Below are 115,343 nucleotides of genomic sequence, written 5' to 3' on the forward strand. Positions count from 1 at the left end.
CCTTTTTGGGGGGGGGGGGGGGGGGGGGGCGAAAAAGACCTGTCGGGGGGGGGGGGGGCGGGGGGTGGGGTGCCCCCCCCCCCCTCCCCCCCCCCCCCCCCCCCCCCCCCCGGGACCCGGGGGAAGGCTCACAGGCTGAGTTCCGGGTGCAGGTCCTTCATCCGTACGACCTGCCGGCCGCGCGCCGCGAGGGCGGTGAGCGCCAGCGCGCCGAGGGTGAAGGCGCCAAGGACCGCGCAGCCCTGCCAGACGACGGCGAGGTCGCCGCCGGTGATCAGGCGGCGCAGACCGTCGACGACGTAACTCATCGGCAGGAAGGGGTGGATGGCGGCGAAGAACCCGGGGCTGGTCTGCACCGGGTAGGTGCCGCCCGCCGAGGTCAGCTGGAGCATCAGCACGACCAGGGTCAGCACCCGGCCGGCCGGGCCGAAGAAGGCGCTCAGCAGCTGGATGATGGCCGTGAAGCAGGCCGTGGCCAGCAGCAGGAAGCCGATGGTGCCGGCCGAGCGGGCCATCTCCAGGCCGAGGGCCCAGTGCAGTACGGCCATCAGGGCAAGCACCTGCACGACGCCGACGGCGAAGGCCGGCAGCCAGGAGCCGAGGGCGATCCGCCAGCCCGGGGCGCCCGCGGCCAGTGCGCGCTTGCCCAGCGGCTGGAGCAGCATGAACGCGACCATCGCGCCGACCCAGAGGGAGAGCGGGATGAAGTACGGCGCCAGGCCGGTGCCGTAGTTGGGCGCCTTGTGCAGGGACTTGGCGGCCAGCTCGACCGGGTCGGCCATCACCTCGGTGCGGGCGTCGCGGTCCTTCTTGTCGTAGTCCGGGATCTTGGCGACGCCGCTGTGCAGCCCGTCGGCCAGCTGGTTGGCGCCGTCCTTGAGCTTGTAGATGCCGCCGTCGAGCTTGATCACGCCGTCCTTGGCGTCGCCGATGCCGTCGTGCACCTGGCCGGCGCCGTCGGCGATCTTCCCCGCGCCGTCGGCCAGCTTCCCGCTGCCGTCGGCGAGCTTGCCGGTGCCGTCGGCGAGCCTGCCGCTGCCGTCGGCGAGCTTGCCGGTGCCCGCAGCGAGCTGCTCGGCGCCCGCGGAGATCTTCTGCGCACCGTCGTTGAGCTGATTGATCTTGGCGACGGCGGTGTTCATCTTCTGCTGCGCGGTGGGAGCCTCCTGGGCGACCACCGTGGCGAGCCGGTGCAGCTCCCGCAGCTTGCGCTGCATGTCCTTGATGGCCGAGGTGTTCTCGCTGACCGTGCCGTTGGCCTTCTCCACCGTCTCGGCGGTGCGGGCGAGCCCGTCGGCGTGGGCCTTCAGTCGCGGGCAGTTGGCGGCGGGCGTAAGGCCCTCGCAGCTCTCCTTGTACACCGCGGCGGCCTCATCGGCGCTCTGGCGGGTCTGCGTCGCGGCCCTGGACATGTCGCCCGGCAGCCGGTCGAGAGCGTCGGCGATCTCCTGGGAGACCTCGGCGGCGACCCGAGCCTTCTCGCCCAGCTCCTTGCCGCGCCCGTCGACCAGCGGGTTCGCCTTGTCGGCCAGCTTGTTGGCCGTGTCGGCGAGCTCCTGAGTGCCGCCGGCCAGCTGGCCCATGCGCCTGCTGAGCTCCTGGACCCCGGAGTTGGCCTTTCCGACGCCCTCGTCGAGGTCCTTGGCCCCCTTGTCCACGCTCCCGGCGCCCTGGGTCAGCTCGCCCGCCTTGTCGTGCAGCGTGCCCGCGCCCTTGCTGACGTCGCCGGAGCCCTTGTCCAGCTTGCCCAGGCCGTCCTTGAGCTTGCCGGTGGCGTCCTTGGCGCTGCCGAGCCCGTCGTCGACCTTGCCGGCTCCGTCGGCCGCCTCGGCCGTCTTGTCGTGCAGGTCGGAGAAGGACACGAAGATCTTGTCGAGCATGGCCCGGGACGACGTCGCCGAGGTCTTCGCGCGCAGCTCGGAGAAGACCGTCTTGGAGATCGAGCCGACGATGTAGCTGTTGGCGTCGTTCGTACGGACCTTGAGCGCACCGGTCTGCGGGTCGTCGCCGGAGCTGGAGGCGATCCGCTCGCTGAAGTTGTGCGGGACCGTCAGGGAGAGGTAGTACGTGCCGTCCTCGACGCCCTTGGCGGCGTCCGCGGAGCTGACCTCCTGCCAGTCGAAGGTGTTGCTGTCCTTGACCTTCTCGGCCAGGTCGTCGCCGGCGGTGATCTTCTTGCCGTCGGCGGTGGCACCCCGGTCGTCGTTGACCAGCGCCACCGGGATCTTGTCCAGGCGGTCGTAGGGGTCCCAGAAGGAGCAGAGGTACAGGGCCCCGTACAGCAGGGGGATCAGCATCAGGGCGACCAGCCCCAGCCGGGGCAGCTTTCCCCTGCCGAAGCGCCTGAGCTCAAGCGCGGCCAGTTTCGGCGAACGCATGCGCCGCTTCCTCCTCGGTGGTGTGTGCGGTGGCCGGGACGTCCTGGCCGGGTGCCGGGTCGGCGGGTGCCGCGGCGGCCGCGGTGCGGACGATCAGTGCGTCCGCCGGTGCGTCGCTGCCGGCGGCCACGACGGTGGTGCCGGCCAGTGCGAGGTCCCGCAACAGCTGCCAGGCCTGGTCGCGTTCGGCCGCGGAGAGCTTGAGGTCGACGTCGTCGACGGCCAGCAGCCGCGGGCCGTGCATCACCGCGAGCGCGATCGACAGCCGCAGTGCCTCGATGCGCTCCAGGTCGCGGACGGCGGTGCCCAGGCCCTTGGGGAGTGCGTCGGTGTCGAGCCCGGCGGCCGTCAGCGCGGCGTCGATCCGGGCCCGGGTGGCGGCCTTGTGCTGCTTGCCCCAGGGCAGCGAGCCCTTCAGGCGCCGCCCCAGCAGGGCCTGTTCCTTGAGGTGTTCGCCGACCGTGAGGGCCGGTTCGAGGTCGGCGACGCCCGGTACGTGGGCGATGGCGGTGCGGGCGCGCACCGTTCCGATCCGCTTGGGCAGCGGGAATCCGGCGACCGTCGCCGTGCCCTCGGTGATCCGCATCCGGCCGGTGAGGGCGAGCAGCAGGCAGGTGCGCCCGGAACCCGAGGGGCCCTGGACGGCGATCAGTGAGCCCGGGTCCGCGGCGATGTCGACGCCTTGGAAGGCCCACCCCCGTGGGCCCCGCACTCCGATCCCCTTGGCGCTGACCGCCGCCCCCTGACGGGTGGTGTTCACAAACCCCTCCCCTTTTGATCTGACTGGTCAGTCTAAAAGTGTGCCGCAAGTGTGGCGCTTTGACCAATCGGAGCACTTCGGGCCGAGCGCGCCGGCGCGTCGATACGACCAAGTCCGTGACCCGGACGGCCTATTCGTCCTAAGGTGCGGGGCAGGCGGGGGCCTGATGATGTTCAAGGTGAAGTCCGTGTCGCGGGCCGCGGCGCGGACCGCGTACGTACGACGGAGAACCATGGAACACACGGCAGCTTCCCCCGCGGACCGCTCACCGCAGGGCCCGGACCGGCCGCGCGGCGGGCCCGCCGCCCGCCGCTCCCGCACACTCCTCGCCCCGATGCTCGCCACCGCGCTGGTCGCCGTCCTCGCGCCCATATCGGCGTCCGCCGCGCCGCCCCGGCCACACTCCGACGCCGCGGCCTCCCAGGGCCCCTGCGAGCAGGGCGACGGCTGGAGCGCCACGGCCACCACGATCGACCCCGAGGACGGCTACCACGCCTACGTCGGCAACGGCTACCTCGGACAACGGGTGCCGCCCAACGGCACCGGCTACGCGGCCCCCGGCGGCAAGACCGGCTGGCCGCTGAAGACCCCCGCCTACGACGGCTCCTTCGTCTCCGGGCTGTACGCCAAGGGACCCAAGAACGTCGAGGGGCGGCAGGCCGTCGCCGCGATCCCCACCTGGACCACCCTCGACGTCACCACCGGCGGCGAGCGCCCCGACACCTTCTCCTCCGCCACCCGGCCGGGCCGGATCTCGCACTACCGCCAGACCCTCTCGCTGCGCTGCGGATTCGTCCGTACGTCGCTGACCTGGACGGCCGCCGACGGCCGCCGCACGGACCTGGTCTACGACGTGCTCGCCGACCGCGACGACGCGCACACCGGCGCCGTACGCCTGCGGATGACGCCCCACTGGAGCGGCGCCGCCACCGTCACCGACACCCTCGACGGACGCGGCGCCCGCCGGGTGCAGCCGTCCAGGGCCCCCGCCGGCGGCCCGGCCGGCCCCGGCACGATGGACGTCGGCTTCCGCGCGGACGGTACGAAGACCGAGGGCGCGGTGGCCTCCACGCTGCGCACCGGTCCGCAGGTGCGCCCGGAGCGGCCCCGGCCGGAGCCCCGGGCCGACGGGCTGACCAGCCGGCAGCGGGTGACCTTCCCGGTCCGCGGCGGACGGACGTACGAGCTGACCAAGTACGTCGGCGTGGACACCGCGCTCACCTCCCGCGCCCCGCGCGCCGCCGCCCGCGCCGCCGCGCTGCGGGCCGCCGGCCGCGGCTGGCAGGACCTCTTCGCCCGGCACACCGCCGCCTGGCAGCGGCTGTGGCGCGCCGACATCGAGGTCCACGGGCAGCCCGAGCTGCAGTCCTGGGTGCGCTCGGCACAGTACGGGCTGCTGTCCGCCACCCGCCCCGGCAGCGCCAACAGCATCGGCCCGACCGGTCTGACCAGCGACAACTACGCCGGCGAGGTCTTCTGGGACGCCGAGACCTGGATGTATCCGGGGCTGCTCGCGAGCCACCCCGAACTCGCCAGGTCGATCGTCGACTACCGCTACCGGACCCGGGACCGGGCCCGCGCCAACGCCCACAAGCTCGGCTACGACGGGCTGTTCTACCCCTGGACCAGCGGCAGCGACGGCGCCCTGTGGAGCGAGTGCCACAGCTGGGACCCGCCGCACTGCCGGACCCAGAACCACCTCATGGGCGACATCTCCCTGGCCGCCTGGCAGTACTACCTCGCCACCAAGGACACCGCCTGGCTGCGCTCCCGCGGCTGGCCGGTCCTCAAGGGCATCGCCGAGTTCTGGGCCTCGCGGGCCACCCGCAACGCCGACGGCAGCTACTCGGTCAAGAACGTCGCCGGGCCGGACGAGTACAGCAACGGCGTCACCGACGGCGTCTTCACCAACGCCGGCGCCGCCACCGCGCTGCGCCACGCCACCCGCGCCGCCGCCCTCCTCGGCGAGCCGGCACCCGCCTCCTGGACCACGGTCGCCGACCACCTGCGGATCCCCTACGACAGCAGGAACAAGGTCTTCGAGCAGTACGCCGGCTACCGGGGCACGACCATCAAGCAGGCCGACACCGTCCTGCTGATGTATCCGCTGGAATGGCCGATGACGCCCGCACGGGCCGCGCGCACGCTGGACTACTACGCCGCGCGCACCGACCCCGACGGCCCGGCCATGACGGACTCGGTGCACGCCATCGACGCGGCCGGGATCGGCGAGCCGGGCTGCTCGACGTACACCTATCTGCTGCGCTCCATCAAGCCGTTCGTGCGCGGGCCGTTCGCGCAGTTCTCCGAGGCGCGCGGCAGCAAGGCCGGCGCCTCGGACCCGCACGCGGGGCAGCCCGCGCAGGACTTCCTCACCGGCAAGGGCGGCTTCCTGCAGACCTTCACCCACGGGCTGACGGGCCTGCGGCTGCGGGAGGACCGGGTGCGGCTGGACCCGATGCTGCCGCCGCAGCTGTCCGCCGGCGTCACCCTGCGCGGTCTGCGCTGGCAGGGGCGGACGTACGACGTGGCGATCGGGGCGCACCACACCACCGTGCGGCTGACCTCCGGGGCGCCGATGACCATCGAGTCGCCCCAGGGCGAGCAGCTCGTCAGCCGGGGCGTGCCGGCCGTCCTCAAGACCCGCCGCCCCGATCTGGCCGCGACCTCGAACGCCGCCCGGTGCACCCCGGCCACGGCGACCTCGCAGGAGCCCGGGATGTACGCGGCCGCCGCGGTCGACGGCAACGACACCACCGCCTGGGTCCCGAACGCCGCCACCGGCACCCTCACCGTCGACCTCGGCCGCACCCTCCGCGTCGGCCAGATCACCCCGCACTGGACCGCCACCCGCCCCAAGGCCTATCGCGCGGAGGTCTCCACGGACGGTGAGCACTGGACGGGGACGGGGTACGCGGGCCGGAGCCCGGCCCGGTACGTACGCGTCGTGGTGGAGGGCGACCGGACCCCGGCGCCCGACAAAAAGCCCAGGCCGCACCCGGGGATCACGGAGCTCACGGTGCAGCGTGTGAAGTGATCACGAACTGGATTGTTACGACGGGATGAAAATCGCACCCCGCGGCGTTGGTGCCTGGCGACAGGCGTCGACGGGCGGGAGGCATGGGGTGGCGGGCGCGGATACGGACACGGTCCGGGTGGGCTGGGCACGGCGGCTGACCCGGGACTGCTGGCAGTACAGGAAGGACGTCCTGTTCGCGCTCGGCTCCTCGCTCGCCGGGATGGGCGTACTGGCGCTGGTCCCGCTCGTGCCCAAGCTGATCATCGACGACGTCATCGTCCGGCACGAGCGCTCCCTCGCCCTGTGGTCCGGCCTGCTGATCGCGGCCGCCGTGGTCGTCTACGTCCTGACCTACCTGCGCCGCTTCTACGGCGGCCGGCTCGCCCTGGACATCCAGCACGATCTGCGGACCCGGATGTTCGCCGCCATCTCCCGCCTCGACGGCCGACGGCAGGACGAGCTGAGCACCGGCCAGGTCGTCGGCCGCGCCACCAGCGACCTGCAGCTGATCCAGAGCCTGCTGTTCATGCTGCCGATGATGATCGGCAGCGTGCTGCTCTTCGTGGTCTCGCTGGTGGTGATGGCGGTCCTGTCGCCCCTGCTGACCGTCGTCGCGCTCGCGGTCGCCCCCGCCCTGTGGTTCATCGCCCGGCGCAGCCGGGTGCGGCTGTTCCCGGCCACCTGGTACGCCCAGAGCCAGGCGGCCGCGGTGGCCGGCGTCGTCGACGGCGCCATATCCGGTGTCCGGGTCGTCAAGGGCTTCGGCCAGGAGGAGCAGGAGACCGGCAAGCTGCGCGAGGTCTCCGGCCGGCTGTTCGCCGGGCGACTGCGCACGGTCCGCCTCAACGCCCGCTACACCCCCGCGCTGCAGGCCGTGCCCGCCCTCGGCCAGGTCGCGATGCTCGCCCTCGGCGGCTGGATGGCCACCCGCGGGCAGATCACCCTCGGCACCTTCGTCGCGTTCTCCACGTACCTGGCGCAGCTGGTCGGACCGGTCAGGATGCTGGCGGTGATGCTGACCGTCGGACAGCAGGCGCGCGCCGGCGTGGAGCGGGTCTACGAGCTGATCGACACCGAACCCTTCATCCAGGAGCGGGCGGACGCCCACGAACTGCCCGCGAACGCCCCGGCCACCGTCGCCTTCGACCGGGTGACGTTCGGCTACGCACCGGCACACGACGGCGACGGGGTCGGCCCCGCCCGCCCCGTCCTGGAGGACTTCTCGCTGCGCATCGAGGCGGGCGAGACGGTCGCCGTGGTCGGCACGTCCGGCAGCGGCAAGTCCACCGTCTCCCTGCTGCTGCCCCGCTTCTACGACGTCACCGCCGGCCGCGTCCTGGTCGGCGGCCACGACGTGCGCACGCTGACGCTCGAGTCGCTGCGGGCCGCCATCGGCCTGGTCCCCGAGAGCAGCTTCCTGTTCTCCGACTCGGTGCGCGACAACATCGCCTACGGCCATCCGGAGGCCACCGACGAGCAGGTGCGCGCCGCGGCCCGCGCCGCCCAGGCGGACGGCTTCGTCTCCGCGCTCCCCGAGGGCTATGACACCAAGGTCGGCGAGCAGGGGCTGACCCTGTCCGGCGGCCAGCGGCAGCGCATCGCGCTGGCCCGGGCCATCCTCACCGACCCCCGGCTGCTGGTGCTGGACGACGCCACCTCCGCCGTCGACGCCCGGGTCGAGCACGAGATCCACGAGGCGCTGCGCGGCGTCATGGCGGGCCGTACGACCCTGCTCATCGCGCACCGCGCCTCCACCCTGGCGCTCGCCGACCGGGTCGCCGTCCTCGACGGCGGGCGGCTGGTCGACGTCGGCACCCAGGACGAACTGGCCGAGCGATGTCCCCTCTACCGCAGACTGCTGACCGACCCCGAGGAGCTGGGCGGCGTCGAGCGCGACCCGGCGGGCGAGCCGGCCGGCGCCCCCACGGCGACCGGGCTGCTGGAGTTCACACCCGACGGCGGCGGACCGGACGGGCTCGACGGCCTAGACGGCGAGGCGGACGGCGAGCGGGGCCGGCCGGGCCCGGCGGCCGGAGCCGTCACCCCCGAGCTGTGGGTCCGCCGCGAGCAGGACGCCGAGGCGGGCGGGGCCGGCGTCGCGCCCCGCGCGGCCGCGGCCGGACCCGGCCTGGGCGCCGCGACGGCCGGGACACCGGCCACGCCCGAGCTTCTCGCCCAGGTCGCCGCGCTGCCGCCGGCGAAGGACAGCCCCGGCATCGACGAGGACCGGGCGGTGCGCCCCGAGCGCTCCTACGGTCTGCGCCGGCTGCTGCACGGCTTCGGCGGACCGCTGGCCCTCGCCCTGGCGCTGGTCGCCGTGGACGCCCTCGCCGGGCTGATGCTGCCGGTCCTGATCCGCCAGGGCATCGACGAGGGCGTCCGCCGGGGCGCGCTCGCCGGCGTCTGGGTCGCCGCCACGCTCGCCCTGATCGTGGTGCTCGCCCAGTGGGCCGCGCAGATCGGCGGCAACCGCATGACCGGGCGCACCGGCGAGCGGGTCCTGTACTCCCTCCGCCTGAAGATCTTCGCGCAGCTGCAGCGCCTCGGGCTCGACTACTACGAGCGCGAGCTGACCGGCAAGATCATGACCAGGATGACGACGGACGTGGACGCGCTCTCCACGTTCCTGCAGACCGGACTGGTCACCGCACTGGTGTCGATGCTGACGTTCTTCGGCATCCTCATCGCGCTGCTCGCCATCGACGTCCAGCTCGCCCTGGTCGTCTTCGCCACCCTCCCGCCGCTGATCATCGGCACGTACTTCTTCCGCAAGCAGAGCGTCAAGGCCTACGAGCTGGCCCGCGAGCGGATCAGCACCGTCAACGGCGACCTCCAGGAGAACGTGGCCGGGCTGCGGATCGTCCAGGCCTTCCGGCGCGAGCGGCGCGGCCAGGAGCGCTTCGCCGCGCGCAGCGACGACTACCGCCGGGCCCGGGTCCACGGCCAGTTCCTGATATCCGTCTACTTCCCGTTCGTCCAGCTGCTGTCCTCGGTGGCGGCCGCCCTGGTGCTGATCGTCGGCGCCGGCCGGGTCGGCTCGGGCACTCTCACGGCCGGCGCCCTGGTGGCGTATCTGCTCTACATCGACCTGTTCTTCGCCCCCGTCCAGCAGCTCTCCCAGGTCTTCGACGGCTACCAGCAGGCCTCCGTCTCGCTCGGCCGCATCCAGGAGCTGCTGCGCGAGCCGACCACCACCCCCGCCGCCGAGCGCCCCCGCGAAGTACCCGCACTGCGCGGCGAGATCGTCTTCGACGATGTGCACTTCCACTACGGCAAGGGCCAGGAGCCGGCCCTCGCGGGCATCAAGCTCGCCATACCGGCCGGCCAGACCGTGGCCTTCGTCGGCGAGACGGGCGCCGGCAAGTCCACCCTCGTCAAGCTGGTGGCGCGGTTCTACGACCCGTCCTCGGGCGCCGTCCGGATCGACGGCACCGACCTGCGCGAACTGGACCTGACCGGCTACCGCCGCCGCCTGGGGGTGGTCCCCCAGGAGTCCTACCTCTTCGCCGGCACCGTCCGTGACGCCATCGCCTACGGCCGCCCGGACGCCACCGACGCCGAGGTGGAGGCCGCGGCCCGGTCCGTCGGCGCCCACGAGATGATCGCCACGCTCGACGGCGGCTACCTCCACGAGGTCGCCGAGCGCGGACGCAACCTCTCCGCCGGCCAGCGGCAGCTGCTGGCGCTGGCCCGCGCCGAACTCGTCGACCCGGACGTGCTGTTGCTCGACGAGGCCACCGCGTCCCTCGACCTGGCCACCGAAGCCGTCGTCAACCAGGCCACCGACCGCCTCGCCGGCGCCCGCACGACCATGATCGTCGCCCACCGCCTGACGACCGCCGCCCGCGCGGACCGCGTCGTGGTCCTCGACCAGGGCCGCATAGCCGAGGACGGCAGCCATGCGCAACTCCTCGCGCGCAACGGGCGGTATGCGCAGCTGTGGCGCACCTTCACGGGCGAGGAGGAGGAACTGGTGGCCTGACGGCCCCGCGGCGCGGCGCCCTCCCCGCGCCGCTCGGCGGAGATCCACCGGATGGCGCCGGGGGCTGGTGGCACCCCCGGCGCGCCGATAGGTTCAGCCCCACCTTTGCTATCCCAAGGGGAGGGTGCATGCGCAAGGCCACCAGATGGCTGCTGTCGCTCGCCGTGCTCATAGGCACGGCCACAGCCGGCAGCGCCTCGGCGGGAGCGGCCACCGCCGCCGAGCCGAAGACCGAGGACATCAAGGACCGGATCCTGGCGATCCGGGGGATGAGCCTCGTAGAGGAGAAGCCGGTCGACGGCTACCGCTACTTCGTTTTGAACTACACCCAGCCGATCGACCACCGGCACCCCTCGAAGGGGACCTTCCAGCAGCGGCTGACCCTGCTGCACAAGTCGGTCGATCGCCCGACGGTGTTCTTCACCTCGGGCTACAACGTCAACACCACGCCGTCCCGCAGCGAACCCACCAAGATCATCGACGGCAACCAAGTATCCCTGGAGTACCGCTACTTCACCCCGTCACGGCCCGCGCCCACGGACTGGCAGAAGCTGGACATCCGGCAGGCCGCCAACGACCAGCACCGCATATTCCAGGCGCTGCACAGCATCTACGGCAAGAACTGGATAGCCACCGGCGGCAGCAAGGGCGGCATGACCGCCACGTACTACCGTCGCTTCTTCCCGCACGACATGAACGGCACCGTCGCCTACGTCGCGCCCAACGACGTGCGCAACGACGAGGACGCCGCCTACGACCGGTTCTTCCAGACCGTCGGGACCGCGCAGTGCCGCACCGACCTCGCCGCCATCGAGCGCGAGGCCCTGGTGCGCCGCGAGGAGATGGTCGACCGATTCCAGGCCTGGGCCGACAAGGAGAAGCAGACCTTCAAGACCGTCGGCAGCGCCGACCGGGCCTATGAAGTCATGGTCACGGACCTGGTGTTCGGCTTCTGGCAGTACCAGCCCGCCGAGACCGCCTGTGCCGAGGTGCCCAAGCCGACCGTCTCCACCGACGAGCTGTGGAAGTGGATGGACAAGGTCGGCGGCTTCGACAGCTACACCGACCAGGGCATGGAGCCGTACACGCCGTACTACTACCAGGCCGGCACCCAGCTCGGCGAGCCCGGCTACGCCTACCCGAACCTGGCCGGCCTGCTGAAGTACCCCGGCATCAACAACTCCCGCAGTTTCGTCCCCCAGGACATCCCGATGCGCTTCGACCAGCGCGCGATGCCCGACGTCGACCGCTGGGTGCGCCACCACGCCGAACGGATGATGTTCGTCAACGGCGAGTACGACCCGTGGAGTTCGGAGCACTTCGAGCTCGGCGCGGGCGCCCGTGACGCGTACCGGTTCACCGTCCCCGGCGGCAACCACGGCGCCAACATCGCCAAGTTGAAGGAGGCGGACCGCACCAAGGCCACCGCCGCGCTCCTGGACTGGGCCGGCCTCCCCGCCCCGAGCGGCCGGGCCACCCCGCTGGCCCCGTACAACAAGAAGCTGGACCAGCAGGAGATGCGCCGCATGCCGATGCTGCGGCCGTGACGCGCTGAGAGCACGCCACGGCGCGCTCCCCGCGAGCGGGGGAGCGCGCCGTGGCCGCCGCCGGGGCGGGTCAGGGATAGGCCAGACCGTGGCCGATCGGGAACAGCTCCTGGCCGGGGGCGTCGGCGCGCATTATCGCCACCGGCAGCCGGCCCGCCGGGTCCCGCCGCCCGGCGATCACCCGGGCCGCCGCCCGCAGCTCCACATCCGTCCAGGAGTAGCTCGCCAGAGCCGCCCGGACGCCGTCGAGCTGGGCGATGTCGTAGGGGTTGCGGACCGCCAGCTGCACCACCGGCTTGCCGGTGCCCAGCAGCGCGGCGACCAGCTTGCGCTGGGAGGACCCGGCGGAGACGTTGTACGTCGCCACCACCACCGCGTCCCGCTCGCCGAGCGCCGCCACCGCCTCGTCGATCCGCCGCTGGTCCGGCGTCGGGCCCGTGGCCAGCGCATGGGCCGTGAAGCCCAGTTCGGTCAGGGCCTTGGCCAGCACCGCGGTCGGCGGGCCGCCGGTGCCCGACGGCGCGGCCGCGTCCACCCCCACCACCAGTACCCGGGGCTGCCGGCGCCGCGACAGCGGCAGGATGCCGGCGTCGTTGCGCAGCAGCGTGGTCGTACGGCCCGCGATCCGGTCCGCGGCGGCCAGATGCTCGCGGGTGCCGACCACCCGGTCCACGTCCCGGTGCGTGGTGTACGGGTCCCGGAACAGCCCGCGCCGCTCCTTGAGCAGCAGGATGCGCATCAGCTTGGCGTCGATGTCGCGCTCCGTCAGCTCGCCGTCCGCCATGGCCTGGACGACCGCTGCGTGCGCCACGGACAGATCCGGCGGGTTCAGCAGCTGGTCGACGCCCGCCTTGAGCGCCAGGACCGGCACCCGGGCGTCGCCGTACTTCACCCGTACGCCCTCCATGCCGAGTGAGTCCGTCACCACCACACCGTCGTAGCCGAGCCGCTCGCGCAGGATGCCGGTGAGGATCGGGCGGGAGAGGGTGGCCGGGTCCTCGCTCGGGTCGAAGGCGGGCACGACGATATGCGCCGTCATGATCGAATCGATGCCGGCCTCGATCGCCGCCTTGAACGGCGGCGCGTCCAGCCGCTCCCACTCCTCGGCACTGTGGTGGATGTACGGCAGCCCGACATGGCTGTCGGTGTCGGTGTCGCCGTGGCCGGGGAAGTGCTTGGCGCAGGCCGCGACCCCGCCGTCCTGATAGCCCTTCACCTGGCTGCCGACCATACGGGCCACGGCCTGGGGGTCGGCGCCGAAGGAGCGGACGCCGATCACCGGATTGGCGGGATTGACGTTGACGTCGGCGACCGGCGCGTAGTCCTGCCGGATGCCCATGGCGTACAGCTCCCGGCCGGCGATCCGGCCCGCCGTACGCGCCCTCGCGGCGCTGCCGCCCGCACCGAGCGCCATCGCCCCGGGCAGCAGCGTCGCGGGGGCGCCGACCCGGGCCACTATGCCGTGCTCCTGGTCGGTGGAGATCAGCAGCGGCACGGGCACCCGCTGGGCGGCGGCGGCCTTCTGGATGCCGTTGGACAGGTCGGCGATCTGATGCGGCTCGCGGGTGTTGTGCGCCCAGCCGAAGTAGATGATGCCGCCGACGTGGTACTTGGCGATCAGCTCCGCGGCGTTGGCGACGCCGATCTCCTTCTGGTTCGCGGCCACGTCCGCCGGGTCGGGGTCGGTGGCGGAGTGCCCGTAGACACGCATCACGAAGAGCTGGCCGGCCTTCTCCTCCGGCGTCATACGGGCGATCAGGCGGCGCAGCCGTGCCCGGGTGCCGGAATCGGGGACGGGCTGCTGCCCGGCGGCGGGTGGGGCGGCGCCGGCGGGCACGGCGCCGGCGGCAGCGGCGGCCGCGGCGGCCGCGGTGGTCAGGACGGTACGTCTGGAGTGCATCTGCGCTCCTTCCGGGGGGCTTCCTCGACTGGTTGAAGGAAACTTCCAAGGAGACACGGATAGCCGGAAAACTATTGTCGGTCAATGACTCCATCCGAGGCGGCGCCCAGCTCTTGCGGGGCGGGCCCGGGTGTGTGAGGGGGCTTCAGAACGCGCGCGGCGGACCGGGGCGGGCCGGTCAGGGAGCGGCGGCCTCCAGGAGGCGCTGGAGGTATGCGCGGCCCGGCGCCAGCAGGTCGGGGAGGTCCGGGGCCTGGGGATACCAGCGCTTCTCGTACTCCCAGCACAGCCAGCCGCCCGGGCCCTGGCCGCCGGCGCCCTCGAACGCGTGCGCGGGGCCCTGGGTGCCCCGGACGAGCGCCGCCAGGACGGCGTCCAGCGGCACGGAGCCGGCCCCGAGCGGGACGGGAGTGGTGTCCTTCGCCGAGACGACGTCCTTGACCTGGACATAGCCCAGCTGCGGGGCGAGCGCGGCGTGGGTGTCGGCGGGCTCCTCGCCGCCGAGCCAGCTGTGCAGCACATCCCACAGCGCGCCGATGTGGCGATGGCCCACGGGGCCCAGGATCCGGGCGGCGGCCGCGCCCGTGCGGTGCGAGTCATGGGTCTCCAGCAGGACCCGGACGCCCCGCTCGGCCGCGAGCGGAGCCACCGCGGCGAGCCGCCGGGCGGCATCGGCCTCCGCCTCGGCCGCCGGCCGCCCGCCGCCCCCGGGGAACACCCGCACGAAGCGCGCACCCAGATCGGCGGCGAGCCACACCAGCTCGCTCAGCTCGTGCGCCAGCTCCTCCTCGCCCGCCGTGTCCCGCGCGGCGGCGACCTGCGCGTATCCGGCGACGGCCAGGACCTCGACACCGGCGTCGGCGAACTGCCCGCGCACCGCGGCCCGTTCGCGCATCCCGAGCAGGGGGTGCACCGGCTCCTCCGCATGGGCGCGCAGCTCGACCCCCTGATACCCGGCGCGGGTCGCCAGCCGCAGGACGTCGGCCACGGGCATGCCGGGCACCCCGAGAGTGGAGAACGCCCATCGCATCGCCGTCACAGCCTCAGCCTCCAGTCCTGGCCGACCAGGTCGCGCCCGAAGCTGTGGTGCGGCGACTCGGCGACCAGCTCGAACCCCGCCTGCTGATAGATCCTGCGGGCCGAGGCGAGCACGGAGTTGGTCCACAGGACCAGCTCCTTGTAACCGGCGCCCCGGGCGAAGTCCACACAGGAGTCGACGAGTCGGCGCCCCAGGCCGTGCCCCCGGGCGCCGGGCTCCACGAGCAGCAGCCGCAGCCGGGCGACCTTGGGCCTGCCGTCCCGTACGCACATCACCGCGCCGCCGCGCTCGCCGTCCAGCTCCGCTATCCAGGTGCGGTCCCAGAGCGGGTCGAAGTTCTCGGCGTACTCCGCGACGATCCGGGCCACCAGCGCCTCATAGCTCAGATCGAAGCCGTACTCGGCGGCGTAGAGCGCGGCGTTGCGCTCCACCATCCAGCCCAGGTCCCCGGGGCGGGAGGTGCGCAGCGCGACCTGGGGCGCGGGCGCCCGGCCACCCGTCCGGCCCTGCGGTGCCGGGGCCGGACGCACCGCCTCCGGCGCGTTCAGGGGCGACGGCGCGCCCTGCTCGTCCTCGGTGCCGTCCCCCGCCTCCGCGGCCTCGCCGAGGAGGGCGCGGATCGTCCGCATCGAGGCGACCACGCGGGCCCGGTCCGCCGCCGGAAGGTCCCGCAGCAGCGAGCCCGCGGCGTCCTGCGAGCGCTCCTCCAGCAGGCCGGCCGCCTCCCGGCCGTCCTCGGTCAGGGTGATGCGCTGCCGGCGGGGATCCCGCTCGGACCGGCCGCGGCTGATCAGCTCGCGCTGCTCGAACTTCCCCAGCAGCCGGCTGAGATAGCCGGCGTCCAGGGACAGCGAGGAGCGCAGGTCCGCGGCGTCCACCCGCTGGTGGTGGGCGAGCTCGTAGAGCACCCGGGCCTCGGTGAGGGTGAAGGGCGTGTACAGATGCCGGCCGTAGTCGAGCGCGCCGATCAGGTTCGTGTAGAAGCGGTTGAATCTGCGCAGCTCGCGGATGTCGGCCGCGGAGCGGGACGCTGCGCCGGGCGCCGTATCGGATGCCGTACCGGTTGTCATCGTCGACCACCTCACCCTTGACTCAGTCAAGGGTACGCGGGTGGGGCCGGTCCGCGCACCCCCCTTTCTCCGTTTGGCCGCCGGCGCAGACCGGTACGTACGACCTGACAGCGCACGCACACCCCCGCTCACACGATTCGCATCCTGAGAGAGGCCGGGCCGTGACACGCACGACCGTACGCATCGCCATGAACGGCGTGACCGGACGCATGGGGTACCGCCAGCATCTGGTCCGCTCCCTCCTCGCCCTGCGCGAACAGGGCGGCCTCGAACTGGCCGACGGCACGGTGATCTGGCCGGAGCCGGTGCTCGTCGGCCGCTCCCCGGACAAACTGCGGGCACTGGCCGAACGCCACGGCCTGACGGAGTGGAGCTGCGACCTCGACGCCGTACTGGCCGACGACGCCATCGCCGTCTACTTCGACGCCCAGGCCACCGCCGCCCGCCCCGAAGCCGCCAAGAAGGCGATCGCCGCCGGAAAGCACCTGTACGTCGAGAAGCCCACCGCCCGCGACCTCGCGGGCGCACGGGAACTCGCCCGGCTGGCCCGGGACGCCGGCGTCAAGAACGGCGTCGTCCAGGACAAGCTCTTCCTGCCCGGCCTGCGCAAGCTCCGCCGCCTCGTCGAGGGCGGCTTCTTCGGCCGCGTGCTGTCCGTGCGGGGCGAGTTCGGCTACTGGGTCTTCGAAGGCGACTGGCAGCAGGCGCAGCGCCCCTCCTGGAACTACCGCGCCGAGGACGGCGGCGGCATCGCGGCCGACATGTTCCCGCACTGGGAGTACGTCCTGCACGAGCTGTTCGGCCCGGTGCGCACCGTCCAGGCGCGGATCACCACGCACATCCCGCGCCGCTGGGACGAGTCGGGCGCCCCCTACGACGCCACCGCCGACGACGCCGCATACGGCATCTTCGAGCTGGCCGGCGGCGTCGTCGCGCAGATCAACTCCTCCTGGGCGGTACGGGTGCACCGCGACGAGCTGGTGGAGTTCCAGGTGGACGGCACCGAGGGATCGGCCGTCGCCGGACTGCGCCGCTGCCGCGTCCAGCACCGCTCCACCACCCCCAAACCCCTGTGGAATCCCGATGTCGCGGCGTCCGAGTCGTTCCGCGACCAGTGGCAGGAGGTCCCCGACAACGCCGCCTTCGACAACGGCTTCAAGGCGCAGTGGGAGCTGTTCCTGCGGCACGTCGTCCGCGACGAGCCCTGGCGCTGGGACCTGGCCGCGGGCGCCCGCGGCGTCCAACTCGCCGAACTGGGGCGCCGCTCCTCGGCGGAGGGGCGCCGCCTGGACGTACCGGAGCTGAGCCTGTGAACGCGCCGGCCGCCGACCGGCCCCGCCCCGCGCCCACGGCCGGCGCGACCCCGTCCGCGCCCCCCGGCGGGGCGCCGCCCGCGCCACCCCCGCTGCGCTCCCGCACCGTCTACGCCGCCGCCCACGTGGTCGCCGATCCGCTCGCCGACACCCACCCAGGCGGCCCGGCCGCCCTCGACTGGGACGCCACCCTCGCCTTCCGCCACCACCTGTGGTCGCACGGCCTGGGCGTGGCCGAGGCGATGGACACCGCGCAGCGCGGCATGGGCCTGGACTGGGCCGGCGCCGCCGAGCTCATCCGCCGCACCGGCGCCGAGGCCCGGGCGGCCGGCGGCCTGCTCGCCTGCGGGGCCGGCACCGACCAACTGCCGCCCCAAGGAGCCACGCTGCCCGACGTCCGGGCCGCCTACGAAGAGCAGCTCGCCCTCGTCGAGGACGCCGGCGCCCGGCCGGTCCTCATGGCCTCCCGCCAGCTCGCCGCGGCCGCCACCGGACCCGACGACTACCTGGAGCTCTACGGCGGCCTGCTGCGCCAGACCACCCGGCCGGTGATCCTGCACTGGCTCGGCCCGATGTTCGACCCGGCGCTGCACGGCTACTGGGGCAGCACGGATCTCGACGCCGCCACACAGACCCTCCTCGACCTCGTCACCGCACACCCCGGCAAGGTGGACGGAATCAAGGTCTCCCTCCTGGACGCCGGCCGGGAGGTACGGCTGCGCCGCCGCCTCCCGGGGGCCGTGCGCTGCTATACGGGCGACGACTTCCACTACCCCGAGCTGATCGCCGGCGACGACCACGGCTTCAGCCACGCCCTGCTGGGCGTCTTCGACCCGCTCGCCCCCCTGGCCGCCGACGCCGTACGCCGCCTCGACGCCCAAGGCCCCGAAGCCACCGCCGCGTTCCGCGCCGCCCTGGACCCGACCGTCACCCTGGCCCGCCACCTCTTCCAGGCGCCCACCCGCTACTACAAGACCGGGGTCGTGCTGCTGGCCTGGCTGGCGGGCCACCAGTCGCACTTCACCATGGTCGGCGGCCTGCAGTCGGCCCGCTCACTGCCGCATCTGCGCCGCGCCCACGAACTGTCCGACGCGCTGGGCCTGTTCCCGGACCCGGAGCTGGCCGCCGCCCGGATGCGCGCTCTGCTCGCGCTCCACGGCGCCGACGACCCGGCCGCACGCACCGTCAGGCCCCTATGACCCCCGCCGCCGCCCCCGCCCCCCTCGACCGCCTGAGCCTCAATCAGGAGACCGTCCGGCAGTGGTCGCTGCCCGACCTGGCCAACGGCTGCGCACGCGCGGGAGTACCGGGCGTGGGCCTGTGGCGCGCCCCGGTGCGGGAGTACGGGGTGGCCGCGGCCGCCCGGCTCGTACGGGACGCCGGGCTGCGGGTCACCAGCCTGTGCCGGGGCGGGTTCTTCACCGCGGAGGACCCCGGTGAGCGGGCCGCGGCGCTGGACGACAACCGGGCGGCCCTCGACGAGGCGGCCGCCTTGGGGACCGGCACGCTCGTCCTGGTGTCCGGCGGGCTCCCGGCCGGCAGCCGGGATCTGCCCGGCGCCCGGGAACGCGTCGCCGACGCGCTGGCCGAACTGGCGCCGTACGCCGCGGAGCGCGGCGTACGGCTGGCGATCGAACCGCTGCACCCCATGTACGCGGCGGACCGCTGCGTGGTCTCCACGCTCGCGCAGGCGCTCGACCTCGCCGAGCGGTTCCCCGCCGACCAGGTGGGGGTCGTCGTGGACACCTACCACCTGTGGTGGGACGACACGGTCGGCGCGCAGATCGACCGCGCGGGCGGCGGCACGGACACCGACGGCACGCGGACGGGCGCCGAGGAGGCCTGCGGGACGGGGACCTGTGGCACCGCGGGCACACGGATCGCGGCCTTCCAGCTCGCCGACTGGGTCACCCCGCTGCCCGAGGGCGCCCTGCTGGGACGCGGGCAACTCGGCGACGGGGCGGTGGACCTGCGGTGGTTTCGGGAGCGGGTCGAGGCGGCGGGCTACCGGGGGCCGATCGAGGTGGAGATCTTCAACCCGGCGCTGTGGGCCCGGGACGGCGCCGAGGTGCTGGCCGAGGTGGTCGACCGCTTCCGGACGCACGTCGTCAGGTGAACGTCCGGCATACAACTGGTGACGGTGAAATAACTCTGCGGATGCGCGCAACCGTTGGCGGCCCCTGTCGGTCATAGCTGACGCTGGCCCCGACCAGGGGAGGGATCCGGGGGGATTCAGGGACCGGCGCGGAGGGGGAATCGAGGGGCCCGGCCATCGGACGGGCCCCTCGATGGAGCCCGGCTTCTTCGACCGCGTTCGGGGCGAGGTGGCGCCACGCGCGGTGTCAGACCCCGGCGGTACGGTCGGGTCATGGTCAACGCAGCCGTGGTCGAAGGGGTCCTGGAGCGGATCACCTACGCCAACGAGGAGAGCGGCTACACCGTCGCGCGCGTCGACACCGGCCGCGGCGCGGGCGATCTGCTGACCGTCGTCGGCGCGCTGCTCGGGGCGCAGGTGGGGGAGTCGCTGCGGATGGAGGGCCGCTGGGGCTCGCACCCGCAGTACGGCAAGCAGTTCACCGTGGAGAACTACACCACCGTCCTGCCCGCCACGATCCAGGGCATCCGTCGCTACCTCGGCTCCGGCCTGGTCAAGGGCATCGGCCCGGTCTTCGCCGACCGCATCACCCAGCACTTCGGCGTGGACACCCTCGACATCATCGAACACGCGCCGAAGCGGCTCATCGAGGTGCCGGGCCTCGGCCCCAAGCGCACCAAGAAGATCGCCGACGCCTGGGAGGAACAGAAGGCCATCAAGGAGGTCATGGTCTTCCTCCAGGGCGTGGGGGTGTCCACCTCCATCGCGGTGCGGATCTACAAGAAGTACGGCGACGCCTCGATCTCCGTCGTCCGCAACCAGCCCTACCGCCTCGCCGCGGACGTCTGGGGCATCGGCTTCCTGACCGCCGACCGCATCGCCCAGTCCGTCGGCATCCCCCACGACAGCCCCGACCGCGTCAAGGCGGGCCTGCAGTACGCCCTGTCGCAGTCCACCGACCAGGGCCACTGCTTCCTGCCCGAGGAGCAACTGATCGCGGACGCGGTGAAGTTGCTCCAGGTGGACACGGGCCTGGTCATCGACTGCCTGGGCGAGCTGGCCGCGGACCCGGAGGGCGTGGTCCGCGAGAAGGTGCCCGGCGAGGACGGCGCGGCGGTCACCGCCGTCTATCTGGTGCCCTTCCACCGCGCCGAGATCTCGCTGGCCGGCCGGCTGACACGGCTGCTGCGGACGGACGAGGACAAGATGCCGGCGTTCGGGGACGTCGACTGGGACAAGGCGCTGGCGTGGCTGGCGCGGCATACGGGCGCCGAGCTGGCCCCCGAGCAGCAGCAGGCGGTGCGCCTGGCGCTGACGCGGAAGGTCGCGGTGCTCACGGGCGGTCCGGGCTGCGGCAAGTCCTTCACGGTCCGGTCCGTGGTCGAGCTGGCCCGCGCCAAGAAGGCCAGGGTGGTGCTGGCGGCGCCCACGGGCCGGGCCGCCAAGCGGCTCGCGGAGCTGACCGGGGCGGAGGCCTCCACGGTCCACCGCCTCCTGGAGCTCAAGCCCGGCGGGGACGCCGCCTACGACGCCGACCGGCCGCTGGAGGCCGATCTGGTGGTCGTCGACGAGGCGTCGATGCTGGATCTGCTGCTGGCCAACAAGCTCGTCAAGGCGGTCCCGCCGGGCGCCCATCTGCTCCTGGTGGGCGACGTCGACCAACTGCCGTCGGTGGGCGCCGGCGAGGTGCTGCGGGATCTGCTGGCCGAGCCCGGCCCGGTGCCCGCCGTCCGGTTGACCCGGATCTTCAGGCAGGCCCAGGAGTCCGGCGTGGTCACCAACGCCCACCGGATCAACTCCGGCGTCCCCCCGCTCACGACCGGGCTGGCCGACTTCTTCCTGTTCGTGGAGGAGGACAATGAAGAGGCCGGACGGCTGGCCGTCGATGTCGCCGCCCGCCGGATCCCGGCGAAGTTCGGTCTGGACCCGCGCCGGGACGTCCAGGTGCTGACCCCGATGCACCGCGGCCCGGCCGGTGCGGGCGCCCTGAACGGCCTCCTCCAGCAGGCCGTCACCCCCGCCCGCCCCGATCTGCCCGAGCGCCGCTTCGGCGGCCGGGTCTTCCGCGTCGGGGACAAGGTCACCCAGATCAGGAACAACTACGAAAAGGGCCGCAACGGCGTCTTCAACGGCACGGTGGGCGTGGTCACGGCCCTGGACTCCGACGAGCAGCGGCTGACGGTGCTCACCGACGAGGACGAGGAGGTCCCTTACGACTTCGACGAACTCGACGAACTCGCGCACGCCTATGCCGTGACGATCCATCGCTCGCAGGGTAGTGAGTATCCAGCGGTGGTGATTCCGGTCACCACAAGTGCCTGGATGATGCTGCAGCGCAATTTGTTGTATACCGCCGTGACCCGGGCGAAGCGCTTGGTGGTGCTGGTCGGCTCCCGGAAGGCCCTCGGGCAGGCCGTACGCACGGTATCCGCCGGTCGGCGGTGTACGGCTCTGGCTCACCGCCTCGCCGGGGCGATGTGATGTCACTCCTCTTTCCCAATCGGGGCGAAAGGGAGCAGGATGGACACTCACGCGGCACTGAGTGCCGTAATGAGGCCCTATGGCCGACCCCGAGTGCACATCCAAGGTCCAAATGGGGGAAGGTATAGGCAGTCAGGGCACCTCGAAGAAGAGGCACAACGTCGGTGAGGGATGACGTGAGCGACAACTCTGTAGTACTGCGTTACGGGGACGGCGAATACAGCTACCCGGTCGTCGGCAGCACCGTCGGCGACAAGGGCTTCGATATCTCGAAGCTGCGCGCCCAGACCGGTCTGGTGACCCTGGACTCCGGTTACGGCAACACCGCGGCATATAAATCCGCGATCACCTATCTCGATGGTGAGCAGGGAATTCTTCGTTACCGCGGGTATCCGATCGAGCAGCTCGCAGAGCGCAGCACGTTCGTCGAGACCGCGTACCTCCTGATCAACGGCGAGCTGCCCACCGTCGATCAGCTGTCCGCCTTCAAGCAGGACATCACGTACCACACCCTGCTCCACGAGGACGTCAAGCGCTTCTACGACGGCTTCCCCCGCGACGCCCACCCGATGGCGATGCTGTCGTCGGTCGTCAGCGCGCTGTCGACCTTCTACCAGGACAGCCACAACCCGTTCGACGAGCAGCAGCGCCACATCTCCACGATCCGGCTGCTGGCCAAGCTCCCGACGATCGCGGCGTACGCCTACAAGAAGTCGGTCGGCCACCCGGTCGTCTACCCGAGCAACGACCTCGGGTACGTCGAGAACTTCCTGCGGATGACCTTCTCGGTGCCGGCCGCCGACTACGAGCTCGACCCAGTCGTCGTCAGCGCCCTGGACAAGCTGCTGATCCTGCACGCCGACCACGAGCAGAACTGCTCGACCTCCACGGTCCGCCTGGTCGGTTCCTCGCAGGCGAACCTCTTCGCCTCGATCTCGGCCGGTATCAGCGCCCTGTGGGGCCCCCTGCACGGCGGCGCCAACCAGTCCGTGCTGGAGATGCTGGAGGGCATCCAGCGCGAGGGCGGCGACGTCGACTCCTTCATCCGCAAGGTGAAGAACAAGGAAGACGGCGTGAAGCTCATGGGCTTCGGGCACCGCGTCTACAAGAACTTCGACCCCCGGGCGAAGATCATCAAGGCGGCGGCGCACGATGTCCTCTCCGCGCTCGGCAAGTCCGACGAGCTGCTGGACATCGCCCTGAAGCTGGAAGAGCACGCGCTCTCCGACGACTACTTCGTCTCGCGCAAGCTCTACCCGAACGTCGACTTCTACACCGGCCTGATCTACCGGGCCATGGGCTTCCCGACCGAGATGTTCACCGTGCTCTTCGCGCTCGGCCGGCTGCCCGGCTGGATCGCCCAGTGGCACGAGATGATCAAGGAGCCCGGCTCCCGCATCGGCCGCCCGCGGCAGATCTACACCGGCGCCGTCGAGCGCGACTTCGTGCCGGTCGAGCAGCGCTGACGGCCGCCGGCCGCCGCTGCCCCGGATAGAAGAAAGCGCCCCGCCTCCGGATCCCCCCACGGGTCCAGAGTGCGGGGCGCTTCCCGTATCCCGGTTGGATTCCCCCCACGGGATCCGTCCGGGCGCTCCGGGTTGCACCGCGCTCTGCCGGGACGCGCACATCGGGAGGGCCGCTCAAAGCTCCCCGGGCACGTCGCCCCGGCCACGCGTAGCCGGGCGCGATCCCCCAAGATCGGCACGGCTGTCGCAGTGCAAGCCCCGCCGGGGTGCCTGCACTGCACGGTTAGACTCGCGACCCCCCTCAATGGTTACGTTCCGATGAGTGTGATCTGGGTCTCTTGCCATAAGGGGGCGAATGCGGTCAAGGACCGCGATCTGGAGATCGGGTCCCGGGGGTATGGGTGTTGTGCCCCGAGGTGGGGGCGTTGTGCCAGTTGTAAAGGCTGTGTGAATGTTCTTGATCGCGGACCGGGGTGGGAGCCGCCGCTGACGGTACTCGAACCGTCAGCGGCGATCAGGCGTCAGACGCCCGGCCCCACGAGCTGATAGCCGGCCTCGTCGACGGCCGCGCGCACGGCCTCCTCGTCCAGGGGGGCCTTGGAGGTCACGGTCACCAGACCGGTGGACGCGACCGCCTGCACCGAGCTGACGCCGGCGATCTCGCCGATCTCGGACGACACCGCACCCTCGCAGTGGCCGCAGGTCATGCCGGTGACCTTGTAGGTGGTGGTCACCTCGCCGACCTGGACGTCGGTGCCGCCGGAGTGGCGGGAACCTTCCGGGGTGCAGCAGGAGCTGTTCTCGTTCATGGGGGTTCTCCTTGTGTGCCGGTGTCTGGTGCGGGTGTCTGGTGTCGGTTTGCGGTGCCGGGTCGTGGTGCCGAGGTCTGCCTGTGCCGCCGACCGCCGGAGTGTCACATGGTGGCGCACGGGCCCCGGCGGACGCCGGTGTTCCCGACCCTGAGTACTGTATACCCCTAGGGGGTATCGATCCAGTGTCTCGCCACGCCCACCGCGTTGCCGAGTGCCCCACCCCGCGTCAGCCTTGGGTTACGGACTCGGGGCGGATCCGAGGAGGCGGCCGGATGGACGTACTCGCCCTCTACGGCCTGCTGGTGCTCACCACGCTGCCGCCGCTGGTACCCAACTCCGCCCTGCTCGTCTCCGCCGGCGTGCTGGCCTCCCGCGGCGAGCTCTTCCTGCCCCAGGTGCTGCTGGTCGTGGCGGGCAGCGCCGCACTGGGAGACCTGCTGATGTACCTCGCCGCACGGCGGTTCGGCGAACCCGTACGCACCTGGATGCGCCGCAAACCCCGCCGCCGGGCGCTGCTGGAGTGGACCTCCCAGCAGATCCAGCGCTACGGCGTGCCGTTCGTGATCGCCGTGCGGTTCCTGCCCAGCGGCCGGATCGCCGGGGCGCTGGCCTCCGGGGTGCTGCGCTATCCGCTGCGCAAGTACGCGCTCGGCGCCGGCATCGCCGAGGCGACCTGGGCGACGTACTCCGTCGGCCTCGGCTACGTCGGCAGCGCGGTCGCCCACAACCGCCTCTACGCCGCCGCGATCGGCCTGGGCGTCTCCTGCGCGGTCGCCGCGGTGGGCACCGCGATCCAGTGGGCGGCCCGCCGCCGGGCGCTGCGACAGCGGCCCGAGGGGGGCGGCGAACGGGACGGCGAGGGGCGCGACGACCGGACCTCGTCGACCGCGGCGGCCTGAGCGCCGCGGCCTGAGCGCAACGGCACGGTGCCCGCGGCTGCGCGGCGGAGCGATTGTCGGTGGCCGGTCGTACAGTTCAGACATGGAGCAATTACGGAGAGTAATGAAATGGGTGCGGGAGTTGCGTGGCGCTCTCCTGCCATCGGCTCGTCACCCGACCGGCCCATCGCCGGGGCGAGCGAGACGACCCCGAGGTCGCTCACGCGTCCAAAGCCACCGGGCCGGCCGTGCCGCGGACGTCCGCGACGGCGACCGGCTCGCCGGACCGCCGCGAACGCTCGCAGGCCTCGGCGACATACAGCGCCTCCAGGGCCTCCGCGGGCGGGCAGGGGTTCGGCGCCCGGCCCGCGGCGACCTCGGCGAACACGCCCAGCTCGGTGACGTAGGCGTCGTGGAAGCGCTCCATGAAGGTGGCGTAGGGGGCGGCCGCCCGCTGCCAGGACAGCTTCGGCTCCGCGGACGGCAGCGGCGCACGGTCGTCGAGGCCGACGAAGCGGGCGCCCTCGGAGCCGCAGACCTCCAGCCGGACGTCATGGCCCGCGCCGTTGTAGCGGGTCGCGGTGACGGTCGCCAGGGTGTCGTCGTCGAACCGCAGCAGCGCCGCGCAGGTGTCGACATCGTCGCCGTCGGCGAAGAAGGACGCGCCGCGGTTGGCGCCCTGGGCGTAGACCGAGACCACCTCGCGGCCGGTCAGCCAGCGCAGGATGTCGAAGTCATGGATCGAGCAGTCCCGGAACAGCCCTCCGGAGGTGGGGATGTACCCGGCCGGCGGCGGGGTCCGGTCGCTGGTGCAGGCGCGCAGCGTGTGCAGCCAGCCCAGCTCGCCGGACCGCAGCGCCGCGCGTGCGGACCGGTAGCCCGCGTCGAAGCGGCGCTGGAAGCCGATCTGCACGGGCACGGTGCCGGCCTGCGCCCGCTCCACCACACCGACGGTGCCCGGGACGTCCAGCGCGACCGGCTTCTCGCAGAAGACCGGTACGCCGGCGTCCAAGGCCTGGTGGATCAGTGCGGCGTGTGCGCTGGTGGCGGCGGTGATCACCACGCCGTCCAGGCCTTCCACGTACATCTGCGCGATGCTCGCGGCCGCGCGTACGCCGAGGGTGTCCGCCAGCGCGGCGGCCCGCGCGGTGTCGACGTCCGCGACGATGAGGTCGGTGACGCCCGGGACGTTCTGGAGGGTCGCGGCGTGGAACGCGCCGATACGCCCGGTGCCGATGAGGCCGATCTTCATGCCCGGTCCTTCCAGGGAGGGGGAGAAAACCATGGGAACGGGCATTGGAACGGTCCAATGCTCGCCGTTCCGGGCACCCTGCATGTCCGGATGTCCGCATGTCAACCCTTGTGCCGAGCTTCAAGGGGGCGCAGGGGCGTGCGCATTGACGCCTCCCCGCCCCGATGGAAGGATTCCCCTTCATGGAACGGTCCAACGGGCCCGCCGACGGACGAGGCGGACGGCCCCCGACGATCCGCGGTGTCGCGGAGCGCGCGGGCGTCTCCAAGTCGCTGGTGTCGCTGGTGCTGCAGGGCTCCCCGCGGGTCAGCGACGCCAAGCGGCAGGCCGTGATGGCCGCCATCGACGAACTCGGCTACCGCCCGAACGCCGCCGCCCGCAGCCTGGTCGCGCGCCGTACCCACACCGTCGGCGTCCTGCTGAACGACATGCGCAACCCCTGGTTCGTCGAGGTCCTCGACGGCCTCGACTCACTGCTGCAGGCCCACGGCCTGCGGATGCTGATGGCCGACGGCCGACTCGACCGACGGGCCGGACAGGACTTCGCCCGCACCTTCCAGGAGCTGAGGGTCGACGGCATCGTCGTCGTCGGCACCCTCCCGGACACCGACGGGCTCGCCGAGGTCGCCGAGCGACTGCCCACGGTCGTCGCGGGCAACCACGAACCGCGGCTGCCGCGCGTCGACATCGTCGCCAACGACGACGAGCGCGGCGCCCGCCTCGCCACCGAGCACCTGCTCTCCCTCGGCCACCGGCGGATCGCCCATATCGCCGGGCAGGGCCTGGTCGGCGAGCTGCGCCGGCGCGGCTTCGAGGTCGCCCTGCGCGCCCACGGCCGGGCGGCGGGCGCCGTCGTGGAGCACGGCGACGGGACCGAGGAGGGCGGCTACCGGGCCGCGGTGCGCTTGCTCAAACCCTCGCGCGGGGCCGAACGCCCCACCGCCGTCTTCGCGTTCAACGACATATCCTGCGTCGGCGCGCTCTCCGCCGCCCAGGAACTGGGCCTGTCCGTGCCCGCCGACCTCTCCCTGGTCGGCTACGACAACACCTACCTCGCCCGCATCCGACACCTCTGGCTGAACTCGGTCAACAACGCCAGCCACGAGGTCGGCCGCCGGGCGGCGCGCTGCCTGCTGGACCGGATGGACCGCCCCGACACCCCGGCCGCCCACCAACTCGTCGCACCGGCACTGGAGATCAGAGGCTCCACGGCGCCACCCCGCACCTAGGGCCTGACCCATCGGACACCCCCTAGGGCCCGTCCGGCGGAGCGGGCGCGGCGGGCGCGGCGGACGGCGGGCCGCCGTCCCGGGCCGGACGCTCGCCCCGCAGCTCGCGGTCCACCGCCCGCAGCAGCGTCAGCAGCATGCCGTTCAACGGCGTCGCGATGCCGTGCCGTTCGCCCGCCCGGACCACCGCGCCCGTGATGAACTCCTGCTCCATCGGGCGGCCGGCGAGCCGGTCGTAGAGCATCGAGGAGCCGCCGTCCGCAGGCGCCGTGGCGTACAGCTCCAGGGTCCTGGTGATGTCCTCGTCACCGATGTCCGCGCCCTCCGCCCGGGCGACGGCGGCCGCCTCGGACAACAGGTCACGGGTGAGCGCGGCCATCTCGGGGTCGGCGAAGATGCCGATCCGCTGCTGGAGCAGGGCGGTGATCGGGTTGGCCGCGAGGTTGGTGAACAGCTTGCGCCAAGCGGCCGTGGCGAAGTCGCGCACCGGGTGCACCCGCAGCCCGGTGCCGGCGAGCGCGGCGGCGAACCGGTCGCCCAACGGGCCCTCGGGGACGTGCAGTTCGCTGGCGACGTGGTGCAGGACCCGGCCGGGCGCGGTGCGCTCCGCCGAGATGTAGACGACGGTGGGCAGGATGCCGGTGCCCCTGGGCACGAGCGGAGCGACGCGTTCCTCCTGATCGATGCCGTTCTGCAGCACCGCGACGGCGGTCCCGGGGCCGCACAGCCGCCGCAGCCAGCCCCCGGCGCCCGCCGTGTCCTGCGCTTTGGTGGTCAGCAGCACCCAGTCGACCGGCCTCACCTGCGCCGGGTCGGTGACGATCCGCACCGCCGCGGCCCGCACCTCGCCGCCGCTCTCGACGGTCAGACTCTGCAACGGGCTGCGTACGCACAAGGTCACATCGAGGCCGGCCCACCCGGCGAGGGCGGCGGTGTAGCCGCCGATCGCGCCGGCGCCGATCACCGCGATCCGGGCGGGCGCCGCGGGCCGGGCATTGAGGGGCATACCACGATCGTAGAGCCACGGCACGCGCCGGGACACGCGCGATCCGGGCCCCGGCACCGGGCAGGGCACCGGGGCCCGGGGGCCTGTCAGGCGGCGTCAGCGCCGGCCGCGCTGGCCGGGCCGCTGGGCCACCCATGCTCTGACCGTGTCGGCGAACCAGTACGGTCTCCCGCCCTCGACCAGATCCGGTTCCGGCAGCAGCCCGTGCTTGCGGTAGGAGCGCACGGTGTCCGGCTGCACCTGGATGTGCGCGGCGATCTCCTTGTACGACCAGAGCCTGCGGTCGGTCATGTCCGTCACCTCCTGAGCGCCGTACGCAGGGGCGGCCCGGGGGAGCCGTCGGGGGCCGCGTACGGCCTGGTGATCACTCACCCTGTGCCCGGACAACGACACCGAGTGACCGCCGGGGAGGGGCTGTTGATCGACTGTGACGGAAGGCCCGCGCAACGGTGACAGCCGTGACGGCGCGCGGACGGCTGTGACGAGGCACGGACCCCGTCGTCAGCGGGCAGAGGCCCCCGGGACCGCCTCCTCAGCCCCCACGTCCCCTTCGGCCTCTTCAGGCTCCTTGACCTCCTCGGCCTCCCTGACCTCTCCAGCCCCCGCCGCCCGCCGCAGCTCATGCTCCAGATCCTCCAACGCCAGCCCCTTCGTCTCCGGCGCGTACCGCTTGCAGAAGACCAGGGACACCACGCACATCGCGCCGAAGAACCAGAAGGTGAGTCCGGCGCCGGCCAGATCGAGCAGCACCGGAAAGACCAGCGCGACCGCGAAGTTGACCACCCACATCACGAACACCGCCGCGCCCATGGCCAGTCCGCGGACCCTGAGCGGGAACATCTCGGCGAGCAGCAGCCACACACCGGTGTTCAACGTGGCCTGCATGAAGGCCATGTAGAGCACCATCAGGCACAGGACGAGGGCGCTGACGGCGGTGGAGTGCGGGAGGTGGAAGGACGCCCCGAGCAGGGCGAGCGAGACGGTCATCCCGGCCAGGCCCGTGATCAGCATCGGTCGCCGCCCGACCCGGTCGATCAGCGACATCCCGATCGCGGTGGCAACGACGGAGATCACCCCGACGGCGATGGTGGCGGTGATCGCGGCGCCGGTGCCCAGCCCCGTAGACGCCAGGATCTTGGGCGCGAAGTACACCACGGCGTTGACGCCGGTGATCTGCTGGACCGCCGCCAGCCCTATGCCCACCAGCAGCAGCCGCCGCACCCAGGGCGTACGCAGCTGCTGCCAGGCGCCGCGCCCAGCACCCGCCTCCAGGCTGCGGGCCCGGTCGATACGGGCCAGCTCGGCGGGGACGTCGTCGGCGGGCAGCGTACGGCGCAGCACCCCGGCCGCGTCGTCCTGCCGCCCCTTGCTGATGTACCAGCGCGGGGTGTCGGGCAGGAAGAACAGACCGACGAACAGCGCCACCGCGGGCAACGCGGCAAGACCCAGCATCCAGCGCCAGGCCTCCCACCGCGCCAGCACGGCGTTGATCAGGTAGGCGAGCAGCTGACCGCTGACGATCATCAGCGAGTTGAAGGAGACCAGCCGGCCGCGAATGTGCGGGGGCGCGATCTCGGAGAGGTAGAGCGGGGTGATGACGGAGGCGCTGCCGACGGCGAGGCCGAGGACGAAACGCGCCGCCGTCATGACGGCGACCGTGGGGGAGAGCGCCACCGCCAGCGCGCCACCGATGAACACGGCGCCCGCCCACAGCAGGGAGTCGCGCCGGCCCAGCGCGTCGGACATCCGGCCGCCGATCAGCGAGCCGAAGGCCGCGCCGATCAGCAGCGCGCTGGTGATGACGCCCTCACCCAGGGACGTGAGGCCGAAGTGGACCTCCATGAAGGGGAGGGCACCGGAGATCACTCCGGTGTCGTAGCCGAAGAGGGCGCCGCCGAGCGCGGCGATGGCGGCGATGGCGACGATGAAGCGTTTGGCGCGGCGGGACCGCGGGCCGACATGCGGGTCGGCGGAGGCCGCCTGGCTGGTCGGAGCGGCCATCGTCAGCTCCGGCCCGTCCGGGCGGTCAACCCGCCGCTCGGGGAGGGCGGTTCGGGCACCGGGCGGGCGCCGGGGACCGGTATGGAGCGTCGTCGCGGGTCGGCGCCACGGCCGAGGTGCACGGTGCGGCTACGGCGAAACGGAACGGCGTCCGGCGCGGAATGCATGTGCGGGGGCCTTTCAACGGATCAGAAGCGAGCAGATACGTGACGAGGCGAGCAGATACGTGACGAGGAACGGGCGGCGCAACACGCCTCGGCAGCACGGGACGGCACGGCACACCGCGATGGGCACCACGATGTGCGCCACGACGGGCATGCCGTGCGCCGCCACCGGCCCCTACCGGTACAGCGCCGGCCGCTCGATCAGCTCGACCGCCACCCGCTCGCCGCCGGCCTGGGCGAGCACGCCCGCCTCGCACACCGCGGCCGCCGCATAGCCGTCCCAGCAGCTGGGGCCCTCGACCTCGCCACGCCGGGTGGCGTTCACCCAGCGCTGCACCTGCCGGTCGTAGGCCTGCTCGAAGCGTTCCACGAAGCCGGGGGTGATGGCGCCGCCCCAGTGGCCGGCGGCGTTGGTGAACACCCCGTGGTCGTCGCCGATCCGGGCGGTTCCGTTCTCGCAGACCGCCTCGCAGCCGACCTGGTAGCCGAAGCCGCAGTTGACGAAGATCTCGGTGTCCACGACCTGGCCGCCCGCGGTCTCGAAGAGGACCAGCTGCGGGTCGCTCAGCCCCTCCGGCGCGTTCCCGGTGGGCGCCGGACGCAGCACCCGTACCGCCGTGATCTCCTCCTCCAGCAGCCAGCGGGTCACATCGATCTCGTGCACCACCGAGTCGTTGATCATCATCGCGTTGGTGAAGCCGGGCGGGGTGTCGGCGTTGCGGTGCTTGTTGTGCAGCATCAGCGGGCGCCCGTAAGTCCCCTGGTCCAGCAGGGACTTGAGGGCGCGGTAGTCGGCGTCGTAGCGGCGCATGAAGCCGACCTGTACGCGGCGGTGGCCCAGCGCCTGCTCGGCTTCCAGGACGCGCAGCGCGGAGGCGGCGTCCGGCGTCAGCGGCTTCTCGCACAGGACGGGCAGATCGCGCGCGAAGGCTTCCAGGAGCGCCGCCTCGTGCGCGGGGCCCGGGGAGGCGATCAGTACGGCGTCCACCGAGGGATCGTCCATGGCGGCGGCGGGGTCGGTGTAGGGGGTGCATCCTTCGATGCCGTCGGCGAGGTGCTTGACCCGGGCCGGGTCGATATCGACCACCGCCGCCACCCGGGCGCCGCTGATCACCTCGTTGATCCGGCGTACGTGGTCGGCTCCCATCCGGCCCGTACCGATGACCGCCACACCGAGCGTTCCGTACGAAGTCATGTCGTCCTCAAGTCCTTACGTGCTTTCAGAGTGCTACAGAGTGTGATGTACTCTGGGAACTGATTACTCTCCGTAATCGTTGCCGGAGATGTGAGGAGGCGTCGCGAGGCGAGCACGGCAGGCGAGCGCAGCAAGCGAGTGCACCAGGCGGGCGCAGCAAGCGAGTGCAGCAGGCGAGTGCAGGCGAGTACAGGCGGGCACAGGCGACTACGGGGGAACTCGGGCGCCGACCCGCTCAGGCGCCGCAGGAGCGCAGGAAGCGGCGCGTGCGCTCGGCGATGGGGAACGGCTGGTCGGGCGGGCAGGGGTACATGTCCTGCTCGACGATGGCGAAGAGGTCGACGTCCAGCTCCTGCGCGGCCTCCAGGACGGGCGGCAGGGCGGGCACGCCGAGCGGCGGTTCGCACATCACGCCTTGCTGGACGGCCGGGCCGAACGGCGTGCCCTTGGCGACGACGTCGCTGAGGATGTCCGGGTCGACCTGCTTGAGGTGGAGGTAGCCGATCCGCTCGCCGTAGGTGCGGATCAGCTTGACGCTGTCCCCGCCGCAGTAGGCGTAGTGGCCGGTGTCCAGGCAGAGGTTGACCAGCTCGGAGTCGGTCACGTGCAGGAGCCGCTCGACGTGCTCCTCGGTGTCGATGTGGGTGTCGGCGTGTGGGTGTACGACGATGTCCAGCCCGAACTCGTCCTGTACGCGCTTGCCCAGCCGCTCCATGCCGGTCGTCAGGTGCTTCCACTGCTCGACGGTCAGCTCGCGCGGTTCGAGCTCCTCGGCGGTCTTGTCGTCCCGCCAGAAGGAGGGGATGACGACCAGGTGCTTGGCGCCCATGGCCTGGGTGAGGGTGGCGACCTCGGAGACGTGCGCCCAGGTCTTGTCCCAGACGGACGGGCCGTGGTGCATCGAGGTGAAGATCGTGCCGGCCGAGACCTTCAGGCTGCGGCGGGCGATCTCGTCGTGCAGGACGGCGGGGTCGGTGGGGAGGTAGCCGTACGGGCCGAGCTCGATCCACTCGTAGCCGGCCTCGGCGACCTCGTCCAGGAAGCGCCGCCAGGGGACCTGCTGGTCGTCGTCGGGGAACCACACTCCCCATGAGTCGGGGGCGGAACCGATGCGGATGCGGTCCAGAACGCGGGGGGCGGCATGGGGAACGGTCATGCTGCGGCTCTCCTCTCGCCGGTCGACGGTGACCGGGAGGCGCTGGGTGGGTTGTGGGGCACAGCCTCTCTGGCGCCCCGGGGAGTGTCAAGACTTCGTCCTGACATAAGGACTTAAGGACTTTGTTGTGGCGGGCGTGCGGGGGTGTGGGGGGAGTGTGGCGGGCGGGATGGGTGTCTCGCGGGCGCCACGGGGGCGCCCCGGGCGTGCCTCGAGAGCGCCTCGGGGGCGTCTCCGGCGCGCCTAGCGGGTGGCTTCTGGGATTCTTGACGTCAGAATGTAAGGACAAACTGTTGACAGGGTCTGATGCTCACCGTTAGACCTTTCCTCAGAGTCGAACCCGCCGAACCCGAAGCCCGGCGAACCCGCCGAACCCGCCGCACCCGCCGCGCCGGCCGACCCGAAGGGGCGCATATGACCGAGCCGTACGACCTGATCACCATGGGTCGCATCGGAGTCGACATCTATCCGCTGCAAACCGGTGTGCCGCTGGCGCAGGTGGAGACGTTCGGGAAGTTCCTCGGTGGTTCGGCCACCAACGTCGCGGTGGCCGCCGCCCGGCTCGGGCGCCGTACCGCGGTCATCAGCCGCACCGGGCGCGACCCGTTCGGGGACTACGTCCATCAGGCGCTGCGCGGGTTCGGGGTGGACGACCGGTGGGTGACCCCCGTCGAGGAGTATCCGACGCCGGTCACCTTCTGCGAGATCTTCCCGCCGGACGATTTCCCGCTCTACTTCTACCGTCGCCCCAAGGCCCCCGACCTGGTCATTCACCCCGAGGAACTGGATCTGGACGCCATCGCGGCGGCCCGGATCTTCTGGATCACCGGTACGGGGCTGTGCGAGGAGCCCAGCCGCGGCGCCACCCTCGCCGCGCTTCAGGCCCGGGCCAAGACCGGCACGACCGTCTTCGACCTGGACTGGCGGCCGATGTTCTGGGGCGGCCAGGGCGGCGCCTCCGGGGACGGCGGGGCGAGCGGCGCCGCGGCGATGGCCACCGCCCGCCCGTATTACGAAGCGGCCCTGCGGCACGCCACCGTGGCGGTCGGCAACGTCGACGAGGCCGAGGTCGCCACCGGAGTGCGCGAGCCGAAGGAGTGCGCCCAGGCGCTGCTCGAGAGGGGCGTCGAGCTCGCCGTCATCAAGCAGGGGCCCAAGGGCGTGCTCGCCGTCCACCGCGACGGCCGCACCGCCGAGGTCCCGCCCACCCCCGTCGAGGTCGTGAACGGGCTCGGTGCCGGCGACTCGTTCGGCGGGTCGCTGTGTCATGGGCTGCTCTCCGGCTGGGAGCTGGAGCCGATGATGCGGTACGCCAACGCCGCCGGCGCCATCGTCGCCTCCCGTCTGGCCTGTTCCTCCGCCATGCCCACGGCCGACGAGGTCGAGGCGTTCCTCGCGGGGCGGTAGCCCCAGGGCCGCGGCCTTGCCGGGCTGCCGTCGGCAGCCGTCGACGGCGCGGCCCCGCGCCACTCCCGCCCCACCTGTGCACTCAAGAAGGTGAGTTGAGCCTTGACCCCTCGGATCAGTGACCTCGCGACGCTGCGGGCCCGGCAGCCCGGAGCCGTCGCGGAGGCCGCCGCGCGCCGCGCCCGTCGCCCGCTCCTCGGTGACAGCGGCCGGCTGATGATCGTCGCCGCGGATCATCCGGCCCGCGGCGCGCTCGCCGTAGGTGACCGGCAGCTCGCCATGGCCAACCGTCTCGACCTGCTCGAACGCCTGGTGCTGGCGCTGTCGCGGCCCGGTGTGGACGGGGTGCTGGCCACCGCGGACATCCTGGAGGACCTGCTGCTGCTCGGCGCCCTCGACGGCAAGGTGGTGATGGGCTCGATGAACCGGGGCGGCATCGCGGGCTCCTCGTTCGAGATGGACGACCGGTTTACCGGCCACCGGCCGCAGGACCTCGCCCGGCTCCGCTTCGACGCGGGCAAGCTGCTGCTGCGCATCGACTACGACGACCCGGGCTCGCTGACCACCATGGAGGCCACCGCCCGCGCCATCGACGAGATGGCCGCGCGGGGACTGCCCGTCTTCGTCGAGCCGTTCCTCTCCTCCCGGATAGACGGCAAGGTCCGCAACGATCTCAGCCCCGAGGCCGTGACCCGTTCCGTCGCCATCGCCTCCGGCCTCGGCGGCACCTCCGCGTACACCTGGCTCAAGCTGCCGGTCACCGACGACGCCGATGCGATGGCGCGGGTCTGCGAGACCACCACCCTGCCGACCGTGCTGCTCGGCGGCGACATCGGCAGCACCGTCCAGGACCAGGAGGCCGCCTACGAGAAGTGGCGCAAGGCGCTGCGGCTGCCGACCGTGCAGGGCCTGGTCGTCGGGCGCTCCCTGCTCTACCCGGCCGACGGGGACGTCGCGGCGGCCGTGGACACCGCCGTGGGCCTGCTGTGAGGCGGGGGGACCTCCCGGCTGCCGGTGCACCGGGGCGGAGTCCGGGGGAGACCGACGAGGTACTGCAAACGCCGCGATTTCCGCAGGAGACTCGATCCATGAGCAATGTGAGCACGGAATTCCACCTGAGGGCCGGTGAGGCGGCCGCGGGACCGTACGCGCTGGACATCGACCCCGAACGGGCCGGCTGGGGCTACTCCTCGCTGCGTGTGCTGGACCTGCCGCCCGGTGGCCACCACTCCTTCGCCACCGGCGACAGCGAATGGATCGTGCTGCCGCTGTCCGGCGGCTGCACGGTGCTGACCGACGGCGGCGACGGCGGCGAGTGCTTCGAACTCATCGGCCGGGAGAGCGTGTTCAGCGGCGTCACCGACTTCGCCTACGTCCCCAGGGACGCGCAGGTGCAGATCGCCAGCGGGGCGGGCGGCCGCTTCGCACTGACCGGGGCGCGCTGCGAGCGCCGCCTGCCCGCCCGCTACGGCGCCGCCTGCGACGTCCCCGTGGAGCTGCGCGGCACCGGCAACTGCTCCCGCCAGGTCAACAACTTCGCCGCCGCGGCCCCTGCCGGAGACGAGCGCCCACCAGGTTTCGAGTGCGACCGGCTGATCGCGGTGGAGGTGCTCACTCCGGGCGGCAACTGGTCGTCCTATCCGCCGCACAAGCACGACGAGTGCCGCCCGGGGGAGGAGAGCGAGCTGGAGGAGATCTACTACTTCGAGATCGCGGCGGCGCACGGCACGGACGGTGTGGGCTACCAGCGCGTCAGCCCGTCGGGGCGCGGCCGCGGTACGGACGTGCTCGCCGAGGTCGCGAGCGGTGACGCGGTGCTGATCCCCGACGGCTGGCACGGCCCGTCCATCGCCGCCCCCGGCCACACCATGTACTACCTCAACGTCATGGCCGGGCCCGGCGAGACCCGCGAGTGGCTGATCTGCGACCACCCCGACCACGGCTGGATCCGCGGCACCTGGCCGGACCAGCCCGTCGACGCCCGCCTCCCCCTCTACCAAGCGCCCGCAGGAGACGCCCGATGAACGCTCCCACCACGCGCCGCCGCACGGTCGCGCAGGCCCTGGTCGAGTTCCTCGCCCACCAGTACACCGAGCGGGACGGCCGCCGGCACCGGCTGATCAACGCCTGCTGGGGCATCTTCGGCCACGGCAATGTCGCCGGGATCGGGCAGGCGCTGCTGGAGTCCGGTGCGGCGCTGCCGTACCTCCAGGGCCGCAACGAGCAGGCCATGGTGCATGCCGCGGTCGGCTACGCCCGGCAGCGCGACCGGCTCGGTGCGCAGGCCGTCACCACCTCCATCGGCCCCGGCGCCACCAACCTCGTCACCGGCGCCGCGCTGGCCACCGTCAACCGCCTGCCGGTGCTGCTGCTGCCCGGTGACACCTTCGCCACCCGGACGGCAGACCCCGTCCTGCAGCAGCTGGAGGTCCCGCATGCGGGCGATGTGTCGGTCAACGACGCGCTGCGCCCGGTGTCGCGCTACTTCGACCGGGTCACCCGCCCCGAGGCGCTGATCCCGGCGGCGCTGCAGGCCATGCGGGTGCTCGCCGACCCCGTCGACACCGGCGCGGTCACCCTGGCGCTGCCGCAGGACGTACAGGCCGAGGCGTACGACTGGCCGGAGGAGTTCTTCGCCGACCGGGTCTGGCGCATTCCCCGGCCCGCCCCCGACGTCGGCGCCCTGGCCGAGGCGGTACAGGCGATCCGCGGGGCCCGGCGGCCCCTGCTGATCGCGGGCGGCGGGGTGCACCACTCCGAGGCGGAGGAGGCGCTGCGGGCCTTCGTCGACACCACCGGCATCCCGGTGGCCTCCACCCAGGCGGGCAAGGGCTCGCTGCGCCACGACCACCCCGCCGACGTGGGCGGCATCGGTCACACCGGTACCGCCACCGCCGACGGGCTGGCCCGCGAGGCGGATCTGATCATCGGTGTCGGGACCCGCTACACCGACTTCACCACCGCCTCCCAGACGCTCTTCGCCGCGCCGGACGTCCGCTTCGTCAACCTCAACATCGCCGCCTTCGACTCCCACAAGCTCGGTGCCCTGTCCCTGGTGGCCGACGCCCGCGCCGGGCTCGAAGCGCTCACCCTGGCGCTGTCCGGGCACCGCGTCGAGGAGGGGTACGAGGCGGCCTACGGGGTGGCGAAGGCGGACTGGGAGCGGCGGGTGGATGCCGCGTACGGCGCCCCGGACGCCTCCGTGCGCCCCTCGCAGACGCAGGTCCTCGGCGCGCTGGACGCCCTCGTCGACGACACCGACGTGATCATCAACGCGGCCGGGTCCCTCCCCGGTGACCTGCACAAACTCTGGCGCGCCCGGTCGCCTCGGCAGTACCACCTGGAGTACGGCTACTCCTGCATGGGCTATGAGATCCCCGCCGCGATCGGGGTCCGGCTCGCCGCGCCGGACCGGCCGGTGTGGGCGCTGGTCGGCGACGGTACGTATCTGATGAACCCCACCGAGATCGTCACCGCGGTCCAGGAGGGCGTCAACATCAACATCATCCTCGTCCAGAACCACGGCTATGCGTCGATCGGCGGTCTGTCCGAGCAGACCGGCGGCGAGCGCTTCGGAACGGCGTACCGTTTCCGTGACAAGGACGGTACGTACACGGGCGCGCCGCTGCCCGTCGATCTGGCCGCCAACGCCGCCTCGCTCGGTATGCGGGTCCTGCGTGCCGGCACCGTCGCCGAGCTGCGTGGCGCGCTCGCCGAGGCGCGGAGCTCGAACCGGCCCACATGTGTCTATGTCGAGACCGAAACGGCCGACACTGTGCCGGGCGCGCCGGAGGCGCAGGCCTGGTGGGATGTTCCTGTTGCCGAGACCGCGACACGTCCGGCGGCGGTCGCCGCCCGCGAGGCGTACGACCGGCAGGCCGCCGGGCGTCGCCGCCACCTCTGACCCTGACCCTGTTCGAAGTCGTCACCCCAGAAAGGCCCCTCGCATGAAGACCATCAGCCACTGGATCGGCGGCAAGCCCGTCGAGGGTGTCTCCGGCAACTTCGGCCCGGTCTACAACCCGGCCACCGGTGTCCAGGACAAGCAGGTCGCCTTCGCGTCGGTCGACGAGGTCGACGCGGCGGTCCGTGCCGCCAAGGAAGCGTTCGGCACGTGGGGCACCAGCTCGCTGGCCAAGCGCACGTCGGTGCTGTTCAAGTACCGCGAGCTGATCGACGCGCACCGCGAGGAGCTGGCCCGGCTGATCACCGCCGAGCACGGCAAGGTGCACGCCGACGCGCTGGGCGAGGTCGCCCGCGGTCTGGAGATCGTCGAGCTGGCCTGCGGTATCCCGGAGAAGCTCAAGGGCGAGTTGTCCACCCAGGTCTCCACCCGGGTCGATGTGGCGGCGATCCGCCAGTCGCTGGGTGTGGTCGCCGGCATCACGCCGTTCAACTTCCCGGCGATGGTGCCGATGTGGATGTTCCCCCTCGCCATCGCGTGCGGCAACACCTTCGTGCTCAAGCCGAGCGAGAAGGTTCCCAGCGCCGCCTTCAAGCTCGCCGAGCTGGCCGCGGAGGCGGGGCTGCCCGACGGGGTGCTGAACATCGTCAACGGTGACAAGGTGGCGGTCGACGCCATCCTGGAGCACCCCGATGTCGCCGCGGTCTCCTTCGTCGGCTCCACCCCCATCGCCCGCTACATCCACACCACGGGTACCGCCAACGGCAAGCGCGTGCAGGCGCTGGGCGGTGCCAAGAACCACATGCTGGTCCTGCCGGACGCGGACCTCGACCTGGCGGCGGACTCGGCGATCAACGCCGCGTACGGCTCGGCCGGCGAGCGCTGCATGGCGATCTCGGTGGTCGTCGCGGTCGGTGAGACCGCCGACCCGCTGATCGGCAAGATCAAGGAGCGGGCCGACAAGCTGCGGATCGGTCCCGGTGACGACCCGGCCTCCGAGATGGGCCCGCTGATCACCAAGGTCCACCGCGACAAGGTCGCCTCGTACGTCACCGGTGCCGCGGCCCAGGGTGCCGATGTCGTCATCGACGGCACCGGCTACACCGTCGAGGGCTACGAGGACGGCCACTGGATCGGGGTGTCCCTCCTGGACAACGTCACGCCCGAGATGGACGCCTACCGGGACGAGATCTTCGGCCCGGTGCTGTCGGTGGTCCGCGTCGAGACCTACGACGAGGCCATCGCGCTGATGAACAACTCGCCGTGGGGCAACGGCACCGCGATCTTCACCCGCGACGGCGGTGCCGCCCGCCGCTTCCAGCTGGAGGTCGAGGCCGGCATGGTCGGTGTGAACGTGCCGATCCCGGTTCCGGTCGGCTACCACTCCTTCGGCGGCTGGAAGGACTCGCTCTTCGGCGACCACCACATCTACGGCAACGACGGCGTGCACTTCTACACCCGCGGCAAGGTCGTCACCACCCGCTGGCCCGACCCGTCCGACGGCGGCATCAACCTGGGCTTCCCCAGCAACCACTGAGGTCACCGCCGACGCACGGCCCTGCCGGACGCGCTGACCGGACCCCCTGCCGAATCCCTTGCCGGACCCCCTCGGCAGGGGGTTCGGCCCGTTGCTACCGTGCATCCTCGCCGCACACCAACTCCATCGGGGGAAGCAATGCACCAATCCATGGCGCTCGCCAAGGGCGCCCGTATCACCGGCGGGGCGTTCTGCCTGCTGTTCTTCCTCTACACGATGTACTGGCTGGCCGTCGACGTCGGTGAGTTCGGCCTCGTCGGCCTCTGGGACTCCTGGACCTTCCAGAGCCGCGGCGGCACCAACCAGGTCACCGGGCCGTTCCACCTCGGTCTGGCCGTGGTGCAGCTGGCGGCGGCGCTCGCCGCCTTCGCCGGGCAGCGGGTGGCCGGCGGGCTGCTGGCCGTCGCCACCACCTTCACCTGGGCCACCGCCCTGCAGGCCGCGGTGAGCGTCGGCAGCCACACCAGCGACGACAAGTGGTTCCTGCACGCCGAGACCTCCACCTCGACGTTCGACGGCGTCTTCATCAGCAGTGTGCTGCTGTTCCTGGTGACCGTCGTCGCCGGCATCGTGCTGCTCGCCGGCATGCGGTCCTGGCCGCGCACCTCCCCCAGCGACCCGCCGATGCGCCCGGCGCCGACGGCGGGCGTGGTGGCCGGCCTGCTGCTCGGCGCGATGGTCCTGTGCAACGTGGCCTGGCACCTCTACATGCTGGTGGAGGGCGGCACCGGCTCCTTCGAGATGCTCTACCTCGGCCGGGGGGTGCTCAGCTCCCTGCTGGCCATGTCGCCCGGCTGGTCGGCCCTGGTGTTCCTCGTGCTGACCGCGCTGGCCGGGCTCAACAGCCTGATGCGGGGCGGCGCGGCCCGTGGTCTGGCCATCGGGCTGTCGATGGTGACGCTGCCCAGCGCCCTGCTGACGGTGATCGGGCTGGCCGGCAACGGCGCCCTGTTCAAGCTGAGCGACAGCATGCCGGGCCTGAGCATCATCGGCGACATCGAACTGCTGCTCGACCTGCTCGGCTCGGTGGCGCTGCTGGTGCTGATGAGCCGGGGCGAGCCGGTCGCCCCGGCCTGGTATCCGCCGGCCCAGGCCCCGCAGTTCGCCGTGCCCGGCTTCGTCCCGCCGCCGGCCCCGCAGATGCCGCCGCCCGGCCCGCAGGTCCCGCCGGCGCCGCCCGCCTGGCAGCCGCCCGGCAACCCGCCGCCGCCCCCGCAGGGCGGATTCGGTCCGCCGCAGTACTGATACGACGGCCGCCCGGCACCCGCGAAGAGCGGTGTGCCGGGCGGCCGCCGTTCGGACCCCGCCGTACCGCGTTCGTGGTACGCGGCCGGCGCACCCTACTCCCCGGGGAGAGGGCCGGATTCAGTCCGGGGTACCGGCCGCCCGCCGCGGCCGGTACCTAGGATTTCCGGTATGGATCTCCGAGGTCTCAGACTGCGCGGGCGACGGCTGTACGCCACGGTGGGCGCGCTGGCCGTGCTGGCGGGAGGCGGCACCTGGGCTGCCGCCTCCTCGGGCGCGGCGCCCGCCGTCCACCGCGAGGACCGGCTGTTGACGATGCCGCGGACGCCCGGCGGCACGAAGGAGGTGCGGATCGACACCTCCTTCTTCACCGCGCGGCAGGGCTCCGGCGGGCGGCGGCCCGCGGTGCTGCTCGGCCACGGCTTCGGCGGCAGCAAGGCCGATCTGCGCCCGCAGGCCGAGCAGTTGGCCCGGGACGGGTACGCCGTGCTGACCTGGTCGGCGCGCGGCTTCGGCAGGTCCACCGGGAAGATCGGGCTGAACGCCGCGGACGGCGAGGTCGCCGACGTCAGCCGGCTGATCGACTGGCTGGCCGAGCGCCCCGAGGTGCGGCTCGACAAGGCCGGCGACCCCCGGGTGGGCGTCGCCGGGGCCTCGTACGGCGGGGCGATCTCGCTGCTGGCGGCCGGCCACGACCGGCGCGTCGACGCCATCGCCCCGCAGATCACGTACTGGAACCTCGCCGACGCCCTCTTCCCGCACGGGGTGTTCAAGAAGCTGTGGGCGGGGATCTTCTTCACCACCGGCTCGGCGGGCGCCCCCACCGGCGCGCCCCGCGCCGCCCCCACGACGTCCGGCGGCTGCGGGAGGTTCGAGCCCGCGCTGTGCCGGATGTACGAGCGGGTCGCCCAGAGCGGCGTACCGGACGCCGCGGCCCGGCGGCTGCTGGCGGACCGCAGTCCGTCCGCGGTCGGCGACCGCATCAAGGTGCCGACCCTGCTCATGCAGGGCCAGACCGATTCGCTGTTCCCCCTCGACCAGGCCGACGCCGCGCGCAAGGCGATCCGGCGCAACGGGGCGCCGGTGGACGTCGACTGGATCTCGGGCGGCCACGACGGCGGGGACCGCGAGAGCGCCCGGCTCCAGGCACGTACGAAGGCCTGGTTCGACCGCTACCTCAAGGGCGACAAGGGCGCCGACACCGGGCCGGCGTTCCGGATCAGCCGGACCGGCGCGGTGGACTCGACCGACGGCACGGTGCGGCTGCGCGGCGCGAGCGCGGAGCGCTACCCGGGGCTCGCGGGCGAGGTGCGGCGCATCCCGCTCTCCGGCCCCGCGCAGACCTTCCGCAATCCGGCCGGCGCCGGTCCGCCCGCCCTCTCCGCGGTGCCCGGCGTCGGCGCGCTCGGCGATCTCTCCGCCCTGGGCACCGGCGGTCTGTCCCTGGACTTCCCCGGCCAGTACGCCCGCTTCGACTCGGCGCCGCTGACCGACTCCGTCCGGCTCACCGGCAGTCCCACCGCCACGGTGCGGGTGCGGTCCGGGTCCCCGGACGCGGTGCTCTTCGCCAAGCTCTACGACGTCGCCCCCGACGGCCGCCGCCAGGTGCTGCCCGCCCAGCTCGTCGCGCCGTACCGCGTCGTCGGCGCCCATGAGGGCCGGACCGTCCGGCTCCGGCTGCCCGCCGTCGACCATGACTTCGCCGCCGGGCACCGGCTGAGGCTGGTGCTCTCGGCCACCGACCTCGGTTACGCCTCACCGGCCGAACCCACCCCCTACACCGTCGCGTTGCGGGGCGGCGGCGCGCTGAGCGTGCCCACCGCGCCCGAGGTGCGCAGCGCGGCCGCCCCGCTGCCGGCCTGGACCTGGGCGCTGCCCGCCGCGGCCGCGGTCGTCGCGGCGCTGCTGGTGCTCACCGCCCGCCGCCGTACCGCGGCGCCCGCCCCCGACCCGGCGCTCGCCGATGTCCCGCTGCGGATCAGCGGGCTGAGCAAGCGCTACGCCGGGTCCGCGGACCGCTATGCCGTACGGGAGCTGTCCTTCCGCGTGGAGAAGGGGCAGGTGCTCGGTCTGCTCGGGCCCAACGGCGCGGGCAAGACCACCACGCTGCGGATGCTGATGGGCCTGATCACACCCGACGACGGGGAGATGAGGATCTTCGGGCAGGCGGTCCGGCCGGGCGCCCCGGTGCTGTCGAGGGTCGGCGCGTTCGTCGAGGGCGCCGGTTTCCTGCCGCATCTGTCCGGCCGCGCCAACCTGGAGCTGTACTGGCAGGCCACCGGCCGGCCCGCCGCCGACGCGCACCTCGACGAGGCGCTGGCGATCGCCGGCCTCGGCGACGCGCTGCAGCGCGCGGTGCGCACCTACTCCCAGGGCATGCGGCAGCGCCTGGCCATCGCCCAGGCCATGCTGGGCCTGCCGGATCTGCTGATCCTCGACGAGCCCACCAACGGCCTGGACCCGCCGCAGATCCGCGAGATGCGGGACGTGATGATCCGATACGCCGCCGCCGGCCGCACCGTCATCGTCTCCAGCCATCTGCTGTCCGAGGTCGAGCAGAGCTGTACGCATCTGGTCGTCATGGACCGCGGACGGCTGGTGGGGGCCGGGCCGGTCGCCGAGATCACCGGCTCCGGCGACACCCTGCTGGTCGGCGTCGCGGAACCGGTCGGCGACGCCGTCGTGGAGAAGGTCGACGCGCTGCCGGGGGTCGCCTCGGCGGTACGCGCCGAGGGCGGCCTGCTGGTACGGCTGGACGGCACCCTTGGCACCACCGGGCTGCTGACCGAGCTGCTGCGGCTGGAGATCGCGGTGGACCGGCTCGGCCCGCACCGGCGTCTGGAGGACGCCTTCCTCACCCTGATCGGAGGCGACCGATGACCGCGACCACCACGGCGCGGGCGCCGGGCTACCGCCCGCGCCGCACCCTCCCGCTGCGCGTCGAGGCCCGCCGCCAACTGCGTCGCCGGCGCACGCTGGTGGTCGCCGCGATCCTGACGCTGCTGCCGTTCGTGCTGGTGGCGGCGTTCGCGATCGGCGGCGACCCGAGCGGCCGCGGCAACGGCCGGATCACCCTGATGGACAGCGCCACCGCCTCCGGCGCCAACTTCGCCGCCACCGCGCTGTTCGTCTCCGCGGGCTTCCTTCTGGTGGTCCCGGTGGCGCTGTTCTGCGGCGACACGATCGCCTCGGAGGCGAGCTGGTCCTCACTGCGCTATCTGCTCGCCGCGCCGGTGCCGCGGGCCCGGCTGCTGCTGAGCAAGCTCACCGTCGCGCTGGCGTTCAGCGCCGCCGCGATGCTGCTGCTGCCGCTGGTCGCACTGGGGGTGGGCACCGCCGCCTACGGCTGGGGGCCGCTGCAGCTGCCCACCGGTGGCGCGTTGCCGGCGGGGGAGGCGGCGGCGCGGCTGGCGGTCGTGGTCGGCTATGTCTTCGTCAGTCAGCTGGTCACCGCGGCGCTCGCGTTCTGGCTGTCGACGGTGACCGACGCGCCGCTGGGCGCGGTCGGCGGCGCCGTCGGGCTGACCATCGTCGGCAACGTCCTGGACCAGGTCACCGCCCTCGGCGGCTGGCGCGACGCGCTGCCCGCCCACTGGCAGTACTCCTGGGCGGACGCCCTGCAGCCCCGGATGGAGTGGTCCGGGATGATCCAGGGCTCGGCGGTCTCGGTGTCGTATGCGCTGGTGCTGGGCGCGCTGGCGTTCCGGGGGTTCGCCCGCAAGGACGTGGTGTCGTGACGGCGGGGTGAGGGCGGGCGGGCCGGGCGCGGGGGGCAAGCATGCGGCGCGGCGGGGCCGGGCGCGGGGCCGGGCGTCGGGGCGCAACCATTCGGCGCGGCCGGGTGTCTGTGTGGGCACAGCGTCGACATACCCGAAGTTTGAGGACATCCCATGCTCCGTACCGCTTCGCGTACCACCGCCGTCGCCGCGGCCTGTGCCGCGGCCCTCGGCCTGACCCTGACCCTCGCCGCCTCCGGCCCGGCCGCCGCCCATCCGCGCACCGGCCCGCCCGCGAGCGCCGTCCGCCCGGATGCCGGCGGCCGGCACACCGCCGCCGAGATCCACCGCTTCCTGACCGCCTTCTACGGCCACCACGGGCCCAGCGCCTACTCCCGGGAGCACCAGGTCTCCGCCTACCTCAAGGACCGGGCCGCCCACACCGAGGGCTACGACCTGCTGCTGTGTGCCCAGAACGTCCCGCGGGAGATCACCGTCGGCAGGGTGACCACCGCCCAGTCCGCCGGGGTCGGCTGGGCGACGGTCACCACCGTGTGGGGCGGTGGGAGCCGCGACTCCTTCACCGCCTATGTGGGCCTGGACTCCCGCCCGATCGAGCTGCAGGACGTCGACTGCGGCGGGTGACCCGGAACCCCGCCACGTCCCGGGCCGGCCGTCGCGCTCAGGCGGTCGGCCCCTGCATGTGCGCGCTGACCCAGCGCATCGTGCCCTCGCCGAGGCCCCGCACGTACGTGGCCGCGCTGTGCGTGCCGCCGGGGACGATCTGCAGCCGGGTGCGCACCGGTCCGCGCCCGTACTGCGCGATGAACCTGTGGACCTTCGGCAGCACCGTGTGCTCCTGGGAGCCGTCCTGGAAGGCGAGGTAGACCGGCGGTCCGCCGCGTGCGATCAGCCGGCGGGCCAGCACCTCGGGGTTGTTCTCCCGCTCCTCGCGGGCGTGGCCGTTCCACAGCGGTGAGTCGGGCACGATGTCCGGCCCGTTGGGGATCGCCACCTTGAAGGTGTCGGGGTGTTGCAGCACGTTCTTCAGCGCCGCGAACCCGCCCGAGGAGGAACCCATGATCGCCCAGGCGTCGCGGGTGTCGAGGGTGCGGAAGTTCTGCCGTACGAGGTCGGGCACGTCCTGGCTGAGCCAGGTCCCGATCTTGGGCCGGCCCGGTATGTCGCTGCCGTCGTAGTACTGCTTGTTGTCGGGGTTGAGCACCGGCATGACGACGATGAACGGCAGGCTGGTGCCGTCCTTGGACCACTGGGCGAGGTTCTCCTGCAGCTTGAGGTCGGAGCCGATCCAGTAGTTGACGGGGTAGCCGTAGGCGCCGGGCAGCGCCTCCATGACCGGGAAGCCCTTGTCGGCGTTGCGCTTGTCGTAGTACTCCGGCGGCGCCCACACCCATACCTTCCCGGTGAAGCCGGACTTCGGGCCGTGCAGGGTGGTCATGCCGATCGGGGTGTTCTGGCCGGCGCCGCCGACCCGGCTCTGCTCGGTGAAGGTGATCGGGCGGGTGGGCCACCGCACCAGCGAGTGCCTGCCCTTGGTGCTGGCGTGCAGCGCGGCGCCCGCCTTGGGGTCGTCGCCGAACCGTACGGGGGAGGGCGGCGCGGCGTTCGTGCCGCAGCCGGCCATGGCGGCGAGCACGGTGAGGGTGATCAGCGCGATCACCGGACGGAACAGGGCTGTGCGCACGGGGCCTTCTCCTTGCCGAACCTGCCGGGAGCCCTCCCGGCCGCCCGGGAGTCGTCCCGGACACCGGGCAAGAGGGGGCCGCGGCGGGTGCGGGTTTCCCCTGCGGGGTGTCGGGTTGCTCGCACCACCCGCACCGGAATCCGGGAATCCCCTTGTGACCTGGGATGTTTTACGCGGGGCGGAAGGTGGGTTTGCCAGGATTTTTCCCGGCGGGCGGCGGCCGGGACGCGCGCGGACGGACCCCTGCCCGCCACGGCGGAACCGCCACCCCTGGCCCGTATCCTGCCGCTATGACCTGGTCGAGTGCGCTGAAGGAAGCCGCCCGCTCCGGGCTGACCATCGAGCGGACCAAGCTCACCCCGCTGATCGCCGTCCGCGGCTCGGCCGGTGTCGCCATCGTCATCGGGCTGTGCCTGTGGCGGGGCGATCCGACCCTGGCGGTCTCCTCCGCCTTCGGCGCGTTCGCCTCCGGCCTCGTCACCTTCCAGCGCAGCATGCGGCCGCGTCCGGTCCTCGCCCTCGCCGTCGCCGGCGCGCTGGCGGTCTCCACTTTCCTCGGCTACCTGGCCGCCGCCCATACCGTCGCGTTCGTCCTGCTGCTCGCCGGCTGGACCTTCCTGGCCGGGATGGCCTGGGCGATCGGCCCGGTCTCGGGGCTGGCCGGCACCCAGACCGTGGCGATCATGCTGGTCACCGTCACCCTGCCGACCACCGTCCTGGGCGCCCTGGTGCACGCCGCCCTGATCTTCTTCGGCGGTCTCGTCCAGGCCGCCCTCATCGTCGTCTTCCCGGTCCGCCCCTGGGGCACCCAGCGCGACGCGCTCGCCGACGCCCTGGCCGCCGAGGCGGACTACGCCCGCCGGCTGCGGCAGGACCCCGTCGCACCCTTCGACCCGGCGCCCCTGATGGACGCCCGGCTCGCCTCCACCGTGACGCCGCGTCAGGCCAGGCGCCGCCCCGTCCAGCTGCACGGCCCCCGGGGCCTGGCCGAACGCGTCCGGCCGGTCCTCGCCTCGCTCGCCGACCCCGTCGTCGGCGCCCCTTTGGAGGGCCCCGAACGCGACCGCGCCCGCGACCTGCTGGGCGCCGCGGGCACCGTCCTGGACGCCGTCGCGCACGCCGTACGGCACGCCAAGCCCGTACGGCTGCCCCCCGAAGCGATGGCCACCCTCGAAGTGCCGGCGACCGGGCCGATGCTCAAGGGCGCCGCCCGCCGCTCCGCCTACCGCCTGATCTCCCTGCTCGCCGACGCCGTCGAGCTCACCGACGAGCCGGTCCAGGCCACCCGCCCCACCACCGAGGCGGAACGGGGGCGGGGCGGGCGGGAAGAAGGCAGTCATCTGCTGCGCCCCAGCGTCCCCAAGCTCGTGCCGGTCGCACTGCGCGCCCTGCGCCGCGAGGCCCGCTGGTCCTCGCACATCTTCCGGCACGCCCTGCGGGTCGCCGCGGTCGCCGCCGCCGGCTATCTGCTGGGCACCGCGCTGCCGTTCGGCCACGGCTACTGGGCGCCGCTCGCCTCGGTCATGGTGATGCGCCCGGACTTCGCCCAGACCTACTCCCGGGGCGTCGCCCGCTTCAGCGGCACCCTCGTCGGCGTCGCCGTCGCGGGCGCGCTGATGGCCCTGGCGCACCCGAGCGAGTACCTCAGCGCCGCACTCGCCGTGGTCTGCGTATGGCTGATGTATCTGCTGATGCGCACCGGCTTCTCGGTGACCTCGGCGTGCGTGGCCGCCTACGTCGTCTTCCTGCTCGGCATCGCCGGCGAGGGCTGGGAGCAGACCGTCCAGGAGCGCATCGTGCTCACCCTCGTCGGCGGACTGCTCGCGATGCTGTCGTACGCGCTGTTCCCCGCCTGGGAGACCCCCAGGCTGCGCGATCGCCTCGCCGAGTGGCTTCAGGCCAACGGGCGCTACGCGCTGGCGGTGTTCGACACCTACGCGCGGCCCGCCGAGCGCCGCCCGCGGCAGGTGCGCGAGGCCCTGCTGGACGCCCGCGCCGCCCGCGCGGCCTGGGAGGAGAGCGAGGCCCGGGCCGAGAAGGAGCCCGTACGCCATCGCGGTCTGTCGCTCACCGCGGCGAAGGCGGCCAGCGCCGCGCTCGCCACGATGGGCCGGGTCACGATGATCCTGGAGGCCCACCTCCCCGACAAGGACGCCGAACCCTCCGCCGGCGCCGCCGCGTTCGCCGCCGAACTGCGCCCCGCTCTGGAGCGCGCCGCGCGGGCCGTACGCGAGGAGCGCGAGATGGACTGGAGCGCACTACGCACCGTGTGGGAGCGGTGGGACGCCGAGGACGAGAGCCAGGGCGTCGCGGTGCGCGCCGCCGACCTGCTGCTGGACGCCCTCGAGGACCTGGCGCAGGCGCTGTCCCCGCCGTCGCGGGAAGGCGACCGGACGACACCGGGAACCATCCCGGGCTCTCAGTAGTCTTATTAATTGCCCGCATTGAACCCCATTGGTGGCCAATGGGGTCCTCTGCCGCGCAAAGCCGCCAATTCCACAAGCCCGAAGACGAGAAGCCGCCCGCCCCCGGGTTGCGCCCCCGTCCCCGTCCCCGTCGCGAGAGAGCACACGAACTCCCCATGGCGTCCAGCACTTCGTCCGGTACGTACGACATAGGCATCGACCTCGGCACCGCCAACACCCTGGTCTACGCCCGCGGCAAGGGCGTGGTGCTGAACGAGCCGTCCGTCGTCGCCGTCAACGCCTCCGGCGAGGTCATCGCCGTGGGCCTGGAGGCCAAGCGCACCATCGGCCGCACGCCCTCCGGGATCACCGCGATGCGCCCCCTGAGGGAGGGCGTGATCGCCGACTTCGACGCCGCCGAGCAGATGCTGCGCGCCCTGATGAAGAAGGCCCTGCCCAGCCGCCGTTTCTCCAGGCCCCGGGTGGTCATCTGCGTCCCGTCCGGCATCACGGGCGTCGAGCGGCGCGCGGTCGTCGACTCCGCCCGGGGTGCCGGTGCCCGCGAAGTGCACCTGATAGAGGAGCCGATGGCCGCGGCGATCGGCGCCGGCCTTCCGGTGGACGAGCCGGTCGGCTGCATGGTGGTGGACATCGGCGGCGGCACGACCGAAGTCGCCGTCGTCTCCATGGGCGGCCTGGTCACGGCGCAGTCCGTACGGGTGGCCGGGGACGCCCTGGACGCCGCGATCACCACCTACGTCAAGAAGAAGCACGCACTGGCCATCGGGGAGCGCACCGCCGAGGACATCAAGATCGCCATCGGCTCGGCGGCCTGGACGCCCGTCGACGTCGACGAGGACGGCGCACCGCAACGCCGCGCCTCGTACACCGTCCGCGGCCGCGACCACGTCAGCGGCCTGCCCCGGATCCAGGAGATCACCGAGGAGGAGATCCGCGACGCGCTGGCCGAACCGGTCGACGCGATCGTCCAGGCCGTCCACCGCACCCTCGACGCCTGCCCCCCGGAGCTCTCCGGCGACATCATCGAGCACGGCATCGCGCTGACCGGCGGCGGCGCCCTGCTGCGCGGCCTGGACCAGCGGCTGCGCCAGGAGACGGGCGTCCCCGTGACGGTCGCCGACGAGCCCCTGGACTGCGTGGTCAACGGCACGGCCAAGTGCGTCGACGAATTCGCCACGCTGCAAGGCCTGCTGACGGGGGCGAAGGAACAACCGCGGAAGGCGGTCCGTTTGTAGAGCAGGGCGGTCGGGTGGCCAGGGTGGTCACCGCATCCGTGGCCGGTGCCGCCCGACTCCCGAGGAGCATGCATGTCGCAGCCCGCCCAGCCGACGCCCACCTCGCCCGTATCCCCGCTCCCGGACGCGGTGCACCGCTCGGTGGAGGTCCCCGGTGGCCGCATCCACCTGGTGGAACAGGGCACCGGCCCCCTGGTCCTGATGGTCCACGGCTTCCCCGAGTCCTGGTACTCCTGGCGCCACCAGCTTCCCGCGCTCGCCGCCGCCGGCTATCGGGCGGTCGCCATCGACGTCCGTGGCTACGGCCGCTCGTCGAAGCCCCGCGAGATCCCGGCCTACCGGATGCTGGCCCATGTGGCCGACAACGTCGGGGTGCTGCGCGCGCTGGGCGAGGAGACCGCGGTCATCGTGGGCCACGACTGGGGCTCACCCATCGCCGCCAACACGGCGCTGCTCAGGCCCGACCTCTTCACCGCCGTGGCGCTGCTGAGCGTGCCGTACGCCCCCCGCGGCGCGATCCGGCCCACCGAAGCCTTCACGAGGCTCGGCGGCGCCGAGGAGTTCTACATCAACTACTTCCAGGAGCCCGGCCGGGCCGAGGCGGAGATCGAACCGGACGTCCGCGGCTGGCTCACCGGCTTCTACGCCGGCCTTTCAGGCGACGCCAAGCCCCCCTTGGAAGGGGGCGTCTCCCCGCTCTTCTCGGTGCCCCCGGGCGGCAGGCTCTCCGACCGCTTCCCCGCCGGCACCACCCCGTCCTCCTGGCTCACCGAGGCCGACCTCGACTTCTACGCCGAGGAGTTCGAGCGGACCGGCCTGACCGGCGGCCTCAACCGCTACCGCAACGTCGACCGGGACTGGGAGGACCTCGCCGCCTGGCAGGGCGCTCCGCTCACCCAGCCCGCCCTCTTCATCGGCGGCGAACTCGACGCCCCCACCAACTGGATGGCCGACGCCATCAAGGCCTTCCCCGTCACCCTCCCCGCCCTGTCCGCCTCCCACATCCTCGAAGGCTGCGGCCACTGGGTCCAGCAGGAACGCCCCGAGGAGGTCAACCACCTCCTGCTCGCCTGGCTGCGCGCCCTGCCCGCGCCCGTCGGCGCACCGTAGGCCTCACCCCCTGCCCAGAGAGGCCTCCAGACCGTCCATGATCCGCTCCAGGCCGAACTCCCAGGCCTGGTCGTGTGCGGCCCGGTCGGTCGCGCGCTGCCCAGCCCCATCGAAACCGACACCTTTGCGGGTGCAGGCCATCGGTTGCGGAACCCGGCCGCTCGCGTTCACTCGGCGCCGAGCAGGTCGGCTCCCGAGAGTTCTCCCAGCGCGGCGGTGATGTTGATGAGGGGCTCCCGCAGGGCGGACAGGGCATTGCGCATGTCGGCCGCATGCTCCCAGCTGCGTTCGTGTGCGATGACGCTCGTGGTGTCCGGCCGCGCGGCTTCGTGAATCTCCAACGCCGGGTGCCAGGTGCTGAGAAATGGGCGCAACTGGTCGTTGACGAGACCGGCCACCAGCTGTGGGAGGCGCGAGGTGGAGGCGTTGGCGCCGAGGCGGTGGAGGCCGTCCCGTGCCGTGGTGAACAGGGAGTGGAGCGAGGCGAGGGCTTCCCTGAGTGAGCCCTGGCCCTCGGCCAAGGGCTGCACTCCGACCCGCAGGGCAAGTTCGACCTGCAGGTCAAAGGCGACTGCCCGCTCCACATCGTGGGAAGAAGTCGGCGACTGGGAACGCACGGGGTACTCCTGTGCCCTCGTCGGAGTGTTTCGGTTCTCCAGGATAGGAGCCGGCCACGATTGCACCAGAGTGTGCAGCAGTGCCTGGCGCAGGTCCTCCTGTCTGGCCACGTCCTCGTCGTGACGGCGGACAGCTCGTGCGACGAGGGGGTGAACGCTCCAGGCGCGGGTGTCAGGGGACGAGGGGCGGACGATGCCCTCACCGATCAGGGTGTTGGCCCCCTCGGCCACGCGATGAGCCGCTTCTGCTGGGCGAAGGCCGTCGACCAGTGCCAGGGTCTGCTCCAGCGGGCCTTCACCGAGAGTGGCGGGGTGCACGAGGGCGAGTACCCGCAGGATGTCGTTGGCGGCAGTACGTGCCTTGATGCTGCGCGGCAGCAGCGTGGAGGACAGCGGCGCTCGCACGGTCGGCCGCTGAGGGGAAGAAGCACGTTCCCAGCGCAGCAGGACATCGGTGCTGTTGCTGTGCAGCAGCCGCCGCAGGCGCGACAGATCCTCGTGGAGCATTCGCTCGGCGACAAGGTCAAGCGCCAGGGGATGGCCACCGAGGTCACGAAGGACCTCATCGGCGACCAGACGCTCCGCTGGGTCCGTCGGACGGCGGCGCGAGGTGAGGAGTTCGTAGGCATCGGCGTCGGGCAGGGGGCCCAGGTCGAGGGCCTCGGCGGAGGAGCCGTAGTGGCGGGACCGGGTGGTGAGCAGAGTGGCGGTGACCACGTGGGGGCCGTGCAGCAGGGCCAGTTGTTCTCGGGACAGGCCGTCGGGGACGCCGTCGAGTACCCACAGGCAGGGCTGGTCGCGCTCTCCCAGTGCGACGGCCAGATGACTGAGCAGCGCGGGCAAGGAGCGCGCATGCGCTTCGATGCCGAGCGCCGAGGCCACGGTGCGCACCTGACGGAAGTAGCTTTCCAGCGCGCGGTCGGGCGCGTCGGAGCCGACGTCGTGCAGGTCGAACCAGTAGATACCGCCGGGGAACGAAGGCGCGAACTGCAGCGCGTACTCCTGCGCCAGCAGCGACTTCCCGATGCCCGGCATTCCCCGGACGACCGTGGTTCTCCCATGGCCTGCCTGGGAGACCAGCGGGGCACGGTGGCGGTGCAGTGCCGTGTGGAGATGCCACTGTTCGGCCAGCCGACCCGTGAAGCGGCGGGATCCGGACGGTATCGGAGCGGGTAGCCATCTCAGGCTCGCCGGACCCGGGGCGCCGCCCAACGGGCCCCTCAAATTCCCGACATAGGACGTGACACGATCGGCCAGCAGATTCGCGGCGGCTTCGCCCCTGACACCGGGCCAGTGTCGCGCATCGCGCAATTCCAGCGGGTGCACATGGTCGGCGGATTGCTCGGGGTTGATCACCAGGATGCGGCGCCGGGGATCTCCCTCACGCTGCCCGGCCAGGAATGCGTAGGTCAATTCCCACTGGCAGGCACGGCGGCGCGGGTACTCCTGCGAATACAGCGCGAGGAGCGCCTTCGACCTGGCCAGGGCATGGGAGATGGTGGCGGTGATGCCGGCGAAATCCTCGACTGAGGTGTCATCCACGAACACCCGCAGTCCACGGCGACGCAGAGCGGGGACCAGGGGCTCCAGCAGGTCGGCGTCGGAACGGCTGTAGCTGATGAAGACGTCCCAGTCCTCCTCGCCCGTCTGCCGATCCATCCCATTCCCTTCTCGTTACGTTGGTCCAAAGGCAGTCTGCCGGACCGATGATCCGGTCCAGTATCGTGGCGGGCCAGGCTGGGGGGCGACGTGACGTGGGGGGAATGCGTGCCGAGGAGGAAAGGCGTGGGCCGACCGGCGGAGGTGGCCGTCAAGTTCACGGTGCCGTTCGTCGGAGAGATCAGCGGCACGTGGCGCCCGGATGACGCCGAACGGAAAGCGGCCTGGGAGCTGTACGTCGAGTTGATCACACGCGTGAGCGTGATCGAACTCGGTCCGGCAGAAGGCATCCTGCGCGAAGCGCTCTCCTCGCACTACACGCTCTTCAACACCACACGCGAAATCCTGCGCCGCTACGGTCCGGACGTCGCACCCCGAAGCCGGCAAGGCGAGATCACCTTCGGCTCGCTGGCAGTGACAGTCCTCAACGCGGTCGTACGTCCCCTTCTGACACGCTGGCACCCCGCTCTCGCCGAACATGAGGCAGCCAGACCGGCCGGCGTAGCCCCTCGGACGCATGAGCAGGGGTGGGAACACGAAGCCGAGCTCCGGGAGCAGCTTCGTGTCTCCCGGCAGGCGTTGGCCGACCTGGCACGTGTGCTGGCTGAAGTCGCAGGCTCCGCAGACCTTTTGATCCCCCGCTCACCCGGGCCACAAAATCAGCCGGGGGGGGGCGTAGGAAGCGGGGAGCCCCGGTCGCCGGGCGGCGAGGAGCCTGCGTGAGGGGCCAGTACTTCTCGGGAGCTGTTGTTCCGGGCCTCTGCGGCGGCGATACCGCGAACACGGGTACGGACATCCAGCGGATGGGTACGCAGTGGGGGGCCGTACCGCGGCAAGGGCAGCGGCTCCAGCAGCGCGGGATCCGCGGGCTCGGGTGGGAGGTCCATCAGCGTGTAGAAGTGACGCCGCAGCAGTTTCGCCGAAGCTCCGGGGGCCGAGGTGGTGAACTCGGCAGGCCCGGCGAGCGGTCGGTGTCGTGCCAGCAGTTCTTCGAGCTGTTCGCGCAACGGACCCTGCGGGTTGAGCCGCGGAGCGTCTCGGACGAACGCCGTGAGCGGTGCGTCAGGGTCCAGCCGTTCCTCCCCGGCGGCCGCCAGTAGGACGGGGCAGCCCAGTGTCGCGGCGTAGTAGGTGACCGCCCCGAAATCTCCCAGGACGACGTCTGCGGCCAGGAGGGCCTGGCGCCAGGCGTGCACAGGATCGATCAGGGTCAGCCCACTGCGGCGGGCTCGGTCCAGCCACACGCGGATCTGGCCCGGGCCGTGCCCGTACCAGATGTTCGGGTGCAGTACGGCTGCGAGGCGGTACTCGTCGGCCGGCAGCTCGGCCGCGAGCCGAGGCAACAAGCTGGGCAGGACGTCTTGGTCACCGCCGTTCCCGAAGGGGCCTTCCGGGTTCCAGGTGGAGTTCAGCACGACGAGTCGCTGTCCGCGGCGCAGCCCCAGAGCGCGCCGGAACCGCTCCCGGTAGGGGCGGGCGGCCAGCATGCGGTCGAAACAGGGGTCCCCGGCGAGTACGGCTGCCTTCTCCGCTCCAGGGCATGCGCGGCGCAACCGCTCCAACTGTTCCGGATGCGACAGCACGAGCCCGTCCACGAACGGTTTGCCATCCGCCAGCAGCCAGTCCGCTGACAGCCCGAACGTCGGCTCCCGGCTCCCGGCACGCGTATCACCGGGGGATCGGACGGCCCCACTTGTCACCTCCTGTTGACTGCGCCCGCCGCACTCCGCGATCACCCTGGCCAGGCGCGGCCGGCGGCATCACTCCGGCTCCCGGGCTCTCCGGCTCGCTGCTGGCCGGCTGGGCTCTGCCGCGGCGGCGCTCTTGGCGGTGACACCGGCGACGCCCGCGAGCGCTGCGACTGCACCGGGCCGGCTCGGTCCTCGGAAGCCGGGCGCTTCATGCCGCCGGGCACGGCGAAGTTTCGGGAGGTTTTCGGGAAGAACAGCCGCCGAAACCCGCCCCGGACCGGCTCCAGCCGACCGGATCCGCCTCGTCCGCCCCGGCGTCCGACGGCCCGCCGAAGCCACCAAACACCCTCTGAACAGCAAAAAGACCCTCCCAAGAGGAGGGTCTTGCGGAGCGCCCCCGGCAGGACTCGAACCTGCGGCCAAGTGCTTAGAAGGCACCTGCTCTATCCACTGAGCTACGGGGGCCGGTGTGGGCGTGGATCACGGACCGCGGACAAGGATAGAGGTCCGGGTGCCTCGTCCCGGTTGCTTCACCTCCGTGGCACGTTGTGGAGGTTCGGTGAAGCGGTCCCGATAATCGCAGGCAGGTACGAATCCTGCACCGCTTTTGGCGTCTCGTGCGTCGGGTGTTGTGCACTCGTTATGCCTGCGTCTCGCTTGTCGCGATCGTCCCATGCGTCACTCGTCCCGTTCTGTGGGGGTTCTTGCGGCGCGCACGAGGGGGTATACGCTTCAAAAACCCAACGAAATTGGGCATTCTGCACATGTGGCGACCTTGGACGTACGACCCCGGCTGATCGACGCACTGTCCGTTCTGCGCGACCGCGTCGATGCCGCACGCTTTCCGCTGCCACTCAGGGGCGCGGCCCGTGCCCGGCGAAACCGGGACGAGCTGCTCGCCCAGCTCGACGACTATGTGATTCCCCGCTTGCACGCTCCTCAGGCCCCGCTGCTCGCGGTGATCGGGGGATCGACCGGGGCGGGCAAGTCCACGCTGGTGAATTCGCTGGTGGGGCGACGGGTCTCGGAGGCCGGAGTGCTGCGTCCGACGACCCGTACGCCGGTGCTGGTCTGCCATCCGGACGACGTCCACTGGTTCGCCGGGCCGCGGGTGCTGCCGCAGCTCACCCGGGTGTGGGTGCCCGAGCAGGACGACGGCGGTGAGGGGGAGTACGAGAGGGGGGTGGAGTACGAGAGGGAGGGGGCCGGGGCGGCGGGTGTGTATGGGGGGTATGGCGGGACGGGGGAGGAAGAAGAGAAGGGGAAGGGGGGAGGGCGGGGAGCGGCGGGGGAGGCCGGGGCGCTGACGGTGCGGATCGAGGCGGATGCGGCGGTGCCCAGCGGAGTGGCGCTGCTGGACGCGCCCGACATCGATTCGCTGGTCGCGCGCAACCGGGAGCTGGCCGCCGAGCTGATCTGTGCGGCGGATGTGTGGGTGCTGGTCACCACGGCCGCCCGTTACGCGGACGCGGTGCCCTGGCATCTGCTGCGTACGGCCAAGGAGTACGACGTCACGCTGGTGACCGTGCTGGACCGGGTGCCGCATCAGATCGCCACCGACATCTCCGGGCGGTACGCCGAACTCCTGCAGCGCGCCGGGCTCGGCCAGGTGCCGCGCTTCACCATTCCCGAGCTGCCCGAGTCGGCGGGCGGCGGGAGCGGACTGCTGCCGGCCACGGCCGTCGCGGCGCTGCGGGAGTGGCTGGAGCGGCACGCCCAGGACCCCGTGGCCCGCGTCGCCGCCGCGGAACGTACCGCCGCCGGCGTGATCACCTCGCTGGGCAGCCGGTTGCCCGCGCTGGCCGGGGCCGCCGCCGCTCAGCACGCCGCGGCGCTGAGGCTGACCGGACGGGTCGAGGAGGCGTACGAGCGGGCCGCGATGCGGGTACGGCGGGAGATCGCGGCCGGGGAGGTGCTGGCCGGGGACGCCCGTGCCCACTGGCGTGACCACGGGCTCGGCGGCCGGCCGGACGAGCTGCTCGACGCGCTGACCCATGGGCTCGCCTCGCTGCTGACCTGCGCCGTCGAGGAGGCCGACGAGCGGGCCGCGGACGCCTGGCGGCGCGATCCCGCGGCGGCGGAGGTCTCGCTGACGGCCGCCGCGGGCGCGGCGGGTGCGGCCGGGCGCCTGGGGGTGATCGTCCGTCGCTGGCGGCGGTGCCTGGAGGAGCTGGCCGAGGAGGAGACCCGTGAGGCGCGCGGCGGCCAGGCCGGCGACCGGGTCGGCTCGGTGGAGCCGGAGGAATCGGCAGCCCTGCTGGCCGCCGAGCTGCTCGGCGGGCGGCGCGCCCGTACGGCGGGCGAGAACCTCGCCGACCTGTTGGGAGCGCAGGCCGCGCTACGGCTCTGCGAGCGGGGCGGGCGGCTGCTGACCACCTATCTGGAGCGTGCGCTGGACGGTGAGCGCGAGCGGCGGCTGGCGCCGCTGGACCGGCTCACCGTCCCGCCGGAACAGCAGGCCGAGCTGATCGCCGCGGTGTCCGTATTGCAGCGGGAGCGGCAGAGGGGGACGAGGAAGCGGGGGGAGCCGGAGCAGCGGCGGGAGCGGGAGGAGATGGCGGTGGGTGCGGTGCCCGGGGGCGGGCTGGGGCTTCAGATGGCGAAGGAGGAGGTGTCGGGGTGAGCGGATCGACGGTGACGGGGCCGGGAGCGGGGATCGGCCGGGCGGCCGGGGAACAGGAGAGCGGCAGGGACGGGACCGGGGAGGAGGAGACGGGGGAGCGGGCGGGTGCGGTGAGGGCGGACGGAGAGGGTGCGCGAGGGGAGGATGTGAGAGGTGAGGAGGCTGGTGGGGTGGGGCCGGCGGGGAGAGCAGAGGGGCGGGCGTGGGATGACGGGTTGATCGCGCGGCGGGTGCGGGAGGTGGGAGTGCCCAGGCCGGGTGTGCGGCGGGGCGGGGACGAGGCCGGGGCGGAGCCGTCGGCCGACGGGCCCGCACCGGGTGGTGTGGCAGGGGGTGCGGAAGTGGGTGGTGAGTCATGCGTCGAGGCGCAGGACGCATCGGATGGCGTATCGGGCGCCGCATCGTGTGGCGCGCCGCGGGCCGGGTCGCGCGTCGGGTCCCGCGCGCTCTCGCGCACCACCTCGTCCGTCGATGCACGCGGCGGGCACGGCACGGGTTCGCCCGCCGGCTCGCGCATCGATGGGGGCGTCGGGTCAGGCGGCGTTCGTACCGCCTCGCGTGGGGCTTCGCTCGCCGGGGCGCGTATGCCGTCATACGTCGGCGCGCACGCCGGTTCGGGCGCCGGAGCATGCGCCGAGTCGGCGTCGCATGACGCGTCGTGCGACGGATCGTGGGGCCCTTCGCCCGGGGAGGGCGGGGGCGGCTACCGCTGGGTCGCCGACGGGGGGCCGCGGGCCGCCGGGGGCGGGTTGCGGGGGCGGCTGGAGGCGTTGCGGGAGTTGATCGCGTTGTCGCGGACGCGGCTGGACGGGCGGACGCTGGAGGCGGCGGGCCGGGTGCTGGAGGTGGCCGACGAGCGGTATCGGCTGTCCGGTGAGCACACCGTCGTCGCCATCGCCGGGGCCACCGGCAGCGGCAAGTCGTCACTGTTCAACGCGCTGGCCGGAGCGCACCGTTCGCAGGTCGGCCCACGGCGGCCGACGACCGCCGACCCGGTGGCCTGCGTGTGGCCGGGCGGCGGGCCGGGCGCGGAGGGCCTGCTGCACCGGCTGGGCGTGCCCGCGCACCGTCGGCACACCCCCGCGGACGGCAGCGCCGGGCTGGGCGGACTCATCCTGATCGATCTGCCCGACCACGACTCCTCGGCCACCGAGCACCGTGCCCAGGTGGACCGGATGCTGGAGCTGGTGGACGCGGTGATCTGGGTGGTGGACCCGGAGAAGTACGCGGACGCGGTGCTGCACGAGCGGTATCTGCGGCCGCTGGCGGGCTACGCCGAGGTGATGTTCGTCGTCCTCAACCAGGTGGACCGGCTGCCGGGGGACGCCGCGGACCAGGTGGTGGACGACCTGCGCCGGCTGCTGGACGAGGACGGACTCGCGCTCGGCGAGCACGGGGAGCCCGGGGCGGCGGTGCTCACCCTGTCCGCCGCGACCGGCCAGGGCGTGGGGGAACTACGGGAGGCGCTCGCGCAGTTCGTCGCGGAACGGGGGGCGGCGGACCGGCGGCTGGCGGCCGATGTCGATGCGGCGGCCGAGCGGTTGCGGTCGGTGTACGTGGCGCGCAGCCAGGTCGGGCTGACGGAGCGGGCCCGGGAGGAGTTCGACGACCGGGTGGCCGAGGCGGTGGGGGCGGTGGCCACCGGGCGGGCGGCGGAACGCGATTGGCTGCGTCACGCGGAGCGCGCGTGCGGGTCGCCGTGGGCGCGGATGCGGGGCCGGCGGGGAAGGAGCCGGGCCCCCAGGGCGGTGGTCGGCCTCGGGGCGGCCGGTGATGCGGCGGGGGACGGCCGGGCGGCGGCGCGGCCCGTGGTGGAGCAGGCCGTACGGGCCGTTGCCGGTGAGGCGGCGCACGGGTTGCCGGCGCCGTGGGCGCAGGCGGTCCGCGAGGCCGCGGAACGGGGCGCGTACGGCCTGCCGGAGGCGCTGGACAAGGTGGCCGCCGACGCCGAGGGGGCGCTGCGGGCCGGGCCGGTGGTGAAGCCGCGCTGGTGGACGGTGGCCGCCACGTTGCAGGGGATGCTGTCCGCACTCCAAGTCGTCGGGGTGTTGTGGCTGTTGGGTGCGCTCACCGGTGTGGTCGGCGCGACGGCCTGGCTCTTCGGGCTGCTGCTCGCGGTCATCGGTTCGGTGGGCGGACCGGCCCTGCTGTGGCTGTGCAAGGTGGTGGCGCGCGGCCCCGCCAGGCGTTACGGGCAGGACGCCGAGCGGCGGCTGCGCGGTGCGGCGGCCGGGTGCGGGCGGGCCCGGGTGCTGGAGCCGGTCGCCGCCGAGCTGCTGCGCTATCGGGAGGTGCGCGAGCAGTACGCGGTGGCGTCGGGCGCCTGACCCCCCTTACGGGTGGCCGAGTTGTCCACACTCGGCCGCCCGTCCACAGGCCGCCGCGGGCCGCGCCGGATCCGTGCAGCATGAGAGCAACGCAGCGCACGCGGCACAGGGCGAGCGCGCAGGACGCGGGGGAGGCGTGTTCCGTGAACGACACGATGGTGACGCTGGTGGGCAACGCCGCGACGGCGGTGGAGCACCGGCAGACGACGGCGGGCGTGACGGTGGCGAGGTTCCGGCTGGCGGCGACGTCCCGGCGGTGGGACAAGGCGCAGGAGCGCTGGGCGGACGGGGAGACGAGTTTCTACACGGTCCGGTCGTGGCGCGCGCTGGCGGACAACGTCGCCGCGTCGGTGGCGGTGGGCGAACCGCTCGTGGTCCAGGGACGGTTGCGGCTGCGCGAAGGGGAGCAGTCCGCCGAGCGGGGCGGGCAGCGCTGGTTCTCGGCCGAGGTCGACGCCGTGGCGATCGGTCACGATCTCTCGCGCGGCACCGCGGCGTTCCGCAGAGTTCCGCGCGCGGGGCGCACGGGAGGGGACCTCGTGCCGCGGAGCACACCACCACCGCAGCCGGACGAGCAGGCGCAGCCGCACCCGCCGTCCGAGTCACCTGAGCAGCCGCACCCGCGGCCCAAGTCACCTGAGCAGGCGCAGCCGCAGCCGAAGCCGCGCCCTCCGGTCCCGCGCCAACGACACCCGCAGGAAACCCCGTTGCCCGTCGGCGCCGCATCGGTTCCCCGGGATGCGGGCAATTCGCCACAGACGGCGTCAGTACCCTGAAAGTGATCAGGGATTTGTCGATAATGCCAGGTCAGGGTGCTTGATGTCGGTAACGATTGCGATTCGGATCGCTTATGAGATGCCATTAGTGGGGACCCTGATGCGCCCGCTCCATAAGATCCGACACGTACTCACGGGGGCTCACGGGGGCTGACGTTCGGCTGCTGAGTTCTTTGGGATCTTTTCGGCGAGGCATCTTCCCCACTCGACCGCCTCGCCCAGAGGGGAAATTCATGCTTTCCATGAAGGGGCGGGGCGCAGCCCGCCTTGCCGCCGCGGTCGTGGCCTCGGGCCTGGTCGCGGCCGGTGCGATAGCCACCGCGGGCACTGCCGCGGCGGACGAGACGACCCCCGTGCATGGGGGTGCCACCGCCACGCTCGGTGGTCTGAAGACCTTCGACCAGGCGGTCGTGCACAACGAGGGCGGGGACCAGCGCGTCGGCGCCGGCCTCTTCGAGATGTCGGTCGACAACGGCGGCACCCTCCAGACGTACTGCATCGACATCCACAACCCGACGCAGCAGCAGGCGAAGTACCAGGAAGTGCCCTGGAGCGCCTCGTCGCTGCACAACAACGGGGACGCCGGCAAGATCCGCTGGATCCTGCAGAACTCCTACCCGCAGGTGAACGACCTGGCCGCGCTCGCCGCCAAGGCCGGTGCCGGGAATCTCACCGAGAAGACCGCCGCGGCCGGCACCCAGGTCGCGATCTGGCGCTTCTCCGACCACGCCAAGGTGGACGCGGTCGACCCGGCGGCCGAGAAGCTCGCCGACTTCCTGGAGAAGAACGCGCAGAACGTCGCCGAGCCCAAGGCCTCGCTGACGCTGGACCCGCCGGCCGTGTCCGGCAAGTCCGGCAGCAAGCTCGGCCCGGTCACCGTGCGCACCAACGCCGACAGCGTCACGATCTCCCCGGCCGCCGACGTGCCGGCCGGCGTCAAGGTCGTGGGCAAGGACGGCAAGCCGGTCACCAGCGCCACCGACGGCACCCAGCTCTTCTTCGACGTGCCCAAGGGCGCCGCGGACGGCAGCACCTCGCTGACCGCGCAGGCCGCCACCAAGGTCCCGGTCGGCCGTGCCTTCACCGGCATCGGTGAGCACGCCAAGAGCCAGACCCAGATCCTGGCCGGCTCCAGCGAGTCCACGGTCTCCGCGGCCGCCACGGTCTCCTGGAAGAAGCAGGGCGCCATCCCGGCGATCACCGCCGAGAAGAACTGCGCCAAGGGCGGCGTGGACGTCACGGCGACCAACAAGGGCGACGAGGCGTTCGGCTTCCAGCTGTCCGGCAAGCAGTACGAGGTCGCCCCGGGCAAGTCGCAGACCGTGACCGTCCCGGTGGCCGAGGACCAGCCGTACGAGATCACGATCAAGGGTGCGGGCGGCTTCAAGAAGACCTTCACCGGTGTCCTGGACTGCAAGACCGCCGGTAGCGGCGGCGGCAAGCCCTCCCCGCAGCCCAGCCCGGCCTCGGTCGGCGGCAGCACCGGTGGCGGCCACGGCGACCTCGCCGAGACCGGCTCCAGCAATGCCACGCCGATGATCGCGGGCATCGCGGCCGTCCTGGTCGTGGTCGGCGGCGCCGCGGTGTTCTTCCTCCGTAAGAAGAAGACCGGCACGCCCGCCCAGTAACAATCGGCGACCGTCCGGTGACCGGGCGGTGGTCGAGGAACATCCCGTGGCCCCGGAGCGTTGTACGGCTCCGGGGCCACGGGCGTCCACCCGATGGCACCCGTTTCCTTCCAGGGATGGACGTACGGCAAGATGGGGTGTATCTGCCCTCCCTCGGCCCTGTCCTACGAAGGCCCCGGGCGGTGCCGCTCACAAACCCTTTTCGATCCAATCTGCCGGACGGTTTCTCTTGGCTGAGTACATCTACACGATGCGCAAGGCGCGCAAGGCGCACGGCGACAAGGTCATCCTTGATGACGTGACGCTGAGCTTCCTGCCGGGCGCGAAGATCGGTGTCGTGGGTCCCAACGGCGCCGGTAAGTCCACGGTGCTGAAGATCATGGCCGGTCTTGAGCAGCCGTCGAACGGTGACGCCTTCCTCTCCCCCGGCTACACCGTGGGCATGCTCCTGCAGGAGCCGCCGCTGGACGAGTCCAAGACCGTGCTGCAGAACGTCCAGGACGGCGCCGCCGAGATCATGGGCAAGCTGCACCGCTTCAACGAGGTCGCCGAGCTGATGGCGACCGACTACTCCGACGCGCTGATGGAGGAGATGGGCAAGCTCCAGGAGGACCTCGACCACGCCAATGCGTGGGACCTGGACACCCAGCTGGAGCAGGCCATGGACGCGCTGGGCTGCCCGCCCGGCGACTGGGCGGTCACCAACCTCTCCGGTGGTGAGCGCCGCCGGGTCGCGCTGTGCAAGCTGCTGCTGGAGGCCCCCGACCTGCTGCTGCTCGACGAGCCCACCAACCACCTGGACGCCGAGTCCGTGCAGTGGCTGGAGCAGCACCTGGCCAAGTACCCCGGCACCGTCGTCGCCGTCACCCACGACCGGTACTTCCTCGACAACGTCGCCGGCTGGATCCTGGAGCTCGACCGCGGCCGCGCCCACGGCTACGAGGGCAACTACTCCAAGTACCTGGAGACCAAGCAGACCCGTCTGAAGGTCGAGGGCCAGAAGGACGCCAAGCGTGCCAAGCGCCTGAAGGAAGAGCTCGACTGGGTCCGCTCCAACGCCAAGGGGCGGCAGGCCAAGTCCAAGGCGCGTCTGGCGCGTTACGAGGAGATGGCCGCCGAGGCCGACAAGATGCGGAAGCTGGACTTCGAGGAGATCCAGATCCCGCCGGGCCCGCGTCTGGGCAACGTCGTCGTCGAGGTCGAGAAGCTCAACAAGGCCTTCGGCGAGAAGGTCCTGATCGACGACCTGAGCTTCACGCTGCCCCGCAACGGCATCGTCGGCATCATCGGCCCGAACGGCGCGGGCAAGACCACGCTGTTCAAGATGCTGCAGGGTCTGGAGACCGCGGACTCCGGTGACATCAAGGTCGGCGAGACCGTCAAGATCTCCTACGTCGACCAGAGCCGCGAGAACATCGACCCCAAGAAGACCCTGTGGGCCGTGGTCTCCGACGAGCTGGACTACATCAACGTCGGCCACGTCGAGATGCCCTCGCGGGCGTATGTCTCCGCGTTCGGCTTCAAGGGCCCGGACCAGCAGAAGCCGGCCGGGGTGCTCTCCGGTGGTGAGCGCAACCGCCTGAACCTGGCGCTCACCCTCAAGCAGGGCGGCAACCTGCTCCTCCTCGACGAGCCGACCAACGACCTCGATGTCGAGACCCTGTCCTCGCTGGAGAACGCGCTGCTGGAGTTCCCGGGCTGCGCCGTGGTCGTCTCCCACGACCGCTGGTTCCTCGACCGCGTCGCCACCCACATCCTGGCGTACGAGGGCGACTCCAAGTGGTTCTGGTTCGAGGGCAACTTCGAGTCGTACGAGAAGAACAAGATCGAGCGGCTCGGCGCGGACGCCGCCCGCCCGCACCGCGCCACGTACAAGAAGCTCACCCGGGGCTGACCGTCGTGCGTCACCTCTACTCCTGCCCCCTGCGCTGGTCGGACATGGACGCGTTCGGCCACGTCAACAACGTGGTCTTCGTCCGCTACCTCGAAGAGGCGCGGATCGACTTCATGCGCCGGCTGGCGCCGGGGGGCGGCAGCCCGTCGTTCAAGGGCGGTTCGGTCGTCGCCCGGCACGAGATCGACTATCTGCGGCCGCTGGTGCACCGGCACCACCCGGTGACCGTCGAGTTGTGGGTGACGAGGCTCAGCGCCGCGTCGCTGACGGTCGGCTACGAGGTCAAGGACGAGGACGCGCTCTATGCGCGGGCCGCGACCGTCGTCGTCCCGTTCGACTTCGCCGAGGGCCGTCCGCGGCGCCTCAGCGCGGAGGAGAAGGCCATCCTCAAGGAGTATCTGGACGACGCGTCGCGTCAGGAGGGAACCGTCGCGGTATGACGGCGCTGCATCTGGCCGATGCCGGGGAGGCGGCGGACCTCGCCGCCTTCCTCGCCCGGCTGATCCACTACGACCGCGCCGCGGCGGTACGGCTCCAGGCCGGCGGCGGGGTGCTGGCCGTCTTCGGCCGCCCGCCGTCCTTCGAGGTGCTGGCGATCCGTACCGCCCGGCTCGCCGGGGACGTCGACCTGGACACCACCGTCTCGGCCGGTGAACTCCTCGAAGGCATCGAGGAGTCGGCGGGGACGCTGACCGTGCCCGCCGCCGTCACGGGTCCGCCGTGGACCGGGCTGCTGCCGCCGCGCGGCGGCTGGCAGCGGGTGCCGGGACTGCCGGCGCCCGAGGCGCTGGTGCGCGCGGTGGCCGCCGCGGTCGCCGAGTTCCGGGCCCGTGACGAGGCGCTGCCGCCGCAGCACCGCACCCGCGCCGAACGCGACCGCATCGGCCGGGAGATCTGGTCGCGCACCCTCGGCGACACCCACCTCCCGCTGCGTGCCGCGCATGCCGCCCAGTCGCTGGGCTTTCTGCGACCGGTGCGGACCGGGGCGCTGGCCGGCGGCCCCACCACCGCCGGCGCCCAGCACGAGCGGCCCGCAGCCCCGCCGCTGAGCCTGCTCTCCGCGGGCGGCTGGCTGCGGCTGAGCACCCCGTACGGATCGATCGCCGTACGGACCGGGGGACCGGCCGGGCTCACGGGCCTGTCGGGGCTCACGGTCACGCCGGTCTGAGGGGGCGGGGGCCGTCCGCCCCTCGCCGCTCCTAGGAATCCCGGTCCGCGCGCCGAGCGCCCCCGGGATCCCGCGCCTGCCCAGGTCCCTGACCAGGCACCTCCCCAGAATCCCCCTCCGCACGTCCCGCGTGGGCCGGCCGGTCCGGCCACACCCCGATGTGGTCGCTCTCCAGCTCCAGCAGGACACGATGCTCCATGCCCAGGCTGCCGGTGTACTCGGCCGGCAGCTGGAGGCGGCCCGCGCGGTCGAGCATCGCGTATTCGCGGGCGACCAGGGACTCCCGGCCCGTCGCGGCGTCCCGTTCGGTGCGCCGCAGCACCTCGGACGACGTACGGCCGTCGCGGATCGCGACCGTGCGCCGCACCTCGCTCGCCACCGCCTGGTCGTGGGTGACGATCACGATCGTGGTGCCCAGCTCCTCGTTGGCGGTGCGGAAGGCCGTGAAGACCTGCTCGGCGGTGTGCGAGTCCAGCTCGCCGGTCGGCTCGTCGGCCAGCAGTACCGACGGGGTGTTGGCCAGCGCCACCGCGATGGCGGTGCGCTGCTGCTCACCGCCGGAGAGCTGGTGCGGCCGGCGGTCCCGGCAGTGGTCCAGGGAGAGCATCGACAGCAGCTGCTCGGCGGCCTTCGTACGGGCCGCCCGGCGCCGGCCGCCGCTCAGCTGCATCGGCAGCGTGACGTTCTGCAACGTGGTCAGATACGGCAGGAGGTTGCGGGCGGTCTGCTGCCAGACGAAGCCGACGACCTCGCGGCGGTAGCCCAGCCGGGCCCTGGCGTCCATCGTCAGCAGATCGCGGCCGGCGACCTTGGCGGCGCCGGCGGTCGGCACGTCCAGACCGGCCAGAATGTTCATGAGCGTGGACTTGCCGCTGCCGGACGCGCCGACCAGCGCCATCAACTCGCCCTCGGCGACCAGCAGATCGAGCCCCTGCAGGGCCTGCACCTCGACGCCGTCGGTGGTGAAGACCCGTACCAGCCGGTCGCAGGCGATCAGCGCGTCGTGCCCGTAGGCGGGGCGTCGGCGCCGGGCCGCCGCGCGCCGCTCCAGTTCGGCGAGGCTCGCCGGCCCTGCGGGCGCCCCGGCGCCAGCCGCCGCGGAGGCGTCCTCGCCGTGGTCGGACGGTGTGGTCATCCCAGATCCCCCATTCTCCACTCGGTGCGCTCGCGTCGCCGTTCGCTCAGCCAGGCCTGGACCAGTGCCACCGCCAGCGCCAGCGCCACCACGCCCGCCGACGGCAGCAGCAGCGACGCGGGATCGGACTGCAGCCGTACGGTGTCCGGCGCGTCCCCCGTCGCCCCGGCCAGGGCGAGCGCGGTGAGGTCCATACCGGGGCGCAGCAACCGGATCGTGGCGGCGCCGGCCAGCGCGCCGCCGAGCGCCGCCAGCAGCGCCGGTGGCAGCGCTTCGAGGACCATCAGACGCCGTCCCTGAGCGGGTGTCAGGCCCATCGCGCGCAGCCGGGACAGCAGGTGGGCCTGCTGCGGGGCGGCCTGGAGGCGCGCCAGGAGCAGGGCCAGCAACGCGAATCCGGCGCCGGCCGCGACGGCGGCGGTGTACAGGCGCTGCGCGCCCTGTTGGAGGGGCGGATCGGCGAGCCGCGCGCGTTCGGCGGAGCGCAGCGCCAGCCGGGCGGTCAGCGACGCCGGGGTGTGCGCGCGGACGGTGGCGCGCAGCGCCTCGGTGTCCAGCCGGCGGCCGGACAGCAGCAGGACGGCGGGGCCGTTGGCGGGTTCGGCGTAGGTGTCCGGGTGGCGGCGCGCCACGCTTTCCGCGTTGATCAGGACGAAGTCGCCGCCGGGCTGGGCCGGGGTGTCGGCGCGCACCGCCGTGGGGCGGACGACGAGTTGCCCGAAGTCCGGCTGCAGCACCATCGGGGCGTGCCCGAACCGGGCCAGGACGCGGGGGGAGACGATCGCCGGCAGTGGCCGGTCGCCGCCGGGGTCGGCCAGCTCCCGGGCGGAGAAGGCGCCCAGTCCGGTGGCGCGGGCGAGCCGGGAGTACGCCTCGGCGTCGGCGATGACCAGGTAGAGGGGCGGGCCACCGTCGTCGGCGGCCTGGACGGCGATCCGTATCGCCACCGCGTCCTCGACGCCCGGCACCTTGGCGACGGCGCGCCCGAGGTCCCGGGGGAGGGGCCGGTCACCGACGATGCGGGCCTCGGCGCCCACCGCGGTCAGCGCCGCGTGGTCGCGGGCCGCGTCGATGCCCGCGAGCACCGAGCCGCCGAAGGACGCGGTGGTCAGCGCCACCAGGAGCGCGAGCAGGGGCAGCCCGGCGGCGGCCGGCGCGCGGCCCGCGCGGGCCAGCGCGAGAAAGCCGGTCAGCCCCGAGCCGCGGGCGGCGGGGCGGGCGGCCAGCCGCAGCGGGAGCGGATAGAGCCGCATCAGCAGCAGCGCGGCGATCACGCCGACGAGTACCGGGGCGGCGCTGACCAGGGCGTCCACCCCGCCGCCGGCCGCCGTGCCGCGGCGGCGCAGCGCCACCACCGCGCCGGCCGCCAGTACCAGCACGGTCAGTTCGGCGACCGTACGGCGCCGGGAGGGGCGGGCGTGCGCCAGGTCGGCGCGTTCGGTGGGGCGCGGGCGCCGGTGGGCGGCGGCGGCCCGCAGCGGCAGGGCGAGCGTGCCCAGCAGAGCGGCCCCGGCCGCCGCCGCCAGCGAGGGCCAGACCCCCTCGCCGGGCAGCAGCGCCAGCGCCAGCCCGCCGCCGGCCGCCGCCGCGGGCAGCGCCACCACGGCGGTCTCCGCCGCCAGTTGCCCGGTCAGCGAGGCCAGCGAGGCGCCGCGGGCCCGCAGCAGCGCCAGCTCCGGCCGCCGCCGGGCCGCCGTCAGCGCACCGGACATCAGCAGGACGACGCAGGCGACGGTGCCGATCCCGGCCGCGGCCACCGCGATGACCGGTGCGATCGCCGTCCGCGACCGGGCAAAGCCGTCCAGCAGGCCGTCCACCGAGCTGTCGACCAGCGCGCCGCCGCCCGCCACCGCGCGCAGCCGGGCGAGCGCCGCGCCGTGTTCGAGGGAGAGCAGCCGGGCGTGCAGCAGCGGAGCGTCCTGGGCGGTCAGTGTGCTCACGTCGACCGGGTAGCGCCAGAACTTCTCCGGTGCGCCCTCGGTGGACAGCAGCGCCGGGCCGTCCTGGGGCGCCAGCAGCAGACCGGCGTGCCAGAACCTCTTCGACGGCGGCCCCGGGGACACGTCCCTGCGGGCGGCGGTCAGCACCGGGTCCACGGCCCAGTACGCGCTGTCCGGGGCACGCGGGGTGAGCAGACCCGAGATCCGCAGGGTCAGGTCGTCCAGATGCAGTTCGCTGCCGACGCGCAGGGCCAGCGTCCGCGCGGTGGCGACGGTCACCGCCGCCTCCAGGGTGTGCGCTCCGGGGGCCGCGCCCCGCGGCAGCCGGCCCTTGGTGGGCGTGGCGTGCCGGGCGAGACCGGATACCGCCCGGAGCGAGAGGGCGGGGGCGACGCCGTCCGGCCGGGGCAGCCGGGGATCGTGTGCGGTCAGCGGCTTGGTGGTGCGGACACCGTGGACGCCGTCGCCCGCCGTGATCCGCAGCGGGGCGGCGAACTGCCGTTGGAGCGCCCGGTCCTGGCGGTCGGCCTCGGCCGCGGCGAAGGCGGCCGCCGGGTCGGTGCCGGGCACATCGGCTGGCGAGACGGAGATCTCCACCGTCCGGTCGCCGGGCGGCGCCGAGCCGATCGCATGGCGCACCCCGCGCGTCTCGTACGCCTCGACCCCGCGCGGGAAGGCGGCCGCCAGGAACGCCGTCACCAGCACCAGCGCCCCCAGCGCCGTCGCCGCCGCGCGCGACGTCCGCAGCCGGACGCGCAGCCAGGCCGTCCAGGTGAGCGCGTTCACCGGCCCTCACCCACCGGCCGCCGTGTCCCCGTCCCCGTGCTCGTCCTCATCACGCTGCTCCTTGGCTGCGCAGGGCCCGTACCGGGTCGCCGCGGCGCAGCCCGAGGGCCGCGACGATCAGCAGCGGCACCGCGGCGACCGCCGCCAGCAGCGCGACCACCTGGCCCGGCGGCAACTCCACCAGTACCGGCGGCACCGGGCGGCCCGCCTCCTGGGTCAGCACGACCAGCGGGACCACCGCCCGGGTGAGCACCGTCCCCAGCGCCACGCCGACGGTCAGCGCAAGCGCGATCAGCACGCCCTGCTCGGCGGCGATCATCCGGGCCAGCTGCGGGCGCGGCGCACCCAGGGCCCGCAACACGGCGAACTCCCTGGCCCGTTCGCGGACCGACCCGGCGGCGCTGACCGCGAAGCCGACCGCCGCCAGCGCCACCGCGACCGCCGCCGCGGCCATCAGCGCCGTCTGCGGGCCGAGCCCCAGCGGATCGTCGTGCAGCTGCCGGGCGATCTCGTCCCGGACCAGGACCTGGCCCGGATCGATGTCCGGGCGGGCCCGCAGCGCGCTCGCGGCCTTCGCAGCTGCACCCGGCTCAGGGCGCAGCCACCACTCGGTCGCGGTCAGCGGCGCGGCACCGCGATCGGCCAGCGCCTCGTTGACGGCGCCGAAGTCCACCAGCAGCCCGGTGGTGGCCGGACCGCCGTCCGCCCCGGCCGGCAGTGCGCGCACCGCCGCCACGATCCGCGCCTTCAACGGCTCCCCGTTGACCGGCACTTCAACGGTGGCGCCGGTCTTCGAGCCGCTGTCGCGCAGAAACGCCTCGGTCGCGACCGCGGCGAGCGGCGGCCGCTTCGGATGTGCGGCGGTGATCCGCACCGTCGTCACCGCGGCGCTCCACGCGTCCGGCCGGGCGCCGGTGTCGTACGTCTGGGACAGCAGACCGCCCGCGGGCACCTCGGCCCGGCCCGCCTCGCCCCCGGACTCCTCGCCCGCGGAGCCGCTTCCGCCGGTGATCTGCGCCCGCCAGGCCAGGGCGGCGGGCGCGGCCACGGGGCGGTGACGGCCCGATGCGGTGACGGCCTGGGCGCCGGTGACGGTCAGCCGCTGACGGTGGGAGAGGGCCGACTGCTCCATGTCGGCGACCAGACCGGTCAGCCGCAGGGGGCCGGCCGGGCGTCCCGCCGGGGCGCCGGCCGCGGCGGCGAGGTCCGCGCCCAGGGTGTGCGGGGCGCCGTCCGCGGCGAGTGTGCCGAGCGGCAGGGTGGACGGGGCGCCGAAGCGGTCGGTGACGAGGGCGGAGAGGGTGGCGGGCACCGGCCCGGTGCCGTGCCCGGTGGCGTCCGGCCCGGACGGCAGCTCCTTCAGGGAGCGCAGAGTGACGGTCAGCCGTAAGCGGTCGGTGTCCGCGGGGAGTTCGAGGCCGACCGGTGTGCCGTCGTGCGGTGCCACCGCCCGCAGTACCCGGTCCGCGGCCCGGCCCGACCTGTCGTCGGGACCGCCGCCCATCAGGTCGCCGCGCGGCAGCAGCGCCCCCACCGACCCCCGGGCGTCCAGGGCGAGCAGCGAGGAGGTCCGGCCGCCCGACAGGTTCAAGGCGGCCTGCCCGGCGGGCAGCGCCGCGGCCACCCCCGGCACCGTCGCATACGCCCCGCCCTGTCCCCACTGCGGTGTCCTGCCGGCCAGTACACGCACCGCCGCGCCCGCCCGGAAGTCGGCCTGGTCGTCCTGCGAGCGGTCCCAGGACGCGCGCTGACCGATCGCCAGCATGCCCAGCGCGGTGGCCAGCACCAGAAGCAGCACCGGGCCCGCGCCGCGGTGGGGGCGGCGGCTGATCTGCCAGCCGGCCAGGGCCGTGGCCAGGCCCCGGCCGCGGGCCGCGCCCCGCTCGGCGAACCGGGCGGCGAGGGGCAGCAGCCGCAGCGTCAGCACCGTTCCGGCGAGCAGCGCCAGCGCCGGGGCGGCCACCAGGACGGGATCGATACCGAGCCGGCCGGCGGTGTCGCCGGTCAGCACCCCGCCGCCGCTGCCGCCGCCGTCCGGCCCGTCGCCGCCCGCGGTCCGCCGCTGAAGCTGCCAGTACGCGACCCCGGCCAGCACCAGCAGCCCGAGGTCCGCGCCCGTCCTTCCCCAGGCCCGCCACTCCGTCCGCCCGGGGGAGCCCCCGAGGGCGCCGGGCAGCGCCCGCCGCCGCGGCGGACCGTCGCCCCCGCCGTGCAGCAGCGCGGGCGCGGCGACCGCGAGCGCGCAGCCCAGGGCCACGCCGACCCCCGTCAGCCAGGTCGCGGCGGTGAGCCGGGTGTCCAGCGGCAGCCCGATACGGGCCAGCGCTCCGCCGCCGGCCAGCAGGTGCATCAGCGGGCCGGCCAGCAGCGGCGCGCCGAGCGCGGCCGGGGCGGCGAGCAGCAGCGACTCGGCCAGGGCCAGCCCCGCGATCCGCCGCCGGGAGCCGCCGCGGGCCCGCAGCAGCGCCGTCTCGCCGGTCCGCTCGCTGCTCAGCATCCGGGCGACCAGCAGCAGCGCGTACCCGGCGAGCAGGATCAGCTGCAGCGCGACGATCAGGATCGTCGAGCGGTTCACCAGCAGCGCCCGCTGCAACTGCCCCAGCGCGTCGGGCAGATCGGTGGTGGCGGTGGCCCGGCCCCCGAACGCCGGATCGGCCATCAGCGCCTTGGGGGCCCGTCCGGCGGCGGCGCGCAGCGCGTCCAGCCGGTCCGCGGTCAGCGAGCGGAAGTCGGCGGTGGCGAGCCAGCCGGCCGAGTCCTGCACCAGCGGTCCGCCACGGAACGCCGCCGGATCGGCGAGCATCGGACCGTACGTGGTGAAGTCCAGGGTGCGCACCCCGCGACCGCCGAGGTCGTCGAGCTTCCAGTACGGGTCGGTGCGGTCCTTGGGCCGGTAGACGCCGGTGACCTCGACCGTCAGGCGGGCGGGCCCGGACAGCCGGTTGTCGAGGGTCAGCCGCCGGCCGGGCCCGGTCCCGAGCCGGGCGGCCGCGGCCTCGGGCACGGCGATCGGCAGCGGCCCGTGTGCGGCGGGCGCGGGCCAGCTCCCCTTGGTGAGCGTGAGGCGGGAGCGGTCCAGGGCCGCGAGGTGGGTCAGATCGGGATCGCCCTTACGGGCCCGCGGTGGCCGGAGCGAGCGGGGCAGCGCGTACGGCCCGGAGCGGGTCAGTGTGCGCACCGTGAACGGCAGACCGCCGAAGGCCCGCCGGGCTCCCGTGTGCACCGCGCGGTCGGCCTGCCCCCGTTGTTCCGCGGGCAGTTGGGCCTTCACCTGGAGCGCGGCGGCCGCCGCCGAGCGCGTGCGCAGGGTCGTGCGCAGCCCGGCGTCCCCGACCGCGTCGGAGAAGGCGGTGAGCGTCGCCAGCACCGTGGTGGTCAGCAGCACCGACACCAGCGCGGCGGCCAGCAGCAGACGGTGCGCCCGCACCCGCGCCAAGACGAAGCCGGCCATGGTCCCCCCTGCCAGGCTCGCAGCACCCACCCCACCCACAGCACCAAACAGATGAACGGATGCTGCCAGAGTGTGCGGTGTCCGGTGAGCGGATTGCGGGAGTCCTTGACCGGATCGTGACGGGGCCGGGCGGTCGGGCGCGCGGGGGCCGCCCGATGTGACGCGTTCCTCAGTCCGCGGAGTTGATCATCGAGGCGGCCGCATACGTGAGGTAGTTCCACAGCTGCGTCTGGTGTTCCTCGGACAGCCCGAGGGAGTCCACGGCGTCGCGCATGTGCCGCAGCCAGGCGTCGTGCGCGGCCCGGTCGACGGTGAACGGGGCGTGCCGCATCCGCAGCCGGGGGTGCCCACGGCCGTCGCTGTACGTACGGGGGCCGCCCCAGTACTGCATGAGGAAGAGCGCGAGGCGCTCCTCGGCCGGACCCAGATCCTCCTCCGGGTACATCGGCCGCAGCAGCGGGTCCTCGGCGACTCCCTGGTAGAAGCGGTGCACCAGGCGGCGGAAGGTCTCCTCGCCACCGACCTGCTCGTAGAAGGTCTGCTCCTGAAGCGTGCCGCGCGGAATCTTGTTCACCCGTCCATGGTGGCAGACGCCCGGGCTAGGACTTCGGTCGTAGGACGATCCGATGCCGCAAAAGGGAGCGGGGCGTGATCAGTTGATCACGCCCCGCGTTCGCCTGGTGTGCGGCCGGCGGGTCAGCCCCGGCGGACGGTCAGCGTCGTCCAGGCGCCGACGTGCACCCGGTCGCCCTCATGGAGCGGCACCGGCACATAGGGCTGGATCGGGTCCTCGCCGAGGTTGATCGTCGTGCCGTTGGTGGAGTTCTGGTCCACCACGGCCCAGCTGCCGTCCTGCTGCTGCACCAGCAGGGCGTGCTGGTGCGAGACGCCCGGGTCCTCCGGCGCACTGCCCAGGTCGATGTCCGGGGACTCGCCGGTGCTGTTGCGTCGACGGCCGACCGCGACCTGGCCGTTGGCGAGCGGGAGCACCTGCTCGGGGGAGTACGAGGGCAGGTTGAGCCCCGCCGCCTCCGGGCCGCTGCGGCCCATCATCGCCATGAAGTACTCACGGTCCGGCGCGACCGCCACCACCCAGCCGGCGCCGACGACCGGCTGCGGACCCTGCGGCGGTGCCGCGGGACCCTGACCGGGGCCGCCGCTCCACTGCTGGTCCGGCCCGGGCCCCTGCTGTGGCGGCATCTGCTGCTGCTCGAACGGGGGCTGCGGCTGCTGCTCGTACGGAGCCTGCTGCTGCCCGTACGGGGCCTGCTGCTGCTCGTACGGCGCCGGCTGCTGCGGCGGGAACGGCGCGGGCGGCTGCTGCTCGAACGGGGCCTGCGGGCCGGGTGCGGGCGGCGGGGGCGGCGCCATGGGCGGGGGCGCGGCCTGGGCGCTCGGCGGGTTCAGCGTCCAGTCGTCGACGCCCTGCGGCGGCGGGCCGGGCTGGCCGGCCGGGCCGGGACCGGGCATGCCGGGCGGCGGGCCGGGCTGGCCGGGGAAACCACCGGGGCCGGGCTGGCCCGGGAAGCCGCCGGGGCCGGGCTGGTCGGGGAAGCCGGGCGGCGCCATGTCCTGCTGCGGGGGCTGCGGCTGCTGGGGCTGCGGCGGCGGGAAGCCGTAACCGCCCTGGCCGCCCTGCGTACCGGGTCCGGGCTGGCCGGGGCCCGGTGCGGGCGGCGGGAAGCCGTAGCCGCCGCCCTGGCCGCCGGGGCCGGGCATACCGGGCGGCGGACCCGGCTGCTGACCCTGCGCCGGGGCGTAGGACATCGGGGAGTTGGTGAGGAAGTTGTAGCGGCACTCCTCGCAGAACGGCGCCATCGCCGCACGCGGGGTACGGCACTGCGGGCACAGCTCGGGCTGGGCCTGCTGGCCGGGACCGGGCTGGCCGGGGCCGGGGCCGGGCGCGGGCGGCGGGAAGCCGTAGCCGCCCTGGCCGCCCTGGCCGGGGTCTGGTTGGCCGGGGCCGGGTGCGGGGGGCGGGAAGCCGTAACCGTCCTGGCCGCCCTGCGTGCCGGGGCCGGGTTGGCCGGGACCGGGTGCGGGGGGCGGGAAGCCGTAGCCGCCCTGGCCGCCCTGCGCGTCAGGAGCGCCGGGACCCATGCCGCCGGGGGCGGGGCCGGGGCCAGGGCCGCCGGGCGGCGGTCCGGCCTGACCCGGTGGCGGGCCGGGCTGGCCGGGCGGTGTGTTCAGGAAGCCGGCAGGCAGGGAGGGCGGCGGGGGGACAGCACCCGCCATCCGCTGGCCGCACACCTCGCACCAGTCTTCGGCCACCGACTGGTGGCCGCTCGGGCAGGTCGGCATGTCGGTATTTCCCCCTCCGTACCGTTTCTTTGGGGCACTGCTCGGTACTGATTGTGTCGGTACTGACTGTGATTCTTTGTGGCTGTTTCTCGCTGCGAAGGGTGCTTGTCGAGGGCGTTTGAAGAGTCATCTCGTCCGCCTCGGCGACCTTCGCCTTCAGTCGCACAGTACCGGTCGCCCCGTCGGCGACGCCCACCACCTTCGCAAGGAGTTTCGCCGACTCCCCGTTCCCCCGGGTGCCGGCGCGCTGTCCCCCGCGACCCGGTTGCGCCGCCCGCGCGAGAGACATCGGCCGACTCGTTCGGTTTTGGTCCGGTCAGGCCGATCCTGCCCGCATTGACGGCGCGGGGAACGGGACCAGCGCCACTGTTACGTTGTCGTGCCCGCCGCCGTCGAGGGCGTGGGTGACCAGCGTGCGGGCGCCGTGCAGGGGCCTGGTGGGGGCGTCGTGGGGCAGTACCGCGGCCATCTGCTCCGCGGACTCGGCGTAGTTCCACAGCCCGTCCGTGCACACCACCACGAGGCCGGGGCCGTCCGGCTTGAACGTCGCGGTGTGCGGCTCGACCTCGTACGCGTCGGCGCCGAGCCAGCCGGTGATGGCGTGCGCGCGCTCGTCGGCGTTCGCCTCGGCCTCGGTCATCAGGTGGTTGGCGACCATCTGGGCGGCCCAGGAGTCGTCCTCGGTGAGCCGTACGGGCGGCGCCGTGCGGTCGTCGGGGATCCAGTAGGCGCGGCTGTCGCCGACCCAGCCGACGGTCAGCAGCCCGCCGCCGACCACCGCGCCGACGAAGGTGCAGGCCGGGGCGTTCTGCTGACGGTGCTCGTCATGCGCCAGGGACGGGTCGGCGGCCAGCGAGTCGACCGCGGCGGAGGCCGCCAGGACGGCCTCGTGCATGGCCTGCTGGGGGTGCGTACCGCGCGGCAGCGACGCCAGCAGCGCCTCGCCCGCGGCCTCCGACGCCGCCTTGGACGCGTCGTCCGGGCGCGTCGCGGAGGAGACGCCGTCGCAGACCACCGCGGCCACGGCGGGCGTACCGTCCGGCAGCGTGGTGGCCCGCAGCGCGAAGAAGTCCTCGTTGCGGTGGTGCCGGTGCCCCCGGTCGCTGACCGCCGCGAGGCCCGCCAGCTCGCTCTCCATGTGGTCGCGGGCGGGGGGCCGGGGCTGCCCGCACCGCGCGCAGTCGCCGTTGGGGTCCACGGGACCGGACGGGCACGCCGGGCAGGCGGGGCCGTCCGGGGTGGGGGTGCCCTGGGCGGGGGCGCCTTGGGCGGGGGCGGGCGCCGGTGCGCTCGGCGCATCGGACCGTGCGCTCGGCGCGCCGGCCTCGGCGGCTGCTTCCGCGGCGGCGTCGGCGACCACCTCGTATCCGGCGACGCGGGGGTCGGCGGACGGCGCGTCCGCCGCCTTCGCGGCGTCGGGCGCCGCCGGGGCGTTCGGCGTCTGCCGCGCGTCGTCACCGAACGGCAACCGGGTCTGCGGATCCGGAGGCGGCGGGCCGGCGGGCGCGGCGGGGGCAGGCGGTACGGGCGGCGCCGGCGGCATGGGCGGCAGCGGTGGTACGGGCGGCGGCCCGGCGGGCGCCCCGTGCCCCGGAGGGGCCCCGTACGCCGACGGCGCGGTCGGCGCCAGGAGAGCGGCGCCGCACCGACCGCAGAACTTGTCCCCCGCATCGAGGGGTTCCTCGCACCCCGCGCACCGGGACGGCCCAGTCACACCCATGTCACACCCATGTCCTGGGGCGGAAGCGGTTGGCCCGCTCCACCAGCTCGATCCTCTTCTCACCACGCTGCGCCAGCCGCGCCAGCAGCCGGTACGACCGCTCCAGGCCGAACCGCAGGCCGCGCTCGTCCAGCGGGCTGCCGAGCAGCGCCGGCCGCCTGCCGGCGGCACCTTCTCCGTCCGGGCCGGCACCGTGGCTCCCGGAGAGTACCCAGTCCAGGGCGCTGCCCAGTACTTCGGTGCGGAGTTGTTCCCTTCGCTCGGCGTCCAGGCCGAAGTCCGCGAGGGCTTCGACCTGTTGGGCGGCCGCCCGCAGATCCGCCAGCAGCCAATCGCGCGGCGGACGCTGCCGCAGCCGGGCGCGGACCGCCGCGGTCCGCGCCGCGGTGTAGTGGATGGACGACTCCGGTACGGACTCCAGGGCCTCGACCGCGCCCCCGCGGTCGCCCGCCGCCAGCCGCACCCGGGCCAGCCCGAACGCGGCGCTGACATAGCTGCGGTCGGTCGCCCACACCAGGCGGTAGTACTCCACGGCGTTGTCCCACTGCTCCAGCAGCTCCGCGCAGACGGCCAGCGCCAGCTTCGGCGCCGGCTCGCCGGGGAACGCGTCGTAGACCGCGTCGAAGGCCAGCGCGGCCCGCTCGCGGTCCCCGGTGGCGAGCGCCACCAGGCCGCCGTGCCACACCACCCGCCAGTCGGTGCCCGGCTCCCCGAGATCCCCGGCGGCCGCCGTGGCGGGCCGCGGCCCGGCCGGCTCCGCCGTGAGCGCCTCCAGCACCGCCTGCGCGGCCGTGCGGTCGCCGGTCTCCAGATGGGCGCGCAGCTCCCGCAGCCGGACCTCCAGGCCGCCGGCGGGCGCGCAGCGCAGCGCGCTCAGCAGTTCGGCGGGGGTGGCGGTCGACAGCCCGGCGAGGAGACCGGCGTCGGGGTCGCCCGGATCCACCCGCGGTACCGGGAGCGCGAGGGCGGCGGCGGTGACGTCCAGGGGGCGAAGCAGCGGACCGATGGCTTCCGGTTCTCGGTGTGCGGGCGCCGCTCCGCGCGCGCCCAGCAGCGAAGCGTCGCCCTCGCGCGGGGCCATCAACTCGGTGTCCACGGCCCGCAGCTCGGGCCCGAACAGGGTGGACGGCGCTGGCCGCGGCTCGCCCGACTGGAGCGCCACCACCTCCCGCAGCACGCCCGTCAGCTGCTCGGACATCTCCTGCGCGGAGGCGAACTGGCGCGCCCGGTCGGGGTCCGTGGCGCGCACCAGCAGCCGGTAGAAGGACTCGTAGCTGCGGAAGACCTCGATGTTGTCCGGATCGGGCAGGGAGTCCGCGAAGATGTTCGTATAGCCCTGGAAGTCGAAGGTCAGGACGGCCAGGGTGCGCGCGACCGTGTACAGATCGGAGGCGACCGAGGGGCCCAGCTCGGCGATCTCGGGTGCCTGATAGCCGATCGTGCCGTAGATCGGGCTGTCGTGGTCGTCCATCCTGCGCACCGCGCCCATGTCGATCAGCTTGAGCTGGTCGTGCTGCTGGATGGCGTTGTCGACCTTGAAGTCGCAGTACAGAAAGCCGCGGCTGTGCAGATGGCCGAGCGCCTCCAGCGCCTCGATGCCGTAGGCGCAGGCCTGCTCGACCGGCAGCGGATCGCGCCGTCCGTGGGGCGTGCGCCGGTCGTTGGCGATGTCCTTGAGCGACTTGCCGCCGACGTACTCCATGACGATGTAGCCGTCGAGGCTGCCCGTCCCCCGGTCGAGGTGCTCCACGAAGTTGTAGATCCGGACGATGTTGGCGTGCTCGATCTCGGCGAGGAAGCGCCGCTCGGACATCGCGACCGCCAGCGCCTCCTCGTCGCCGGTGTCCAGCAGCCCCTTGAGGACCACCCACCGGTCGGAGACCGCGCGGTCGATCGCCAGATAGACCCAGCCGAGCCCGCCATGGGCCAGACAGCCCACGACCTCGTACTGGCCGTGCACCAGCTCACCGGGCCGCAGCTTGGGCGCAAAGCTGTACGGATGGCCGCACTTGGCGCAGAACCCCTCCGTCCGGCCCGCCTGTTCACCGCGTGTCCGCCCCACCGGGGCACGGCAGTCCGCGCGGCTGCAGAACCGCTTGCGCTCGGGGACCCGCGGATCCTTCAGGACCGCCGTACGCGGATCGGGCCGCGGCACCTCCGGCACCGCCACCAGGCCCGCACCCAGCCGCCCGCGCGACGACCCGGAGGACGAGCCGCTGCCCGTGCTGCCGCGCACCGACACCGCCGACCTGCCGCGCGTCGCCCCGCCGCCGGACGCGGCGCGGGAGAGCCGCGCGGACACCGAGCGCCGGGACGCCGACGAGCGGGCGGACGGCGAGGCGGAGCCGGAGCCGGCGCCCGGGCCGGGGGAGGGGACCGTCAGCAGCGCCCCGGCCGCCGCCCGGCTCGAGTCCGTGCCCGCCCGGGACCGGTCCGTCAGGCTGGTGGGTGGCGAGGAGATCAGGCCGCCCGGCGAGACGACCGGTGCCAGACCGCACCGGTCGCAGTACAGTTCGCCGCCGCCGGCATCGACGTAACCGCCCGCGCAGTCCCGCCGCTGGCAGCGCCCGCCGGCCCGCTCCGTCATGAATTCCCCCTCTCCTCCCGCTGCGGCAAAGCCAACGCCTCCGCCGCCGCCTGCTGATAGCGCCACACCGCGTGCTCGGCCGCCCGCAGATCGCACGGGGCGCTCCACAGCATCCGGCGGGCCACGTCGTACCGCTCCGTCAGCAGCGGATCGTCCGCGATGCTGTGGCGGGCCAGCTTCGCCTTGTAGGCGTCCAGCCGGCCGCGCAGCTCGGCGCGCACCGCCAGCGGCGCGGTGACCGCCGTCAACGACTCCCGGGCGCGGTGCAGTTCGTCCTCCGCGCGCTCCTCCAGGCTGTCCAGCAGCGGCGAGAGCCGGTGCCACTGCGCCCGCCTGCGGTACTCCGCGGCGGCCGCCAGCTGCTCGTGCAGCGCCGTGGACGGGCCGCTGACCGCGGGCACCTCCGACGCGGCGATCTTCGCCAGCACCTCACCGCGCGCCTGGCGCGCCTCGGTCAGCGTCCGGTCGGCGCGCGAGAGGACGTCGCGCAGCTGCATCAGCCGCTGCTCCGCGTCCTGCCGCACATCCAGCACCGCCGCGACCTCCCGCCGGATGTCCTCCAGCGCGCGGGCCGCCCGGTCGTAGCGCCCGGTGTCCGGACGGCCCCCGCCGGGCGCCGAACTCCCCGTCGACGACGACACCCAGAACGCCAGCGGATCCGCGATCACCTGGGCGCGCAGCCGCGCCAGCTCGTCGGTGATCCGCTCCAGGTCGTCGCCCGCCGGATGCTCACCGGGACGCACCCCCACCGAATGCGCCAGCGAACGGGTGCGCTGCAGCTCGGCGGAGAGCAGGTCTATCCGGGCCGGCAGCGCCGACCAGACCGCGTCGGCGGCGACGATCACATCCAGCGACCGCGCGTACAGCCCGTTCATCCGCTCGACGAGCGTCTGCAGGCTCCACCGCTCGCCCGGCCGGGTCGGGCCTCCCGGGCCGCCGTCGTGCGGGGCCGCGCCGGGCACCGCGACCTCGTCGCCGTGCAGCAGCCGCGTCAGCTCCGCCAGGTCGTCCGGGGACGGCCAGCGCCGCCGCGCCCGCAGCTCGCGCGCCGCCTCCAACGTCGCGGTATAGGTGTCGAACAGCGACCACAGCACCGTGATGGAGCGCTCCGTGGCGGCCCAGCGCTCCTTGGTCGTGCCCGCCAGATCGGCGCCCTCCAGCAACCGGCGCCCCGCGTGGTCCTGCAGCGCCAGCAGCGAGGTCTCGATCGCCTCGTACTCGGCGCCGAGCCGCGCCAGCGCGCGGTCCACCTCCTCCCGGCTCAGCACCGGGGCATCGGGCCTTCCCGGAGATCCGGGACAGGGTCCAGGGACCCCCATCGATCACCTCTCCAATACGCGTACGGTGCACGGCGATTGCTGTGACCGGGTGGCTGCTGCGGTGCGGCTCCCTCCGTTTCCCCTTCCTCTTTCCATAGTGAACGGCATCGGGCCGCTCCATGCGGCGATCGGTGAGGTACTGGGCACCTCGGGGCGACCGGGCGTGCTGCGGACGTGGTCGGGTCAGTCGCTGTACTCCGGCGACGGCGGCCCCGATATCTCCGGCATGTCGGCCCGCAGCCATGTGCGGTACGCCCGCATCCAGGGGCTGTCGGCGCTCCCGTCGCCCCGATAGTCGTCCAGCACCCTGTTGACCCGGCGCACCAGGTCCGTGTCGTCCTTGTTCATCGCCACGCCGTACGACTCGTCGGTGAACGGCTCGCCCTTGAGCTCCACCTTCGGATCCTGCGCCGCCTGCGCCGCGGCCAGCGCGTTGTCCGTGACCACCGCGTCCGCCTGGCCCAGCTGCAGCCGTACCAGGCAGTCGAGTTGGCTGGGCACCGTCAGCACCTCGGCGCCGTGCCGCTGCCGCGCCAGCTCCGTTTCACCCGTCGAACCCGCGGCCGTGCACACCCGCTTGCCGCGCAGCGAATCGTCGAACGCCTTGATCGGGGACGACTTCGCAGCCAGCACCTGCTGCCCCGCCTGGAAGTACGACGTCGAGAACGCCACCTGCCGCTTGCGCGCACAGTTGATCGTCATCGTCCGCACCACCATGTCGACCGTGCGTTTCTGCAGCGCCCGTATCCGCTGGTCGGTGGGCACCGCCTTGAAGACGACCTCCGGGTCCGGCCCCAGGATGTCCGCGGCGATCGCCCGCGCCAGGTCGATGTCGAAGCCCTCCAACGTGCCGGTGGCCGGATCGCGGTACCCCCACCGGTAGGTGTTCTGGTCGACACCGACGACCAGCCGGCCCTTGTCCTTGATCCGTGCCACCGCCGCACCCTCGACCGACGACGGCCGCAGACTCTCCGCGGCGTTGTGCGCCGTGCAGGTGGCCGCGGCCGGCTCGGCCGGCGTCGCGTCGGGCCCGTACGCCCGGTGGATCGCCGACGGCGAGGGCGCGCCGCCACTACCGGGACGGTGGGCGGCGCCGCTCAGCGCCGGCACCAGCACCGCGGCGGCCGCCGCCATCACGGCCATCCCGGCCGCGACCGGCGCCAGGACGGCACGCAGATTCCGCAGCCCTCGCGCGCGCATCCTCATGTCCCCCTCACCAGGTCCCCTCACCGGTACTCCGCCAGCCTGCGCCCGATCCCCAGCACCGCGCCCCCTGCCGCCAGCGCCGCCAGCGCCCCGGCACCCACCGGCAGCCCGTCGAGCGCCCCGCGCCCGCCGTCCGCCGCCGACCGGAACTCCCCCTGCTCGTGCACCAGCGCCTTGTGCAGCCCGGCCGCCACCCGGTCGAACGACGCACCGGTGGAGCCGTCGGCGCCGATCACCTTCGCAAGCGCCCGGTCGTAATCGCCCTTCTCGTCCGCGGCCCGCGCCTGGGCATGCCGCGCCTGCCACTGCCGTACGTAGGTGAGCGCATCGCGCACCGGCTCCCGCCCCGCATCGTCGTCCGCCAGCGCCAGCGCCGTTCCCAGCCTGCTCTTCGCCCGGGCCGCACCATGATCGCCTGCGCCGGCCAGATCCCGCATCCCCGCTCGGAAGCCGACCTCGTAGAAATCCCGCTGATCGCCGGTGAGCACCGCACCGCGGGCCACCAGCGTCAGATTCTCGTCCCCGCGCGCCTGCAGCGCGTCGATCCGCGCCTCGACGAGCACCCGCAGCGACCGGGCGCCGTGCTCGTACGAATCCGTCAGCCCCGCGCGCGCCACCGCATGCCCCACCACCAGCCACGACAACACCGCGACGGAGGCGGCCGTCGCGACCAGCAGCCCCGGATTGAACACCCGGTTGGCCCGCCGGTAGAGCCGCCGCTGCGCCCATCCCAGCGCACCGATCGCCACCACCCCGGCCGCCACCGCGCACCACGGCCACGCCTCGGCCTCGTCGTAGTCCGCCGCCAGCCGCCTTGTCTCCGCGTCGTACAACGCCCGTGCGGCGGGCAGAAGTTCCGCCCGCATCCGCTCGTTCGCGTACCGCAGATAGGCCCCGCCGAGCGGCAGCCCCTGCCGGTTGTTCGCCCGTGCCGTCTCCACCAGCCCCGTATAGCGCGGCAGCTGCCGGTTGAGGCGGGCTATCTGCGCGCCCGCGTCGTCCGAACCGCCGGCGCTCTGCGAAGCCTTGGCCAGCAGCTCCGCCGCCGTCGCGATATCGCGGTCGTAGCGGTTGCGCGCGGCCCCGCCGCCCTCCTCACCCGCCAGGAAGCCGCCGGCGGCCGTGGTGTCCGCGTCCGCCAGCGACCGGTAGATGCCCGCCGCGTCCGACGTCAGCGGCTGACTGCGCGCCACCACGTCGTCCGCGGCCGCGGCCCGGTCGGACACCTGCCAGGCCGTGACCGCGCCGAACACCACCACCAGCAGCGCCAGGGCGGCGCCGATCAGCCGCAGGCGGCCCGGTTCGGTCGTGGACGCGGCACGCAGCTCGTCCAGTCCCTCGGCCCAGGCCGGTCGGCGCCCCGAGGCGGGCGGTGCCACGCTGCTGGTCGGCACGGACGACACAGAACCTCCCCCTGGCCGCGGACTGCGGACCCGGCCCCGCGCCCGGCGCCCGGAGCGCTCAGGACAAGGACCGGTGCATGGGCAGCAGTATGTCGGCCGCCACTGACAAGCACACCGCCATTGCCCTGATCTTGTTCGGATCGCGACCCGTCTTTGCCGGGCCCGCCGCACCGCCCCGGCCGGCATTACAGTGACCGCAGAGTCATCAGACATCAGACACCGGATTCAAGAGCAGGACATCGGCACACCGGCCGACGCCGGCGCCCAGGGAGTGATCTCGTGCAAGCAGTCCGCAAGGGCAGGGTGTCGCTCGTGGAGACCGCGACCGACGAGATCCGCGCCCAGATCGTGAACGGCACCTGGCCGGTGGGCAGCCGCATCCCGCCCGAGAGCGTCCTGTGCGAAACCCTCGGCGTCAGCCGCGCCTCGGTCCGCGAGGCCGTCCGCTCCCTCGTCCACTCCGGGCTCCTCGAACCCCGGCAGGGCGACGGCACCTTCGTGATCTCCGACGACGACAGCGCGGCCGCCCTCCGCCGCCGTCTCGAACGCGCCGAGCTCAGCCATGTCACCCAGGTCCGCCAGGGCCTCGACGTGGTCGCCGCCCGGCAGGCCGCCAAGCACCGCACAAAGGCCCAACTCGCCGGTATCGAAGCCGCGCTGGCCCGCCGCAAGGCGGCCCTTGCCGCCCGCGACGCCGACGCCTTCACCGCCGCCGACGCCGAGTTCCACGTCCTGGTCGCCGAGGCCGGCGCCAACCCCGTCCTCGCCGACATCTACCGCTCCCTCAGCGCCGCCCTGCGCGAGGAACTCCGCCGCGCCGCCTGCCTGGACACCGCCACCGCGGCCGCCACCGACCCGCACCTGCGCCTCACCGACGCCATCCGTGCCCAGGACCCCCAGGCCGCCGTCGACGCCGCCGTCCTCCTTCTCGCCGGCCACGTACGCGACCTGGCCCTCCCCCTCGACGACTGAGTCCCGCCCCGGAACCTCGACGGCGCACTCCACGGCGCCGCGCGCCTCCCCCTTCACTCCCACGCGCCGCTGACTCGCACACCCCTCCATGGCTACGCTGAGTGACGAAAGTCGAGCTCGACCTTCACTCAGCAACCGCTACGAGCGGGGACCACCCCGCACCCGGAAGTCAGGAGACCCTCATGCGCCGCCTCGGCAAATTCCTCGCCCGCGTCCTCCCCACATCCGGCCCCACTCCGCCCTTCACGCCTCCCGCCAGCGGATTCCTCACCATCGGCAGCACGACCTACATCGATCCGCACGGCATCTACCCCCTCGATCACCGCCTGACCGGCAGCCCCACTCTCGTCGTCAACGACACCGACCAACCCGTCACGATCGTCACGGAACGCAACCACGACCATCCTCCGGCCGCACCCCCGCCCCACCGCACCCCCACGGGCCTGGACCTCGTCCTGACCCCGGCCGCAGAGCTCGTGCTGGCCCCGGGCGAACGCACCGAGACGCGACGGGGGGACAGCGTGCAGGTCGTGTGAGGGGGCAGGCCGCGAGAGGGGGCGGGTGCCCAGGCCCACGCGGTGACGCCCACGCCGGCACGCCCACACCGCCACGCCCGCGCCCTCCACGCCCACACCCTCAAGCCCACCCCGCCGCAAGGCCCCTCTATTCCCTATTCCCAAGCCGCCCGCAGCCGCTCATAGGCGTCCGCCTCGGCACCCGCTCGGTCCAGGGTGTCGAGGGCCGCGCCCAGGACCGGTGGTGCGGTGACGACGTGGGGCACCGCCTTGGGGGCGCGTTCGGACAGGAGGTGGCGGACGTGGTCGTGCAGGAGGGGGTGGCGGGCGGCCAGGACGCTGCCGCCGAGGACCACCGGGGCGGGTTCGGTCAGCAGGTCGAGGCGTCGCAGGGCCACGGTCGCCATGAGGACCACCTCCTCGGCCTGCCGGGTGATGATGCCGCGGGCGACGGGGTCGCCGGAGGCGGCGACGGCGAAGAGGACCGGGGCCAGTTCGTGGCGGCGGCGGTCGGGGATGCCCCGTAGGTGGAGCGCCTCGATCAGCTCCGGCATGGTCCTCAGGCCGAAGTGGGCGGGGAGCGCGTGGGCCAGCTCGGTCGGGGCGCCGCGGCCGTCCTCGGCACGGGCGGCGTGCCACAGGGCCTCGTCGGCGAGGAAGGAGCCGCCTCCCCAGTCGCCGGAGATCCGGCCGATGGAGGGGAAGCGGGCGGTGGCTCCGTGGTGGCCGAGGCCGGCGCAGTTGATGCCGGCCCCGCACACCACGGCGACGCCCACCGGCTCCCCGTCGTCGGGCAGTCCGGCCCGTAGCAGAGCGAAGGTGTCGTTGCGGACGGATACCGTGCGGGCCCAGCCGCGACGGGCGATCTCGGCGCTGAGGGCGGTCTCCTCGACGGGGAGGTCGGCGTTGGCGAGGAAGGCGGAGAGGTGGCCGACGGGGCCGGCGCCGGTCGCCCCGGCCTGGGCGAGGGCCGATTCCACCAGGGGTGCCAGTACGTCGACCGCGCGGGTGGCACCCACCAGGGGCGGCTGGAAGCCGCCGCCGCGTGCCGTGCCGAGCAGCCTGCCGTCGGCGGCCACCAGCGCCACGTCGGTCTTGCTGTTGCCCGCGTCGATGGCGAGCGCCGTGCCCGTCAGGCCCACGTGAGGTGCTCCCGGTTGTGCGCGATCAGCTCATCGGTGAGCCGGTCCGCGTAGTCGATCTGGCCGATGAGGGGGTGCGAGAGGAGGGCGGAGAAGACCCGGTCCCGTCCGCCCTTCAGCGCCGCCTCCAAGGCCAGGTGCTCGTAGGCGGTGACGTGGGCGACCAGCCCGGCGTAGAGGGGTTCCAGGGGGCGTACGGGGAGAGGGGCCGGGCCCGTGGCATCGACGGTTGCGGGGACCTCGATCACGGCGTCGTCGGGGAGGAAGGGGAGGGTGCCGTTGTTGAAGGTGTTGACGATCTGGGTGTCGCCGGTGTCGCCCAGCAGGGAGGAGGTGAGTGCCACGGCCGCTTCGGAGTAGAAGGCGCCGCCGCGCCGGGCGAGCAGCTCGGGCTTCTCGTCGAGCGTCGGGTCCTGGTAGAGCGTGAGGAGTTGCCGCTCGATGGCGGCGACCTCCGCGGCGCGGGAGGGCTTGCTGCGCAACTCCCTTACCACCGCGTCGTGTTGGTAGTAGTAGCGCAGGTAGTAGGAGGGAACGGTGCCGAGGCGGTCGAGGAGCGGGCGGGGCAGGCGCAGGTCGTCGGCGATGGCGTCGCCGTGCTCGGCGAGGAGGGCGGGCAGGACGTCCTCGCCGGCGACGCGGACGGACCGCTCCCAGGTGAGGTGGTTCAGGCCGATGTGCTCCAGCTCGACCTGGTCGGGGGAGACGCCCAGCAGCTTCGCGAACCTGCGCTGGAAGCCGATGGCGACGTTGCACAGGCCGACGGCCTTGTGGCCATGGGTGAGCAGGGCGCGGGTGACGATGCCGACGGGGTTGGTGAAGTCGACGATCCAGGCGTCGGGGTTGCGGCGGCGTACCCGCTCGGCGATGTCGAGGACGACGGGCACGGTGCGCAGCGCCTTGGCGAGGCCGCCGGCGCCGGTGGTCTCCTGGCCGACGCAGCCGCACTCCAGCGGCCAGGTCTCGTCCTGGTTGCGGGCGGCCTGGCCGCCGATGCGCAGCTGCAGCAGGACGGCGTCGGCGCCGTCGATCCCGGCGTCGAGGTCGTGGGTCCAGGAGATCGTGCCCGGGTGGCCCTGTTTGGCGAAGATCCGCCGGGCGAGACCGCCCACCTTCTCCAGCCGGTCCATGGCCGGGTCGATCAGGACGAGCTCTTTGAGCGGCAGGACGTCACGCAGCCGCGCGAAGCCGTCGATGAGTTCGGGGGTGTAGGTCGAGCCACCGCCGACCACGGCGAGTGTGACGCCGGGGCCTGGGGGCCGGCCTTCGGGAAGTCCTCCCCGAGCGGAGGACTGTGCGGCAGTCGAAGAGGCAGCGGAGACAGCAGAAGCGGACGAGGCGGAGGGGGTGGGAGACGAGGACGGCAGCATGCGGGATCAGCCCTTTACTCCGGTGAGGGTGACGCCTTCGACGAAGGCTTTCTGTGCGAAGAAGAAGACGATGACGACCGGCGCCATGACCAGCAGCGTCGCGGCCATGGTGAGGTTCCAGTTGACGCTGTGGGCGCTCTTGAAGGACTCCAGCCCGTAGGAGAGCGTCCAGGAGGCGGGGTTCTGCGCCGCGTAGATCTGCGGTCCGAAGTAGTCGTTCCAGCAGTAGAAGAACTGGAAGAGGGCGATGGCGGCGATGCCCGGCCTGGCCATCGGTACGACGATCCTGAGCAGGGTGCGCAGCTCCCCGCAGCCGTCGACCTTCGCCGACTCCAGATACTCCTGGGGGATGGTCAGCAGAAACTGCCGCAGCAGGAAGATGGAGTACGCGTCGCCGAACGCCATCGGGATGATCAGTGGCCACAGCGAGCCCGAGAGGTGCAGCTGCTGGGCCCAGACCAGATACATCGGGACCACGATCACCTGCGGCGGCAGCATCATCGTGGAGATGACCAGCACCATCGCGGTGCGGCGGCCGCGGAAGCGGAATTTGGCGAGTGCGTAGGCGACCGGGACCGCCGAGCAGACGGTGAAGAGGGTGCCCAGGCCCGCGTACAGCAGGGAGTTCCTCCACCAGTCCACGAACCCCGGGGTCTGGAAGACGGTGCGGTAGTTGGACCAGTGCCACTCGTGCGGCCACAGCTCGCCGCTCATGGCCTGGGAGTCGCTCATCACGGAGGTCAGGAAGACGAAGACGAAGGGGAGGAGGAAGAACAGGGCGGTGGCGACGGCGAGGGAGTGGACGGCGATCCAGTGCAGCAGCCGGGTGCGGCGGGCGCGGGCGGCCGGGTCGCCGGTCGAGCCGGTATGCGCCGGGGCGGGGCGGGCGGTGAGCGTCGTGGTGGTCATCTCGGATCAGTCCTCCGCCGCAAGCAGGCCTGAGCGCTTGCGCATCAGCAGGGTGGTGACGGCCATGGCGATGACGAAGAGCACGAGGGAGAGCACGCATGCCGCGCCGGTGTTGAAGTTCTGGAAGCCCAGGGAGTAGACGAGCTGCGGGACGGTGAGGGTGGAGTGGTCCGGGTAGCCGGGCTGGATGACCGTGCCGGGACCGATGGAGACACCGGAGGCGAGCTTCCCGGCGACCAGCGCCTGCGTGTAGTACTGCATGGTCTGGACGACGCCGGTGACCACCGCGAACATCACGATGGGGGTGATCGAGGGCCAGGTGACATACCGGAACTTCCCCCAGGCGCCCGCCCCGTCCAGCTCGGCGGCCTCGTACTGCTCCTTCGGCACGTCCAGCAGCGCCGCCATGAAGATCACCATCAGGTCGCCGATGCCCCACAGCGACAGCATCACCAGCGACGGCTTGGCCCATGTGGGGTCGTTGAACCAGGACGGCGCGGGGATGCCGAGCGCCCCGAGGATGTCGTTGACGGGCCCGGTACCGGGGTTGAGCAGGAAGACGAAGGCGACGGTGGCGGCCACCGGCGGCGCCAGATACGGCACGTAGAAGGCCGTACGGAAGAACCCCACGCCCGATTTGAGCTTGGTGACGAGCAGGCCGAGGCCCAGCCCGAAGAGCACCCGCAGCGCGACCATCACCACGACCAGCCACAGTGTGTTCCACAGCGCGGGCCCGAACAGCGGCATCTGCGTCAGCACGTATGTCCAGTTCCGCAGCCCGACGAAATCGGGCGGTTCGATCTGGTTGTAGTGCACGAAGGAGAAGTAGACGGTGGCGATCAGCGGATAGCCGAAGAAGACCGAGAAGCCGATGAGCCAGGGGGAGAGAAAGCCGAGGGTGCGCAGCCGCTCGCGGGTGCGTTTACGCCGTAGCGCGGGCGCGGGGGTGGTGGTTGCCATGGCGGTTCTCCGTCAGCTCTCGGAGTCGGTCCGGGGAGGCGGTGCTGGGAGGTGGTTATGGGAGATGGTGCGGGAATCGGTGCCGGGACGTGGTGCTGGTGCTGGTGCTCGGTTATTTCGTGGCGAGCGGTGCGCGGATGCCCTTCGTGAATTCCCGCAGGGCATACGTGAATTCGCGGTATCGGTTCGCGGGTTCGCCGGATCAGTTCTCGGACTGGAGGGTGTCGGCGTCGATCCGGGCGTCGAGGGCGCGCAGGCCCGCGTCGAGATCGGGGACCCTGCCGGCCTCGACGTCGTAGGAGAAGTCCTGCAGCGCGGTGACGTACTGCCCGCCGTTGGTGGAGGGCGGCAGCGCGACGCTGTGCGGGTTCTGCGCGATGTCGAGGAAGGTGCGGAACGTCGGGTCGGTGTCCAGCGCGGGCGACTTCAGCGCCGCCTTCGTCGACGGCACGTTGTGGATGTCGTTGGCGAACCGCACCACCTGATCGGTGTCCACGGTCAGGAATCTCACCAGTTCCCATGCCGCGTTCTGATGCCGGCTGCTGTGCGCGATGCCGGCGACGGTGCCGGTCAGATACCCCCGCCCGTAGGTTTCGGCCCGGTCGTCGGGCACCGGCATCGGCGCGGTGCCCCAGGCGAACGTCGCCTTCGCCTGCCGGAGCATCAGCCCGCGCCACTCACCGTCCATGTGCATGGCCAGCTTCTGCGTCAGAAAGGCGTTCTGCGAGGACATCTCCTCGCCGAAGGTGGTGCGGAACTTCTCCAGCGGGCCGTAGCCGCCCTGGGCGTCGACCAGCTCGCCGGCGGTGGTGAGGAATTCCTTGGTCGCCGGGTCCTCGGCCAGCCGGGCCTTGCCGTTTCGGCCGAAGTAGGACGGTCCCCACTGGGCGAACATCCGGTCCGGGCTGTTCTGGTAGAGCCGGAAGTTGGGCATGAAGCCCACGCGTCGGTACGAGCCGTCCGCGGCGCGCCGGGTCAGTTTGACGGCATCCCGCTTCAGCTCGGACATGGTGTGCGGCGGCCGCGTGATCCCGGCCTCCTTGAAGGCGTCCTTGTTGTAGTACAGCCCGTAGGAATCGGCGAGCAGCGGCAAGGCGCACTGCCGCTTTCGATAACTCGTGTAATCCAGCAGGGTTTTGGGGAACACCTTCTCCTTGTCCACACCGGTCTTCTTCATGAACGGATCGAGGTCCGCCCACATCCCCGAGGAGCAGTACTGCCCCACATTGCCGGTGGTGAAGGACGACACCACATCGGGTGCGTCGTCCCCGCCGGCCCGCAGCGCCTGGTTCATGGTCTCGTCGGTGACATTGGGGACCACTTTCACCGTGATGTTGCGATGGGTTCTCTCGAAGCGGGCGACGCTGTCGTTGATGGCCTTCGTCTCGCCCGGGGTCGACCAGCCGTGCCAGAAGGTGAGCGTGACCGGCTTGGTGGGATCGTCCCGGTCACTGCCGACGCTCGGATGGGCGCAGCCCGAAACGAGCAGTCCGGCGCCGGCCAGCGCCGCTGACACCCGGATGCGCAGTCGAGAAATCGGCATGGCGGACTTCCTTTACGGCAGGGGGAGTCGGGGAAGCGGCGCGGTGCAGTGTGCGGTGCCGTGCGGGGGAGGGGTGGTTCAGCCGGTGGTGTCGAACACCGCATCGCGGGCGTCCGCGAGCGCCGTCTGCAGCGCGCCGATGAGAATCGGATTTCCGTCGATATCGCTCAGCCGCAGTTCGGGCCGGGGCAGCGCGAGTCCGGTGAACTCCTCCTCGACCAGGGCGCGCAGCGCCTCCCCGCCGGCCTGCGGGACCTCTCCGGAGAGGACCACCAGCCGGGGGTCGACGACCGCGACCACGGCCGCGAGCCCCGTCGCCAGCCGCCTGGCGACCTCCGCCCGGACGTCGGCGCGGCCCAGCGCCTCCTCGACCGTGCGGGTGTCGGCGGCCCCGTACTCCCGGGCCAGCGCGATCACGCTCGGCGAGCCGACCAGCCGCTGGAAGCCGCCGCCGGCGTCCGGCCGGGCGGCGCTGCGGTCGCCGCCCCGGGCCAGCGGCGCGCCGGGCAGCGGCATATAGCCGATCTCGCCCGCGCCGCCGGTGGCTCCGCGCAGCAGCCGACCGCCGAGGACGATGGCGGCGCCGACCCCCTCGTCCGCCCACACCAGCACGAAGTCGTCGAAGTCCTGCGCCGCCCCGTCCTGCTGCTCGGCGACCGCCGCCAGATTCACATCGTTCTCGATGGTGATCGGGGTGCCCAGCACCTCGGCCAGCTCCTCCTTCAGCGCCCGCGAGTGCCAGTCCGGCAGATGCGGCGCGTAGCGCAGTCGGCCGGTCTGCGGGTCCAGCGCCCCGGGGGTGCCGATCACGGCGCCGTGCAGGTCCTCGCGGCCCAGCCCGGCCTTGGCCAGCGCGCCGTCGACGGCCCTGGCGACCAGCTGCGCCGTCCGGTTCGGCGCCGCCTCGTCCACCGCGTCGGTGCCGACCCGCTCCTCGCCGAGCACCTGCCCGGTGATGTCCGCGACCGCGGCGGTGATCCCCAGCTGGTCGACCGCCAGCGCCGCGATGTGCGCCGCCGTCGGGTCGATCTCGTACAGCTGGGCGTTGGGCCCGGGCCGCCCGGTCACGTTCCCGGTCGTCCGCACCAGCCCGGCGGCCTCCAGACGCGCCAGCAGCTGCGAGGCGGTGGGCTTGGACAGCCCGGTCAGCGCCCCGATCTGGGTGCGGGTCAGCGGTCCCTGCGACACCAGCAGATCGAGCGCGGCGCGGTCGTTCATGGCCCGCAGGACCCGCGGCGTCCCAGGGGTCCCTTGCGCTTGCTGCCCGCCGGCCATGACCGTCACCCCGTTCGCCGGGCGGCCGTGACGGCCACCGAGGATCTGTTAGGAAACCTTCCAATCGATGGACAGGAAGGTAGGTCGCGGGCCGGGGCGGCGTCAATGGGTTGAGCACGGTGAGTTGCCGGCGGAGCACGCCGGGCGCGGTAGGCGGGTACGGCGGGCGGGTACGGCGCGGGGGCGCGGCGGGCGGGTACGGCGAAGGGGCAGCTGCGAGGTGCGTCGCGGCTGCCCCTTGTGTGGCGGGGGAGGTGCCCGGCGTCACGTCGCCGGCGTCATCTCGCCCGGTGTCACTTCCCGAGCTTCGGCGCCGCCGCTATCGGGTCGGTCGCCAGGGACTGCGGCGACGTCGGGTTGTTGAGGGCCGAGGGGGCGCCCATGGCGGCGGTGGGGTCCGCCGGGGCCGCCTGCTCCTCCTCCTCTTCCGGGACAGGGCGCGGGGCGAGGTGGACGCCGGCGGCGTCCAGGGCGCGCTTGATGCGCCAGCGCAGTTCGCGCTCCACACCCAGGGCCTTGCCGGGCATGGTCTTGGCCGAGACGCTGAGGGTGACCGTGTCCAGGTGCACCTCGCTCAGGCCGAGCACCTCCACCGGCTCCCACAGCCGCTCGTTCCACGGCTCCGCCTTGGACATCTCCTCGCCGGCGGCGGTGATGGTGTCGCGGGCGCGCTCCAGGTCCTGGTCGGCGGCGATCACGACGTCGACGGCGGCCGTGGACCAGCCCTGGCTGAGGTTCCCGATCCGCTTGACCTCGCCGTTGCGGATGTACCAGATGGCGCCGTTGGGCCCCCGCAGCTTGGTGACCCGCAGACCGACCTCGATGACCGTGCCGGTGGCCACGCCCGCGTCGATCTCGTCGCCGACGCCGTACTGGTCCTCAAGGATCATGAAGACGCCGGAGAGGAAGTCGGTGACGAGGTTGCGGGCGCCGAAGCCGATGGCGACGCCGGCCACACCGGCGCTCGCCAGCAGCGGCGCGAGATTGATCTGGAGCACCGAGAGCACCGTCAGCGCGGCGGTACCCATGATCACGAACGAGGCGACGCTGCGCAGCACCGAACCGATGGCCTCGGAGCGCTGGCGCCGGCGCTCGGCGTTGACCAGCAGACCGCCCAGCGCGGTGCCCTGGGCGGCGGCCGCGGTGCGGTTCATCCGCTCGATGAACTTGGTGATGGTGCGGCGAATCACATGGCGCAGCACCACCGCGATCACGATGATCAGCAGGATCTGCAGGCCGGACGTGAGCCACGTCCCCCAGTTCTCCGACACCCAGCCGGCGGCGTTGGTGGCCTTCTGTGTGGCCTCGTCGAGCGAGGTCGGGCCGGTGGAGTCGGGTGCGGCCGCGCGCAGCGGCGCGGCGGCGACCGGCGAAGCGGACCAGAACACAGTCGAACCTTCCGTGGGGGACAGCAGACCCGGACCGCGGGGCCCCCGGGGCCGGGCAGACCATCCACACTAACGGGGCAACGGGGGCGGTCCGTGCCCGTGTTCGAGCCGGGAGGTCCCCGGGCGGCCGAAATGAGCCGTATCCGCGGGGAAGTGCGGGGGTGTGGTGGAAAACACCTCCGGCCCGTTACTCGGTCATGGTGGCGCTCCGACCAGGCACCGGGGGACACTGTGGGGAGATCGTCCCGGCGCGAGCCACGCGCCGCCGGCGTACAAGGAGGCACCCGTGCCGCATGTCCTGGTCCTCAACGCGTCGTACGAGCCGCTCGGCGTCGTACCGCTCCGCCGCGCGCTCATCCTCGTACTCAATGAGAAGGCTGTGAGCCTCGAGGAGTCCGGCGCCCTGATGCACAGCGCGACCCGTGCCGTACCGGCTCCGAGTGTGGTCCGCTTGAAGCGGTTCGTGCGGGTGCCCTTTCGCGGCCCCGTGCCACTGACCCGCCGGGCGCTGTTCGCCCGTGACGGCGGGCGCTGTATGTACTGCGGTGGCGTCGCAACCAGCGTCGACCACGTCATCCCGCGCAGTCGCGGCGGTCAGCACACCTGGGAGAACGTCGTCGCCGCCTGCCGGCGATGCAATCACGTCAAGGCAGACCGCCATGTCGCCGAGATCGGCTGGCGGCTGCGCCATCAGCCCGCCCCGCCGTCAGGACTGGCGTGGCGGATCATCGGCACGGGCCATCGCGATCCGCGCTGGCTGCCGTATTTGCAGCCGTACGGCGCGGATGACGCCTTGGCCCGGATCGACGCCGTATCGGCGTAGCCGGGCCCTTGTACGTGTGGGCCGCCGTGCGGACGGAGCGTCACTTCGTCCGCACGGCGGCAGCACGCCGCCCGCTAAGCGCTATCCGCGGTCCTCGACCGCGTACGCCTCCACCGACCACAGCGAGTACCCGAAGCGGGTGGCCCGCTTGTCGCCCTGTATCCGTACGAAGCGGGCGTCCTTCGCGTCCATCCTGACCGACTCGCGGCCGCCCTTGCCGTCCCGCACCGTGGCGGCCGTGCGCCAGCTGCGGCCGTCCGGAGAGACCTGGATGCGGTAGCGGGCCGCGTAGGCGTCCTGCCAGTTCAGCACGAGCCGGCCGAGGCGGGCCGGGTGCGCCAGCGCGAACTGGAGCCAGGCGCCGTCATCGGCGGTCGAGGACCAGCGGGTCCTGGGATTGCCGTCGGTGACGGCCGAGGCCGGGAAGTCGGCGGTCTCGTCCCCCGAGGACGTGGCGACGGCGCCGCGCGCCAGGTCCTTGCCGCCGGTGCGCGGATAGGCACGCAGGGACAGCGTCTGCTCCTCGCCGCCGAAGGCCACCGGGATCTCATACGTCCCGGAGGCGGCGGATTCGGGCACGTCGATGCTGATGCGGACGGTGGCGGTGCCGCCCCGCGGCGCGGTGACCTCCTCGGGCGCGTGCACGGTGAAGCCCTTGGGTGCCTTGACCGTCAGCTTCTCGCGGACGTCGCCCGGGCGGCGGGAGAAGAGCCGGGCGTCGACCGTCGCGCTGCCGCCGGCCTGTGCGTCCGCCTCCTTGCGGGACAGTTCGAGCCCGGCCGGCGGGGTGTCGTCGAACCAGGGGGTCAGCGCGTGGACGGACGGGGCCTCCGCGCCGTTCGCCCAGGTCAGACGGACCGCGTCGGCACGCAGCCGGGGGGTGCGGGACTCGGTCCAGCCGGTCGCGGAGAGCCGGTCGAGGGGGCGCCAGCCCTCGCCGGGGACATGCGCCTGAAGCTGGACGGCGCCCGCGGACGGCCCCGGGTCGGTCAGCGCGGTGACCGCGGCCAGCGGGCGGGCCCGTTCGAAGGGGACGGTGAGGGAGGTGGGGTCGGCGCCCTCGGTGGGGCGGGGGGCGTCGCCGCGGCTGCCGACCCAGGCGTCGGCCTCGGTCATCGCCCGCTGCAGGAACGGGGCCAGGACACCCTTGCCGACCGTCGCCGGGCTCCGCTCGGCCTCCTTGCGCAGCCGCTGCACCGCGCGCTGGGCCGACCAGGCGGCGTCGCCGTCGCCCCGGGCCTGCGCCGTCAGCGTGTCCACGGCCTGCTCGCCGGCGCTGCCGTAGCGCGCCAACTGCTCGGCCCAGGGCCGAATTTCGGCGGCCAGGTCCGAGTTGAGGCCCTCGGGGGCGGTGCTCATGGCGTGGAAGGCGGTGCGCAGCGCCCTGGCCGCCTTGGCGTAGTCGGGGTCCTTGCCGGGCCGGCCGCCGTTGACCGCCGCCTCGCGGGTCTCCCAGAAGCGGTCGATCAGGGGGCGCAGATATCCGGACTCCTCGCGGTTCAGCAGCGAGGAGGAGGCGTTGCCGGCGAGCGCGCGCAGGGCGGCACGGGCCCGGGGGGCGCTGCCCGCCAGGTCGTCGATGGCCGCCTCCCAGGACTCCGCCGGGCGGTACTCGCGCGGGTTCCAGGCGTAGTCGGCGCTGGTGAAGAGCGGGATACGGGAGGCCAGCGGCTGCTCCATGGCGTTGGCGAGCAGCGCCGAGGAGCCGGTGGCGACGGCCGGCTCACGGCCGCGGTAGGGGCCGAGGAAGATCCGGTCCTGCGCGTAGTCGTTGACCGGGTAGTTGTCCATGGTGACCAGCCGGTGGCCGAACGCCTGGCGGGCGGTGGACAGTTCGCCGCCGGTGATGGTCCGCGGGACCACCCCGACGCCGGTCCAGGCCACCTCGACCCGGTCGGTGAGCGCGTCGGCGAGCGCGCTGCGGTACGCCGTCGAGCCGTCCTGGTAGTACTCGGTCGGCATCAGCGACAGCGGCGCGGCATCCGGGTGCCGCTCGCGCAGATGGGCGGCGAGCGCGTTGGCGATGCGGGCCTGTGCCTTGGCGGCCGCCTCGGGGCCGGTGCCGAAGGCGTCCTCGTCGGCGCCGCAGTGCCATTCGTCGTAGCTGACGTCCTGGAACTGCAGCTGGAAGGAGCGCACCCCCAGCGCCCACATCGCATCCACCTTGCGCCGCAGCGCCCGCAGGTCCTCCTCGGACGAGAAGCACAGCGCCTGACCGGGGGCGAGCGCCCAGCCCAGCGTGACGTGGTTGGCGCGGGCCCGCTCGGCCAGCGCCCGGAAGTCCTCGCGCTGCGCGGCCGGATACGGGTCGCGCCAGCGGGCCTGGCGGTAGGGGTCGTCACCGGGCGCGTACAGATAGCGGTTCTGCTTGGTGCGGCCCAGGAAGTCCAGCTGGGCGAGCCGCTGCGCCCGGCTCCACGGCTGGCCGTAGAACCCCTCGGTGGTGCCGCGCACCGCCGTGCCGGGCCAGTCCCGTACGGCCACCGACGCCAGCTGCCGTCCGCCGCCCTCGTGGTCCGCGCCCTCGGTGACCAGCTGCCGCAGGGTCTGCGCGGCGTGGAAGAGGCCGTCCGGACCGACGCCGGCCAGCGCGACCGTGTCCCGCCCGCCGACCTGGCCCACGGCCAGCCGGTAGCCGCCGGAGGGCAGATCGCCGCGGGCCGGTGCGCGCAGCGCCCGCAGCGCCTGCTCGGCCCGCTCGCCGCCGACCAGGATCACCGGCCCGGCCGCGGGCAGCCGCTCGCCGGGCGCCGACCGGCGGACCGTGCGCACCCCGGCGTCCCGCAGCAGCCCGCGCAGCACGTCCAGGGTGTACGGGTCGGTGTCCGGCGCGGCCACCAGCGTCGCCTCGCCGCCCAGGGGTACGGCGGTGCCGAGCTCCTGCAGCGACTGAGGGCGCGGCCAGACGGCGGGCAGCCGCCCGGCGCCGGCCGGCCGGTCCGGCTGGTCGGGGGTGCCGACGGCCGGGTCCGCGGGCGCCGCCTGGGCGCTGGGCACCCCGCCGAGCAGCCCGCCGATGACCGCGGCGGCCAGGGCGGTGGTCCCCGCCGCCCGCGCGCGGGCGCCCGCGCCGCTCCCCCTGCCGCTCCTACCGATTCTTCCGACGCTCCACACGCCCCGGCCTCGCACGGCTGCTCCTCGTCCCCGTCCATCACTCGCCGGCTTTCACCGGCGCCCCGTATTCCCGCCGATGTCCGTTCGGACAGACCTTCGGCCGTGAGCCCACCATTGTGGCGGTGAGGGTGTCAACCGGGCGATGCCGGGGTCCGGACGGCTGTGCGGACGCGGGGTGCGGCCGGCGCTCCGGGCGGTCGTGCGCGAGGGGGCCGGTCCGCAGGAATTCCGTCGCGGGGGCCGGTTGCGACGCGTTCTGTGTGTCCACGGGTGTCCCGGGCAGTGAAATCGCCTGCGTGGGGGATAATGTGACGTGGATCACGTTTCGTGAGCAGATGCGTCTGCGAACGTGTCGAGTGGGTAGGGCCCACGTGTCCCACTATCGATGAACGGGAGGCCTTCGTGGCCGCGTCCGCTCAACTGCTCCTCGACGCCCTGTCCTCCAAACCGGGAGGTGCGACGATGGAGTCCGATCTCTTCGACGGGGTGTCCAACCCCGACTCCGGCCTGGACGGCTCCGGGTCCTTCAGCTTCGTCGAGCCGCCCCTGACCAGCGAGCCCCCGCTCGCCGACGCCGCACCGCTGACCAGCGAGGTGCCGATCGCCGCCGAGCTGCCGCTGACCAGCGAGCCGACGGCCGCCGGCCTGGGCACGGAGTCCATGGAGGTCTGAGGGCCCATGGGGCGTGCTCGGCTCGCCCGGTTGTACGGCGTCGCCACGTCGTACGCACCCGCACCGGGCAGGACCATCAAGATCGCCGACGACACCGTCGTCGCCGTGCTCGCCGCACTGGGAGTCGACGCCTCCACCCCGCACGCCGTACGCACCGCCCTGGCCGCGTACGAGGACGGACCGGGCCGCGCCCTGCTGCCGCCCACCGTCGTCGCCCGCCCGGGCCGGCCGCCCGACCTCGCCGGTCTCCCCGAGGGCACCGTCCTTCGGGTGGAGCCCGAGGACGGTCAGCCCCCCGGCGACCTGACCGGGCCCGGGCCGCGGGAGCTGGCCCGGCTCCCCCTGGGTGTCCATACGCTCCGCGCCCACGCCCCCGACGGGCGCCGCGCCCGCGCCCACCTGATCGTCGCGCCCGACCGGGTGCCCGCGCCGCCCGGCCGCAGCCATGGCTTCCTGGTGCAGCTGTACTCCCTGCTGTCCCGGCAGTCCTGGGGCATGGGCGACCTCGGTGACCTCGCCGACCTCGCCGCCTGGTCCGGACGCGCGCTGGGCACCGGCTTCGTCCAGCTCAACCCGCTGCACGCGGCCGTCCCCGGTCCGCCCACCGACCCCTCGCCCTACCGCCCCTCCTCCCGCCGCTTCCCCGACCCGGTCCATCTGCGGATCGAACACATCCCGGAGTACGCCCAGCTGACCGGCGCCGCCCGCTTACGGGCCGACGAGCTGGCCGCCCGGGCCGGTGCGCTGCGCGCCGAGGTGCTCGACCGCGGCGCGCTGATCGACCGGGACGCGGTCTGGGCGCTCAAGCGCGAGGCCCTGGAGCTGCTGTCGGCGATTCCGCTCACACCGGGCCGGCGGGCCGCGTACTGCGACTTCCTCGCCGAACAGGGGCAGGCGCTGGAGGACCACGCCACCTGGTGCGCGATCGCCGAGCGCCATGGCGCCGACTGGCGCCGCTGGCCCGCCGAACTGCGCGATCCGCGCTCCCCGGCCACGGCCCGGCTGCGGCCGCGGCTGCTGGCGCGGATCGACTTCCACTGCCGGCTCGCCTGGCTCACCGACCAGCAGCTGGCCACCGCGCAGCGGGCCGCGCGGGACGCCGGGATGGGGGTCGGGCTGGTGCACGACCTCGCCGTCGGTGTCCACCCCTCCGGCGCCGACACCTGGGCGCAGCGGGACGCCTTCGCCGCGGGCATGTCCATCGGGGCGCCGCCCGACGCCTTCAACGCCCGCGGCCAGGACTGGGGCCTGCCGCCGTGGCGCCCGGACGCCCTGGCCGCCGCGGGCTACGCCCCGTACCGCGAGCTGCTGCGCGGACTGCTGCGGCACGCCGGCGCGCTGCGGATCGACCATGTGATGGGGCTGTTCCGGCTGTGGTGGGTGCCCGAGGGCCGGCCGCCGACCGAGGGCGCGTACGTCCGCTACGACGGTGAGGCGATGCTCTCGGTGCTCGCCCTGGAGGCCCACCGGGCCGGCGCCGCGGTGATCGGCGAGGACCTGGGCACGGTCGAGCCGGGGGTGCGCGGCGAACTGGCCGAACGGGGCGTCCTGGGCACGTCGGTGCTGTGGTTCGAGCGGGATTACGGGAACGGGGGCGGCGACGGGGAGCCGGCCGGGGACGCCGACGAGGCGGCCGCCCCGCGGCCCGCCGCCGAGGCCCGCATCCTCGCCCCCGACGAGTGGCGCAGCGCCTGCCTGGCCACCGTCACCACCCACGACCTGCCGTCCACCGCCGCCCGCCTGACCGGCGAGGACGTCGCCCTGCGGGAACGGCTGGGGCTGCTGGCCGGACCGCCGGAGCGGGAGCGGTCCCGGGCCGCATACGAACGCGCCGAGTGGATGGGGGAGTTGGTGCGGCGCGGGCTGCTGCCCGAGGGGGCGGGTGACGAGGAGGCGGCGGTCAAGGCCGTGCACCGCTTTCTGCTGCGCACCCCGGCGCGGATGGTCGGGGTGTGGCTGCCCGACGCGGTGGGCGACCGACGCCCGCAGAACCTCCCGGGGACATGGGATGAATACCCGAACTGGCGCCTCCCGATCGCCGGCCCCGAGGGACGTCCACAGACCCTCGAAGAGCTGGCGGCATCGCCCCGACTCCACGCGCTGATGCGGGAACTGTCGCACGAACTGCGCTGAAGCCAGGTGCTGCGCACACCCTTCCGGTCTCCCGTGCCGTCCGGCACCATGCCCTGGACACCATCCAGACATCCGACCATTCGGGCCTGTGCTTGTGTGCTCGGCATGGTTCGGCGAGGTGGAGGGAACCATGGCTCCTCGCAGCATCCGGCGCACGCTGTGCGCGCTCGCGCTGACCGCGGCCGCCGCGCTCGTCCCCGTCCACAGCTCCCTGGCCCAGGCGACGCCGGCCGCCGGGCCCCCGGCCTCCGGCCCCTGCGATCGGCCCGTACGCCCGGCCTCCCAGATGGCCGTCGAGCCCTGCGACACCCCCGGCCGGATCATCGACAAGGCCGCCCACATCGTGCCCACCAAGGGGCAACTCGCCTGGCAGCGGCGGGAGGTCACCGCCTTCACCCACTTCGGGATGAACACCTTCACGGGCCGTGAATGGGGCTCCGGCGCCGAGGACGAGAAGCTCTTCGACCTCTCGGGGGCCTCCCGCTCCGGCTCCCTGCGCAGGGACGTCGACCAGTGGATGCGCGCGTACAAGGCGGCCGGTGCCGAGCAGGTGATGCTGACCGCCAAGCACCACGACGGCTTCGTGCTCTACCCGAGCCGCTACACCCCGCACTCCGTCGCCGCGAGCCCCGGCCGCCCCGACGTCGTCGGCGCCTATGTCACGGCCGCCCGCCGGGCCGGGCTGAAGGTCGGGATCTACCTCTCGCCGTCCGACGGCGCCGAACTGCCGCACGCCTGGCACGCCCGGTGGGTCGAGGAGATCCGCAAGAAGCAGCAGGAGGGCAAGCCGCTCAGCCTGCCCGAGCGGGTCGCGCTGGAGGACGGTGCGCACGCACCGCGCGGCCTGGGCCGGTTCGGCAACGGCAGCGAGGTCACCGAGCGCACCCTCCCGACCTTGGTCCCCGGCGACGACCGGGCCGCCGCCGTCCGCAGCGGCCGGCTGCCCGTCTTCCACGTCCGGGCGGACGACTACGACGCGTACTACCTCAACCAGGTCTACGAGCTGTTCACTCAGTACGGGCCCCTCGACGAGCTGTGGCTGGACGGCGCGAACCCCTGGACGGACTCCGGCATCACCCAGAAGTACCAGGTCGCACAGTGGTTCCGGCTGATCCACCGGCTGTCCCCGGACACCGTGGTCTTCGCCGGGCCGCAGGGCGCCCGCTGGGTCGGCAACGAAAGCGGCGTCGCCCGCGAGACGGAGTGGAGCGTCACCCCTTCCGCGGCCGACCCGTGGACGGTCATGGCCGGCGGGCTGCCCCACGACTCCACCGACCCCGACATCGGCTCCCGCGCCCGGCTGCTGGCGCCCACCACCAGGTACCTCCAGTGGTACCCGGCCGAGGCCGATGTCTCGCTGCGGCCGGGCTGGTTCCACCACCCCGGTGAACGGCCCAAGACGCCGGCGCAGTTGGTGGACCTGTACGAGAAGAGCGTGGGCCGCAACGCCTCGCTGCTGCTGAACGTCCCGCCCGCCAGGGACGGCCGGATCGCCGCCGAGGACGTCGCCTCGCTCACCGCCTTCGGGACGGCCGTGCGCGAGACCTACGGCAGGGACCTGCGGGCGGCCGGCCCGGGGCCCTGGACCTTCGACCGGATCGGGCTCGCGGAGGACATCCGCCACGGCCAGCGGGTCGAGCGCTTCGCCGTACAGGCGCGGACCGGCGGGACGTGGACGACGCTCGCGCGCGGCACCACCATCGGACACCGGCGGATCCTGGTGCTGCCGCGGCCGGTGACGGCGGACGCCGTACGGGTCGTCGTCGAGGAAGCCCGCGGGCGGACCCGCCTGGCACCCGTGACGCTGCACCTCGGCCGGGGAGCGGGCGGCTGAGGGGCCTGTTGCGCCACCCCGGGCGCGCGGGGCGGCGGGGCGTCCGATACGTTGACTTCGTGAGCAACAAGGTCAATAAGAATGTCCTGCGCGCCGGAACCATCACCGCCGGCACCGCGCTGCTGCTGCTGATGTCGTCCCCCGCGTTTGCGCTCGCCCGCGACGACGGTGACGACCCGGGTCCGGGCCTGAGCGTGATCGAGACGCTCGGCCTCTATGTCGTAGCCCCCATCGTGATCTTCCTGATCATCGCCGGACTGGTCATGGTGGGTGACAAGTCCCGCAAGCAGGCCAAGTCCTAGGACCTGCTCGCCCGACGGCCGCCGCCGCGGCCGGCACGGGTACCAGCGACGCCTCAAGGGCGCCCATCGGTGACAAGAACCGAGGGGCGCCCTTTGTCGTACCCGGATATTTCCGCAGGTGAAAAAGGGGTTGCGGGGCGGCTATCGAGCGATTTTCGGCCGGTTTGCGAGGGGCCGGCGTTTAACCGGCCCTAACCTACGATGACGTAACCTACGCAGCCGTAGGTCAAACCTACGGCCCCGTAGGTCATCGTCCCCCTGGAGTTCCCCCGTGACCATCGCCCCCGCCCGCCATAACGGAGAGCGCGGCCAGGCCGCCTGGAGCGACGCCCAGCTGCTCTACGCACTCGAAGAGGTCGTCGAGAAGGAACTCAACCGGCACGAGAAGGTCGCCAAGGAGTGGATGCCCCACCAGTACGTCCCCTGGAGCGACGGCCGGAACTTCCCCGGGGTGCTGGAGGACGGCGAGGCCTGGGCTCCCGAGCAGTCCAAGGTCACCGAGATCGGCCGGATCGCCCTGGTGGTCAACCTCCTGACCGAGGACAACCTCCCCAGCTACCACCACGAGATCGCCACCCTCTTCGGGCGCGACGGCGCCTGGGGCACCTGGGTGCACCGCTGGACCGCCGAGGAGGGCCGGCACGGCATCGTGATGCGCGACTACCTGCTCACCAGCCGGGCCGTCGACCCCGACGAGCTGGAGCGGTTCCGCATGGCCCACATGTCGGAGGGCTTCGAGGCCGACAACTCGCACAGCATGCTGCACTCGGTGGCCTACGTCGCCTTCCAGGAGCTGGCCACCCGCATCTCGCACCGCAACACCGGCCACCACTCCGGCGACCCGGTCTGCGACCGGATGCTCGCCCGGATCGCCGCGGACGAGAACCTCCACATGCTCTTCTACCGCAACCTCCTGGGCGCGGCGTTCGAGCTGGCCCCCGACCAGACCATGTGCGCCGTACGCGACGTGGTCACCGGCTTCCGGATGCCCGGCCACGGCATGCCCGGCTTCGAGCGGGCCGCCGCCCGGATGGCCCTCGGCGGGATCTACAACCTGCGCATCCACCACGACGACGTGCTGCAGCCCGTGCTGCGCTATCTGAAGGTGCTGGAGATCGGCGGCCTGGGCGCCGCCGGCCTGGCGGCGCAGGAGGAGCTGGGGCTGTTCATGGACGGCCTGGACGGCCAGGCGCGGAAGTTCGACGAGCGGCAGGCGGCGATCCTCGCCCGCCGGCAAGCCCGCAGGTAAGGCGACCGCCGGTCGTCACCTTTCAGTCTGCCTACAGGGTTTGATCGAAATTATTCGATGGACCTGATGGGTTCGGGCTGCCACGGTGGAGTCTCACCACCACCGAGGAGAGGAAGCCGTGGCAGTCCTGGAGTACGTCCGTAGGCACCGCACACCCTTCGCGCAGGGCGGGGGCACCCCCGTGCGGGCGGGGCAGAAGCCAGGCGCGGCGGCGTCGCGAGCGGGGGCGGGCCTGGCCCTCGCCCTGGCGGCGACCGTGGTCTGGTCCGGCAACTTCGTCATCGCCCGGGCCCTGCACGACGCCGTCCCGCCCGTCCAGACCGCCTTCTGGCGCTGGATCATCGCGCTGCTCGCGGTCGCACCACTCGCGCTGGCGCAGGTCCGCCGCCAGTGGCCGGCCGTCCGCCGGCACCTCGGATTCCTGACGCTGGCCGCCCTGTTGGGCGTCACCTGCTTCAACACCCTCGTCTACCAAGCCGGGCGCTCCACTTCGGCCACCAACATGGCCATGATCGCGGCCGCCTCGCCGATGATGATCGCCCTCTTCGACCTCGTCGGCGGGCGGCGCGGCCAGGCCCGCGAGAGGCTCGGCGCGCGCCGGGCGGCCGGCATGCTGATCGCGCTGCTCGGCGTCGTCACCCTGGTCGGCAAGGGCTCACCGGCCGCCCTGTGGCAACTCGACTTCGCCGCCGGCGACCTGTGGATGCTCGCCGCGACCGCCACGTTCGCCGGCTACAGCGCCCTGCTGCGCCGCCGCCCCCCGGAGATCGGCGGGCGCGCCTTCCTCTTCATGACCTTCGCGCTGGGCACGGCCATGCTGGCGCCCGCCTACGGTGTGAGCCTCGCCGTCGAGGGCGGCTTCACCCCCGGTGCCGCGACGGTCGGGCCGCTGCTCTACATAGGCCTGCTGTCCTCCGCCGTCGCCTACTTCACCTGGAACAAGGCGATCGCCCTGGTCGGCGCCGCCCGCGCCGGGGTCGTCTACTACCTCCAGCCGGTGTGCGTGGCGCTGCTCTCGCTACCCGTCCTGGGGGAGCCCGTCGGGCCCGTGCAACTGCTGTGCATGGCGCTGATCGTGGCCGGTGTCGCCCTGGGGGCGGCGGGCACCCGGCGGTGAGCGCCGCGCCGGGTGCGTACGCTGCCCGCATGGCCGACTGGGACATCAAAAAGCTGCGTATCCTGCGCACCCTTCAAGAGCTGGGCACGGTCACCGCGACCGCCGAGGCGCTGCACATGACGCCCTCGGCGGTCTCGCAGCAGCTGATCGGGCTGGCCAAGTCGCTCGGGGTGACGCTGCTGGAGGCCCAGGGCCGGCGGGTGCGGCTGACCGACGCCGCGCAGCTGGTGCTGCGGCACGCCGAGGCGGTCTTCGCGCAACTGGAGCGCGCGGACGCGGAGCTGCTGGGCTACCTCCAGGGCGAGGCCGGCCAGGTGCGGGTCGGCGCGTTCTCCACGGCCATCCCCGCGCTGGTGGTCCCCGCGGTCCAGGAGCTGCGCCGCACACACCCGGGCCTGTCGGTCGCCGTACGGGAGGCGGAGGCGGAGGCCGCCTACGAGCTGCTGGCGGAGGGCAGCGTCGACCTGGCGCTGTCGCTGGCCGCGCACGCCCCCACCCCGCGCGACCCCAAGTTCAGCCGGGTCGCGCTGCTCGCCGACCCGCTGGACGTGGCGCTGCCGGCCGGTCATCCGCTGGCCTCCGAGCCCGGACTGCGGCTGGCCGACCTGGCGGGCGAGCCCTGGATCTTCGGCAGCAGCGGGCCCTGGTCGCAGATCACCACCGCCGCCTGCGAGAACGCCGGGTTCGTGCCCGAGCAGGCGCACGCCGCCGCCGACTGGAGCGCGATCTGGGCGATGGTCGCGGCGGGCATGGGGGTGGCGCTGGTGCCCCGGATGGCGATGGCGGGCGGTATCGGCGCCTTCGGGGGCGGGGAGCCGGGCGGACGGGACGGCCGTACCCGGGTCGCGTTGCGGGTGCTGTCCGGAGACCAGCCGCGGCGCCATGTGGTCGCGGCCGTCCGGCGCGGCTCCGAGGGGGCGCCGGGGCTGGCCCGGGTACTGGCCGCGCTCCGTCAGGCGGCCATCGCCCAGGCGCCCCGGGAGGGCTTCCACACCGGCGGCTGAACGGGCGGACCGCCCTCGCCTACCATTCAGTCCTGCTGAACATATTCCTCAAAAACTTTCGATGGACCTGTGGGGTGGTCCGCTGCGACGGTGGATCGGTCCACACCACCCGGCACATCGAAGGGCAACGATGACCAACACCCCGGCCGACACCACCGACCCGCACGCCAACGACGCCAACCCGTACGGCGGCGGAGACCCCTACGCCGACTACCGCGGCGGGGACTTCCCCTTCACCTCGCTCGTCGATCTCGCCGACCGCCGCTTCGGCGCCGGTGTGATCGCCGCGAACGACGAGTTCTTCGCCGAGCGCGAGAATCTGCTGAAGCCGACTCCGGCGGTCTTCGACCCCGAGCACTTCGGCCACAAGGGCAAGATCATGGACGGCTGGGAGACCCGGCGCCGCCGCGGCGCCGACGGCGAGCACCCCTTCCCGACCGACGACGAGCACGACTGGGCGCTGATCCGCCTCGCCGCCCCCGGCGTGATCCGCGGCGTCATCGTCGACACCGCCCACTTCCGGGGCAACTACCCCCAGCAGGTCACCGTCGAGGCGACGTCGCTGCCCGGCAGCCCCAGCCCCGAGGAGCTGCTCGCCGACGACGTGAAGTGGGAGGAGCTGGTAGCGCGCACGCCCGTCCGCGGCCACGCCGCCAACGGCTTCGAGGTCACCGTCGAGCGCCGCTTCACACACCTGCGCCTCAAGCAGCACCCCGACGGCGGTATAGCCCGCCTCCGGGTCTACGGCGAGGTCGTGCCGGACCCGGAGTGGCTCGATGTGCTCGGCACCCTCGACCTGGCCTCCGTCATGCACGGCGGCACCGTCGAGGACGCCTCCGACCGCTTCTACTCCTCGCCCACCCAGATCATCCAGCCCGATCTGTCCCGCAAGATGGACGACGGCTGGGAGAACCGCCGCCGCCGGGTCAAGGGCACCCACGACTGGGTGCGCTTCCGCCTCGCGGCCCAGGGCGAGATCCGCGCCGTCGAGATCGACACCGCCTACCTCAAGGGCAACTCCGCGGGCTGGGCCGCCCTGTACGGCTGTGACGCGGCCGCGGGCGACCCGGCCGACGACGCCTCGTGGTTCGAGATCCTGCCGCGCACGAAGCTGCAGCCCGACACCCCGCACCGCTTCGCGCTGCCGCGCCGGGTGACCGCCACCCACGTACGGCTGGACGTCTTCCCCGACGGCGGCCTGGCCCGCATGCGCCTGCACGGCGATCTCACCGAATCCGGCCGCGCCGACCTGGTCCGCCGCTTCGACGAGCTCAGCGGCTGAAGCCGCCCCCTGTTTGCCACCGGGCCCCGGTAGGAGGGGGCGGGGCCCGGCGCGCACTTCCCCCGCGCCCTTCGAGGAGCCGGGGGACACCCCATCGCCCGGCGGACGGCAACGCATCTGGCGCCCGTCCGCCGGGCGGCCCCACGCTTCCGCGGGGGCCGGCGACTTCGCGGACGGGCCCTACGCCGCCGCGTCCGCCGCCTGCGCCTTCAGCGCCCGCTCGATTCCCGCTCGCGACTCGGTGACCAGGCGGCGCAGTGCCGCGCTCGGTTCGGCCGAGGCCAGCCAGGCGTCGGTGGCGTCCAGGGTCTCGGGGGAGACCTGCAGCGCCGGGTAGAGGCCCACCGCGATCTGCTGGGCCATCTCGTGGCTGCGGGAGTCCCAGACGGACTTCACCGCGTCGAAGTACTTCGCGGTGTACGGCGCCAGCAGCTCCCGCTGGTCGGTCTGCACGAAGCCGCCGATGACGGCCTCCTGCACGGCGTTGGGGAGCTTGTCGGACTCCACGACCGAGGCCCAGGCCGCGGCCTTGGCCTCCTCGGTCGGACGGGCCGAGCGCGCCGTCGCGGCATGCCGCTCGCCCGCCGAGGTCCTGTCCCGCTCCAGCTCCGCCGCGATGGCCTGCTCGTCCGCCCGCCCGGTGGCCGCCAGCCGCTGCAGCAGCGACCAGCGCAGCTCGGTGTCCACCGCCAGCCCGGAGATCTCCGCCGTGCCGTCCAGCAGCCCCTGCAGCAGATCGAGTTGCTCGTCGGTACGGGCCGCGGCGGCGAACGCCCTGGCCCAGGCCAGCTGGTGGTCGCTGCCCGGCTCGGCCGCCCGCAGGTGCTCAAGCGCCGCGTCGGTCCAGGTCGCCAGCCCCTGCTCGCGCCACTTCGGCGCCGCGTACAGGTCCAGCGCCAGCTTCACCTGGCGGTGCAGCGACTGCACGACACCGATGTCCGACTCCTTGCCGATGCCCGACAGCACCAGCGACAGGTAGTCACGGGTGGCCAGTTCGGCGTCCCGCGTCATGTCCCAGGCCGACGCCCACGACAGCGCACGCGGCAGCGACTCGGTGAAGTCCCCGAGGTGCTCGGTGACGACCTTCAGCGACTCCTCGTCCAGCCGGACCTTCGCATACGACAGGTCGTCGTCGTTGAGCAGGACGACGGCCGGCCGCCGCGTGCCCACCAGCTGCGGCACGGCGGTCCGCGCACCGTCCACGTCCAGCTCGATCCGCCCGGTGCGCACCAGCTTGCCGTCCTGCAGCTCGTAGCAGCCGATCGCGATCCGGTGCGGCCGCAGCACCGGCTCGCCCTTGGCGCCGGCGGGCAGCGCCGGAGCCTCCTGCCGGACCGCGAACGAGGTGATCACGCCGTCCGCGTCGACCTCGATCTCCGGCCGGAGGATGTTGATCCCGGCCGTCTCCAGCCACTTCTTGGACCAGGTCGTAAGGTCCCGCCCGCTGGTCTCCTCCAGCGCGCCCAGCAGATCGCTCAGCCGGGTGTTGCCGTAGGCGTGGGCCTTGAAATAGGCCTGCACGCCCTTGAAGAACTCCTCCATGCCGACGTAGGCGACCAGCTGCTTGAGGACGCTGGCGCCCTTGGCGTAGGTGATGCCGTCGAAGTTGACCAGCACATCGTCGAGATCGCGGATCTCGGCCATGATCGGGTGCGTGGACGGCAGCTGGTCCTGCCGGTAGGCCCAGGTCTTCATGGAGTTGGCGAACGTCGTCCACGAGTGCGGCCACTTGCTGCCGGGCGCGTAGGCCTGGCAGGCGATGGAGGTGTACGTGGCGAACGACTCGTTCAGCCACAGGTCGTTCCACCACTCCATGGTGACCAGGTCGCCGAACCACATGTGCGCCAGCTCGTGCAGGATCGTCTCCGCCCGCACCTCGTACGCCGCGTCCGTCACCTTCGACCGGAAGACGTACTGGTCGCGGATGGTGACCGCGCCCGCGTTCTCCATCGCGCCGGCGTTGAACTCCGGCACGAAGAGCTGGTCGTACTTCGCGAACGGGTAGGCGTAGTCGAACTTCTCCTGGAACCAGTCGAAGCCCTGCCGGGTGACCTCGAAGATCGCGTCCGCGTCCAGGTGCTCGGCCAGCGACGGCCGGCAGTAGATGCCCAGCGGCACCGACTGCCCGTCCTTCTCGTAGGAGCTGTGCACGCTGTGGTACGGGCCGACGATCAGCGCGGTGACATACGTCGAGATCCGCGGCGTCGGCGCGAAGCGCCAGACGGTCCCGCTCGGCTCCGGCGTCGGGGAGTTGGAGATCACCGTCCAGCCCTCCGGGGCGTTCACGGTGAACTGGAACGTCGCCTTCAGGTCCGGCTGCTCGAACGAGGCGAACACCCGCCGCGCGTCCGGCACCTCGAACTGCGTGTAGAGGTAGGCCTGCTGGTCCACCGGATCCACGAAACGGTGCAGACCCTCGCCGGTGTTGGTGTACGCGCAGTCCGCGACGACCCTCAGCTCGTTGCGGCCGGCCGGCAGCCCGCGCAGCGCGATCCGGGAGTCCGCGAACACCTCGTCCGGATCCAGCGCGGCGCCGTTGAGCACCACCTCGCGCACGGCCGGCGCCACCAGGTCGATGAACGAGTCGGCGCCCGCCTCCGCGACATCGAACCGCACGGTCGTCGTGGACCGGTACGTTCCGCCTTCCTGCGCACCGGACAGGTCGAGATCGATCTCGTACGCGTCCACGGTCAGCAGCCGCGCCCGCGCCTGCGCCTCGTCGCGGGTCAGATTCGTGCCAGGCACCCGGTCATCTCCTTCGCATCGGTTGTCGCATCGGACTCTTCGGCCATCCTTCCACGCGGTCGGCGCTGTGACCCGTGAGTAGGGTGAGTGGCAGGCGCGAGCGCCGGGGCCGGGGGAACGGCCCTCCGCAAACGCGGCGTCCGAAACCCGCCGGCACTCGCCGCCCACGCAGCCGACGCTGGACGTATGACGACCTACACCCCGCACCCCATCCCCGCCACCGCGCTGAAGGAACTCCGCGTCACCGACGACGCCGGGCGGCCCCTGGAGCCCTACCTCGCCCGTGAGGACGGCGTACCGGTGGACTGCGTCGGCAGCCCGCTGCGCTGCTGCCTGCGGGCGATCCGGGCCGGCGAGCGGGTCGCGCTGGTGTCCTATGCGCCGCTGCGCCGCTGGGCGGCCCGGACGGGGGCCGCTCCCGGCGCGTACGATGAGCAGGGGCCGGTGTTCATCCACGCCGACGAGTGCGGCGGGCCGGACGGGGACGCCGCCGGGTACCCCTTCGCGCGGCCCGGAGCGCTGCGGACCCTGCGCCGCTACAACGCCCAGGGGCAGATCGTCGGCGGGCGGCTCCTGGAGATCCCCCAGGACGCCGGGGCCGGGTTCGACGCGGCCTTCGCCGAGGCCTTCGCCGACCCGGAGGTGGCGCTGGTGCACGTACGCGCCGTCGAGTACGGCTGCTTCCAGTTCGAGGTCCGGCGGGCCGGCTGAGCCCCTCGCCGCAAAACGTGCGAGTGCCCGTACGGCACAGGGGTCCGTACGGGCACTCGGTGCGCTCGGGCGCGGTCAGCCGCGCAGCTCCGCTGCGACCAGCTCCGCGATCTGGACGGCGTTCAGTGCCGCGCCCTTGCGGAGGTTGTCGTTGGACAGGAACAGCGCCAGGCCGTTGTCGACGGTCTCGTCCCGGCGGATCCGGCCCACGAAGGACGCGTCCTGGCCGGCGGCCTGGAGCGGGGTGGGCACCTCGGAGAGGGCGACGCCGGGGGCGCCGGCCAGCAGCTCCTGGGCGCGCGCCGGGCTGATGGGACGCGCGAAGCGGGCGTTGACCTGCAGCGAGTGGCCGCTGAAGACCGGGACGCGGACGCAGGTGCCGGACACCTTCAGCTCCGGGATCTCCAGGATCTTGCGGCTCTCGTGGCGGAGCTTCTGCTCCTCGTCGGTCTCGTTCAGACCGTCGTCGACGATCGAGCCGGCCATCGGCAGGACGTTGAAGGCGATCGGGCGGACGTACTTGTCCGGCGCGGGGAACTCCACGGCCGAGCCGTCGTGCGTCAGCTTGGTGGCGTCCTGCTCGACCGCCTTGCGGACCTGGCCGTCCAGCTCCTCCACGCCGGCCAGGCCGCTGCCGGAGACCGCCTGGTAGGTGGCGACGACGAGGGAGACCAGGCCGGCCTCGTCGTGCAGCGGGCGCAGTACCGGCATCGCGGCCATGGTCGTGCAGTTCGGGTTGGCGATGATGCCCTTGGGGCGGTCCGTGATCGCCTGCGGGTTGACCTCGGAGACGACCAGCGGCACCTGGGGGTCGCGGCGCCAGGCCGAGGAGTTGTCGATCACGACGGGGCCCGCGGCGGCGACCTTCTCCGCCAGCGCCTTGGACGTCGCGCCGCCGGCCGAGAACAGGACGATGTCGAGCCCGGAGAAGTCGGCGGTGGCCGCGTCCTCGATCGTGATCTCGGTGTCCTGCCACGGCAGGGTGCGTCCGGCGGACCGGGCCGAAGCGAACAGCCGCAGCTGCTCGACCGGGAAGTTCCGCTCGGCGAGAATGCCCCGCATCACGCCGCCGACCTGTCCGGTGGCTCCGACGATTCCGACCCTCATGGGACTCCTTCTTTCTGGCCTGGCTTCGGTGACTGCTCCAGAACACCTGCTCAGTAGTGCCTCCATCATGTGTGTGACACCCGTCGCCTTGTCCAATCCATTCCAGTCTGTGGAGGGTCGAGGGAGCGGGCGGTCGCGCAACGTACTGCACTCGTAGCGGAGCGTGTTCACCGGGCCGGCGTACGGCCGCCTGATACCCCGAGGAGTGAACGCGCGGTGACCGCCGGTCGCACCTCCGGGCAGGGCTGGGTGACCGGCCGGTGGCCGGCAGATCCCTGTGCGGTGATGGGTTCCCCGCGTTGCGGTGGCGTTCACGCGCAGGTCACTCCGGATGCCAACGATCCCTGGTGACAGGGCAGTTGTGCTGCTGAAGGACGACGAGCAGTCCCACTTCCGCCACCACTGGTCCCGGCCGCCTTTGCGTTCGCACTCGGGGAGCCTCGCGTATGTCCCGTATCCGGTCCGCCGCCACTCTCGACCGCCGTACGTTCCTCGCCGCCACCGGCGCCGTCGGCGCCGCCACCGGGCTCGGGCTCGCCGTCGGCGTCGGCCCCGACCGGGCGGCGCAGGCCGCCACCGTCGCCCCCGGCCCGGCCCCGGCCGCGCCCGCCGCCGTCGACGCCCCCGCCGTCCCCCGTGTGCCGTACGCCAGGGGCACCACCCTCGGCTCCGCCTCCGCCCCGCGCGGCAGCGGAGGCTACCGCCGGCTCGCCGACGGCCCCGGCTGGGACCGGGTCGTGCGCGCCGAGCTGGCCGCCGCCCACGGCGGGCGCGAGCGGCGGCGCACCGCGCTGGCGTCGTTCGTGCAGTTCACCGACCTGCACCTGGTCGATGTGCAGAGCCCGCTGCGCTACGAGTACCTGCGCGCCGAGACCGCCAGCGCCTGGCGGCCGCAGGAGGCGCTGTCCGTCGCCGGCGTGGTCTCGCTGATCGAGCGGGTCAACGCGCTGCCCGGCGGGCCCGCCACCGGCGCCCCGCTGTCCTTCGTGATGACCACCGGCGACAACACCGACAACAACTCCAAGCTGGAGCTCCAGTGGTTCCTGACCGCGATGAGCGGCGGCCGGATCACCCCCAACTCCGGTGACCCGCGCCGCTACGAAGGCGTCCAGGACAGCGGGCTGAAGCTGTACTGGCAGCCGGACAGCGCACTGCGCGACGCCGACAAGCAGCTGGGCTTCCCGCGGCTGCACGGGTTCCTGGACGCGGCCATCCGCACCGTCCACAGCCCGGGGCTGCGGCTGCCCTGGTACTCCACGGTCGGCAACCACGACTCGCTGCCCGGCGGGTGCTACGCGCCCGGTGACCCGTTCTTCGCCGAGATAGCCACCGGCGGCCGCAAGCTGGAGAAGCTGCCGGCCGCCGAGGCCGCGAAGGTCTGGAAGGCGGTCAAGGAGGGCCTGGACCCCAAGGGCGAGGACTTCAAGCGGCTGCTGAAGACCCACGCCCGGCAGGCCAGGAGCGTCACCCCCGACGCGCGCCGCGCCCCCTTCACCCGCGCCGAGTACCTGCGCGCCCACCTCGACCCGGCGCACACCGGCCCCGGCCCGCACGGCCACGGCTACACCGCGGCGCACCTGGACACCGGCCGCCTCTACTACACCTTCCGCGTCTCCGACGACGTCCTCGGCATCAGCCTGGACACCACCGACCCCGGCGGCCACTACACCGGCTCGGTCGGCGAGGCCCAACTGCGCTGGCTGGAGCGGACGCTGAAGCAGAACGAGCGGGGCGAGAAGGCGCATGTGCTGGTCTTCAGCCACCACACCAGCAAGACCATGAACAACACCCGTCCCGACCCGGCCCGGCCGCACGAGAAGCGGTACGGCGGCGCGGAGCTGGTCGAGCTGCTGGCCGCCCATCCCTCGGTCGTCGGCTGGATCAACGGCCACAGCCACAAGAACGACATCACCGCGCACGGCACCTTCTGGGAGGTCTCCACCGCTTCGCACATCGACTTCCCGCAGCTGGCCCGGGTCGTCGAGCTGGTGGACAACCACGACGGGACGCTGTCGCTGATCACCACGCTGGTGGCGTCGGCCGCCCCGCACCGCACGGACTTCACCGACCTCTCGCAGACCGGGCTGGCCGCCCTCTACCGCGAGCTGTCCTTCAACGCGCCCGCGGCCCGTACGGACCTGGTGGGCACGGCCCGAGACCGCAACGTCGAGCTGCTGCTCAAGCGGCGCTGACGGACGGGAACGGAGCCGGGGGCGGGGACGGAGCCGGGCCCTCAGCGCGGCAGCGCCACCACATAGGCGCTCGGCTCCCGTTCCGGCGCCGCCATCAGGGCGGTACGGACCACCGCGGCGTGTTCCGCGGGGGCCTCGCGCAGGGTGCGCGGCAGGCAGCGGACGACGGTGATGCCCAGCCGCTCCAGATGCTCGCGCTTGTGGTCGAAGGCCGAGTGCAGCGGGTCCTCCTCGGGGCGCGGCGCGCGGGTGTCGATCTCCAGGGCCACCGCGTGCTCCGGCCAGTAGGCGTCCACGCCGCCCAGGTGCGGCCCGCCCGGCAGCCGCAGATCGACGTTCCACAGCGGTTCGGGCAGGCCGTGCTCGCGCACCATGGCGTAGAGCCGCTGCTCGGCCAGCGCCCGGCCCTCGGCGAGCAGGGTGTCGACCGCGTCCACCACGTGCGGCCGGGTCAGCAGCCGCGCCCGGCTCAGCTCCCGTACCACCGCGCCGGCCTCGCTGTGGCCGCCGCGCACCGCCTCGGTCAGCAGCCGGCGCACCGCCGCGGCGTCGCCCAGCCCGGCGACCGCGTCGGCCAGCGCGCGGGGCACCGGCGCGGTCGGCACGCCGGTGACCTGCTGCGGCACCGGCAGGTCCACGGCCCGGACGACCTGCGCGAAACCGGTCGAGCGCAGCCGGCGGGTGCGGGCGACCAGCACCTCGATGCGGTCCAGCACGAGCAGCGGGGGAGCCTCGGAGAAGCCGTGCAGGGCGAGCGCCGCCAGACCGGTGATCATCGCCTCGGGGGCGTCGCCGGACCCGCCGGGCTGGCGGGGCACGGACGAGCCCCGGTGGCTGGCGTACAGCAGCACCGCCTGCAGCCGCTCCTCGCTGGTGGGCGGCCCCGGGTGGAGCAGGTAGACGCCCGGCAGGACCTGCTGCCAGCAGCCGCCGGGGCGGCAGCGCTCGGTCAGCTCCGCTGCCGGGACGCCGTGCTCACGCAGCTGGCGGGTGGTCAGCACCCGGCTGCGGAGCCCGGAGAGGTGCTGGAGGGGGAGGGGGGAGAGCGGGGTGTCGTGGTTCATGACCGCTGGATTCCCGCCCCCGCTCCGCCCCCTAACCGCTGTTACACGCCCGTACCTCAAACCGGACAATCCTGGGCTAAAGTACGGGCGTTCGACTGCCGAAAAGGGCTGGTGGCAGCCGGGGTTACGGCCTGGGCCCGGCCGCCTCGTCACAAGCCTGTGCGCGCAGCGCCCGGGCGAGGTCGTCCCGCTCCTCCAGCACCAGCCGGCGCAGCGCGGGCGCCGCCTGGGCGTGCGCGGCCAGCCAGCCGTCCGCGGCCTCCAGGGTGGCGCGTTCCACCAGCCACGCCGGGAACAGCCCGCGCACCACGTCCATCGCGATCTCGATGGACCGCTCCCGCCACACCCGCTCGATCGCCGCGAAGTAGCGCGGGGCGTACGACGTCAGCAACTCCCGCTGCCCGGGCTGCGCGAAGCCGGCGATGGTCGCCTCCACCAGGGCGTTGGACAGCGCGTCGGACTCCACCACGTCCGCCCACGCCTGCGCCTTGACCTCCGCCGACGGGCGGGCCGCCAGGCAGCGCACCTGGTGGCGCTTGCCGGAGGCGGTGTCGTCCCGGGCCAGCTCCGCGGCGATCACGTCCTCGTCCGCGACGCCGTGCGCGGCCAGCGGCTCCAGGAACGACCAGCGCAGCTCCTGGTCCACCTCCAGGCCGTCGAT

80 protein-coding genes, 1 tRNA gene and 1 pseudogene (1 of these 82 running past the window's edge) are annotated in these 115,343 nt (G+C 73.1%); 43 read left to right on the forward strand and 39 right to left on the reverse strand.

Annotated features, from left to right (window positions below):
• Positions 1-128 precede the first annotated feature (128 nt).
• Together ACZ5XZ_RS14355 and ACZ5XZ_RS14360 are read right to left on the reverse strand one after the other, a co-directional pair.
• A complete protein-coding gene (locus ACZ5XZ_RS14355) occupies positions 129-2,378 on the reverse strand; it encodes a YhgE/Pip family protein (protein WP_468977637.1) in 2,250 nt (749 codons plus the stop codon).
• Positions 2,350-3,138, reverse strand: a complete 789-nt coding sequence (locus tag ACZ5XZ_RS14360; protein WP_468977639.1) for an ATP-binding cassette domain-containing protein — start codon at positions 3,136-3,138, stop codon at positions 2,350-2,352. The genes ACZ5XZ_RS14355 and ACZ5XZ_RS14360 overlap by 29 nt, the downstream gene beginning before the upstream one ends.
• A 232-nt stretch (positions 3,139-3,370) precedes the next feature.
• Between ACZ5XZ_RS14360 and ACZ5XZ_RS14365 the strand changes: the two genes are divergently transcribed.
• The 3 genes from ACZ5XZ_RS14365 (at position 3,371) to ACZ5XZ_RS14375 (ending at position 11,686) form a co-directional block, all read left to right on the forward strand.
• On the forward strand, positions 3,371-6,175 hold the full coding sequence (locus ACZ5XZ_RS14365) for a discoidin domain-containing protein (RefSeq protein ID WP_468977642.1): 2,805 nt from the start codon (positions 3,371-3,373) through the stop codon (positions 6,173-6,175).
• Positions 6,176-6,200: 25 nt separating this feature from the next.
• Positions 6,201-10,139, forward strand: a complete 3,939-nt coding sequence (locus ACZ5XZ_RS14370; protein WP_468977643.1) for an ABC transporter ATP-binding protein — start codon at positions 6,201-6,203, stop codon at positions 10,137-10,139.
• Positions 10,140-10,267: 128 nt separating this feature from the next.
• Positions 10,268-11,686, forward strand: a complete 1,419-nt coding sequence (locus tag ACZ5XZ_RS14375; protein ID WP_468977645.1) for a S28 family serine protease — start codon at positions 10,268-10,270, stop codon at positions 11,684-11,686.
• A 70-nt stretch (positions 11,687-11,756) separates the two neighbouring features.
• Here the strand turns inward: ACZ5XZ_RS14375 and ACZ5XZ_RS14380 are convergent, their stop codons facing one another.
• The 3 genes from ACZ5XZ_RS14380 to ACZ5XZ_RS14390 all read right to left on the reverse strand — a co-directional run bounded on the left by ACZ5XZ_RS14380 (position 11,757) and on the right by ACZ5XZ_RS14390 (position 15,695).
• The gene (locus ACZ5XZ_RS14380; protein ID WP_468977647.1) at positions 11,757-13,586 is read right to left on the reverse strand and encodes a glycoside hydrolase family 3 protein; all 1,830 of its coding nucleotides are present in this window, start codon (positions 13,584-13,586) and stop codon (positions 11,757-11,759) included.
• A 178-nt stretch (positions 13,587-13,764) separates the two neighbouring features.
• Positions 13,765-14,616, reverse strand: coding sequence for a sugar phosphate isomerase/epimerase family protein (locus ACZ5XZ_RS14385; RefSeq protein ID WP_468977864.1), 852 nt, complete (start codon positions 14,614-14,616; stop codon positions 13,765-13,767).
• A gap of 5 nt (positions 14,617-14,621) precedes the next feature.
• On the reverse strand, positions 14,622-15,695 hold the full coding sequence (locus ACZ5XZ_RS14390; RefSeq protein ID WP_468977649.1) for a bifunctional helix-turn-helix transcriptional regulator/GNAT family N-acetyltransferase: 1,074 nt from the start codon (positions 15,693-15,695) through the stop codon (positions 14,622-14,624).
• Between the two features lie 161 nt (positions 15,696-15,856).
• Between ACZ5XZ_RS14390 and ACZ5XZ_RS14395 the strand changes: the two genes are divergently transcribed.
• From ACZ5XZ_RS14395 to ACZ5XZ_RS14415, 5 genes are all read left to right on the forward strand, one after another.
• The gene (locus ACZ5XZ_RS14395) at positions 15,857-17,008 is read left to right on the forward strand and encodes a Gfo/Idh/MocA family protein (protein WP_468977651.1); all 1,152 of its coding nucleotides are present in this window, start codon (positions 15,857-15,859) and stop codon (positions 17,006-17,008) included.
• Complete coding sequence (locus ACZ5XZ_RS14400; RefSeq protein WP_468977653.1) at positions 17,005-18,207, forward strand: dihydrodipicolinate synthase family protein; 1,203 nt, start codon at positions 17,005-17,007, stop codon at positions 18,205-18,207. The genes ACZ5XZ_RS14395 and ACZ5XZ_RS14400 overlap by 4 nt, the downstream gene beginning before the upstream one ends.
• On the forward strand, positions 18,204-19,124 hold the full coding sequence (locus ACZ5XZ_RS14405) for a sugar phosphate isomerase/epimerase family protein (RefSeq protein WP_468977655.1): 921 nt from the start codon (positions 18,204-18,206) through the stop codon (positions 19,122-19,124). Before ACZ5XZ_RS14400 ends, ACZ5XZ_RS14405 begins: the two co-directional genes overlap by 4 nt.
• A gap of 252 nt (positions 19,125-19,376) precedes the next feature.
• The gene (gene recD2, locus ACZ5XZ_RS14410; protein WP_468977656.1) at positions 19,377-21,584 is read left to right on the forward strand and encodes an SF1B family DNA helicase RecD2; all 2,208 of its coding nucleotides are present in this window, start codon (positions 19,377-19,379) and stop codon (positions 21,582-21,584) included.
• 176 nt (positions 21,585-21,760) lie between these two features.
• Positions 21,761-23,050, forward strand: coding sequence for a citrate synthase (locus ACZ5XZ_RS14415; protein ID WP_468977659.1), 1,290 nt, complete (start codon positions 21,761-21,763; stop codon positions 23,048-23,050).
• A 521-nt stretch (positions 23,051-23,571) separates the two neighbouring features.
• On the opposite strand, the gene ACZ5XZ_RS14420 is transcribed toward ACZ5XZ_RS14415, so the two are convergent.
• A complete protein-coding gene (locus tag ACZ5XZ_RS14420; protein ID WP_468977660.1) occupies positions 23,572-23,859 on the reverse strand; it encodes a heavy-metal-associated domain-containing protein in 288 nt (95 codons plus the stop codon).
• 275 nt (positions 23,860-24,134) lie between these two features.
• On the opposite strand from ACZ5XZ_RS14420, the gene ACZ5XZ_RS14425 reads away from it, so the two are divergent.
• Positions 24,135-24,761, forward strand: a complete 627-nt coding sequence (locus ACZ5XZ_RS14425; RefSeq protein ID WP_468977662.1) for a DedA family protein — start codon at positions 24,135-24,137, stop codon at positions 24,759-24,761.
• A gap of 199 nt (positions 24,762-24,960) precedes the next feature.
• On the opposite strand, the gene ACZ5XZ_RS14430 is transcribed toward ACZ5XZ_RS14425, so the two are convergent.
• A complete protein-coding gene (locus ACZ5XZ_RS14430) occupies positions 24,961-25,992 on the reverse strand; it encodes a Gfo/Idh/MocA family protein (RefSeq protein ID WP_468977665.1) in 1,032 nt (343 codons plus the stop codon).
• Between the two features lie 182 nt (positions 25,993-26,174).
• On the opposite strand from ACZ5XZ_RS14430, the gene ACZ5XZ_RS14435 reads away from it, so the two are divergent.
• Positions 26,175-27,221 (forward strand): LacI family DNA-binding transcriptional regulator, encoded by a 1,047-nt coding sequence (locus ACZ5XZ_RS14435; RefSeq protein ID WP_468977666.1) that lies wholly within the window; start codon positions 26,175-26,177, stop codon positions 27,219-27,221.
• 22 nt (positions 27,222-27,243) lie between these two features.
• Here the strand turns inward: ACZ5XZ_RS14435 and ACZ5XZ_RS14440 are convergent, their stop codons facing one another.
• The 5 genes from ACZ5XZ_RS14440 to ACZ5XZ_RS14460 all read right to left on the reverse strand — a co-directional run bounded on the left by ACZ5XZ_RS14440 (position 27,244) and on the right by ACZ5XZ_RS14460 (position 32,743).
• Entirely contained in the window at positions 27,244-28,227 is a 984-nt protein-coding gene (locus ACZ5XZ_RS14440) for a 2-dehydropantoate 2-reductase (RefSeq protein WP_468977668.1), read from the reverse strand.
• Between the two features lie 96 nt (positions 28,228-28,323).
• A complete protein-coding gene (locus tag ACZ5XZ_RS14445; protein ID WP_468977671.1) occupies positions 28,324-28,518 on the reverse strand; it encodes a helix-turn-helix transcriptional regulator in 195 nt (64 codons plus the stop codon).
• 210 nt (positions 28,519-28,728) lie between these two features.
• The gene (locus ACZ5XZ_RS14450) at positions 28,729-30,228 is read right to left on the reverse strand and encodes a sugar porter family MFS transporter (RefSeq protein ID WP_468977672.1); all 1,500 of its coding nucleotides are present in this window, start codon (positions 30,226-30,228) and stop codon (positions 28,729-28,731) included.
• Between the two features lie 339 nt (positions 30,229-30,567).
• Positions 30,568-31,587, reverse strand: a complete 1,020-nt coding sequence (locus ACZ5XZ_RS14455; RefSeq protein WP_468977673.1) for a Gfo/Idh/MocA family protein — start codon at positions 31,585-31,587, stop codon at positions 30,568-30,570.
• Positions 31,588-31,822: 235 nt separating this feature from the next.
• The gene (locus tag ACZ5XZ_RS14460; protein WP_468977675.1) at positions 31,823-32,743 is read right to left on the reverse strand and encodes a sugar phosphate isomerase/epimerase family protein; all 921 of its coding nucleotides are present in this window, start codon (positions 32,741-32,743) and stop codon (positions 31,823-31,825) included.
• A gap of 414 nt (positions 32,744-33,157) precedes the next feature.
• Between ACZ5XZ_RS14460 and iolC the strand changes: the two genes are divergently transcribed.
• The 9 genes from iolC (at position 33,158) to ACZ5XZ_RS14505 (ending at position 45,197) form a co-directional block, all read left to right on the forward strand.
• On the forward strand, positions 33,158-34,150 hold the full coding sequence (gene iolC / locus ACZ5XZ_RS14465) for a 5-dehydro-2-deoxygluconokinase (protein ID WP_468977678.1): 993 nt from the start codon (positions 33,158-33,160) through the stop codon (positions 34,148-34,150).
• Between the two features lie 102 nt (positions 34,151-34,252).
• Positions 34,253-35,140, forward strand: coding sequence for a Cgl0159 family (beta/alpha)8-fold protein (locus ACZ5XZ_RS14470; protein ID WP_468977680.1), 888 nt, complete (start codon positions 34,253-34,255; stop codon positions 35,138-35,140).
• Between the two features lie 98 nt (positions 35,141-35,238).
• Positions 35,239-36,174 (forward strand): 5-deoxy-glucuronate isomerase, encoded by a 936-nt coding sequence (iolB, locus tag ACZ5XZ_RS14475; protein ID WP_468977681.1) that lies wholly within the window; start codon positions 35,239-35,241, stop codon positions 36,172-36,174.
• On the forward strand, positions 36,171-38,054 hold the full coding sequence (gene iolD / locus ACZ5XZ_RS14480; RefSeq protein WP_468977684.1) for a 3D-(3,5/4)-trihydroxycyclohexane-1,2-dione acylhydrolase (decyclizing): 1,884 nt from the start codon (positions 36,171-36,173) through the stop codon (positions 38,052-38,054). The genes iolB and iolD overlap by 4 nt, the downstream gene beginning before the upstream one ends.
• Positions 38,055-38,097: 43 nt before the next feature.
• The gene (locus ACZ5XZ_RS14485; RefSeq protein ID WP_468977687.1) at positions 38,098-39,591 is read left to right on the forward strand and encodes a CoA-acylating methylmalonate-semialdehyde dehydrogenase; all 1,494 of its coding nucleotides are present in this window, start codon (positions 38,098-38,100) and stop codon (positions 39,589-39,591) included.
• Between the two features lie 138 nt (positions 39,592-39,729).
• Positions 39,730-40,836, forward strand: a complete 1,107-nt coding sequence (locus ACZ5XZ_RS14490; RefSeq protein WP_468977688.1) for a hypothetical protein — start codon at positions 39,730-39,732, stop codon at positions 40,834-40,836.
• Positions 40,837-41,007: 171 nt separating this feature from the next.
• The gene (locus tag ACZ5XZ_RS14495) at positions 41,008-43,716 is read left to right on the forward strand and encodes an alpha/beta fold hydrolase (RefSeq protein WP_468977690.1); all 2,709 of its coding nucleotides are present in this window, start codon (positions 41,008-41,010) and stop codon (positions 43,714-43,716) included.
• Positions 43,713-44,573: an ABC transporter permease gene (locus ACZ5XZ_RS14500; protein WP_468977692.1), complete on the forward strand. Its 861-nt coding sequence runs from the start codon at positions 43,713-43,715 to the stop codon at positions 44,571-44,573. Before ACZ5XZ_RS14495 ends, ACZ5XZ_RS14500 begins: the two co-directional genes overlap by 4 nt.
• Before the next feature lie 153 nt (positions 44,574-44,726).
• The gene (locus tag ACZ5XZ_RS14505) at positions 44,727-45,197 is read left to right on the forward strand and encodes a hypothetical protein (protein ID WP_468977695.1); all 471 of its coding nucleotides are present in this window, start codon (positions 44,727-44,729) and stop codon (positions 45,195-45,197) included.
• A gap of 37 nt (positions 45,198-45,234) precedes the next feature.
• Here ACZ5XZ_RS14505 and ACZ5XZ_RS14510 read toward each other — a convergent pair whose 3' ends face one another.
• On the reverse strand, positions 45,235-46,257 hold the full coding sequence (locus ACZ5XZ_RS14510; RefSeq protein ID WP_468977696.1) for an alpha/beta hydrolase: 1,023 nt from the start codon (positions 46,255-46,257) through the stop codon (positions 45,235-45,237).
• A gap of 290 nt (positions 46,258-46,547) precedes the next feature.
• Here ACZ5XZ_RS14510 and ACZ5XZ_RS14515 point away from each other — a divergent pair, with 290 nt between their 5' ends.
• The 3 genes from ACZ5XZ_RS14515 (at position 46,548) to ACZ5XZ_RS14525 (ending at position 51,028) form a co-directional block, all read left to right on the forward strand.
• On the forward strand, positions 46,548-48,683 hold the full coding sequence (locus ACZ5XZ_RS14515; RefSeq protein WP_468977698.1) for an FUSC family protein: 2,136 nt from the start codon (positions 46,548-46,550) through the stop codon (positions 48,681-48,683).
• A gap of 155 nt (positions 48,684-48,838) precedes the next feature.
• On the forward strand, positions 48,839-49,918 hold the full coding sequence (mreB, locus tag ACZ5XZ_RS14520; RefSeq protein WP_468977701.1) for a rod shape-determining protein MreB: 1,080 nt from the start codon (positions 48,839-48,841) through the stop codon (positions 49,916-49,918).
• 72 nt (positions 49,919-49,990) lie between these two features.
• The gene (locus tag ACZ5XZ_RS14525) at positions 49,991-51,028 is read left to right on the forward strand and encodes an alpha/beta fold hydrolase (protein ID WP_468977702.1); all 1,038 of its coding nucleotides are present in this window, start codon (positions 49,991-49,993) and stop codon (positions 51,026-51,028) included.
• Between the two features lie 167 nt (positions 51,029-51,195).
• Here the strand turns inward: ACZ5XZ_RS14525 and ACZ5XZ_RS14530 are convergent, their stop codons facing one another.
• The gene (locus ACZ5XZ_RS14530; RefSeq protein ID WP_468977703.1) at positions 51,196-53,304 is read right to left on the reverse strand and encodes a tetratricopeptide repeat protein; all 2,109 of its coding nucleotides are present in this window, start codon (positions 53,302-53,304) and stop codon (positions 51,196-51,198) included.
• A 126-nt stretch (positions 53,305-53,430) separates the two neighbouring features.
• On the opposite strand from ACZ5XZ_RS14530, the gene ACZ5XZ_RS14535 reads away from it, so the two are divergent.
• The gene (locus ACZ5XZ_RS14535) at positions 53,431-54,027 is read left to right on the forward strand and encodes a hypothetical protein (RefSeq protein ID WP_468977706.1); all 597 of its coding nucleotides are present in this window, start codon (positions 53,431-53,433) and stop codon (positions 54,025-54,027) included.
• Here the strand turns inward: ACZ5XZ_RS14535 and ACZ5XZ_RS14540 are convergent.
• Together ACZ5XZ_RS14540 and ACZ5XZ_RS14545 are read right to left on the reverse strand one after the other, a co-directional pair.
• A complete protein-coding gene (locus ACZ5XZ_RS14540; RefSeq protein WP_468977708.1) occupies positions 53,964-54,887 on the reverse strand; it encodes a hypothetical protein in 924 nt (307 codons plus the stop codon). The genes ACZ5XZ_RS14535 and ACZ5XZ_RS14540 overlap by 64 nt on opposite strands.
• A gap of 500 nt (positions 54,888-55,387) precedes the next feature.
• Positions 55,388-55,460, reverse strand: a tRNA-Arg gene (locus ACZ5XZ_RS14545).
• A gap of 310 nt (positions 55,461-55,770) precedes the next feature.
• Between ACZ5XZ_RS14545 and ACZ5XZ_RS14550 the strand changes: the two genes are divergently transcribed.
• From ACZ5XZ_RS14550 to ACZ5XZ_RS14580, 7 genes are all read left to right on the forward strand, one after another.
• Positions 55,771-57,618 carry a dynamin family protein gene (locus tag ACZ5XZ_RS14550; protein WP_468977866.1) on the forward strand — a complete coding sequence of 616 codons (1,848 nt, stop codon included), beginning with the start codon at positions 55,771-55,773 and terminating at the stop codon, positions 57,616-57,618.
• 245 nt (positions 57,619-57,863) lie between these two features.
• A complete protein-coding gene (locus tag ACZ5XZ_RS14555; RefSeq protein WP_468977709.1) occupies positions 57,864-59,945 on the forward strand; it encodes a GTPase in 2,082 nt (693 codons plus the stop codon).
• 143 nt (positions 59,946-60,088) lie between these two features.
• Entirely contained in the window at positions 60,089-60,721 is a 633-nt protein-coding gene (locus ACZ5XZ_RS14560; protein ID WP_468977712.1) for a single-stranded DNA-binding protein, read from the forward strand.
• A 233-nt stretch (positions 60,722-60,954) separates the two neighbouring features.
• Positions 60,955-62,349, forward strand: a complete 1,395-nt coding sequence (locus tag ACZ5XZ_RS14565) for an LAETG motif-containing sortase-dependent surface protein (protein WP_468977714.1) — start codon at positions 60,955-60,957, stop codon at positions 62,347-62,349.
• Between the two features lie 229 nt (positions 62,350-62,578).
• Complete coding sequence (gene ettA, locus ACZ5XZ_RS14570) at positions 62,579-64,243, forward strand: energy-dependent translational throttle protein EttA (RefSeq protein ID WP_468977716.1); 1,665 nt, start codon at positions 62,579-62,581, stop codon at positions 64,241-64,243.
• Positions 64,244-64,248: 5 nt separating this feature from the next.
• Positions 64,249-64,683: an acyl-CoA thioesterase gene (locus ACZ5XZ_RS14575; RefSeq protein ID WP_468977718.1), complete on the forward strand. Its 435-nt coding sequence runs from the start codon at positions 64,249-64,251 to the stop codon at positions 64,681-64,683.
• A complete protein-coding gene (locus ACZ5XZ_RS14580; RefSeq protein WP_468977721.1) occupies positions 64,680-65,411 on the forward strand; it encodes a DUF8010 domain-containing protein in 732 nt (243 codons plus the stop codon). The genes ACZ5XZ_RS14575 and ACZ5XZ_RS14580 overlap by 4 nt, the downstream gene beginning before the upstream one ends.
• 31 nt (positions 65,412-65,442) lie before the next feature.
• On the opposite strand, the gene ACZ5XZ_RS14585 is transcribed toward ACZ5XZ_RS14580, so the two are convergent.
• The 11 genes and pseudogenes from ACZ5XZ_RS14585 to ACZ5XZ_RS14635 form a co-directional block, all read right to left on the reverse strand.
• Entirely contained in the window at positions 65,443-66,546 is a 1,104-nt protein-coding gene (locus ACZ5XZ_RS14585; RefSeq protein WP_468977723.1) for an ABC transporter ATP-binding protein, read from the reverse strand.
• Positions 66,543-69,272 (reverse strand): FtsX-like permease family protein, encoded by a 2,730-nt coding sequence (locus ACZ5XZ_RS14590; protein ID WP_468977724.1) that lies wholly within the window; start codon positions 69,270-69,272, stop codon positions 66,543-66,545. The genes ACZ5XZ_RS14585 and ACZ5XZ_RS14590 overlap by 4 nt, the downstream gene beginning before the upstream one ends.
• A 49-nt stretch (positions 69,273-69,321) precedes the next feature.
• Positions 69,322-72,723, reverse strand: a complete 3,402-nt coding sequence (locus ACZ5XZ_RS14595; RefSeq protein ID WP_468977727.1) for an FtsX-like permease family protein — start codon at positions 72,721-72,723, stop codon at positions 69,322-69,324.
• A 169-nt stretch (positions 72,724-72,892) separates the two neighbouring features.
• Positions 72,893-73,297 carry a globin gene (locus ACZ5XZ_RS14600; RefSeq protein WP_384431150.1) on the reverse strand — a complete coding sequence of 135 codons (405 nt, stop codon included), beginning with the start codon at positions 73,295-73,297 and terminating at the stop codon, positions 72,893-72,895.
• A gap of 122 nt (positions 73,298-73,419) precedes the next feature.
• Positions 73,420-75,024 (reverse strand): FHA domain-containing protein, encoded by a 1,605-nt coding sequence (locus ACZ5XZ_RS14605; RefSeq protein ID WP_468977730.1) that lies wholly within the window; start codon positions 75,022-75,024, stop codon positions 73,420-73,422.
• An 85-nt stretch (positions 75,025-75,109) separates the two neighbouring features.
• Positions 75,110-75,295 (reverse strand): annotated as a pseudogene (locus ACZ5XZ_RS14610) (hypothetical protein); the annotation flags it as partial.
• Between the two features lie 45 nt (positions 75,296-75,340).
• Positions 75,341-76,744 (reverse strand): protein phosphatase 2C domain-containing protein, encoded by a 1,404-nt coding sequence (locus ACZ5XZ_RS14615; protein ID WP_468977732.1) that lies wholly within the window; start codon positions 76,742-76,744, stop codon positions 75,341-75,343.
• Position 76,745: 1 nt separating this feature from the next.
• The gene (locus ACZ5XZ_RS14620; protein WP_468977734.1) at positions 76,746-79,331 is read right to left on the reverse strand and encodes a serine/threonine-protein kinase; all 2,586 of its coding nucleotides are present in this window, start codon (positions 79,329-79,331) and stop codon (positions 76,746-76,748) included.
• Positions 79,328-80,650 carry a hypothetical protein gene (locus tag ACZ5XZ_RS14625; RefSeq protein WP_468977736.1) on the reverse strand — a complete coding sequence of 441 codons (1,323 nt, stop codon included), beginning with the start codon at positions 80,648-80,650 and terminating at the stop codon, positions 79,328-79,330. The genes ACZ5XZ_RS14620 and ACZ5XZ_RS14625 overlap by 4 nt, the downstream gene beginning before the upstream one ends.
• Positions 80,651-80,833: 183 nt before the next feature.
• Positions 80,834-81,850 carry a glutamate ABC transporter substrate-binding protein gene (locus tag ACZ5XZ_RS14630; RefSeq protein ID WP_468977868.1) on the reverse strand — a complete coding sequence of 339 codons (1,017 nt, stop codon included), beginning with the start codon at positions 81,848-81,850 and terminating at the stop codon, positions 80,834-80,836.
• Positions 81,851-81,876: 26 nt separating this feature from the next.
• Positions 81,877-83,250, reverse strand: a complete 1,374-nt coding sequence (locus tag ACZ5XZ_RS14635) for a hypothetical protein (RefSeq protein WP_468977739.1) — start codon at positions 83,248-83,250, stop codon at positions 81,877-81,879.
• 288 nt (positions 83,251-83,538) lie between these two features.
• Here ACZ5XZ_RS14635 and ACZ5XZ_RS14640 point away from each other — a divergent pair, with 288 nt between their 5' ends.
• Positions 83,539-84,231 (forward strand): FadR/GntR family transcriptional regulator, encoded by a 693-nt coding sequence (locus ACZ5XZ_RS14640; RefSeq protein WP_468977741.1) that lies wholly within the window; start codon positions 83,539-83,541, stop codon positions 84,229-84,231.
• Between the two features lie 182 nt (positions 84,232-84,413).
• The gene (locus ACZ5XZ_RS14645; protein ID WP_468977742.1) at positions 84,414-84,767 is read left to right on the forward strand and encodes a hypothetical protein; all 354 of its coding nucleotides are present in this window, start codon (positions 84,414-84,416) and stop codon (positions 84,765-84,767) included.
• Between the two features lie 134 nt (positions 84,768-84,901).
• Here ACZ5XZ_RS14645 and ACZ5XZ_RS14650 read toward each other — a convergent pair whose 3' ends face one another.
• From ACZ5XZ_RS14650 to ACZ5XZ_RS14680, 7 genes are all read right to left on the reverse strand, one after another.
• A complete protein-coding gene (locus ACZ5XZ_RS14650) occupies positions 84,902-85,888 on the reverse strand; it encodes an N-acetylglucosamine kinase (protein WP_468977745.1) in 987 nt (328 codons plus the stop codon).
• The gene (locus tag ACZ5XZ_RS14655) at positions 85,879-87,120 is read right to left on the reverse strand and encodes a 6-phospho-beta-glucosidase (protein WP_468977746.1); all 1,242 of its coding nucleotides are present in this window, start codon (positions 87,118-87,120) and stop codon (positions 85,879-85,881) included. The genes ACZ5XZ_RS14650 and ACZ5XZ_RS14655 overlap by 10 nt, the downstream gene beginning before the upstream one ends.
• A 144-nt stretch (positions 87,121-87,264) precedes the next feature.
• A complete protein-coding gene (locus ACZ5XZ_RS14660; RefSeq protein WP_468977747.1) occupies positions 87,265-88,167 on the reverse strand; it encodes a carbohydrate ABC transporter permease in 903 nt (300 codons plus the stop codon).
• A 6-nt stretch (positions 88,168-88,173) separates the two neighbouring features.
• Positions 88,174-89,127: a carbohydrate ABC transporter permease gene (locus ACZ5XZ_RS14665; RefSeq protein ID WP_468977749.1), complete on the reverse strand. Its 954-nt coding sequence runs from the start codon at positions 89,125-89,127 to the stop codon at positions 88,174-88,176.
• A gap of 202 nt (positions 89,128-89,329) precedes the next feature.
• On the reverse strand, positions 89,330-90,670 hold the full coding sequence (locus ACZ5XZ_RS14670) for an ABC transporter substrate-binding protein (RefSeq protein ID WP_468977752.1): 1,341 nt from the start codon (positions 90,668-90,670) through the stop codon (positions 89,330-89,332).
• A 78-nt stretch (positions 90,671-90,748) separates the two neighbouring features.
• Positions 90,749-91,888, reverse strand: coding sequence for an ROK family transcriptional regulator (locus ACZ5XZ_RS14675; protein WP_468977753.1), 1,140 nt, complete (start codon positions 91,886-91,888; stop codon positions 90,749-90,751).
• 350 nt (positions 91,889-92,238) lie between these two features.
• Complete coding sequence (locus ACZ5XZ_RS14680; protein ID WP_468977755.1) at positions 92,239-93,333, reverse strand: mechanosensitive ion channel family protein; 1,095 nt, start codon at positions 93,331-93,333, stop codon at positions 92,239-92,241.
• A gap of 286 nt (positions 93,334-93,619) precedes the next feature.
• On the opposite strand from ACZ5XZ_RS14680, the gene ACZ5XZ_RS14685 reads away from it, so the two are divergent.
• On the forward strand, positions 93,620-94,156 hold the full coding sequence (locus ACZ5XZ_RS14685; protein ID WP_468977757.1) for an HNH endonuclease: 537 nt from the start codon (positions 93,620-93,622) through the stop codon (positions 94,154-94,156).
• A gap of 81 nt (positions 94,157-94,237) precedes the next feature.
• Here ACZ5XZ_RS14685 and ACZ5XZ_RS14690 read toward each other — a convergent pair whose 3' ends face one another.
• A complete protein-coding gene (locus ACZ5XZ_RS14690) occupies positions 94,238-97,189 on the reverse strand; it encodes a beta-N-acetylglucosaminidase domain-containing protein (protein ID WP_468977869.1) in 2,952 nt (983 codons plus the stop codon).
• A 483-nt stretch (positions 97,190-97,672) separates the two neighbouring features.
• Between ACZ5XZ_RS14690 and ACZ5XZ_RS14695 the strand changes: the two genes are divergently transcribed.
• From ACZ5XZ_RS14695 to alc, 8 genes are all read left to right on the forward strand, one after another.
• Complete coding sequence (locus ACZ5XZ_RS14695; RefSeq protein WP_384431191.1) at positions 97,673-97,942, forward strand: hypothetical protein; 270 nt, start codon at positions 97,673-97,675, stop codon at positions 97,940-97,942.
• A gap of 6 nt (positions 97,943-97,948) precedes the next feature.
• Positions 97,949-100,075 (forward strand): 4-alpha-glucanotransferase, encoded by a 2,127-nt coding sequence (gene malQ, locus ACZ5XZ_RS14700; protein ID WP_468977758.1) that lies wholly within the window; start codon positions 97,949-97,951, stop codon positions 100,073-100,075.
• Positions 100,076-100,205: 130 nt separating this feature from the next.
• Positions 100,206-101,909, forward strand: a complete 1,704-nt coding sequence (locus ACZ5XZ_RS14705; protein ID WP_468977760.1) for an alpha-L-fucosidase — start codon at positions 100,206-100,208, stop codon at positions 101,907-101,909.
• Positions 101,910-101,968: 59 nt separating this feature from the next.
• The gene (locus ACZ5XZ_RS14710; RefSeq protein WP_468977762.1) at positions 101,969-102,211 is read left to right on the forward strand and encodes a hypothetical protein; all 243 of its coding nucleotides are present in this window, start codon (positions 101,969-101,971) and stop codon (positions 102,209-102,211) included.
• Between the two features lie 271 nt (positions 102,212-102,482).
• Positions 102,483-103,460: an acyl-ACP desaturase gene (locus tag ACZ5XZ_RS14715; RefSeq protein WP_468977763.1), complete on the forward strand. Its 978-nt coding sequence runs from the start codon at positions 102,483-102,485 to the stop codon at positions 103,458-103,460.
• A gap of 118 nt (positions 103,461-103,578) precedes the next feature.
• Positions 103,579-104,577: a DMT family transporter gene (locus tag ACZ5XZ_RS14720; RefSeq protein ID WP_468977765.1), complete on the forward strand. Its 999-nt coding sequence runs from the start codon at positions 103,579-103,581 to the stop codon at positions 104,575-104,577.
• 29 nt (positions 104,578-104,606) lie between these two features.
• On the forward strand, positions 104,607-105,581 hold the full coding sequence (locus ACZ5XZ_RS14725; RefSeq protein ID WP_468977767.1) for a LysR family transcriptional regulator: 975 nt from the start codon (positions 104,607-104,609) through the stop codon (positions 105,579-105,581).
• A gap of 130 nt (positions 105,582-105,711) precedes the next feature.
• Positions 105,712-106,863: an allantoicase gene (alc, locus tag ACZ5XZ_RS14730; RefSeq protein WP_468977769.1), complete on the forward strand. Its 1,152-nt coding sequence runs from the start codon at positions 105,712-105,714 to the stop codon at positions 106,861-106,863.
• Positions 106,864-107,043: 180 nt separating this feature from the next.
• On the opposite strand, the gene pepN (ACZ5XZ_RS14735) is transcribed toward alc, so the two are convergent.
• On the reverse strand, positions 107,044-109,608 hold the full coding sequence (gene pepN, locus ACZ5XZ_RS14735) for an aminopeptidase N (RefSeq protein WP_468977771.1): 2,565 nt from the start codon (positions 109,606-109,608) through the stop codon (positions 107,044-107,046).
• Between the two features lie 186 nt (positions 109,609-109,794).
• On the opposite strand from pepN (ACZ5XZ_RS14735), the gene ACZ5XZ_RS14740 reads away from it, so the two are divergent.
• Positions 109,795-110,319 (forward strand): DUF1203 domain-containing protein, encoded by a 525-nt coding sequence (locus ACZ5XZ_RS14740; RefSeq protein ID WP_468977774.1) that lies wholly within the window; start codon positions 109,795-109,797, stop codon positions 110,317-110,319.
• A 75-nt stretch (positions 110,320-110,394) separates the two neighbouring features.
• Here the strand turns inward: ACZ5XZ_RS14740 and ACZ5XZ_RS14745 are convergent, their stop codons facing one another.
• Positions 110,395-111,426, reverse strand: coding sequence for an aspartate-semialdehyde dehydrogenase (locus ACZ5XZ_RS14745; protein WP_468977776.1), 1,032 nt, complete (start codon positions 111,424-111,426; stop codon positions 110,395-110,397).
• A 446-nt stretch (positions 111,427-111,872) separates the two neighbouring features.
• Between ACZ5XZ_RS14745 and ACZ5XZ_RS14750 the strand changes: the two genes are divergently transcribed.
• Positions 111,873-113,618: a TIGR03767 family metallophosphoesterase gene (locus ACZ5XZ_RS14750; RefSeq protein ID WP_468977777.1), complete on the forward strand. Its 1,746-nt coding sequence runs from the start codon at positions 111,873-111,875 to the stop codon at positions 113,616-113,618.
• Between the two features lie 41 nt (positions 113,619-113,659).
• Here the strand turns inward: ACZ5XZ_RS14750 and ACZ5XZ_RS14755 are convergent, their stop codons facing one another.
• Positions 113,660-114,682 (reverse strand): hypothetical protein, encoded by a 1,023-nt coding sequence (locus tag ACZ5XZ_RS14755; RefSeq protein ID WP_468977779.1) that lies wholly within the window; start codon positions 114,680-114,682, stop codon positions 113,660-113,662.
• A gap of 124 nt (positions 114,683-114,806) precedes the next feature.
• A protein-coding gene (gene pepN / locus ACZ5XZ_RS14760) for an aminopeptidase N (RefSeq protein WP_468977780.1) crosses the window boundary here: on the reverse strand, positions 114,807-115,343 show its end. 2,052 nt of this gene lie beyond the right edge of the window; only the last 537 of its 2,589 coding nucleotides appear in the window; its start codon lies beyond the right edge, outside the window; the stop codon is at positions 114,807-114,809.

It is taken from the genome of Streptomyces sp. NPDC033270 (genome assembly GCF_055576575.1).

Coding starts and splice junctions, on each gene's coding strand:
- ACZ5XZ_RS14355 (WP_468977637.1), bottom strand. CDS start 2,378: ATGCGTTCGCCGAAACTGGCCGCGCTTGAGCTCAGGCGCTTCGGCAGG.
- ACZ5XZ_RS14365 (WP_468977642.1), top strand. CDS start 3,371: ATGGAACACACGGCAGCTTCCCCCGCGGACCGCTCACCGCAGGGCCCG.
- ACZ5XZ_RS14370 (WP_468977643.1), top strand. CDS start 6,201: ATGAAAATCGCACCCCGCGGCGTTGGTGCCTGGCGACAGGCGTCGACG.
- ACZ5XZ_RS14375 (WP_468977645.1), top strand. CDS start 10,268: ATGCGCAAGGCCACCAGATGGCTGCTGTCGCTCGCCGTGCTCATAGGC.
- ACZ5XZ_RS14380 (WP_468977647.1), bottom strand. CDS start 13,586: ATGCACTCCAGACGTACCGTCCTGACCACCGCGGCCGCCGCGGCCGCC.
- ACZ5XZ_RS14385 (WP_468977864.1), bottom strand. CDS start 14,616: ATGCGATGGGCGTTCTCCACTCTCGGGGTGCCCGGCATGCCCGTGGCC.
- ACZ5XZ_RS14390 (WP_468977649.1), bottom strand. CDS start 15,695: ATGACAACCGGTACGGCATCCGATACGGCGCCCGGCGCAGCGTCCCGC.
- ACZ5XZ_RS14405 (WP_468977655.1), top strand. CDS start 18,204: ATGACCCCCGCCGCCGCCCCCGCCCCCCTCGACCGCCTGAGCCTCAAT.
- recD2 (WP_468977656.1), top strand. CDS start 19,377: ATGGTCAACGCAGCCGTGGTCGAAGGGGTCCTGGAGCGGATCACCTAC.
- ACZ5XZ_RS14420 (WP_468977660.1), bottom strand. CDS start 23,859: ATGAACGAGAACAGCTCCTGCTGCACCCCGGAAGGTTCCCGCCACTCC.
- ACZ5XZ_RS14425 (WP_468977662.1), top strand. CDS start 24,135: ATGGACGTACTCGCCCTCTACGGCCTGCTGGTGCTCACCACGCTGCCG.
- ACZ5XZ_RS14430 (WP_468977665.1), bottom strand. CDS start 25,992: ATGAAGATCGGCCTCATCGGCACCGGGCGTATCGGCGCGTTCCACGCC.
- ACZ5XZ_RS14435 (WP_468977666.1), top strand. CDS start 26,175: ATGGAACGGTCCAACGGGCCCGCCGACGGACGAGGCGGACGGCCCCCG.
- ACZ5XZ_RS14440 (WP_468977668.1), bottom strand. CDS start 28,227: ATGCCCCTCAATGCCCGGCCCGCGGCGCCCGCCCGGATCGCGGTGATC.
- ACZ5XZ_RS14445 (WP_468977671.1), bottom strand. CDS start 28,518: ATGACCGACCGCAGGCTCTGGTCGTACAAGGAGATCGCCGCGCACATC.
- ACZ5XZ_RS14450 (WP_468977672.1), bottom strand. CDS start 30,228: ATGGCCGCTCCGACCAGCCAGGCGGCCTCCGCCGACCCGCATGTCGGC.
- ACZ5XZ_RS14455 (WP_468977673.1), bottom strand. CDS start 31,587: ATGACTTCGTACGGAACGCTCGGTGTGGCGGTCATCGGTACGGGCCGG.
- ACZ5XZ_RS14460 (WP_468977675.1), bottom strand. CDS start 32,743: ATGACCGTTCCCCATGCCGCCCCCCGCGTTCTGGACCGCATCCGCATC.
- iolC (WP_468977678.1), top strand. CDS start 33,158: ATGACCGAGCCGTACGACCTGATCACCATGGGTCGCATCGGAGTCGAC.
- iolB (WP_468977681.1), top strand. CDS start 35,239: ATGAGCAATGTGAGCACGGAATTCCACCTGAGGGCCGGTGAGGCGGCC.
- iolD (WP_468977684.1), top strand. CDS start 36,171: ATGAACGCTCCCACCACGCGCCGCCGCACGGTCGCGCAGGCCCTGGTC.
- ACZ5XZ_RS14485 (WP_468977687.1), top strand. CDS start 38,098: ATGAAGACCATCAGCCACTGGATCGGCGGCAAGCCCGTCGAGGGTGTC.
- ACZ5XZ_RS14490 (WP_468977688.1), top strand. CDS start 39,730: ATGCACCAATCCATGGCGCTCGCCAAGGGCGCCCGTATCACCGGCGGG.
- ACZ5XZ_RS14495 (WP_468977690.1), top strand. CDS start 41,008: ATGGATCTCCGAGGTCTCAGACTGCGCGGGCGACGGCTGTACGCCACG.
- ACZ5XZ_RS14500 (WP_468977692.1), top strand. CDS start 43,713: ATGACCGCGACCACCACGGCGCGGGCGCCGGGCTACCGCCCGCGCCGC.
- ACZ5XZ_RS14505 (WP_468977695.1), top strand. CDS start 44,727: ATGCTCCGTACCGCTTCGCGTACCACCGCCGTCGCCGCGGCCTGTGCC.
- ACZ5XZ_RS14515 (WP_468977698.1), top strand. CDS start 46,548: ATGACCTGGTCGAGTGCGCTGAAGGAAGCCGCCCGCTCCGGGCTGACC.
- mreB (WP_468977701.1), top strand. CDS start 48,839: ATGGCGTCCAGCACTTCGTCCGGTACGTACGACATAGGCATCGACCTC.
- ACZ5XZ_RS14525 (WP_468977702.1), top strand. CDS start 49,991: ATGTCGCAGCCCGCCCAGCCGACGCCCACCTCGCCCGTATCCCCGCTC.
- ACZ5XZ_RS14530 (WP_468977703.1), bottom strand. CDS start 53,304: ATGGATCGGCAGACGGGCGAGGAGGACTGGGACGTCTTCATCAGCTAC.
- ACZ5XZ_RS14565 (WP_468977714.1), top strand. CDS start 60,955: ATGCTTTCCATGAAGGGGCGGGGCGCAGCCCGCCTTGCCGCCGCGGTC.
- ACZ5XZ_RS14580 (WP_468977721.1), top strand. CDS start 64,680: ATGACGGCGCTGCATCTGGCCGATGCCGGGGAGGCGGCGGACCTCGCC.
- ACZ5XZ_RS14585 (WP_468977723.1), bottom strand. CDS start 66,546: ATGACCACACCGTCCGACCACGGCGAGGACGCCTCCGCGGCGGCTGGC.
- ACZ5XZ_RS14595 (WP_468977727.1), bottom strand. CDS start 72,723: ATGGCCGGCTTCGTCTTGGCGCGGGTGCGGGCGCACCGTCTGCTGCTG.
- ACZ5XZ_RS14605 (WP_468977730.1), bottom strand. CDS start 75,024: ATGCCGACCTGCCCGAGCGGCCACCAGTCGGTGGCCGAAGACTGGTGC.
- ACZ5XZ_RS14615 (WP_468977732.1), bottom strand. CDS start 76,744: ATGGGTGTGACTGGGCCGTCCCGGTGCGCGGGGTGCGAGGAACCCCTC.
- ACZ5XZ_RS14620 (WP_468977734.1), bottom strand. CDS start 79,331: ATGACGGAGCGGGCCGGCGGGCGCTGCCAGCGGCGGGACTGCGCGGGC.
- ACZ5XZ_RS14625 (WP_468977736.1), bottom strand. CDS start 80,650: ATGGGGGTCCCTGGACCCTGTCCCGGATCTCCGGGAAGGCCCGATGCC.
- ACZ5XZ_RS14630 (WP_468977868.1), bottom strand. CDS start 81,850: ATGCGCGCGCGAGGGCTGCGGAATCTGCGTGCCGTCCTGGCGCCGGTC.
- ACZ5XZ_RS14645 (WP_468977742.1), top strand. CDS start 84,414: ATGCGCCGCCTCGGCAAATTCCTCGCCCGCGTCCTCCCCACATCCGGC.
- ACZ5XZ_RS14660 (WP_468977747.1), bottom strand. CDS start 88,167: ATGACCACCACGACGCTCACCGCCCGCCCCGCCCCGGCGCATACCGGC.
- ACZ5XZ_RS14665 (WP_468977749.1), bottom strand. CDS start 89,127: ATGGCAACCACCACCCCCGCGCCCGCGCTACGGCGTAAACGCACCCGC.
- ACZ5XZ_RS14670 (WP_468977752.1), bottom strand. CDS start 90,670: ATGCCGATTTCTCGACTGCGCATCCGGGTGTCAGCGGCGCTGGCCGGC.
- ACZ5XZ_RS14675 (WP_468977753.1), bottom strand. CDS start 91,888: ATGAACGACCGCGCCGCGCTCGATCTGCTGGTGTCGCAGGGACCGCTG.
- malQ (WP_468977758.1), top strand. CDS start 97,949: ATGGGGCGTGCTCGGCTCGCCCGGTTGTACGGCGTCGCCACGTCGTAC.
- ACZ5XZ_RS14705 (WP_468977760.1), top strand. CDS start 100,206: ATGGCTCCTCGCAGCATCCGGCGCACGCTGTGCGCGCTCGCGCTGACC.
- ACZ5XZ_RS14725 (WP_468977767.1), top strand. CDS start 104,607: ATGGCCGACTGGGACATCAAAAAGCTGCGTATCCTGCGCACCCTTCAA.
- alc (WP_468977769.1), top strand. CDS start 105,712: ATGACCAACACCCCGGCCGACACCACCGACCCGCACGCCAACGACGCC.
- ACZ5XZ_RS14740 (WP_468977774.1), top strand. CDS start 109,795: ATGACGACCTACACCCCGCACCCCATCCCCGCCACCGCGCTGAAGGAA.
- ACZ5XZ_RS14745 (WP_468977776.1), bottom strand. CDS start 111,426: ATGAGGGTCGGAATCGTCGGAGCCACCGGACAGGTCGGCGGCGTGATG.
- ACZ5XZ_RS14750 (WP_468977777.1), top strand. CDS start 111,873: ATGTCCCGTATCCGGTCCGCCGCCACTCTCGACCGCCGTACGTTCCTC.
- ACZ5XZ_RS14755 (WP_468977779.1), bottom strand. CDS start 114,682: ATGAACCACGACACCCCGCTCTCCCCCCTCCCCCTCCAGCACCTCTCC.